The organism is Paucisalibacillus globulus (assembly GCF_900184735.1).
In the GTDB taxonomy this organism is placed as follows: Bacteria; Bacillota; Bacilli; order Bacillales; family Amphibacillaceae; genus Ornithinibacillus; species Ornithinibacillus globulus_B.
In genome coordinates, this window is record NZ_LT855390.1 from 113,407 (window position 1) to 228,749 (window position 115,343).

General features: G+C 36.2%; 119 protein-coding genes, 5 pseudogenes, 1 riboswitch and 1 other annotated feature (1 of these 126 running past the window's edge). Of the genes and pseudogenes, 82 read left to right on the forward strand and 42 right to left on the reverse strand.

The genetic code is table 11. The annotated features are described in order from the left end of the window. Positions 1–56: 56 nt before the first annotated feature. The 3 genes and pseudogenes from BN999_RS21005 to BN999_RS09865 all read left to right on the forward strand — a co-directional run. Positions 57–247: pseudogene (locus BN999_RS21005) on the forward strand (23S rRNA (pseudouridine(1915)-N(3))-methyltransferase RlmH); the annotation flags it as partial. A gap of 30 nt (positions 248–277) precedes the next feature. Beyond that, a pseudogene (locus tag BN999_RS09860) lies at positions 278–694 on the forward strand (LURP-one-related/scramblase family protein); the annotation flags it as partial. Positions 695–894: 200 nt separating this feature from the next. Beyond that, positions 895–1,653 carry a hypothetical protein gene (locus tag BN999_RS09865; RefSeq protein ID WP_096271208.1) on the forward strand — a complete coding sequence of 253 codons (759 nt, stop codon included), beginning with the start codon at positions 895–897 and terminating at the stop codon, positions 1,651–1,653. A 124-nt stretch (positions 1,654–1,777) separates the two neighbouring features. On the opposite strand, the gene BN999_RS09870 is transcribed toward BN999_RS09865, so the two are convergent. Further along, entirely contained in the window at positions 1,778–2,584 is an 807-nt protein-coding gene (locus BN999_RS09870) for an ABC transporter ATP-binding protein (protein WP_096271209.1), read from the reverse strand. A 150-nt stretch (positions 2,585–2,734) separates the two neighbouring features. Beyond that, positions 2,735–3,688, reverse strand: coding sequence for an iron-hydroxamate ABC transporter substrate-binding protein (locus tag BN999_RS09875; RefSeq protein ID WP_096271210.1), 954 nt, complete (start codon positions 3,686–3,688; stop codon positions 2,735–2,737). Between the two features lie 102 nt (positions 3,689–3,790). Between BN999_RS09875 and BN999_RS09880 the strand changes: the two genes are divergently transcribed. From BN999_RS09880 to ade, 5 genes are all read left to right on the forward strand, one after another. Then, positions 3,791–4,807, forward strand: a complete 1,017-nt coding sequence (locus tag BN999_RS09880; RefSeq protein ID WP_096271211.1) for a FecCD family ABC transporter permease — start codon at positions 3,791–3,793, stop codon at positions 4,805–4,807. Then, positions 4,804–5,817 carry a FecCD family ABC transporter permease gene (locus BN999_RS09885; RefSeq protein WP_096271212.1) on the forward strand — a complete coding sequence of 338 codons (1,014 nt, stop codon included), beginning with the start codon at positions 4,804–4,806 and terminating at the stop codon, positions 5,815–5,817. The genes BN999_RS09880 and BN999_RS09885 overlap by 4 nt, the downstream gene beginning before the upstream one ends. A gap of 19 nt (positions 5,818–5,836) precedes the next feature. Beyond that, positions 5,837–6,838 (forward strand): NAD(P)/FAD-dependent oxidoreductase, encoded by a 1,002-nt coding sequence (locus BN999_RS09890; RefSeq protein ID WP_096271213.1) that lies wholly within the window; start codon positions 5,837–5,839, stop codon positions 6,836–6,838. A 279-nt stretch (positions 6,839–7,117) separates the two neighbouring features. Next, the gene (locus BN999_RS09895; RefSeq protein ID WP_096271214.1) at positions 7,118–7,906 is read left to right on the forward strand and encodes an EcsC family protein; all 789 of its coding nucleotides are present in this window, start codon (positions 7,118–7,120) and stop codon (positions 7,904–7,906) included. 73 nt (positions 7,907–7,979) lie between these two features. Further along, positions 7,980–8,081: riboswitch (purine riboswitch) on the forward strand. 109 nt (positions 8,082–8,190) lie between these two features. Then, entirely contained in the window at positions 8,191–9,957 is a 1,767-nt protein-coding gene (gene ade, locus BN999_RS09900) for an adenine deaminase (RefSeq protein ID WP_255247437.1), read from the forward strand. A 296-nt stretch (positions 9,958–10,253) separates the two neighbouring features. Here the strand turns inward: ade and BN999_RS09905 are convergent, their stop codons facing one another. After that, positions 10,254–10,748: a DinB family protein gene (locus tag BN999_RS09905; RefSeq protein WP_096271216.1), complete on the reverse strand. Its 495-nt coding sequence runs from the start codon at positions 10,746–10,748 to the stop codon at positions 10,254–10,256. 178 nt (positions 10,749–10,926) lie between these two features. Next, entirely contained in the window at positions 10,927–11,427 is a 501-nt protein-coding gene (locus tag BN999_RS09910) for an SRPBCC family protein (RefSeq protein WP_096271217.1), read from the reverse strand. A gap of 466 nt (positions 11,428–11,893) precedes the next feature. Between BN999_RS09910 and BN999_RS09915 the strand changes: the two genes are divergently transcribed. Together BN999_RS09915 and BN999_RS09920 are read left to right on the forward strand one after the other, a co-directional pair. Beyond that, positions 11,894–12,160, forward strand: a complete 267-nt coding sequence (locus tag BN999_RS09915) for a CD3324 family protein (RefSeq protein ID WP_096271218.1) — start codon at positions 11,894–11,896, stop codon at positions 12,158–12,160. 89 nt (positions 12,161–12,249) lie between these two features. After that, positions 12,250–13,254 carry a phosphotransferase gene (locus BN999_RS09920; RefSeq protein ID WP_096271337.1) on the forward strand — a complete coding sequence of 335 codons (1,005 nt, stop codon included), beginning with the start codon at positions 12,250–12,252 and terminating at the stop codon, positions 13,252–13,254. Between the two features lie 105 nt (positions 13,255–13,359). Here BN999_RS09920 and BN999_RS09925 read toward each other — a convergent pair whose 3' ends face one another. Further along, positions 13,360–15,606 (reverse strand): ATP-binding cassette domain-containing protein, encoded by a 2,247-nt coding sequence (locus tag BN999_RS09925; protein WP_096271219.1) that lies wholly within the window; start codon positions 15,604–15,606, stop codon positions 13,360–13,362. A gap of 321 nt (positions 15,607–15,927) precedes the next feature. Between BN999_RS09925 and BN999_RS09930 the strand changes: the two genes are divergently transcribed. Next, complete coding sequence (locus tag BN999_RS09930) at positions 15,928–16,476, forward strand: NADPH-dependent FMN reductase (protein WP_096271220.1); 549 nt, start codon at positions 15,928–15,930, stop codon at positions 16,474–16,476. A 92-nt stretch (positions 16,477–16,568) separates the two neighbouring features. On the opposite strand, the gene BN999_RS09935 is transcribed toward BN999_RS09930, so the two are convergent. From BN999_RS09935 to BN999_RS09970, 8 genes are all read right to left on the reverse strand, one after another. Continuing rightward, positions 16,569–19,148: an ABC transporter permease gene (locus tag BN999_RS09935; RefSeq protein ID WP_096271221.1), complete on the reverse strand. Its 2,580-nt coding sequence runs from the start codon at positions 19,146–19,148 to the stop codon at positions 16,569–16,571. Beyond that, entirely contained in the window at positions 19,145–19,828 is a 684-nt protein-coding gene (locus tag BN999_RS09940; RefSeq protein WP_096271222.1) for an ABC transporter ATP-binding protein, read from the reverse strand. The genes BN999_RS09935 and BN999_RS09940 overlap by 4 nt, the downstream gene beginning before the upstream one ends. Positions 19,829–19,961: 133 nt before the next feature. Next, on the reverse strand, positions 19,962–20,966 hold the full coding sequence (locus BN999_RS09945) for a sensor histidine kinase (protein ID WP_096271223.1): 1,005 nt from the start codon (positions 20,964–20,966) through the stop codon (positions 19,962–19,964). 1 nt (position 20,967) lies between these two features. Then, positions 20,968–21,651, reverse strand: coding sequence for a response regulator transcription factor (locus tag BN999_RS09950; RefSeq protein ID WP_096271224.1), 684 nt, complete (start codon positions 21,649–21,651; stop codon positions 20,968–20,970). Positions 21,652–21,672: 21 nt separating this feature from the next. Beyond that, positions 21,673–22,803, reverse strand: a complete 1,131-nt coding sequence (locus tag BN999_RS09955; protein WP_096271225.1) for a plasmid pRiA4b ORF-3 family protein — start codon at positions 22,801–22,803, stop codon at positions 21,673–21,675. Between the two features lie 214 nt (positions 22,804–23,017). Next, the gene (locus BN999_RS09960; protein WP_096271226.1) at positions 23,018–23,722 is read right to left on the reverse strand and encodes a YfjL-like protein; all 705 of its coding nucleotides are present in this window, start codon (positions 23,720–23,722) and stop codon (positions 23,018–23,020) included. Further along, complete coding sequence (locus BN999_RS21150) at positions 23,722–24,291, reverse strand: zf-HC2 domain-containing protein (RefSeq protein WP_096271227.1); 570 nt, start codon at positions 24,289–24,291, stop codon at positions 23,722–23,724. The genes BN999_RS09960 and BN999_RS21150 overlap by 1 nt, the downstream gene beginning before the upstream one ends. Beyond that, positions 24,269–24,784, reverse strand: a complete 516-nt coding sequence (locus BN999_RS09970) for an RNA polymerase sigma factor (protein WP_096271228.1) — start codon at positions 24,782–24,784, stop codon at positions 24,269–24,271. Before BN999_RS09970 ends, BN999_RS21150 begins: the two co-directional genes overlap by 23 nt. Before the next feature lie 376 nt (positions 24,785–25,160). Between BN999_RS09970 and BN999_RS09975 the strand changes: the two genes are divergently transcribed. Next, a complete protein-coding gene (locus BN999_RS09975) occupies positions 25,161–26,204 on the forward strand; it encodes a multicopper oxidase domain-containing protein (RefSeq protein ID WP_096271229.1) in 1,044 nt (347 codons plus the stop codon). Positions 26,205–26,285: 81 nt separating this feature from the next. Here BN999_RS09975 and BN999_RS09980 read toward each other — a convergent pair whose 3' ends face one another. Further along, a complete protein-coding gene (locus BN999_RS09980) occupies positions 26,286–26,567 on the reverse strand; it encodes a hypothetical protein (protein WP_096271230.1) in 282 nt (93 codons plus the stop codon). A 108-nt stretch (positions 26,568–26,675) separates the two neighbouring features. Next, positions 26,676–27,041, reverse strand: coding sequence for a VOC family protein (locus BN999_RS09985; protein ID WP_096271231.1), 366 nt, complete (start codon positions 27,039–27,041; stop codon positions 26,676–26,678). Positions 27,042–27,182: 141 nt separating this feature from the next. Here BN999_RS09985 and BN999_RS09990 point away from each other — a divergent pair, with 141 nt between their 5' ends. The 14 genes from BN999_RS09990 (at position 27,183) to BN999_RS10055 (ending at position 34,374) form a co-directional block, all read left to right on the forward strand. Further along, the gene (locus BN999_RS09990; protein ID WP_096271232.1) at positions 27,183–27,635 is read left to right on the forward strand and encodes a hypothetical protein; all 453 of its coding nucleotides are present in this window, start codon (positions 27,183–27,185) and stop codon (positions 27,633–27,635) included. Positions 27,636–27,735: 100 nt separating this feature from the next. Continuing rightward, positions 27,736–28,161, forward strand: coding sequence for an NUDIX hydrolase (locus BN999_RS09995; protein WP_096271233.1), 426 nt, complete (start codon positions 27,736–27,738; stop codon positions 28,159–28,161). Between the two features lie 21 nt (positions 28,162–28,182). Beyond that, positions 28,183–28,650 (forward strand): hypothetical protein, encoded by a 468-nt coding sequence (locus tag BN999_RS10000; RefSeq protein ID WP_096271234.1) that lies wholly within the window; start codon positions 28,183–28,185, stop codon positions 28,648–28,650. Positions 28,651–28,691: 41 nt separating this feature from the next. Further along, positions 28,692–29,540, forward strand: a complete 849-nt coding sequence (locus BN999_RS10005; RefSeq protein ID WP_096271235.1) for a pentapeptide repeat-containing protein — start codon at positions 28,692–28,694, stop codon at positions 29,538–29,540. A gap of 26 nt (positions 29,541–29,566) precedes the next feature. Next, positions 29,567–29,839: a lipoprotein gene (locus BN999_RS10010; RefSeq protein WP_096271236.1), complete on the forward strand. Its 273-nt coding sequence runs from the start codon at positions 29,567–29,569 to the stop codon at positions 29,837–29,839. Between the two features lie 132 nt (positions 29,840–29,971). Beyond that, on the forward strand, positions 29,972–30,388 hold the full coding sequence (locus BN999_RS10015; RefSeq protein ID WP_096271237.1) for a hypothetical protein: 417 nt from the start codon (positions 29,972–29,974) through the stop codon (positions 30,386–30,388). 57 nt (positions 30,389–30,445) lie between these two features. Then, positions 30,446–30,682: a hypothetical protein gene (locus BN999_RS10020; protein ID WP_096271238.1), complete on the forward strand. Its 237-nt coding sequence runs from the start codon at positions 30,446–30,448 to the stop codon at positions 30,680–30,682. A gap of 19 nt (positions 30,683–30,701) precedes the next feature. Continuing rightward, on the forward strand, positions 30,702–31,100 hold the full coding sequence (locus tag BN999_RS10025; RefSeq protein WP_096271239.1) for a hypothetical protein: 399 nt from the start codon (positions 30,702–30,704) through the stop codon (positions 31,098–31,100). Between the two features lie 24 nt (positions 31,101–31,124). Continuing rightward, positions 31,125–31,403, forward strand: a complete 279-nt coding sequence (locus tag BN999_RS10030; RefSeq protein WP_096271240.1) for a hypothetical protein — start codon at positions 31,125–31,127, stop codon at positions 31,401–31,403. 91 nt (positions 31,404–31,494) lie between these two features. Continuing rightward, on the forward strand, positions 31,495–32,496 hold the full coding sequence (locus tag BN999_RS10035) for a phosphotransferase enzyme family protein (RefSeq protein WP_176481938.1): 1,002 nt from the start codon (positions 31,495–31,497) through the stop codon (positions 32,494–32,496). Positions 32,497–32,528: 32 nt separating this feature from the next. Further along, complete coding sequence (locus BN999_RS10040; RefSeq protein ID WP_096271242.1) at positions 32,529–33,056, forward strand: GNAT family N-acetyltransferase; 528 nt, start codon at positions 32,529–32,531, stop codon at positions 33,054–33,056. A gap of 2 nt (positions 33,057–33,058) precedes the next feature. Continuing rightward, positions 33,059–33,805, forward strand: coding sequence for a class I SAM-dependent methyltransferase (locus BN999_RS10045; protein WP_176481939.1), 747 nt, complete (start codon positions 33,059–33,061; stop codon positions 33,803–33,805). Positions 33,806–33,828: 23 nt separating this feature from the next. Then, a complete protein-coding gene (locus BN999_RS10050) occupies positions 33,829–34,104 on the forward strand; it encodes a DUF2277 domain-containing protein (protein ID WP_096271243.1) in 276 nt (91 codons plus the stop codon). Between the two features lie 60 nt (positions 34,105–34,164). After that, positions 34,165–34,374: a hypothetical protein gene (locus tag BN999_RS10055; RefSeq protein WP_096271244.1), complete on the forward strand. Its 210-nt coding sequence runs from the start codon at positions 34,165–34,167 to the stop codon at positions 34,372–34,374. 8 nt (positions 34,375–34,382) lie between these two features. Here the strand turns inward: BN999_RS10055 and BN999_RS10060 are convergent, their stop codons facing one another. Together BN999_RS10060 and BN999_RS10065 are read right to left on the reverse strand one after the other, a co-directional pair. Beyond that, on the reverse strand, positions 34,383–35,129 hold the full coding sequence (locus tag BN999_RS10060; protein WP_096271245.1) for a MerR family transcriptional regulator: 747 nt from the start codon (positions 35,127–35,129) through the stop codon (positions 34,383–34,385). Continuing rightward, a complete protein-coding gene (locus BN999_RS10065) occupies positions 35,129–36,001 on the reverse strand; it encodes an Hsp33 family molecular chaperone HslO (RefSeq protein WP_096271246.1) in 873 nt (290 codons plus the stop codon). Before BN999_RS10065 ends, BN999_RS10060 begins: the two co-directional genes overlap by 1 nt. Positions 36,002–36,203: 202 nt before the next feature. On the opposite strand from BN999_RS10065, the gene BN999_RS10070 reads away from it, so the two are divergent. Together BN999_RS10070 and thiD are read left to right on the forward strand one after the other, a co-directional pair. After that, entirely contained in the window at positions 36,204–36,713 is a 510-nt protein-coding gene (locus BN999_RS10070) for a YfiT family bacillithiol transferase (protein ID WP_096271247.1), read from the forward strand. 44 nt (positions 36,714–36,757) lie between these two features. Further along, positions 36,758–37,591 carry a bifunctional hydroxymethylpyrimidine kinase/phosphomethylpyrimidine kinase gene (thiD, locus tag BN999_RS10075; protein WP_096271248.1) on the forward strand — a complete coding sequence of 278 codons (834 nt, stop codon included), beginning with the start codon at positions 36,758–36,760 and terminating at the stop codon, positions 37,589–37,591. 169 nt (positions 37,592–37,760) lie between these two features. Here the strand turns inward: thiD and BN999_RS10080 are convergent, their stop codons facing one another. Continuing rightward, a complete protein-coding gene (locus BN999_RS10080; protein WP_096271249.1) occupies positions 37,761–38,969 on the reverse strand; it encodes a spr1629 family repressor/antitoxin in 1,209 nt (402 codons plus the stop codon). Between the two features lie 24 nt (positions 38,970–38,993). Next, a complete protein-coding gene (locus BN999_RS10085) occupies positions 38,994–39,740 on the reverse strand; it encodes a spr1630 family ClpXP-sensitive toxin (RefSeq protein ID WP_096271250.1) in 747 nt (248 codons plus the stop codon). Between the two features lie 270 nt (positions 39,741–40,010). Between BN999_RS10085 and BN999_RS20610 the strand changes: the two genes are divergently transcribed. Together BN999_RS20610 and BN999_RS10090 are read left to right on the forward strand one after the other, a co-directional pair. Next, on the forward strand, positions 40,011–40,187 hold the full coding sequence (locus tag BN999_RS20610) for a hypothetical protein (RefSeq protein ID WP_176481940.1): 177 nt from the start codon (positions 40,011–40,013) through the stop codon (positions 40,185–40,187). A 10-nt stretch (positions 40,188–40,197) separates the two neighbouring features. Beyond that, positions 40,198–40,932, forward strand: coding sequence for a pirin family protein (locus BN999_RS10090; protein ID WP_096271251.1), 735 nt, complete (start codon positions 40,198–40,200; stop codon positions 40,930–40,932). A 164-nt stretch (positions 40,933–41,096) separates the two neighbouring features. Here the strand turns inward: BN999_RS10090 and BN999_RS20615 are convergent, their stop codons facing one another. Then, positions 41,097–41,258: a hypothetical protein gene (locus tag BN999_RS20615; RefSeq protein WP_176481941.1), complete on the reverse strand. Its 162-nt coding sequence runs from the start codon at positions 41,256–41,258 to the stop codon at positions 41,097–41,099. A gap of 146 nt (positions 41,259–41,404) precedes the next feature. Here BN999_RS20615 and BN999_RS10095 point away from each other — a divergent pair, with 146 nt between their 5' ends. The 4 genes from BN999_RS10095 to BN999_RS10110 all read left to right on the forward strand — a co-directional run bounded on the left by BN999_RS10095 (position 41,405) and on the right by BN999_RS10110 (position 43,830). Further along, complete coding sequence (locus tag BN999_RS10095) at positions 41,405–41,893, forward strand: GNAT family N-acetyltransferase (RefSeq protein ID WP_096271252.1); 489 nt, start codon at positions 41,405–41,407, stop codon at positions 41,891–41,893. 375 nt (positions 41,894–42,268) lie between these two features. Next, a complete protein-coding gene (locus BN999_RS10100) occupies positions 42,269–42,733 on the forward strand; it encodes an AAA family ATPase (RefSeq protein ID WP_373453629.1) in 465 nt (154 codons plus the stop codon). Between the two features lie 63 nt (positions 42,734–42,796). Then, the gene (locus BN999_RS10105; RefSeq protein ID WP_255247439.1) at positions 42,797–43,450 is read left to right on the forward strand and encodes an HAD family hydrolase; all 654 of its coding nucleotides are present in this window, start codon (positions 42,797–42,799) and stop codon (positions 43,448–43,450) included. A 26-nt stretch (positions 43,451–43,476) separates the two neighbouring features. Beyond that, complete coding sequence (locus tag BN999_RS10110; RefSeq protein ID WP_096271340.1) at positions 43,477–43,830, forward strand: ASCH domain-containing protein; 354 nt, start codon at positions 43,477–43,479, stop codon at positions 43,828–43,830. A gap of 140 nt (positions 43,831–43,970) precedes the next feature. On the opposite strand, the gene BN999_RS10115 is transcribed toward BN999_RS10110, so the two are convergent. Beyond that, the gene (locus BN999_RS10115) at positions 43,971–45,425 is read right to left on the reverse strand and encodes an NADP-dependent glyceraldehyde-3-phosphate dehydrogenase (protein WP_096271254.1); all 1,455 of its coding nucleotides are present in this window, start codon (positions 45,423–45,425) and stop codon (positions 43,971–43,973) included. Positions 45,426–45,657: 232 nt separating this feature from the next. Beyond that, positions 45,658–45,920, forward strand: a binding site (T-box leader). An 83-nt stretch (positions 45,921–46,003) separates the two neighbouring features. Here BN999_RS10115 and lysS point away from each other — a divergent pair. Then, positions 46,004–47,464, forward strand: coding sequence for a lysine--tRNA ligase (gene lysS / locus BN999_RS10120; protein ID WP_096271255.1), 1,461 nt, complete (start codon positions 46,004–46,006; stop codon positions 47,462–47,464). Positions 47,465–47,518: 54 nt separating this feature from the next. Here lysS and BN999_RS10125 read toward each other — a convergent pair whose 3' ends face one another. The 3 genes from BN999_RS10125 to BN999_RS20620 form a co-directional block, all read right to left on the reverse strand. Continuing rightward, a complete protein-coding gene (locus BN999_RS10125) occupies positions 47,519–47,800 on the reverse strand; it encodes a hypothetical protein (protein WP_096271256.1) in 282 nt (93 codons plus the stop codon). A gap of 43 nt (positions 47,801–47,843) precedes the next feature. Beyond that, a complete protein-coding gene (locus BN999_RS10130) occupies positions 47,844–48,113 on the reverse strand; it encodes a hypothetical protein (protein ID WP_096271257.1) in 270 nt (89 codons plus the stop codon). Between the two features lie 217 nt (positions 48,114–48,330). Further along, positions 48,331–48,468 (reverse strand): hypothetical protein, encoded by a 138-nt coding sequence (locus BN999_RS20620; RefSeq protein WP_176481942.1) that lies wholly within the window; start codon positions 48,466–48,468, stop codon positions 48,331–48,333. Between the two features lie 190 nt (positions 48,469–48,658). On the opposite strand from BN999_RS20620, the gene BN999_RS10135 reads away from it, so the two are divergent. From BN999_RS10135 to BN999_RS10165, 7 genes are all read left to right on the forward strand, one after another. Further along, positions 48,659–49,507 carry a patatin-like phospholipase family protein gene (locus BN999_RS10135; RefSeq protein ID WP_096271258.1) on the forward strand — a complete coding sequence of 283 codons (849 nt, stop codon included), beginning with the start codon at positions 48,659–48,661 and terminating at the stop codon, positions 49,505–49,507. A 257-nt stretch (positions 49,508–49,764) separates the two neighbouring features. Next, positions 49,765–50,334, forward strand: a complete 570-nt coding sequence (locus tag BN999_RS10140) for a histidine phosphatase family protein (RefSeq protein ID WP_096271259.1) — start codon at positions 49,765–49,767, stop codon at positions 50,332–50,334. A gap of 31 nt (positions 50,335–50,365) precedes the next feature. Further along, positions 50,366–50,545, forward strand: a complete 180-nt coding sequence (locus BN999_RS10145) for a hypothetical protein (protein WP_096271260.1) — start codon at positions 50,366–50,368, stop codon at positions 50,543–50,545. 29 nt (positions 50,546–50,574) lie between these two features. After that, entirely contained in the window at positions 50,575–51,750 is a 1,176-nt protein-coding gene (locus tag BN999_RS10150) for a tetratricopeptide repeat protein (protein ID WP_096271261.1), read from the forward strand. Between the two features lie 189 nt (positions 51,751–51,939). Continuing rightward, positions 51,940–52,791: a DegV family protein gene (locus tag BN999_RS10155; protein ID WP_096271262.1), complete on the forward strand. Its 852-nt coding sequence runs from the start codon at positions 51,940–51,942 to the stop codon at positions 52,789–52,791. A gap of 43 nt (positions 52,792–52,834) precedes the next feature. Beyond that, the gene (locus BN999_RS10160; protein WP_255247441.1) at positions 52,835–53,749 is read left to right on the forward strand and encodes a GNAT family N-acetyltransferase; all 915 of its coding nucleotides are present in this window, start codon (positions 52,835–52,837) and stop codon (positions 53,747–53,749) included. 145 nt (positions 53,750–53,894) lie between these two features. Next, positions 53,895–55,106: a DUF418 domain-containing protein gene (locus BN999_RS10165; RefSeq protein WP_096271263.1), complete on the forward strand. Its 1,212-nt coding sequence runs from the start codon at positions 53,895–53,897 to the stop codon at positions 55,104–55,106. A gap of 137 nt (positions 55,107–55,243) precedes the next feature. Here BN999_RS10165 and cyoE read toward each other — a convergent pair whose 3' ends face one another. Continuing rightward, positions 55,244–56,149, reverse strand: coding sequence for a heme o synthase (cyoE, locus tag BN999_RS10170; protein ID WP_096271264.1), 906 nt, complete (start codon positions 56,147–56,149; stop codon positions 55,244–55,246). 718 nt (positions 56,150–56,867) lie between these two features. Between cyoE and BN999_RS10175 the strand changes: the two genes are divergently transcribed. Beyond that, on the forward strand, positions 56,868–61,118 hold the full coding sequence (locus BN999_RS10175; protein WP_096271342.1) for a S8 family peptidase: 4,251 nt from the start codon (positions 56,868–56,870) through the stop codon (positions 61,116–61,118). A 90-nt stretch (positions 61,119–61,208) separates the two neighbouring features. Here the strand turns inward: BN999_RS10175 and BN999_RS10180 are convergent, their stop codons facing one another. Next, positions 61,209–62,609, reverse strand: coding sequence for a purine-cytosine permease family protein (locus BN999_RS10180; protein WP_096271265.1), 1,401 nt, complete (start codon positions 62,607–62,609; stop codon positions 61,209–61,211). A gap of 387 nt (positions 62,610–62,996) precedes the next feature. Here BN999_RS10180 and BN999_RS10185 point away from each other — a divergent pair, with 387 nt between their 5' ends. Further along, positions 62,997–63,293 (forward strand): RNA polymerase alpha subunit C-terminal domain-containing protein, encoded by a 297-nt coding sequence (locus BN999_RS10185; protein WP_096271266.1) that lies wholly within the window; start codon positions 62,997–62,999, stop codon positions 63,291–63,293. Positions 63,294–63,384: 91 nt separating this feature from the next. Here BN999_RS10185 and BN999_RS10190 read toward each other — a convergent pair whose 3' ends face one another. Beyond that, positions 63,385–64,047, reverse strand: a complete 663-nt coding sequence (locus BN999_RS10190) for a VC0807 family protein (protein ID WP_096271267.1) — start codon at positions 64,045–64,047, stop codon at positions 63,385–63,387. 171 nt (positions 64,048–64,218) lie between these two features. On the opposite strand from BN999_RS10190, the gene BN999_RS10195 reads away from it, so the two are divergent. Genes BN999_RS10195 through BN999_RS10215 form a run of 5 tightly spaced genes read left to right on the forward strand, consistent with a single transcriptional unit; the run spans position 64,219 to position 65,993 of the window. Further along, positions 64,219–64,602 carry a hypothetical protein gene (locus BN999_RS10195; RefSeq protein ID WP_096271268.1) on the forward strand — a complete coding sequence of 128 codons (384 nt, stop codon included), beginning with the start codon at positions 64,219–64,221 and terminating at the stop codon, positions 64,600–64,602. Positions 64,603–64,629: 27 nt separating this feature from the next. After that, positions 64,630–64,923: a hypothetical protein gene (locus BN999_RS10200; RefSeq protein WP_096271269.1), complete on the forward strand. Its 294-nt coding sequence runs from the start codon at positions 64,630–64,632 to the stop codon at positions 64,921–64,923. A gap of 38 nt (positions 64,924–64,961) precedes the next feature. Continuing rightward, a complete protein-coding gene (locus BN999_RS10205) occupies positions 64,962–65,186 on the forward strand; it encodes a hypothetical protein (RefSeq protein ID WP_096271270.1) in 225 nt (74 codons plus the stop codon). Between the two features lie 12 nt (positions 65,187–65,198). Continuing rightward, the gene (locus BN999_RS10210; RefSeq protein ID WP_255247442.1) at positions 65,199–65,450 is read left to right on the forward strand and encodes a hypothetical protein; all 252 of its coding nucleotides are present in this window, start codon (positions 65,199–65,201) and stop codon (positions 65,448–65,450) included. A 24-nt stretch (positions 65,451–65,474) separates the two neighbouring features. Further along, positions 65,475–65,993 carry a GNAT family N-acetyltransferase gene (locus tag BN999_RS10215; RefSeq protein ID WP_096271271.1) on the forward strand — a complete coding sequence of 173 codons (519 nt, stop codon included), beginning with the start codon at positions 65,475–65,477 and terminating at the stop codon, positions 65,991–65,993. Between the two features lie 192 nt (positions 65,994–66,185). Here the strand turns inward: BN999_RS10215 and BN999_RS10220 are convergent, their stop codons facing one another. Continuing rightward, on the reverse strand, positions 66,186–67,118 hold the full coding sequence (locus BN999_RS10220; RefSeq protein ID WP_096271272.1) for a DUF4349 domain-containing protein: 933 nt from the start codon (positions 67,116–67,118) through the stop codon (positions 66,186–66,188). 285 nt (positions 67,119–67,403) lie between these two features. On the opposite strand from BN999_RS10220, the gene BN999_RS10225 reads away from it, so the two are divergent. From BN999_RS10225 to BN999_RS10245, 5 genes are all read left to right on the forward strand, one after another. Next, on the forward strand, positions 67,404–70,592 hold the full coding sequence (locus tag BN999_RS10225; protein ID WP_096271273.1) for a DEAD/DEAH box helicase: 3,189 nt from the start codon (positions 67,404–67,406) through the stop codon (positions 70,590–70,592). A 248-nt stretch (positions 70,593–70,840) separates the two neighbouring features. Continuing rightward, a complete protein-coding gene (locus tag BN999_RS10230) occupies positions 70,841–71,587 on the forward strand; it encodes a DeoR/GlpR family DNA-binding transcription regulator (protein WP_096271274.1) in 747 nt (248 codons plus the stop codon). Next, positions 71,587–72,504, forward strand: coding sequence for a 1-phosphofructokinase (gene pfkB / locus BN999_RS10235; RefSeq protein WP_096271275.1), 918 nt, complete (start codon positions 71,587–71,589; stop codon positions 72,502–72,504). Before BN999_RS10230 ends, pfkB begins: the two co-directional genes overlap by 1 nt. 26 nt (positions 72,505–72,530) lie before the next feature. Further along, entirely contained in the window at positions 72,531–74,396 is a 1,866-nt protein-coding gene (locus BN999_RS10240) for a PTS fructose transporter subunit IIABC (RefSeq protein WP_096271276.1), read from the forward strand. Positions 74,397–74,463: 67 nt separating this feature from the next. After that, complete coding sequence (locus BN999_RS10245) at positions 74,464–74,940, forward strand: GNAT family N-acetyltransferase (protein ID WP_096271277.1); 477 nt, start codon at positions 74,464–74,466, stop codon at positions 74,938–74,940. 76 nt (positions 74,941–75,016) lie between these two features. On the opposite strand, the gene BN999_RS10250 is transcribed toward BN999_RS10245, so the two are convergent. Continuing rightward, positions 75,017–75,319, reverse strand: coding sequence for an EthD family reductase (locus BN999_RS10250; protein ID WP_096271278.1), 303 nt, complete (start codon positions 75,317–75,319; stop codon positions 75,017–75,019). Positions 75,320–75,449: 130 nt separating this feature from the next. On the opposite strand from BN999_RS10250, the gene BN999_RS10255 reads away from it, so the two are divergent. The 8 genes from BN999_RS10255 (at position 75,450) to glnA (ending at position 82,126) form a co-directional block, all read left to right on the forward strand. After that, positions 75,450–75,581, forward strand: coding sequence for a YuzL family protein (locus BN999_RS10255; protein ID WP_084287909.1), 132 nt, complete (start codon positions 75,450–75,452; stop codon positions 75,579–75,581). Positions 75,582–75,793: 212 nt separating this feature from the next. Next, positions 75,794–76,123, forward strand: a complete 330-nt coding sequence (locus BN999_RS10260; RefSeq protein WP_096271279.1) for a PadR family transcriptional regulator — start codon at positions 75,794–75,796, stop codon at positions 76,121–76,123. Next, positions 76,120–76,545, forward strand: a complete 426-nt coding sequence (locus tag BN999_RS10265) for a permease prefix domain 1-containing protein (protein WP_096271280.1) — start codon at positions 76,120–76,122, stop codon at positions 76,543–76,545. The genes BN999_RS10260 and BN999_RS10265 overlap by 4 nt, the downstream gene beginning before the upstream one ends. 1 nt (position 76,546) lies before the next feature. Then, the gene (locus BN999_RS10270; protein ID WP_096271281.1) at positions 76,547–77,179 is read left to right on the forward strand and encodes a hypothetical protein; all 633 of its coding nucleotides are present in this window, start codon (positions 76,547–76,549) and stop codon (positions 77,177–77,179) included. 143 nt (positions 77,180–77,322) lie between these two features. Continuing rightward, positions 77,323–77,841 carry a DinB family protein gene (locus BN999_RS10275; RefSeq protein ID WP_096271282.1) on the forward strand — a complete coding sequence of 173 codons (519 nt, stop codon included), beginning with the start codon at positions 77,323–77,325 and terminating at the stop codon, positions 77,839–77,841. Positions 77,842–77,920: 79 nt separating this feature from the next. Continuing rightward, positions 77,921–78,706 (forward strand): helix-turn-helix domain-containing protein, encoded by a 786-nt coding sequence (locus BN999_RS10280; RefSeq protein WP_096271283.1) that lies wholly within the window; start codon positions 77,921–77,923, stop codon positions 78,704–78,706. Positions 78,707–78,895: 189 nt separating this feature from the next. Then, positions 78,896–80,746: an asparagine synthase (glutamine-hydrolyzing) gene (asnB, locus tag BN999_RS10285; RefSeq protein WP_096271284.1), complete on the forward strand. Its 1,851-nt coding sequence runs from the start codon at positions 78,896–78,898 to the stop codon at positions 80,744–80,746. A gap of 51 nt (positions 80,747–80,797) precedes the next feature. Then, the gene (glnA, locus tag BN999_RS10290) at positions 80,798–82,126 is read left to right on the forward strand and encodes a type I glutamate--ammonia ligase (RefSeq protein ID WP_096271285.1); all 1,329 of its coding nucleotides are present in this window, start codon (positions 80,798–80,800) and stop codon (positions 82,124–82,126) included. A gap of 112 nt (positions 82,127–82,238) precedes the next feature. Here the strand turns inward: glnA and BN999_RS10295 are convergent, their stop codons facing one another. Continuing rightward, the gene (locus BN999_RS10295; protein WP_096271286.1) at positions 82,239–82,475 is read right to left on the reverse strand and encodes a heavy-metal-associated domain-containing protein; all 237 of its coding nucleotides are present in this window, start codon (positions 82,473–82,475) and stop codon (positions 82,239–82,241) included. Between the two features lie 216 nt (positions 82,476–82,691). On the opposite strand from BN999_RS10295, the gene BN999_RS10300 reads away from it, so the two are divergent. Further along, entirely contained in the window at positions 82,692–83,450 is a 759-nt protein-coding gene (locus BN999_RS10300; RefSeq protein ID WP_096271287.1) for a FixH family protein, read from the forward strand. Between the two features lie 57 nt (positions 83,451–83,507). Here BN999_RS10300 and BN999_RS10305 read toward each other — a convergent pair whose 3' ends face one another. Together BN999_RS10305 and BN999_RS10310 are read right to left on the reverse strand one after the other, a co-directional pair. Beyond that, positions 83,508–84,101: a DUF3298 and DUF4163 domain-containing protein gene (locus BN999_RS10305; RefSeq protein WP_255247443.1), complete on the reverse strand. Its 594-nt coding sequence runs from the start codon at positions 84,099–84,101 to the stop codon at positions 83,508–83,510. A gap of 133 nt (positions 84,102–84,234) precedes the next feature. Beyond that, a complete protein-coding gene (locus tag BN999_RS10310) occupies positions 84,235–84,663 on the reverse strand; it encodes a DUF4181 domain-containing protein (protein ID WP_096271289.1) in 429 nt (142 codons plus the stop codon). Between the two features lie 127 nt (positions 84,664–84,790). Between BN999_RS10310 and BN999_RS10315 the strand changes: the two genes are divergently transcribed. Beyond that, complete coding sequence (locus BN999_RS10315; protein ID WP_096271290.1) at positions 84,791–85,279, forward strand: CBO0543 family protein; 489 nt, start codon at positions 84,791–84,793, stop codon at positions 85,277–85,279. A gap of 358 nt (positions 85,280–85,637) precedes the next feature. On the opposite strand, the gene BN999_RS10320 is transcribed toward BN999_RS10315, so the two are convergent. Continuing rightward, complete coding sequence (locus BN999_RS10320; RefSeq protein WP_096271291.1) at positions 85,638–86,192, reverse strand: NADPH-dependent FMN reductase; 555 nt, start codon at positions 86,190–86,192, stop codon at positions 85,638–85,640. 28 nt (positions 86,193–86,220) lie between these two features. Continuing rightward, entirely contained in the window at positions 86,221–86,352 is a 132-nt protein-coding gene (locus tag BN999_RS21015; protein WP_255247444.1) for a hypothetical protein, read from the reverse strand. Positions 86,353–86,477: 125 nt separating this feature from the next. On the opposite strand from BN999_RS21015, the gene BN999_RS10325 reads away from it, so the two are divergent. The 4 genes from BN999_RS10325 to BN999_RS10340 all read left to right on the forward strand — a co-directional run bounded on the left by BN999_RS10325 (position 86,478) and on the right by BN999_RS10340 (position 89,419). Then, positions 86,478–86,771, forward strand: coding sequence for a transposase (locus BN999_RS10325; protein ID WP_096271292.1), 294 nt, complete (start codon positions 86,478–86,480; stop codon positions 86,769–86,771). Positions 86,772–87,035: 264 nt separating this feature from the next. Next, positions 87,036–88,217, forward strand: a complete 1,182-nt coding sequence (locus tag BN999_RS10330) for a DUF4317 domain-containing protein (protein WP_096271293.1) — start codon at positions 87,036–87,038, stop codon at positions 88,215–88,217. Between the two features lie 153 nt (positions 88,218–88,370). Further along, complete coding sequence (locus BN999_RS10335) at positions 88,371–88,709, forward strand: zinc ribbon domain-containing protein YjdM (protein WP_096271294.1); 339 nt, start codon at positions 88,371–88,373, stop codon at positions 88,707–88,709. A gap of 167 nt (positions 88,710–88,876) precedes the next feature. Continuing rightward, positions 88,877–89,419 carry a hypothetical protein gene (locus BN999_RS10340; protein WP_306419002.1) on the forward strand — a complete coding sequence of 181 codons (543 nt, stop codon included), beginning with the start codon at positions 88,877–88,879 and terminating at the stop codon, positions 89,417–89,419. 278 nt (positions 89,420–89,697) lie between these two features. Here BN999_RS10340 and BN999_RS10345 read toward each other — a convergent pair. Then, a pseudogene (locus BN999_RS10345) lies at positions 89,698–90,213 on the reverse strand (IS110 family transposase); the annotation flags it as partial. A 1-nt stretch (position 90,214) separates the two neighbouring features. Here BN999_RS10345 and BN999_RS10350 point away from each other — a divergent pair. Next, positions 90,215–90,526: pseudogene (locus BN999_RS10350) on the forward strand (GNAT family N-acetyltransferase); the annotation flags it as partial. A gap of 172 nt (positions 90,527–90,698) precedes the next feature. Here the strand turns inward: BN999_RS10350 and BN999_RS10355 are convergent. The 5 genes from BN999_RS10355 to BN999_RS10375 form a co-directional block, all read right to left on the reverse strand. Continuing rightward, positions 90,699–91,514 carry an alpha/beta fold hydrolase gene (locus BN999_RS10355; RefSeq protein ID WP_096271344.1) on the reverse strand — a complete coding sequence of 272 codons (816 nt, stop codon included), beginning with the start codon at positions 91,512–91,514 and terminating at the stop codon, positions 90,699–90,701. A gap of 33 nt (positions 91,515–91,547) precedes the next feature. After that, positions 91,548–91,979 carry a hypothetical protein gene (locus BN999_RS10360; RefSeq protein ID WP_096271297.1) on the reverse strand — a complete coding sequence of 144 codons (432 nt, stop codon included), beginning with the start codon at positions 91,977–91,979 and terminating at the stop codon, positions 91,548–91,550. A 162-nt stretch (positions 91,980–92,141) separates the two neighbouring features. After that, positions 92,142–93,377, reverse strand: a complete 1,236-nt coding sequence (locus BN999_RS10365; RefSeq protein WP_176481943.1) for a polysaccharide deacetylase family protein — start codon at positions 93,375–93,377, stop codon at positions 92,142–92,144. Between the two features lie 40 nt (positions 93,378–93,417). After that, entirely contained in the window at positions 93,418–94,173 is a 756-nt protein-coding gene (locus tag BN999_RS10370; RefSeq protein WP_096271299.1) for a hypothetical protein, read from the reverse strand. A gap of 133 nt (positions 94,174–94,306) precedes the next feature. Beyond that, a complete protein-coding gene (locus BN999_RS10375; RefSeq protein ID WP_096271300.1) occupies positions 94,307–95,092 on the reverse strand; it encodes a DUF2935 domain-containing protein in 786 nt (261 codons plus the stop codon). 178 nt (positions 95,093–95,270) lie between these two features. On the opposite strand from BN999_RS10375, the gene rlmH reads away from it, so the two are divergent. Next, the gene (gene rlmH / locus BN999_RS10380; RefSeq protein ID WP_096271301.1) at positions 95,271–95,750 is read left to right on the forward strand and encodes a 23S rRNA (pseudouridine(1915)-N(3))-methyltransferase RlmH; all 480 of its coding nucleotides are present in this window, start codon (positions 95,271–95,273) and stop codon (positions 95,748–95,750) included. Positions 95,751–96,350: 600 nt separating this feature from the next. Here rlmH and BN999_RS21020 read toward each other — a convergent pair. Next, a pseudogene (locus BN999_RS21020) lies at positions 96,351–97,403 on the reverse strand (recombinase family protein); the annotation flags it as partial. Between the two features lie 182 nt (positions 97,404–97,585). Here BN999_RS21020 and BN999_RS10390 point away from each other — a divergent pair. From BN999_RS10390 to BN999_RS10400, 3 genes are all read left to right on the forward strand, one after another. After that, the gene (locus tag BN999_RS10390; protein ID WP_176481944.1) at positions 97,586–98,632 is read left to right on the forward strand and encodes an SIR2 family protein; all 1,047 of its coding nucleotides are present in this window, start codon (positions 97,586–97,588) and stop codon (positions 98,630–98,632) included. Continuing rightward, a complete protein-coding gene (locus tag BN999_RS10395; RefSeq protein WP_255247445.1) occupies positions 98,633–100,390 on the forward strand; it encodes an ATP-binding protein in 1,758 nt (585 codons plus the stop codon). Positions 100,391–100,529: 139 nt separating this feature from the next. Next, positions 100,530–100,760, forward strand: coding sequence for a hypothetical protein (locus tag BN999_RS10400; protein ID WP_096271303.1), 231 nt, complete (start codon positions 100,530–100,532; stop codon positions 100,758–100,760). A 268-nt stretch (positions 100,761–101,028) separates the two neighbouring features. Here BN999_RS10400 and BN999_RS10405 read toward each other — a convergent pair whose 3' ends face one another. Continuing rightward, positions 101,029–101,871, reverse strand: a complete 843-nt coding sequence (locus BN999_RS10405; protein ID WP_096271304.1) for a TIR domain-containing protein — start codon at positions 101,869–101,871, stop codon at positions 101,029–101,031. Positions 101,872–102,586: 715 nt separating this feature from the next. Here BN999_RS10405 and BN999_RS20625 point away from each other — a divergent pair. The 9 genes from BN999_RS20625 to BN999_RS10445 all read left to right on the forward strand — a co-directional run. Further along, positions 102,587–102,754, forward strand: coding sequence for a hypothetical protein (locus tag BN999_RS20625; protein WP_176481945.1), 168 nt, complete (start codon positions 102,587–102,589; stop codon positions 102,752–102,754). Between the two features lie 14 nt (positions 102,755–102,768). Further along, positions 102,769–104,148, forward strand: coding sequence for a recombinase family protein (locus tag BN999_RS10410; protein WP_096271305.1), 1,380 nt, complete (start codon positions 102,769–102,771; stop codon positions 104,146–104,148). Between the two features lies 1 nt (position 104,149). Further along, the gene (locus BN999_RS10415) at positions 104,150–105,691 is read left to right on the forward strand and encodes a recombinase family protein (RefSeq protein ID WP_141249054.1); all 1,542 of its coding nucleotides are present in this window, start codon (positions 104,150–104,152) and stop codon (positions 105,689–105,691) included. 372 nt (positions 105,692–106,063) lie between these two features. Continuing rightward, positions 106,064–106,249, forward strand: coding sequence for a hypothetical protein (locus BN999_RS10420; RefSeq protein WP_096271307.1), 186 nt, complete (start codon positions 106,064–106,066; stop codon positions 106,247–106,249). Continuing rightward, positions 106,239–107,726, forward strand: coding sequence for a recombinase family protein (locus BN999_RS10425; RefSeq protein WP_255247446.1), 1,488 nt, complete (start codon positions 106,239–106,241; stop codon positions 107,724–107,726). The genes BN999_RS10420 and BN999_RS10425 overlap by 11 nt, the downstream gene beginning before the upstream one ends. Positions 107,727–108,143: 417 nt before the next feature. Continuing rightward, positions 108,144–109,928, forward strand: coding sequence for a type I restriction-modification system subunit M (locus BN999_RS10430; protein WP_096271309.1), 1,785 nt, complete (start codon positions 108,144–108,146; stop codon positions 109,926–109,928). Then, entirely contained in the window at positions 109,918–111,195 is a 1,278-nt protein-coding gene (locus tag BN999_RS10435) for a restriction endonuclease subunit S (protein ID WP_217988474.1), read from the forward strand. Before BN999_RS10430 ends, BN999_RS10435 begins: the two co-directional genes overlap by 11 nt. Further along, the gene (locus BN999_RS10440; RefSeq protein WP_373453628.1) at positions 111,170–114,223 is read left to right on the forward strand and encodes a type I restriction endonuclease subunit R; all 3,054 of its coding nucleotides are present in this window, start codon (positions 111,170–111,172) and stop codon (positions 114,221–114,223) included. The genes BN999_RS10435 and BN999_RS10440 overlap by 26 nt, the downstream gene beginning before the upstream one ends. Before the next feature lie 454 nt (positions 114,224–114,677). Beyond that, positions 114,678–115,343 carry the 5' portion of a hypothetical protein gene (locus BN999_RS10445; RefSeq protein ID WP_096271311.1) on the forward strand. 258 nt of this gene lie beyond the right edge of the window, so the window shows 666 of its 924 coding nt (coding positions 1–666); the start codon lies at positions 114,678–114,680; the stop codon falls past the right edge of the window.

A 115,343-nucleotide genomic window follows, 5' to 3' on the forward strand; every position in this document is an offset into this window, starting at 1 on the left:
AAAACCCACTTAGTTTGATAAACTAATACCAGAAGATGAAAAAGGACGGTAAGCATATGATAATTACAATTATCAGTAAGAAAAACTGAAAGTTAAATTTTTAAAACAAGGGTTTGTGGAGTATTTAAGCGGCTGTCGGCTTTTGCAAAAGTAGATATTGTGGAAGTAGCCGATGAGAAGTTACTGGAAAATATGAGTGAAGCGGAAGGAAGGTGAACGGATTCTTTCGCATATTAGCCATGATACGTAAGTAATTACTATGTTTTTTTATGGGTCTTTAGAGGGGGGTTTTATGAAAATCCCTAAAACATTCTCCATCATGAATAACGGAAGCAATGAAGTAGCACGGATTACGAAAAAGATGCTAACTTTTTTACCGAAGTTTCATGTTGAGGTGAATGGTCAAGAAGTGTTAACCATTAAGAAAGAGTTTACTTTATTTAAAGCTCGCTATTCTATTGATGCAGTAGGGTTAGAAGTTAGAGGCAATTGGTGGGATATGGATTTTCAAGTGTTACAACATGGAGAAGTAATTGGTATGGTGAGCAAGAAGTGGTTCAGTTGGGGTGATAGCTATGAGGTTCAAATATGGAATGAAGAGATGGAAACGATTATAGTTGCGATAGTTGTCGCAATTGATTGTGTGAAGGATGATGAATCATCTTCTGCAGCCTCCTCAGGAGCAACATTTTAACGAAGGAAAATTTGCTAGATTTTACGAGATTTGAATAGTAATACCTTGGCGAAGGAATATGGAATTGTCAACGTAATGGTAGAAAGAACAGCTAAAGAGAAATATCCCCCATTAAACCTTAGCTTTAATAGCCATTATTTTAGAGCATTTCAAGAAGATAATGTGTCATTAAATAATAGATATATCAGGGGAGACAGTAAATGAATAAAAAATCGTTATTAGTTAGTGTATTGTTTGTATTTGGATTAATTTTAGTTGGTTGTGGGGATAAGAATGATGATATTAATTCATCTGAAAAGGAAGAATCAAATATAGGAGAAAAGGCCGAACAAGAAGTTGAAGAAGTTTTTGAAGAAAAAACTGTAGAGGAGACATTGGATTCTCCTGTAGTACATGATTATTTTACTTTTAGTGATGTAAAATTAGTAAGAGATATTAAAGAGTATGGGGATAATTTAACTATATCATTCAAATTAAAAAATAATCTTCCTAAAATTGATTTAGAATTTAGTTATGCATTATTATATGAGCTTTACAATGTAGATGGAGATAGATTCCCACATACTACTAATGAGGTTAAGGTTATTGAAAGTGGGGATGAAGAAGAGTTTACTGTAACTTTTGAATATGTTACTGGAGATATAGACAAATTTGTACTCATTGGAGGAAAGATGACAAATGAATATGGAGAAGAAATGAGTTTTGAAGATTTTATGGGTATAACGCTAGATTTAACGAATAAAGAAATTATTACTAGTTTAAATGAAGACATTACAGAAGAAAAAGCTTGGGAAATGGCAAAGAATATAGAAAACGAAAACGAACGGTATGAATTAGTTGAAGTAGTTGATGGTGAGAATGGGTATTGGATAGTAAGATATAATCATGCTGTAAATAGTGATTTAAACATTAAAATGTTTATAAATAAGTTTAATGGAAAAATTCATACTGAAGAATAATAAGTAATAAAAAGAAGAACATTTCTATAACAGAAAAGTGGCCACAAAACCTTATAGAAGGTCTGTGGCCATTTTTATTTTCAAGTTCCTTTTTTTAAAGGGAAGTATATTTGAAATTACCAAACTATTGCACAGAATTAAGCACACAACGTCCTTTTCCAAATGGAATGCACATTGGGGTACCAAATAATGGATCACAAGCTACACTACATCTCATTTGGAATACTTCATGAACTAGTTCACTGGTGATGATCTCCTCGGGCTTTCCTTGTGCAAAAATCTTTTTATCTTTGACTGCGATAATATGGTCTGCATAGCGACTTGCAAGGTTTAAATCATGTAACACCATTACAATTGTCCGACCATCTTTTTCGTTTAAGTCAAATAATAAATCAAGGACATCAATCTGGTGTGTCATATCTAAATACGTAGTTGGTTCATCTAGTAGAATTATTTCTGTTTCTTGAGCCAAAGTTAAGGCAATCCATGCTCGTTGCCTTTGTCCTCCGGATAATGAATCTACTAGTCTATCCTTTAGAGAGAGCATGTTCGTTACTTCAAGTGCTCGCTCAACTGCATCATCATCTTTTTTGGACCACTTTTTTGTAATACCTCTGTATGGGTGTCTTCCTAACTTTACAAGTTCTTGAACAGTCAATCCCTCTGGAGTGATTGGAGTTTGAGGGAGGATAGCCAGTTTTTTAGCGACTTCCTTTGTCTTCATTTTGGCAATATTATCTCCGTCTAGAACAACAGTGCCATCCATTGGTTTTAATAAACGGGCTAATGAACGTAATATGGTAGACTTCCCACAACCGTTTGCACCGATTAATACAGATACTTTCCCCTTTGGTATCTCGAGATTAATGTCATCGATAATAACATTTCCTCCGAATCCTAACGTCAAATCTTTAGCAGTTAAAGTCTCCATATGATTCACCTCCTAAACTCCTAATTAAGTCAAACCGATTCTAATTCATTACTTTTATTCTATTTGTTTTTTGCTTGTAAGTCAATGATAATCGTTTTCAATTAGGACAAGCTAAAAAGCCATCTCATTAATCTGAGACGGCTTTAGTCATTATTTAACCAGTGTGTCTAATAAGTCTTTAATTGTTTTCTCTGAAGAAATTAACCCTTTATTCGTCCAATTACTTGCATCATTCAGGATATATACATTCCCATTTTGTGCTGCGGGAGTACTATTCCATACGTCACTGTTCTCTAATGTTTGCAGTCCTTGTTCTCCTTCTTCAGCTAGTAAAATGACATGGTCTGCATCTAATTCCGAAAGTTTTTCGATTGAGATAGGGCTCCACTGTAACGCTGCTTCTCCCAATTCTTCTATAAGTGTTGGAATTTGTACCCCAAGTTCAGAATATAGAACCTCAGCACTGTGACGGTCTTTCTCAAATACGAAGAACTGATCCCCTGTGGTCCAAATAATGGCTACCGTTTCATCACCAATCGCTTCCTCTAATTGAGCTTTTGCATCGGCAACGGTATCATCATATTCTTTAATAGCCTGTGTAGCTTCATCTTCTTTACCTAGTATTTGGCCAAACACTTCAAGTTGTTTACGCCAATCGCTTGTTGTTTCTTCTGTCATCACATAAGTTGGTGCAATTTTGTTATAATCATCATAGCTACCTTCATAGCTGTCTAAATTGCTTTCCAGAATAATTAAATCTGGCTCATGACTTAGTACTTGTTCTAATGGTAAATTCCATTCAATAGTTGGAAGTTCTTTCATTTCTGGCTCTAAATAATCTTGGACGGACTGCCCAATTGCCCATTTTGCCACTGGCTTCACACCAAGTGCCAATAAGGTATCTTCATGGTAAGGAGCAAGAATCTGTTTAGTATCTTGAGGGATAGTAAACTCCCCCTTAGAAGAGTCTATAACAACATCTGATGATTTCGTATCATCTTGAGGAGCAGTGGAATCATCGTTATTTCCACACGCTGCTAGGAACGTAATCAAACCGATGGTAACGATTAATAAAAATAGGCGATTATGTAAAAATTTATTCATTTTAACACTCCTTTATGGTAAAATTCATGATAATGATAATCATTTTCAATTATTCTGTCAATACATATTTGTAAAAATCTTTAAATTAAAAGAGGAAAATTTATGCTTAACACGATTAAACATTCAAGCATGTTAAAAACAATCATTAATTGTATTGCGTTATTAATGCTGATTTTATCAGTTGTAATTTCTATTTCGTATGGTTCGACTTCGATACCATTCGAAACGGTATGGAGTGCCATTTTCTCCTTTGATACGGATGTCACTTCCCATCAAGTTATTCAAGAAATACGCATACCACGGGCAATATCTGCGGTATTAGTGGGGGCGTTTTTAGCGGTATCTGGTTCTATCATGCAAGGAATGACCCGAAATCCGCTTGCATCTCCTTCTATACTCGGAGTGACGGATGGGGCAGCTCTTTCGTTAGTTATTATGCTAGCAGCTTTTCCAATGATATCCAGCATGGGATTAACGGTTGCTTCCTTTGTAGGAGCTGGATTGGCAGTTGCGCTTATTCTTTTCATTGGCTCTTTTTCAAAAGGGGGAATAACCCCAGTTAAGTTGGCATTAGCAGGTGTCGCTATTGGTACAACGCTTAGGTCTATTTCTACCATTCTATCCTTGCATTTTAATCTGGAAAAGGAAGTTGGCTTTTGGCTTGCAGGTGAGTTGTCAGGTACCAGTTGGTCATCTGTAAACATACTATTCTTTTCAGGAATTATTGGATTGCCAATCGCATTCTTTCTTGCCAAATCTATCACCGTTCTTAGTTTAGGAGAGGATATGGCAACGAATTTAGGTCAAAATAGCTTGTTAATAAAAGCCCTTGGTATCATATCTATTCTTATTCTCACTGGAGCAGCAGTTTCTGTTGCTGGAGTAGTCGGTTTTGTTGGGCTTATTGTGCCACATATTACTCGATTTATCATGGGAACAGATTATAAGTGGATTATCCCTTCATCTGCTATATTTGGTGCTTTATTACTTGTGTTATCTGATTTGGTTTCTCGTTACATTAACGCACCATTTGAAACGCCTGTCGGTGCTATCACCTCGTTAATTGGTGTTCCATTCTTCTTATATTTAGCTCGTAAAAGTGGAGGTGGGGACAAATGAGTGGGAATAGCAATTCGAAAAAAAGAAAGTTCTTTGGGATTAGTTTCATTTTAATCGCACTTATTATCATTATGATTTTTATTAGCTTACGCACTGGTGTTATCTCTATTTCTTTCCAGGAAGTAATAGAGACGATTTTCCAACAAGGATCGGATCGAAATAAACTGGTGTTATTTGAGTTTCGTTTACCAGCCATAATTCTAGCTATACTAATCGGGATTGGATTAGCTGTTTCCGGTGCCATTTTACAAGGAATAACTCAAAATGAGCTCGCGGACCCTGGTATCATGGGAATTAATACTGGAGCAGGCCTTGCTGTGGTGCTATATCTTTTTCTATCGAGGGAAGGGTTTGTTGTAAGCTCGATATGGATGATGCCTGTTGCAGCTATGATTGGTGCCTTATTTGCCGCATTTTTGATTTATATATTGGCATGGAAAAAAGGGGTTAGCCCAATTCGTCTTATTCTCGTCGGAATTGGAATAAACGCAGGTTTCGCTGCATTCATTACTATTTTTCAATTAAAAATGGATCCTCAAGATTTTCGCCAAGTGGCTGTTTGGCTTTCTGGTGACATATGGAATGCCAACTGGAATACGGTCTTGGCATTTCTACCATGGATTGTGATTTTGATTCCACTTGTTTTACGAAAGGTAAATGCGTTAAACGTGTTAACCTTGGGGGATGATTTAGCTTCTGGATTAGGAGTAAATGTTGAGAGGGATAGACAGATATTACTCCTACTTGCTGTAGCATTAGCTGGAGCATCTGTATCAGCAGGCGGTGCAATTGCCTTTTTAGGGCTAATTGTGCCGCATATAGCTAGAAAGTTAATTGGCCCCTTGCATCAATATATTATTCCCTTATCCATGTTTATTGGTGCATTACTGATTATCACTGCCGATACAGTGGGGAAGGTTATTTTAGCACCGACAGAGATACCAGTTGGAATTGTGGTTTCTATCATTAGTGCACCGTATTTTATTTATTTATTATTAAAGGCTACGTAACTTCTAGGAGGACTGTCTCATGAAAAATGAACTATTTGATGTGACGATAATTGGTGGTGGGCCAGTTGGATTGTTTACCGCCTTTTATAGTGGAATGCGAGAAATGAAAACAAAAATCATTGAATATTTACCTTTCCTAGGCGGGAAAGTCTCTTATTTCTATCCTGAAAAGATTATCCGTGACATCGGTGGGATAGCCCAGCTTTCGGGTGAGAAAGTAACGGATAATCTGATTGAACAAGCGATGACATTCGATCCAACTATCGTGTTAAATGAACAAGTAATGGGCTTAAAGAGATTAAAAGACGGTACGTTTGAATTAACAAGTCATAACGGGGCGAAGCATTATACTAAAACCATTATACTTGCTACAGGATTCGGGACATTAAAATCGGTGAAATTGGATCTTCCGCTAGCGGATAAATATGAAGAAAAAAGTATTCATTATGCCATCAAAAGCCTCGCGAGTTATGAAGGGAAAAAAGTACTTATCTCAGGTGGTGGAAATAGTGCGATTGATTGGGCACATGAGTTAGAATCCATTGCCGAGGAGGTAACCTTAATATACCGAAAAGACGAATTTACTGGGATAGAAAGTAATATTACTCGGTTGATGAATTCATCGGTTGAGGTGCTTAATCCCTACAAAATCGTGGAACTTAAAGAGGAACAGGACAAACTCTCAACTGTGGTTATGGAACATGTTGGGACTAATGCTAGAAAAGAGATGGAAGTTGATTATCTAATTGTGACGCACGGCTTCCATATTAATCTAGGTCCGATTGCTGATTGGGGCATGACCATGGAAGAAGGTACTATTCAAGTCGATGCTACCATGTCCACATCCATACCTGGTATTTATGCGGTGGGGGATATTTCAAACTATCCTAATAAACTTGGTTTAATTGCTGGTGGATTTAATGAAGGACCGATTGCTGTTAATAGTGCAAAACAATATATTGCACCAAATGAGAAGTTGGGGCATTTGTTTTCTACTAATTATGAGTTGTTTAAGCGGTAAGTGTCATGGGGACAGAGACCATGGGGACAGGTACCTTGGCACTGGTGGAAGGATATATTTGGGAAGAGTAATGTAGAAATAAGAATTTACAATTAGAAGGAATCCATTTTGAATGTTTGGTTCAGAATGGATTCTTTTTGTTAACCTAATGGGAAATACTAGTAGAGATAATACTTAACACCAAGCACCAACTTCTAGTATCATAAATCTTTAACCGAAAGAAACAATGACTCCGTATTACTATCATCAATCTATATACATATCAAAGGAGCAATCTTCATGACAGAATCAAAAGAATGGCTCGAGCAAGAATTAGCTACCATCCAAAAATGGGAAAAAGACCAAAGTGATTTATGGTTTTGGGAAAGACTTGGTCGACTTCCTTTTAAATTACTTGATAAATTTACTCCAGCATTTATTCAAAATAAGATTGGTGAGATGCTGGATGAAACCGGAAACTACATCCAAACAGGGGGAAGGTATTTAAGCTCTGCCTCTAAAGTAACCGAATATTATCCGGATAAAAAGATTGAAACCTTAGAAGATGTGAATCAATTACCAATTGTAGACATGGATAAGACAGCGGAAAATCTCTCAAAAAACAGAAAGAACTTAGCTACGGCACAGGGAGCTAGTACTGGTGTTGGCGGAATTTTTACCCTGGCGATTGATATTCCTTTCCTTTTGGGATTACAACTGAAAACTTTACAGGACATTGCCATTTGCTATGGTTATGACCCATCAGATCAAAAAGAACGTTTATATATTGTTAAGGTATTGCAATTTGTCTCCTCGGATTATGTTGGCAAACAGGCTATCTTAACTACCCTAGACAAATTAGACAATCCAGAAGTGGACACGAAACGATTAGTCATGTCGGAGCTTCAAGGATGGAGGGAAGTTTTCTTTACCTTTCGCGATCAATTTGGCTGGAAGAAGTTATTTCAAATGATTCCGATTGCTGGACTGGTATTTGGTGCGATTATTAATCGTTCTGCTATTAAGGATATTGCAGAGGCAGGGAGAATGCTATATCGGAAGCGGAGGATTATGGAGCGGTTGAATTAAAGTCTTTCATTAGTAATCCGAAGTTACTAATTTATTTATATTGAATTCCAATTTTGAAGTGCTATAATAAACAAATAAATCAATAGCATTCACTCATATAATAGCAAGGATATGGCTTGCGAGTTTCTACCGGTTTACCGTAAATGAACCGACTATGAGTAGCAATACATAGTGATGGGATTCTATTATTCTATTACTATCTTTTTCGGCATTTAGCTCGAAGAATTTTGCTCACTCGTAGATTAGGAGTGTAGCAGTTCTTCGGGCTTTTTTGTTTTAAAGTGATGACATCAGAGATGGGGGATTTTGAAATGGAAAAACGTGCATTAACAAAACTAATCGATGTAGCTGCAGGTCGTAAAGAAGCAGATCTAGTTTTAAAAAATGGGAAGATCGTGGATGTCTACCAAGGGAATATCCTTCAAGGTGATGTTGCAATGGTCGATGGGAAAATTGCAGGTATCGGCGAATCGTATGAGGGAAAAGAAACGGTTGATTTAAACGGAAAGTATATCGCACCCGGGTTTATTGATCCACATATCCATGTGGAATCTTCTTATGTGACTCCCGAAGAGTTTGGTCGTTTACTCGTACCACACGGGACAACAACAGTTATGGCAGACCCTCATGAAATTGTTAATGTAGCAGGGATGAAAGGATTGGAATATATGATTGAAGCGGCTGAACATACCGCATTAGATATTCAATATATGATGCCTTCCTGTGTTCCAGCTACCAACATGGAAAATGCCGGAGCTGTAGTAACTGCAGCCGATATGATTGCCCCTTTTGAAGAGGGAAAAGTAGCGGGGCTAGCTGAATTTATGGATTTTCCCAGTGTGATACAAGCGAAAGATAGTGTACTAGATAAAATACTAGTTGCTAGAAAGTTAAATAAACGCATTGATGGACATAGCCCGATGGTGAGTGGTAAAGAGCTTAATGCTTATATCGCTGCGGGAATTGAGAATGACCATGAGTGTTCCACGGTGGAAGAATTGCAAGCGCGTATTTCACGTGGGATGTATGTGTTCTTACGGGAAGGATCTGTTACGCAAAACCTACGTACATTGCTAAAAGGTGTTACTCCTCAGAATGCCCGTCGTTGTGTATTATGTGGGGATGATGTACAGGCTAAAACGATTATAGAAAAAGGGCACTTAGATAATTCCATTCGTATTTGTGTAGAGGAAGACGTAGATCCAATTCTAGCAATTCAGATGGCGACTATTCATACGGCAGAGTGTTGTCAGTTAAAAGATCGTGGAGCAGTGGCACCAGGATTAAAAGCTGATTTGGTTATTTTTAGTGATTTGAATAACTTGGTTGTGGAGCAAACGTATATCGATGGAAAACTTGTGGCTAATCAAGGGAAATATGTTGCACCATTCACCAAGGCGGATATTTCTAAAGTGCAATCAAGTGTTCATATTGGTGATTTCTCCAAGGAAAAGCTTCGTTTGAAATTGAGTTCAAATAAAGCAAGAGCGATTGAGGTTATTCAAACGGAAGCATTAACGAATGAAGCGATTGTGAAAGTGGAACGGGATGAAGCAGGCGAGTTTGTGTATAGTCCTGAAAAACCGGTTGCGAAAATTGCTGTTGTGGAAAGACATAACAACACGGGTAATGTGTTCGTTGGATTATTGAAAGACTATGACATTCAGAAAGGTGCAATTGGTATATCTATTGCGCATGATTCGCATAACTTGATTGTGACTGGAACGAATGACGAGGATATGGCAGTGGCGATTGAATGTTTGAAAGAACAAGACGGTGGAGTGGTCTTGGTTGAAGGTGGTAAGGTCATCTGTAGTATGGCACTTCCTGTAGCAGGGCTGATGAGTAATCTTTCAGGGGAGGAAGTTGTTGTCGAGCAAAGCAATATAAATAAAGTAGCTAGAGAAGTACTTGGGGTAGCGGAAGATGTCGATCCGATTATGACATTAGGTTTTATGTCTCTGTCCGTGATTCCATCCTTAAAAATTACAGACTTAGGGCTGGTAGATGTGACGAAGTTTGCGTTTGTTCCGGTGTCGGTGGAAGAATAGACCCTATGAATTAGCCAAATAACTAATATAATATAATAGAATGCATTAGAAAAAAGCTTGAGCTAAACTCAAGCTTTTGGGCATTTTTGTAGCTTATTCAACGTATTGTGACAAGATATATAAACAAGGGTTGCAAAGTATGGCATCATGACGTTATCTCCATATTTCTCAAAAAGTATCCTTTCACTTATGTGGTCTCCGCCAACCCCAAGAAATGTAAGTATAGCTGGAATTACAAGCACCAGATCTTTTGATAAGAAAAGGCTCTATAAAGGATATAAGTGGTCAGGTACCAATCACCAATCAACGCCATTCCAAGAGGATTGTAACTTTCGCAACAAAACAATTTGGCCAATATGATATGCATCGTGCATCATGATATTGCTAAGTAATCGCTCAATAGAGTTACTGTTAGCTGCATACGTAGCTTTTAACTTTTCGTCGTCAAGGTCCTCAATCACCGTTTTAAAATTATTCATGACTTCATAAAAGCGCTGCACTGTCTGAGCCCATCCTTTTTTGTCCTCTGGATCTCCCGGAATTCCAAAGGTTTCATCGTTGTCATCTGCATTATGCGGATTCTCTGTGCCATTAATTCGATGGATTACGTCTTCATTCCAAAATATCATGTGATTGACAATTTGCCAAATCGAATTGCTGATTCCCGAACTTGTCCATGCTGCCTCAGCTGCAGTAACTCCATGAAGCGCCTGATCCATCGAAGCAAACCACTCATTCTTATAGCAATGCATGTCCAGTTGTTCTAAAAACATATTGGTTACCACTTGCATAAAACCACTCCTTTAACTGTTGAGTACCGAAACCAAGTTCACTATAAGTTATTCAACTCATTCAGGTTAAATTCCTTTTTCATGTAGCTGACTGCAAAGATTGAAACATTTTTTCAAGAAAAAAACACCGACCTATTGAAATTGCACAAATTGGTCCGTGTATTTTTCTCTATGTACCTTATCCTGTATAGCTAATTTTTCCTGTCTCCAATAATTCCTTAAGCCCCATAAACATATAGTACCAGCCTTGCTCTGTGCTATCATGCCATTCGACATGTGCCTTTTCAATATCAGCCTCGTCCCAATTCTCTTCATGAATCACGTGAATCAATTGTGTGAATGTCATCTCACAGCCTTGCTCCGTTTCCTTTAGCTCAACTGTAAGCTTGTCTGATAATCCGCTGTCGCTTAATTCTGGCATTCTAAACGTGAAAACAATCTTTTGAGCAGGTTCAATTTCAAGATACTCCCCGATGGCACGGTAATCTTTTCCTTGTCGATGGTCAACAATTTCCCATGTTCCACCTACTTTTGGGTCATTTTGTGCTACCTTATTCGTACCTTCCAATGTGAAAAACCATTTTTTCATCATTTCTGGGTTCAACCAGGCATCAAATACTTTTTCAGGTGCTACATTAAAATCTCTTACCATGGTTAATGTGGTTGTTGAATGGTTCATTTTTACACTCCTTATGTATAATGATTTTATATTTCTACTCCTTATATTGTACACTATGATTGCTTTTTACTTTAAATTAGTGAATATCCAGGTGGAATAGAACACAAAGTGATGGGCCCTTTCTTCAGGATAAAATAATTATAACCATTCTTTCCCTTGTGAGGAGAGGGTAGAATATGAGTTAATATAGTTGTCGGACCGATAGACTCTTGCGAAAGGAGCTGGTTAGGTTGAACACTATTATAGAGGTGATTTCCCTATAGATGGGAAATCCTAATTGGGACCGTTTCTAACGGTCCCAATTCATTTATTATGATGTGTCAGAAAATTTACATCTTTCAATAACTAGATGTATCGTATATAATTTTCCATAAGTTAATCAACGGAAAGGAGTTGGAAATAGTGGATTTAAATCAAGTTTCTGTAGAGAAAAATTTTCAAGTTTATAAGGAGGACGTAAATTATCGTGCAGTACAAAAATGCAAAAGAGGTTCTTCCCCCTAGTTTGCTAAAGGAAATGCAGCAATATATTCAAGGTGATTTGATTTACGTTCCAAAAGCAAATGAAAATCGGATAGCTTGGGGAGAAGTGAGTGGATCGAAAGCATTAATTACAAAGCGTAACCAAGAAATTTACCAATTATATTCGAATGGAAAGTCCTTCGAAGAATTAGGAAAGAAGTTTCATTTGTCGACTGACAGCATACGAAAGATAGTTTATAAGATGCGATGAATTTGTGGTGCCTGTCACTTCCCGAATATTGTCGAACGTCGACAATATTCGGGAAGTGACAGGCACCTAAAAAACGGGGGATGGAAGAGATAAATATTAGATTCGAAAAGCTGATTTATGTTTTAGGTAGACGGTTCAAGAAGGACATCATTTCGGCCGACTACCAAACCACGCCGTTACAGGGTGGAACTGTGGGGAATGTTTACCTGGTAACGGGAATCGCCGAAACTACAGATGGTGAAAAATTGCCGTACCGTATCGTGCTGAAAATACAGAAAAAATGGGAGCGTTACGGTGATCCGGGTTCATGGCGCCGGGAATATGATCTCTATTCGTCTGATTTGGGAGCGACGTTTTCGGATGCTTTTAGCTGGCCGACATGTTACTACTCTGAGATCAATGCCGAAGAAAATGAATTCGAGTTGTGGTTGGAGTATATCGACGGGGTTACAGGTTTAGACTTGACAGGTGACATGTATGAGCAGGCCGCACTGGAATTAGGACGCTATCAAGGTAAGTTATTTGCCGAGCGGCCCGCTGTGCTAGAGAGCCTGACGAACTTGAGCAATAAGGACTTGATGAAGAATACGTATTTGCATTACCGGTCTTGGCCAGTCGTCTACGATTATATACGCTCAGGAGATTGCGAATTCCCGCAACACGTCCGGCAAATGCTTATCGACATCGATGAGCACGCAGACGAGATACTAACCCATATCGAAAAATTGCCCGTGGTGTTATGTCACCGGGACTTTTGGATAACCAATCTGATTTATTCGGACGGGAAAATGGCGATAATCGACTGGGATACTTCTGGGTGGGGCTACCTGGGTGAGGATCTCGCAAGCCTTATTGCAGATGAAGCAGATATCAATCATATGGTTGAATACTACCAGAAATGTGTTCCTGCATATTATAAAGGCTTTTCAGAGTACGTGGATGTATCTCACATTACCGATGATTACATCTATGAGATGATCCTTTTAGTATTCGGATACAGGCTTGTGGAGTGGTATCTCTACACAGAGGATGATGACGAGAAGATGAAGCATATTCATACGCTCCAAAAAATCTATGAAATGAAAAACAGCTAAGGTGCCTGTCACTTCCCGAATTTTGTCGACGTTCGACAAATATCGAGGAGTGACAGGCACCTACTTTTACTTGAACAGGCACCTATTTGAGTTTCTTGCTTCTATTTATATCAAATACTTGCCTGTAAGTGAGTGTTTGGCAGTTGATAGTTCCTTTGGAGTGCCTTGGAAAATAACTTTACCTCCATTTGTGCCGCCCTCAGGTCCCATGTCTATTATCCAATCAGCGTTTCGGATGATATCAAGGTTATGCTCGATAACGATGACAGTATTCCCAGTATCTACAAGGCGATTGATGATGTCTAATAGATGGGTGATATCTGACATATGAAGTCCAGTTGTTGGCTCATCCATGACATAGATACTTCCCTTTTTATGCAATTCCGTAGCTAATTTAATGCGTTGACATTCTCCACCAGACAATGTACTTAGAGGTTGGCCAAGTGTTAGGTAATTTACTCCTACATCGCTCATAGCTTGTAGCGTATTGACCACTTTTTTAATCTCAAAGAAAGCTAGTGCTTGTTCAACGGTCATTTCCAATACTTCTGCAATTGATTTACCGTTTAGTTTGTAAGCTAATACCTCTTCTTTAAACCGTTTCCCACCACATACTTCACAAGGAGTTTTAACACTTTCTAAAAATGACAAATCGGTATAAACAACCCCTAAACCATGGCAGTTCTCACAGGCACCACTTGAGTTAAAGCTAAACAGACCAGGCTTTACATTGTTTGCTTTGGCAAAAGCTTTCCGAATATCGTCCATAATCCCTGTGTAAGTAGCTGGATTAGAACGGGTAGAAGTACCGACAGATTTTTGGTCGATCACTATTGCCTCGGGGTGTTGCTTTAAGAAAGCATTATTGATTAATGTACTTTTTCCAGAACCTGCAACACCTGTAACTACAGTTAAGATTCCTGTTGGAATATCAACACTGACATTTTTCAGATTATGTAATGTCACATTTTCAACGGATAGCTTACCGGTTGCCTGACGAAAATCATTCTTAAGAGGCATCTTGTTTTTCATATGGTTGCCAGTTAATGTATCAGATTCAAGTAGACCGGCAAAACTTCCTTCATACAAAATTGTCCCGCCTTTATCACCCGCATATGGACCTACATCAATAATATGATCGGCTACTTGTATGACATCAGGATCATGTTCAACCACAATAACGGTATTCCCTTTGTCCCGTAGTTTCTTCAGCAATTCATTGAGGCGGTATACATCCCTCGGGTGTAATCCTACACTTGGCTCGTCAAATATATAAACGACATCCACAAGACTTCCACTTAAGTGTTTAACCATTTTGACACGCTGGGATTCCCCACCAGATAATGTGTCCGTTTCTCGATCGAGACTTAGATACTCCAGACCAATATCTACTAGGAGTTGTAATCTTTCCGATATGGCTTTGACCATTGGAGCAGCTTCTGGTTGTTTTATTTCCTCAATCACTTGGATTAGCTGATCCACTTCCATCGAAGCTAGATCTGCTATGTTATAGTTGTTAATTTTACAGTTAAGAGCGGGTTGACTTAGCCTAGCTCCATGACAACTTGGGCAAGGACCTTCTGTAATGAATGGGGCAACTGCTTTTTGTGTGCGCTCCGATTTCGTTTTCAAATCCTGTTTTATGTATTTATTCGTAAACTTCTCGAGGATGCCTTCAACCGTCATATTCATTGAGTTTCCAGAGATCTGTACCTTTACTTTTCTTGCTTTGCTATAAAGGAGTTCATCCAGTTCCTCTTTGGAATAATCACTTAGCTTCTTGTCAAAGTCGAAGTCACCGGTTTCTGCTATCATATTCATTTCCCAGTTGCCAACTTTATACTCTGGTAGCAAGATTGCTCCTTCATTTAATGATTTAGACATGTCTATTGCTTTGTCCATATCAATCTGCAATTTACGACCGATTCCATTACACTCAGAACACATGCCTTGTGGATCATTAAATGAGAACATATAGGACTCACCAATATAGGGCTCGCCTATACGAGAAAAAAGTAAACGAAGTAAAGGAGAGATGTCTGTAATCGTTCCTAAGGTAGAGTGAGACCCACCCCCTAGGCGCTTTTGGTCAACAATAACAGCCATGCTAAGGTTTTCAATTAAATCTGCATCGGGTTGTGGAATGCGTGGGAGAAAGTTCCGAACGAACATACTAAAGTTTTCATTCAATAGTCGCTGGGATTCAGCGGCGATAGTATCAAAAACTATGGACGATTTACCAGAACCTGATACACCAGTAAAAATGGTGATTTTTCGTTTCGGTATTCGTAATGATACATTTTTTAAGTTGTTTTCCCGAGCACCACGAATTTCTATAAATTCTTGAGTCATCATACACCTTCCTTTGTTCTTAATTTTCCAATGCCTACATTGGAGTCAAATTCCATTTTTAAGTATAGCTGATTCTATTCATGCTTTCCATTTCTTCGCTGTAGAATACAACACCACGATTTGGTGACCAAATTATACTTAAGATTCAGGGGATAGAACTTGATATGTTAATTATAAAACAGTTTCTGTTCTGGATTAAGCACACATTGCAAAAATGCAATTAATAAATAATAGTATATATAATCTAAAAAGTTGAATTATTACTAAAAGTAATCTACTATGGTTATGTAAGTAAAATCTACTAGAAAAGGATGATTACATATGGCAAAAGTTGGTATCGTTGTAGGAAGTATTAGAAACAATTCATTTTCAGAGCAGCTTGGAAAGAATATCGTAGAATTATTACCAGAAGGCTACGAAGCGGAATTTATCGAAATTGGAAACCTACCTTTATATAATCAGGATTCTGATCAAGATATTCCGGAAGTATACACGTCATTCCGTGAAACAGTGAAGGCATTAGATGCTGTTGTATTCGTCACTCCAGAACACAATCGTTCTGTACCTGCAGCACTTAAGAACGCACTTGATGTTGGATCACGTCCATACGGTTCTAACGTTTGGGATGGTAAACCTGCACTTATTGTAAGTCAATCTCCAAGTAACTTAAGTGGATTTGGTGCGAACCATCATTTACGTCAAGTGTTAGCATTCTTAAACATGCCAGTTGTACAACAACCAGAGGTATACATTGCAAATGTTCATGAATTACTTGGTGAAGATGGTAAAATTACAAATGAAGATACAGTTGGTTTCTTACAATCTGCTGTAGATGCATTTGTCGCATTAGTTAAAAGATACGAAGCATAAGATTATATAATAGGGATGGACCTTTTCAATTAAGGGTCTGTCCTTAAATTTGTAAAAACGCGATTAGCATAGTGCTAACCGCGTTTTCTTTATTAGATATTCTCTTGTTTTAAACTCTCGATAATGTTTTCTTTTTTTATTTTCGAAATCGAATATAGCATTGCTGACCCTACAATAATGAATATCATGACAACCACGAATAGAATCGACATCCACGGTAGACTAAATCCATATTCAAAGGTGTAGCCAACGGAGCGATGAATAGCGTACATGATGAGTACACTAATTGGTAGTCCGTAAGCTAATGCCTTCACCCCGTAAAAGATACTTTCGTAATTAATCATTTTATTAAATCCTTTTGGTGTCATGCCAACCGAACGTAACATGGCAAATTCACGTTTCCGCAAACTGATGCTGGTCGAGATTGTATTGAAAATGTTAGCAACCGAGATTAAGGAAATAAGCGTAATAAATCCATAAATGAAAATGGACATTAGTAAAACCATCTGTTCCTCTTGTTGTCTTTGTTGGTAAACATTAAACACATGGACATTTGTATCTGTTAGTTCTTCGATTGCTTCTTGTGTTGCCAGAGGATCGGAACTGTTTAAATACACATAAGGTGAAACTTCCATTCCTAATTCATCCATTGTGGATTGGGGAATGATGATGTTAATACCTCCTAAACTAGCCGTTTGAACGCCCATTGGTACAATATCTGTAAGGGCTCCTATTTCAATAGATTGGACCAACTCAGGTTCTGTAGGTTCACCTTCCATATCCTCATATGTTGCTGAATAGATGTCTAACGTTTTTCCTACTTCTGCCTCAATCGCCTTCGTTTCGATTATCTTTCCAGAGGCACCATCCTCATAGGAAATTTGATCAATAATAATGGCAAGCGGTGTATCTTGATTGATGAAATCTCTAGGATCTACCCCGATTTGTTCTGCATAAGCATGAAAACTATCATCATCTAAACTTTGAAGTGAAACATAATAATTGTACTTTCCATCCTCAATATATAGCTCATCTTCTATTTTTTTCATTTCAGGGGATATGTCATCCACACTAACTGGTGTTTGTAAGTGTTCGAACACTTCCTCGGAAATTGTAAAGTTCGTTACGTGATCTAATTTCGTATAGCTCACAAGCTCATCTTTCTCTAATTGACTACTGTAAATTAGTATGTCGTATTGATAATCATTCTGCGACATTTCTAGTGACTTTTTGATATTGTCAGTAAAGAATGTGACAGCTAGGAACAATACGATACTAATGACTAATGAGAACAAGGTTGCCAAGTATCTTTTTTTATTTCTTTTGGTATTCTTCAGTCCAATTTCTGCTTCGATTCCAAAGACTTTTCGTACGAGCTTGGACGTTTTTACCGTTTTCCCAGATAATTTTATATCGTGTGTTTGGCGTATTGCATCAATTGCTGAGATTTTAGATGCTTTTTTTGCTGGTAAATAGGTTGAAATAAAAATCGTGATGATTGAAATGACACTAGCAGCTATTATAGTAGATGGTGTAACAACTAATTCAAGCTTTTCGGAAACATTGAGTGCATCCTCAATAAAAGTATTAATGAATAGGAAGGTAATCCCAATACCAGTTAGACCTGCAACAATCCCAAGTGGAATACTAATTGCCCCAATGACCGCTCCTTCAAAGAAGACAGTGTTTCGTTTTTGCTTTTTCGTTGCCCCAACACTGGATAGCATTCCTAAATGTCTAGCACGTTCCGATACACTAATAGCAAATGCATTGTAAATCAATGCAACTGATCCAATAATAATAACGGCCATAATAATACCAACTAAGGAAAACAATGTCATGCGCAATGAATCATTAGCTGTGACTCCATAATACCTCAGTAATTCACTATTAAAATTAACTTCCTCAATTCCTTGTCCTTGTGCTAGGGTCTTTGCATGGTCAAATAGTGAACCGTTTACCTTATCTAATACGACAAAAGCATCGACCGTATCTGTTTCGGTTAAGGAACTTTCATCCACATAGCCAATGACCGTATAACCAGGGGCCCAGGTTGGTTCCCAGGTAGGACGTTCAATCGTCCCAACGATGGTTACGGTTTTTGTTTCCTTGATTTGCAGTTCTTCAACGTTGGTCTCCATTCCCTGATTGAGAGGGTAGTTTTGTGTGAGTGTTACTCCTTCTGTTGTGTCCACTCGCTCACCAATGTCAACGGTTAGTTGATCCCCAATTTTGTAATCTACCTCTGCATTGGATTGAATTGCTTCTGAAATAGCTACTTCATTCTCATTATTAGGAAGTCTTCCTTCTAGAATTTCTATCGGGAATTGCTCCATGCCCTGCTGGTTATAGTTTTGAAAGAATAGATATGGTTTACTTTCATTGGTTGATTCCTCTAAGGCAGCATAGCCATCACTTGAGAGAACAAGGGTTTTCGTATCGGTGTCCTGTTGAATGGCTTCTATTTGGTCTGAATTAACGTCTCCATATTGAACATGCCATTCTCCGTTCTTAGCAATATCCTGACGAATTAATAAATCTAAAAAGGAAACACCAAGTGTCGCAACGGCCGTAATCATCGCCACTGAAATGATGACACCAATAATGGTCACGAGGGAGCGTCGTTTATTCTTTTTTAAATGCCTTACCGTGACTTTATTGACAATGTTCATGGGCGAATCACCTCATCTTTGGCAAGCTTCCCATCTTCAATCGAAATAATACGGTCTGCTTGAAGGGCAATGCGCTCATCATGGGTAATAACAATCAAGGTTTGATTGTATGTCTTATTAAACATCTTGAGTAGTTCCATAATTTCTTCACTATTTTTGCTATCTAGGTTACCAGTAGGCTCATCAGCAAGCATAATAGCCGGATTACTGATAAGTGCTCTGCCGATGGATACACGCTGTTGCTGACCGCCTGAAAGTTGGTTTGGTAAGTGGGTAAGTCGTTGGTTTAACCCTAAGATTTCTGTAATCTTGTTAAATTGCTTGGAATCTACTTTTTGTTCATCTAAAAGCATCGGTAACTTAATGTTTTCCTCTACAGATAGGATAGGAATAAGATTATAAAATTGATAGATTAAACCGATTTGTCTTCTTCTGAAAATGGCCAGTTGTGTTTCATTCAAGTCATAAATATCAGTTTGATCGATGAGAACCTTTCCGCTTGATGGACGGTCTACTCCGCCAAGTAAATGAAGTAGTGTTGACTTTCCTGAACCAGACGGACCAATAATACAAACGAATTCACCTTTATTTACGGAGAATGATACATTATCCAAAGCTTTTACTGCGGTTTCACCTTTGCCGTACACCTTGGATAGATTTTTAACTTCTAATATAGTCATAAGAAAACCTCCATTATTTCTTGTCTGTGTTCAGTATAACCAGCTAGTATGACTCTAAGGTGACTCTTAAGTGACAATTTATTCACTTAGTGAGAGGGGGGCAGGGGCATAAAATAAGCAGGGGAATGATCACTCATATCACCTGCTTGTAAAATTTAATATGGAAGGTTGTCCCGACACCGACTGCACTGGTCACTTCAATATCGCCTTGTTGACTCGTGATGAAACTATACGCCATTGCTAGACCAATTCCAACACTTTCATCACTTGCATTTTTCCCTTTGTAAAATCGCTTGAATATGTAGGGTAGTTCTTCCTTAGAAATGCCTTTCCCATTATCGGAAATGATGATCTCGGTAAATAGCGCATTCTCTGAAAAGTGAATGGTAATGGTGCCTTTTTCAGGAGTGTGTTCAACACAATTTTTAATAATGTTAATGAGTGCTTCTGTGATCCAGTTAAAGTCACCAACGAGTGTTACCTGGTCTTCACCTGTAATCGAATAGGTTTGCATCTTGATATCCATTGGTATTAATAAAGGTTCAATAGCTGTTTGAATCAGGGAAGAGACCTGGATTTCTTCTTTTTTAAATGTAATCGTTCTTGCATCAATTTTCGAAAGCTTTAATAAGGAAGAAACAAGCCACTCCATGCGTTCCAGTTGTACCTGAAGATTCCTGGTAAATTCAGATCGCTTTTCATCATCCAATTGTTTATCTCGTAATAAATCCGCCATGACCATCATCGAGGTGAGTGGGGTCTTTAATTGATGAGAGATATCGGAAATGGCATTGGTTAACTTTGTTTTATCCTCGTGTAAGACGGTTCCCTGTTCAGAAAGCATTTTGGTTACTTTGTATATATTGCTTTTCAAAAGACTCAATTCACCTTCATGGTTATCCCGAACATCTAGCCGGAAATCGCCATTGGCAATTTGTTGGAGGTAGCCAGAAAGTTTTCCAATTTCACGGTAGCGCCATGATGTGAATAGAAGGGTACAGGTGATCAGTAAAATGGATACGCCTAAAACTATTAGTGCTGTAACCATGGAAGTTAGTAGTGCTGCCACAGTAAATCCTACTAAACTTATGAAGATTAGAATCGTTAGCAGGATCTGAATTTCTCGATTTCGAAGCAATTTACTCACCTACCTTATAGCCCATGCCTCGAACTGTTTTGATGATTGTTGGATTTTGTGGGTCATCTTCTAATTTTTCACGTAATCTTTTTATATAGACGGTCAAGGTATTATCATTCACAAAATCACCAGCAACATCCCAAATTCGATCAAGCAACTGTGCTCTTGTGAGAAGTTGTCCGATATGATTGGCGAAGATTAGGAAGAGACGATATTCTAAAGCGGTTAACGAAATTTCCTCTTCATTTTTATATACTTTTCCTTCTGACGTGTTGATCTGAATATCTTGTATGGTGATGATATTCTTCGTTTGGGAATGTCGATTATATCGACGCAGTACCGATTTAATTCTAGAAATAAGTTCTCGGATTCGGAATGGCTTGGTAATATAGTCATCTGCCCCCATATCTAGTCCCATGACTACATTCACTTCATCATCAAAGGCGGTTAAGAATATCACCGGGATATCGAGTTGTTTTTTCACTAATCTACATAAGTCATACCCACTACCATCAGGTAAGTTTAAATCAAATAAGCATAAATCGATTTCATTTATCTGTTGTTGGATGACTTCGGTTGCCGAAGTTGCGTTATGACAAAGGATGATATCAAAGTCTTCTTGTTTCAAGGAATACTCTAAACCGGAAGCAATGGTGCGGTCATCTTCTACTAGTAAGATTTTCATTCGTTTCACCCTAACATATGGTTATTCAAAATCCTTCAACCTTCTATTAACCATTTTTATATCAAAGTCTTCAAAGCCTTGCTCTCTACTCCAAGCATACATTTGCTTATAATCTGGATGATTTACATCTTCCATAATTTCAAGGAAAACCTCATATCCACCTTCTCCACCTACATCCTCTGGTGGTGTGTTTCCTTCTCCCTCTATACAGGTAGGATAATTCTTATCATAATCTTCCATCACGCGCTGGACCTTAATATCGTGTATCCAGTTATCCCCAAAATCATAAACATAGGTTACGTTAGCTGGCATATATTCAGAAAGCAGAACGGTATGATCCAATTTCTTGGGAAGACTATTATCCCCGTGATTAAATGCCTCTGGATGACAAACAAGATTAGCAATCGGTTTGTATCCTTCTTCGTTATATGCAAAGTGGTGAGGGTTCAGTGCTCGGTTCGATTTTTGGTTACTAAAATCATAAAACTCATGAAGATGAGAATCTTGCCAACCAAAAGCAGTCTGGATAACATGATGGAATTCGCTGAAGGTGATGTACATCGGAACGATTAATTTCCGGAACACGTTCCTACTTTGAAGGCGCAATGTTATCTTCATCTCTAGAGCTTTTGTTTGGAATGTCGGCTTACCTGTAAATTCCTCCAAGTCCTTATACATGGCCTCATTTGCATAGAAATAGTCCTTTTTTCCATCCCCAACTAAATCACGACTCAATTTTAAACTCAGAGTAGGTTGGAAAATCGTATCCGAATCAAGTAGAGTTTCAAAGTAATATAAGGTTTCACAGGCCCTGTTCATCCTTGCAATTAATTTTCTATCTTTTGTTTTCGAAAAGGTTATCTCTCTAGCAGAATCAATATATTGTTCGATAACATCCTTTTGAATACCCTCTTGTTCAAACATGTACTGAATAGAGTGCAAGATGACATCATCGATTTTATTAAAATCCTTAGCTTTAAGCCCATGTAGAACGATCGTATATCGATTTTTATCATTCACCAGTACCAGTGTCTTTCTTCGGTTCACAATTAACAGATTTCCATGCCATGATAGAAGAGGATTATCCCCCTCAACAACGTCAGGCTTTATTTTTAATTGTTCTTGTAACTTTTTTGTGCAGTTTATAATCATATCTAATGCCTCATTTCATTTATAACTATTATTATAACAATTTATCGAGTTAGACACATAATTTGGTCCATGGGGACAGGTACCTCGTTTCCTTTGGAGAGTAGTTGTTTGGGGGGAAGCTTTATAATCAATCTCTATATTTTCATTTGGATGTAATCGGACGATAATATTCTATTAGAGAAGAGAAAAGAGCCAGGGAACCTGACCCCGTGGCTCACTCAAACTCCTCTACATCTCTTTCTCTAATCTTGGAATCTCTCTCAAACCCGAGTCCATATTTCACATAAGAACCATATTGGGTATCATTTAAGTTCGCATTAATGCTTACCCGGTCATACTCGTAGCCATTTTCATTTAGTAGCTGCTGAATGGATTTCGCTTTTTCTACTACAGATTCCTTCGTTAAATCTTCGGCATTTAAGATAATATGGATATACATTGGTTTTTCTAGCTTTAAATCCTTATCCCAGGTGGTGTCGGAAGGATAGGTCCCTTTCAAGACCTCTATCATAACCTCCACTTCCTTCATCTCTGGTATTTCTTTTTTTATCAGTTGTTGGAGTTCCATGTTTGCTTCACTTTCTAGATTCCTTATTAAGATTTGATCTAAGTTAGCGTAATAAATAGAATCATAGGTAACCTCTGTACCTAAGATGCCTGTTACAGTAAAGTCGTGCACCTTTTGTGTTGCATCACCAATTTGCTTCACTTCAAAGTTATATCCACTATCCTTAAAGTTGTAAAAAGGCTTCCCCACATGGAACTCGTCTTCTGGATATTCTTCTTCCAAATAATTGTTTAACGTTATTTTCGCAATTTGTTTGGATACTGGATTTCCGTTAAAAGCATTAGCTATAAATAGTACAGGGAGTGTAATTATGATAATTAACAGAATGTACCACCATTTTCTCTTACGCATTATACATCACCACTTTCTTTTAGCTTGATGAAGAGTAAACCAACAGTTGCTCCTAAGATTGCAAATAGTAAATGGATGCCTGCCATTAGGAATGAACCATATAACGAGTCAAAAATCATCATGGAAACACTATTATTCGGATCTGTTTGCTGGAAGATGCTATAGAGCATAGTTCCTAAAAACCATAAAAAGACAGGAAGAAAAGCAATCAACATCACCAATCGATAGGTTCGATAAAATAAGTAAATCACGAGTCCTAAAATAAAATAGGGTAAAATAAAACCAAAGTTTTCATTTGCAATTACAGTTCGTATAGCTAGAAAAAAGGAGATTCCAACAAAGATTAATTGATATAAGGTCAATTTTGATGTTACCTTAGCCATCATTTTTTCATGATCTACTACGGGTTCAATCTTATCCTCCAGTATGGGTTCACTAGAGATACTTGCTAAAGCGCTACAGGAAGGGCAACTCTTAAGATGTTCTTCTACCCATTCCGTAGTCTCAGGCTTCAATAATCCTTCATGATATAGTGGTAGTAAATCCTCAACGATCGGGCATTCTTTCATATTTTTTCGCCCCCATTTCTGTTTTGATTTTTACCTTTGCACGGTGAAAGGTAACACGGACATAGTTTTCAGTTCTTCCAACAAGTTGAGCAATTTCCTTAAAGGAAAGTTCCCCGTAGATTCGTAGAATGATAATATCTTTGGAAAGGTCATCCAATACTTGTATAAGCGTCATGATTTCTCTGGCTTCTTCATTTAAAACATATAAATCTTCTGGAGTCTTTGGTACGTCTTTTACTTCATTCGTTAATTTCATTTCCAAACCTTTTTTATACCGTTTGGAACGATAGTGCTTGGTTAATATATTTTTTGCGATGGCAAATACCCAAGTTTGAATGGTGGCAAAGCCTTGAAAAGAATGAATACCTTTCAACGCTTGATAGAAAACTTCCTGTGTTAAGTCTTCTGCAACCATCTGGTCCGATGTTTTTATATAAAAATACGTGAGAATCTTTGGATGGAGCTCCTTATAGATGTCTTCTATCTCCTGCATGAATGACCTTCCCCCCTTCCGTCATGTACTTAGTACCATGATAGAGCTTTTTGTTACAAAAGAAAATTAAGAAAATAAAAAAGACTATGGGATAGCTTCCTTGGAATGAGGTCCAAGGAACTTGTCCCCATGGTCCATTCACAAATATGTAATAATCACTAATCTAAAGATAATTTCTGCCCAAAGTCAGTTAACCCCTGTCACATCAACACTTTAGACTCCATTAAAAACAAAATGTTACCCTCTCATCTTGTGACGTTACCTTGTTAACCCAATCACATACTTTTCTAGTCTTATTTTATATAATGAAGATGTAGATAAAAGAAGAGCGCTCTTTCATCCACAAAAAACCGAATAATAAACGGGAGTGAATGAAATGAAGAATATGAAGAAGAGCATCGTTATTGGTGCTTTAGGTTTAGCATTGTTTTTAACAGGTTGTGGTGACGAAAAAGATACGGCTACATCAGATTCAAAAGATAAATCAAATGACGAGGTAAGTGCAGCGGTAAACGATGAAAAAGAAACTACTATTATCCCAGCACATCAAGACTTAAATCAGGAACCAATCCCTATAAAATTTGAACGAGTTGGAGAACATAAAGTAAATATTGAAATGACAGCACAAATTACCGATATTGAAATCGCACCAAATGAAATATATAAAGCTTGGACATTTAATGGGGAAGCACCCGGACCATTAATTGTGGTGAATGAAGGCGATACAATGAATTTCACATTAAAGAATATGGATCCTGCGATTCCACACAGTATGGATTTCCACGCGGTTGAAACATCACCTACCAAGAACTTTATTGATATAATGCCGGATGAAAGTGGAACATTTACCTTTACAGCGAACAGACCTGGGGTGTTTATGTACCATTGTGCAACAGGTCCAGCTCTTTCACATATTGCCAATGGCATGCATGGTGTCGTTATTGTGAAACCAAAAGATGGCTATCCTACAGATGACATCGTTGATAAGGAGTTCGCTCTAATTCAAAACGAATGGTATAACTATAATGATTTAGATGACTTTACAGATGGAACACCAAACCAAGTTGTATTCTCTACCAAGGCTCTAAAAGAAGGTGATCGTAATACAAACGGTGACACCTTTACATTGAAAGACGAACCATTACAAGCTAAAGTTGGCGATCGTATTCGTCTATATATCAATAATGTAGGACCAAACCAAGTAAGTTCCTTCCATGTGGTAGGTGCACAGTTTGATGTTACGTATTTAGATGGGAATCCAGAGAATGTCCTGAAAGGAATGCAAACGGTACAATTACCAGCTAGTGGTGGTGCAGTTGTTGAATTTGAGGTATTTGAGGAAGGGGATTACACGATTGTAACCCACCAATTCAATCATGTTCAGAAGGGTGCTGCGGCTATTATCCGTGTGACTGAGTAAGAAAATATGTAGAAAGAAAAAGGAAGAAGGGTTAAGTACCTTTCTTCCTTTCATAATTTAAATTATGAAGCTATGCCTATACTATCTTAACTTTAATCTACCAGTCTCTGTAATTTCAATTAATTGGTATGTATCCCTGTATACTGAATCTTCCACAGGCTCTAATCTCATCTTCGAGTCTTTCCACTCTAAGTATCTAGTTTTATCCTGAACTAAATGATAAAAATAGATTTTGGTTTCCATTCTATAATCCACATGACTTAATGCGATATACTCTCCATAAACACTCTTTAACCACATTCTCGCTGATTGGTGATTGAAAAAACAGGGGAACTGTGTCACATCATCTTTTGTTATTTGCAAATCTTTTCACCCCTATGTACATATAAAGTGAGAAACTATTCTCTCTCATATTTTATCACTAAATATTCATTATGGCGGTGTTATAATTTGGTAACAGCTAAAGCTTACCTAGATACCTTTAATCAAAAACTTATTTCCATCCTCATCACAGAAGATAGCACTAGTTCCCCATGGCGCTTTATTTAGTTCTCGTTCAAACTCCACTCCATTTGTTTTCATATTTTCATAGGTATCCTCTATATCCTCACATTCAAATACAATCGAAACTTGAGGCATGTCATAACCGCCCCTCATCGATTTCGGGTAGATGACTAGGCGACTCTCGGCGTTTGGTGGAGCAACCTCTAACCAAGTAGCATTCGGTCCCATTGGATGTTCAGCAACAACCTCAAATCCGATTTTTTCTGTCCAGAACTGTTTCGCTTTTTGTTGATCCTCTACATAGACACCGACTGTAGCAATATTTTTAATCAACTATAACGCCTCCTAAATATTATTGTTCTAATATAGTTCTCTATGAAGTTATTATTATCCTTTATATTCCGTGAAGTTACGCAGTGGTGAAACAAAGCGAAGAATGATAACGTCCTACTCATAAAAGGGGAGTTTATGATAATGAAAAAGTTATGGTTTCTAACTATACTATTGGTAATTCTAGCAGGCTGTAATCCTTTTGGCTCAGACAGTAGTGAACTTAAAGGGGATAAACCTCCAAATGCTTTCATAGAAATTGATGGGAAAAGATATGACACCGTACTTGGCACCTACTGTTGGAAGAATGGATGTGTGGATACGGCGAGCGCGAAGGACATGTTAAAGAATGAAAGTCCGATTCCGGTTGAGCCAGGTACGAAGGTGACATTCGGGATGGATTATGAACCAATGCCGAATGAAGTTCACCTTAACCAAACAAGTGAAGATGGTGAAATAGAAGTAGCTGTAACGGATTATACCTTCACTGCACCGAACGAAAAAGGGCTCTACTTTTACGATTATGGTGTATGGTGGAGCGAAGGTGATGTGTCTGACGGAGATGCCTTTTATGCGTTTGCTTTGTTAGTTAAATAATTAACTATTTTTCATATAATTTAATTTAGGAAAATTATGTTAATATTAATATAGTAATATGAGATTTTGAAATTAAAAGATAATTTTAGGGGGAAACTAGATGTCTGTACCCAAACATATTATTTCAGCAGCTGCAATCGTATTGAATGATCAGAATGAACTATTACTTATTAAAGGGCCACGTAGAGGATGGGAGATGCCTGGTGGACAGGTGGAAGAAGGCGAGTCATTGAAAGATGCAGCCATTAGGGAAACCAAAGAGGAATCTGGAATTGACATCGAAATTACTAAGTTTTGTGGCGTGTTTCAGAATGTAGAGCGGTCTATCTGTAATACATTATTTCTAGGAAAGGCAATCGGTGGCGTTCCAACGACTAGTTCGGAAAGTTTAGAAGTGGGATTTTTCCCTATTGAAGAAGCATTGGAAATGGTTACGATTAAGAATTTCAGAGAAAGAATAGAACGTTGTTTGGATGAAGAGTCTCAGCCGTTTCTTGTTGAATTTTATACATCTAAAATGTCGTAGTGATAAGGATGGAGTCTAAACTTGAAAAAGAGAAAACTAAGGAAATTTGCACTTCTAACTAGGGTCTTACTTTCGATTGTTATTATTGTGCTAGTGTTTGATATATCATTCTCTTTACCTACTACTTTTAGAGAGATGATTGTAGAACAAATTATAGATGACGAACAGCTTGTTATTACGGAGTTAGATACAGAACGAATTAATTACATAACTATTCAAGCTCCCGACTCCGAATCCTCTGGTGAAAGAGAAGAGATAAAAATTGAGGATAAAGATATAATTTCAACTTTACTTAGCAATCAACAACGGATCAGGAAAAATGGTAGATTTCAGTATAGTAATGACACATATGAACTAACTGTTCACTTTTACGGTACTTTTCATAGGTATACGATTGGCAAGGATCATATAGGAACGTTTGAGGATCACTACAATGTGTTAGATGAAGAGAATGCTGTATATGATTATATTAGTTCTTTATTTGAGTAAAGTACCATTTTTATAAAGCTATCAATAGGGAGAGTATCAAAATGCATCTAGAAAAAGCGAAAACTATTAGAGAAAGTTTAACAGCTGATTGTTCGAATTGTTTTGGACTTTGCTGCACAGCTCTAAATATAGTAGCTTCAAGTGACTTTCCCATAAACAAGCCGGCAGGTGAAGCCTGTGTTCATTTACAATCTGATTTTCGTTGTCAAATTCATCGTAATCTACGAGAGGAAGGATTCAAAGGGTGTACGGTGTTTGACTGTTTAGGTGCTGGACAAATTGTTTCTCAAGTTACTTTTAACGGTAAGAGTTGGCGGGATAATCCTGAAATTGGCGATAAGATGTTCCGAGTATTTCCTGTTATGGAACAAATTCACGAAATGATTGCATACACGGCTGAGGCATTAGGGTATGACATCCCGGATAAATTGTCTGATAGATTAAATGAACAATTAATAGACTTACAGAATCTAACCAAACTTGATGCGGATAATTTATTGGCTCTTGATCTAGTGATGATCAGATACCCTCTCAATAATTTACTAGCTGAAACAAGTGATTATATTCGAGGTAACTTAATTACAAAGTTACCCGATAAGAAATCCAAAAATTATAATCACGAAAGAGCAGACTGGATTGGCAAAAAATTAAAAGGTAAAGACTTAAGAGGGGTAACCTTAAGAGGAGCTTATTTAATTGCTGCAGATTTGAGAAATTCGGATTTAAGAGGTGTGGATTTCATTGGTGCAGATTTACGTGATGCCGATCTAAGAGGAGCTAATTTATCAACGGGTATGTTTCTAACTCAGATGCAAATTAATGCGGCTAAAGGTGATGGAATGACAAGACTTCCTTCACATATTAAACGTCCAACTCATTGGAGTAACTGAGTTTTGCTTAAATAGGAGGTAAAGGAATGAAAAAAATCAGTTATAGTTTTTTACTTTTCTTTATACTTTTTCTCCTTACTGGCTGTAATAGCAGTCCAAAGATAACAGAAGAAGAAGCAATGGCAGTTGTGATGGAACGCCATTCTAAGAATGCAGGAGAAGTTGAAATAGTATCGGTAAGTCATCAAAATGGAGAATATTTAGTGAAGTGGGAGATTGATGCTGATTGCCAATTCGGTACTGATTATGTTGATGATCAAAGCGGCAAGATTATGGGAGGCAATGAAACAAATTGTTAGTAGAAGGAAGTGTGTTAAGGCAAGACGATCTTAAACTGGTCGTCCTTTTTTATTGGACTGAAATTCATATTTTGTTATCAGAATATTATGTTAGAATTGTAGTAAGAGATGGTATGAGGAGGAAAGAAAACGATGAAACGATTTCTCATGTACTTTACATGTACAATCGGCATCCTTACTCTAATTTTCTTAGGATATAAAGTACCTATTGAAATGAAAGAAAATCTATTGTTCGAAGCACCCGTAATGCTACTTACGATATACTCCACCATATTTCCTATTTTAATCGGGATGATCCTAAGGTTGCCGGCATTTATTAAAGAAATTAAGGAAAAGAGAAAATGGTCTGTTGATTGGGTGAAATTAGGTGCAATAGGTATTCCAACTCTGTATATTTCTCAGATTTTTATTTTATATTTTTCCTTGCCAGGTGTTTCACTACCATTCGGTGGGGTACTCATTAGAAGTTATGATATGCCATTTTCAACGATTGCAGGTTTGATTTTTGGATATATTCTGCTAGACAGTTTAAAAGAAAAGCCTAACTAAGCAAGATTTAATAGAGTAACAGAGGGGATACTTCCACCAATAACAAGGAGTTCCATAATGAATCTAAAAGCATTTCTGATTAGTTTTATTTTAGTTTATATCGTGCTAAGTGCTCCTGCGATAGTAGGAATTGGCTTAGAAATTGAATGGGTTTCAGAAGCAACATGGATTCAAAAGTTTAAAGGAACGGTAATAGACGGGCTTTTGGAATACTTTCTGTTAAAGGCCGTTATAGCGTCCATTGTAGGGTTTGTTGTGAGTATTGTTAAAGCTAGAGGGAGGTCGTCTCACTAATATAACTTGGGGGTGTAGGATGAAAAATAAAAAGAAGATTGTATTCCTTAGCGTTGTTATCATTTCCATCTTTTTAATGGTTTTGACATACTCTTCTATAACTAAGCAAGGATATCCCGATATTACGTTTGGTGGAATGTATATAGAAGAAAAAGGACACCTAGTTGTACCAGGGGAATACCAGAAAATGTGGATTATTGGCTATAATGCTTATGAAAAAAGTGAAAACAGGGATACCTATAAAGTTTTTATCAAGGATGCCAATGTATATAATATTATCGAAGAAAACCAAGAGTATATCGTTACTTTTTCAGCAAAGAGTAAGGATGATGCAGGCGATTACATATATAGTTTAGATTGGATTTCATTACCAGACGGTGGACAGATTAGTGGAGATGGATTAATTGATAGAAAATAAGATTCTTCAAGACGGAAAGTAGAGGTGGCCAATCTGAAGACGATATTACAAGCTTTTATTGCTTCTTTAATCGTTCATATCATATATATATCCGGAATGATGTTGGTCGGTTTTATTAAAACGAAAAATTATCAACCAGATATAGCGGGTGCATGGGGAAATGTAGCGATGCTTCAAAATGAAGTAGCAATTGGATATACATATTCACCTATATTTTACTTGTTCTCTATTATAGGACTGACGGTAGTTTGTGGAATTGTTCTATTGTTATATAAACAATTTATTAGATTAAAAGGAAATTGAATAGAATGAGTTGAAGTCGATTAAGTGAAGTATGCGAATATGAAGGTGATCATTCTTGGTCACTTTTTTATTGTGGGAAAGGAGGAGACAATTGGATAAGGGTACTTTATCTGAAGGTGCACAAAGATTCGATGCGGATGGTCCAGAATTACGATTGCTTGGTGGATTTTCAAGCAATGTATTTGAGGGTAAAAGGAATGGTGAGAATTTTGTGCTGAAATTTTATCCTAGTACGGTGTATAAGAAAGAAGCTATTATCGCCGAATTGGATTGGGTAAGGTTTCTACATTCATCAGGTGTTAAACTAACCCCACCTTTACGCTCAACTAATGGAAAATATCTAGAGACCATTACAGTAGATGGCGAAAAGGAATGCTATGTTTTAGCTTTTGAAAAAGCAAAAGGCTCTTTTATCGACCTTAAGGACACAGAAACCTGGAATAGGGATTTTTATCATTCTTGGGGAAAAACACTGGGGAAAATACATAGATTATCGAAACATTACATCCCATCAGATGAAGTGATACAAAGACAAGATTGGAATATGGGATTGTTATTTAGCGAGGACCTATGTGGAGTGAACAAAGCAGTTGTACAAAAATGGGAAGAATATGTTGCGGAACTTAGTAAACTACCAAAAGATAAAAATGGATATGGAATGATACATCATGATCTTCATCAAAGAAATTTCTATGTGCATCATAATGAAATAATCCTATTTGATTTTGGAGATTGTGAGTACAACTGGTTTATATATGATATTGCAATTGTATTATATCATGCTGTCCAATCTATTGATGAATATGATAGTAAAGAAAGAGAAAAGTTCGCTTATCTGTTTATGAAGGCTTTCTTAGAAGGCTATCTAACTGAAAATAATCTCGAATCTTATTGGTATACTAAATTGCAGTTTTTCCTAAATTATAGAAGGATTTTCTCGTATCTCTTTTTTTCAAAATACCTAACTAAAGAGCAAAAAGACAATAAAAGAGTGGTAGAGAAGTTAAATGTGATGAAGAGCGATATAGTGCGTGATATACCCTTCTTAGATATGAATTATAATGATTTATTACGAGACAGAGAACAAATTTAGTTCAAGTATGGTTGTGAGGGAGTTGAAGTTAAATGTTACGTTCAAAAAGGCTTCGGTTTCGAAAAATGGAAGATAGTGATATTGATAAGTATCATGCTTGGAGAAATGATTTGGATGTTATGAAAACAACAAATCCATCATTAGATTTATATACCTTTACTGAAACTAAAAGTTTTGTTGAAACTGTTATCCTTAATTCCGCATCTTCTAAGAGCTATATTATTGAGGAACAGGATGGGAAAATGGCAATTGGTATAACGTCACTTATAAATATCGACACAAAAAATAGAAGCGCTGAATGTATTATCGATATTGGTGAAAAGGAATATTGGGGGAAGGGATACGGGACAGAGGCTTTAAAATTGTTACTTGAATATGCTTTTTTAGAACTAAATTTACACCGTGTTTCACTAAGGGTTTTCTCTCTCAATGAAAAAGCGATACATCTATATAATAAAATGGGATTTGTGAAAGAGGGAGTAGTACGCGAAGGATTATATAGAAATGGAAAATGGCATGACATCATTATCATGGGAATTTTAAAAAGAGAGTATGCCTGAGAATGAATGAACAAAGTAACCAAAATAAAAAGGCTTGGGAATATCGGGCATATGAGTTTTGGTATAAAAAAGATGGCTCTCCGATCGATAAGGCTAAAAAAATATTAAAAAATCCCAAAGCTAGTTTAAAAAAACACCAACATCATTTTGATGATATTGAAGGGATGAAAGTTGCAAATTTATGTGGTTCAAATGGAAGAAGAGCTGTTCCTCTATCTTTATTAGGTGCGGAGGTAACCGTTTTTGATATATCAGAGGAAAATAAGAGATATGCATTAGAATTAGCAGAATGTGCAGATACCTCGATTGATTATGTAGTAGGAGATATTTACGATATTGATCTGGAAAAGTATAAAGAGACCTTTGATATTCTTTATTTAGAAGGAGGAATATTACACTATTTTAATGATATTGATAGATTGATGGCTATTCAATATTCTATCCTTAAGAGTGGTGGAAAATTGATTTTAAGTGATTATCACCCCATAAAACGATGTATTGGGCCTGACTTCGAATATATCCCTAATTATTTTGAACAGGAACTACAAAGAGGAGATTTGGCTTATAAAGAGTTTTTTGCAGAATCAGAACAACAAGAATTCCCTGATGTACTTATTAGCTCCTATACATTAAGTGAAATAATCAATTCTGTGATTAGTACTGGATTTACATTAAATAGTTTTGATGAACACCGTGGATGGAACAATGAAAATATACCTTGGGAATTTACAATTTCAGCTAAAAAATAAACTAATATTAAAAGGAGTATCCTATGTGCAGAAACATTAGAACACTATATAATTTTAATCCACCAGCAACCGATGAAGAGATTTATGCAGCATCGCTACAGTATGTCCGAAAGATAACTGGTTTTAATAAGCCTTCTAAAATGAACGAAGAGGCTTTTAATCAAGCAATCCAAGAAATAGCAGCAGTCACTAGTAAGTTATTAAATTCGTTGGAGACTAGTGCAGAGCCTCGTAATCGAGAAGTAGAAGCTGAGAAAGCGCGTATTCGATCTGCTAAAAGATTTGGGACAAATAATTAGCGCAATTTTTATAATTGGCTTTTATTTAATAAAAGTATAGCTGCTATTAAGGGGGAAGGTATGGACGTCCAATTAGTGTTACCCATATTAATAGTGTCCATAATAGTCATAATTATTATATTTTTGGTAGTAGTAGGTATAGTATTAATCATTATGAGAAACTCGAATAGTAAGGGAATAAAGAGTGAAGTGAATGTGGATTTAATTAAAAGGATTGAAATCTTAGAAGAAGAAATAAAGGATATAAATAGCCAAATAAAAGACAACTAACGATATCGTTAGTTGTCTTTTGGTATATTTGATAATGCTTCATATAAATATTGATATAAGGAAGATTCTAAACCTACTTTAGTTGCCAAGTCTGGATTATCAGCATAAAACAATTCTGCATTTTTTCGAAGTTCATTGTCTTTAGGTGATATGCTTTGAATCATGTTATTCCATCTTGCTGCGATGTTAATAACCGACTCGTCATGAGGAGATATGCCTTTTTCCTTTTTATCTTTTAGTTCTTCTAATATCGAGTTAAATTCTATTTCACTCAAATGAAGCGTCGTTTCATCAATGGAATAATAATGTTCTCGCATCCTATTTATTTGATTTTTACTAAAGTGATTAGTTTGATTTGCATTCATGAGTTCGAAAAGTGTTGTAATACTTTTTAATGAGATAAATTTTCTTTTGGAATTAGAAAACTCATCATGAACATGCTCTAATTGTATTAGTAGCTTTTGCTGTACATCAATATAGGATTTTACTCTTTGAATTTGATTGTTAAGAATCTCTGAGATGGTTGAATGATTACCTTGTTCTTTTAAATCCCTAATTTCTTCTAACGAAAAACCCATTTGTTTTAAAGTAATTATCTCAAGCAAGCTTTGTAAATCTTTGTGCGTATATCTTCGGTGTCCTGAGTTAGTGTGTTCGGTAGGACTCAACAGTTTAATTTGATCGTAATATCTTAAAGTCCTTACAGATAACCCTGATATTTCTGCAATTTCCCCAGTTCTCCAAAGCTTAGTCATTAGTTTGTAGATCCCTCCCGTAGATACGTCTTCATTTCATCCGTATTAAAATGATAGTTTCTCCCGCAAATATTACATGTTGATGTAATTGATTTCCCTGTTTGAACATACTCTTTCAACTCCGACTTATCTATTGAATGTAACAACCCATAAAACATTGCTTTCGAACAACCACAGAAGAATTGAGCACTACTGTAACCGATAAATTCCACTCCTGAAAAGTATCGATTTAATAAATTAATAACTTCCACTTCTGTGCTATGAGGTAGGCCTTTTAAAATTGAAATTAACATTTCGGATTTCTCTTCCACTATCTTCAGTAGCCCTTCGGAGGAATTGGGTAGTAGTTGTGCATAAAAACCATAACTGTTTTTGATTGTACCATTTCCTTCCCAATCAACATGAGTCTTGAATAAAGTATCCGTTTGTTCGCTCTGTTTAAAGTAGTGAGCAAAGTCTTTGTCTATATTTTGATAAGGCATATCAGTTATGCCCGTGAATTGGTTCATATCCACACCTTTTATCATTCTTATTGCGCCTTTTAATCCAATGAGCTGTTTTATTGTTTTATATTGGCCTTGTGAGAGTAAATAATTATTTGCATATCCACGTATGTTGCCATGAGCATCTGCATCCGTATGAATTTTATATTTTGGTTTACTCATGGTTAGAGTGGTACTCAACCTTTGATTTCCCTTAAGTGTCGCGGATAGTAAGGTAGCAATGGTGACTGAATTGGCAAGTGCAGTATTAATAATTATATTAGATTGCTCCTTAATTTGCAGGATTTCCTCTATTAATTCTGTATTATTAATAAGGTAAAGACGTAACTGCTTATTAAAGATAAGTGTTTTTATAATTCTATTTTTCATACTAAATCAATCCTTACGTAAGTTAATGTTTTTTTTAAGTGTAAATCATTACGTTACGTAAGTTTCAAGTGTTTATAAGAAATTATAACATTTTTTCAAACCACATTCTGAATAGGTCCTGTATTATGTCAAAAAGTATGCAAAGGTTAGATAGATTAGGTATATTATAGGTTAGTATGAATATAGGAAAAGGGGTTTGAACATGGATAGTATATTCCCAATTGGCAAACTACAAGTACCCGAAAAAGTAACCCATGAGGATATTAAAGGATGGCTAAAGCAAATCGAAACATACACGATTCGATTAAGAGAAACTGTCGATTCATTGAGCGGTGAGGAACTAAGTAAAACCTATCGTGATGGTAGTTGGACAGTTCGTGAGCTTGTTCATCATATTGCAGATTCCCAGTTAAACATGTATCAACGTTTAAAACTAGCTTTAACTGATGAAAATCCATTAGTTCCAAATTTTGATCAAGACAAGTGGGCGGTCCAACCTGATACCAAACTTCCGGTAGAAAGTTCTATTAAAATGTTGGAAGGCATTAATAATCGGATTGTGGCTTTAGGAAAAATATTGACCAAAGAGGATTTAAGTCGAGTCTTCACCCACGAGAATAATGGTAAAATAACTGTAGCAACCAAAATCGCAAAATTAGCTTGGCATGAGGAACATCATCTTGCTCATATCAAGATAGCATTAACAAAATAGCACACGATAAACTAACGACATAAATAGGGAAGGAAAATCCGATTATGAACTATCCATCACGAGTAATGACAATCGCAGGCTCTGCTTCTGGAGGAAGTGCAGGGATTCAAGCAGATTTGAAGACATTTCAAGAACTAGATGTGTATGGAATGAGTGTTATCACAGCCATCGTTGGTAGACATCCAAAAACAGATAAAAATGTGCATCCTATGACACTAGAAGCAATTGAAGCCCAGTTTGACACTGCAATGAAGCAAGTCGGGGCAGATGCGATGAAAACAGGTATGTTATTTTCGACTGAAGTAATTGAAACGGTTGCGGAGCTTATTGCTAATTCTTCCATTAAGCAAATAGTTGTTGATCCGGTTATGGTTGGAAAACTTGATTCTAAGCTACTTGCTGACGATGCTATTGTAGCGTTAAAGGAGAAGCTCATTCCGCTAGCTACCATTATTACACCTAATATTCCAGAGGCGTCCTTTTTATTAGATGATCGAACAATTTCAAACGTAGAGGAATTAAAGCAAGCAGCGATTGATTTGTATGAATTAGGGGCAAAGTATGTTCTTGTTAAAGGTGGCCGTCTTACTGGACCCGCAGTGGACGTGCTATATGATGGGGAAACAATAACGACATTTGAAGCACCAAGAATTGACACAGTAAATACCAGTGGAGCAGGATGTACCTATTCGGCCGCTATTTGTGCCTATTTAGCAAAAGGAAAAGCAGTAGAAGAAGCTGTACATCTGGCAAAAAGTTTTGTAACAACTGCGATTGAACATGGTTTTTCCTATAATGATATGGTTGGACCAACTTATCATGCAGCTGAACGGAAATTTGGAGAGGCTCATGTGATTAAGGTTGGGCATGGGGAATAGGGCTAAGACTCCTGAATAAATAAAGAGGCGTTGGTAGATGAAGATTAGTCTGCCAACACCTTTCTCATGTTTGCTCTACAATATTTTCTATAATCTAGGGAGTGTCTTGTTAGATTAGTAATTCTCTAGTTTGGATTGGAGTATGTTTTATTTCCAAAACTCACAAACATTATAAGCTCTTTTCACGTATAGCGGATGATAATTCATTTACATCAACAAGCTCAAAGTCTTGTTCCATAACCAAGTATTTGTTAAAAAAACTATTACTAATCCCAGTGATTTTATGGAAGAATTCAATTTCTACCATCCAATCGGATTCAATCATTTGGCGTACATCTATTAGCTTTTTTTTAACTAGTAAATCAATTATTGATTTGACTTTTTGAGGTTTTTGAATTGGTATGGTTTCATCAAGTGGTTCTAATTTTAAATAATCTTTTCTATGAAGCGCAGCATAAAAATTGCGATGTTTTTTTGCGTCAAATATACCTAATTTAGCTGCTCGATATCCTAAAACTTGTATGGATGTTTTCCATTTCTTTTTTAGATCTATATATGCATCCGGATTAGTTACATGAATGATGGATTCCATATCGGCAATAAATGGTTCCTCAGGTAGAAGAAATGCACCTGCAAACTGATTTGCTTCATCTTCGAGTTCTTTATGCTCTTTTCGTTCTAAGCTAGTGAATTCAACTTTATAGTGAAGTAATAAGTGACCGAGTTCATGAGCTATATCAAAGTTCCTTCGTACTGCGGAACGTTTCAAATTTCCTAAGATGATAAAAGGTCTGTCTTGTTTAGTCCATAAACTATAGGCATCTATCTCATCACCTATTGCTTTTTCAAAGATAAAAATACCGCTCTTTTCAACTAAGAACATGAGATCGTCGTTTGAATCATCTTGAAGTCCTAATTCAAACCTTGCCAACTTGGCTACGTTTGCTATCTGTGTTACTCTATCATCATTTGTAGAGTTTAAGTATTCAATGATAGTATTTCTTAATTGTATAATCTTTAGAGATGGATAAACTACATTGGCTGTTATATAGTTAACAAAGCTATCTAAAAACTCTAAGTGCTTTGCTTCAGATTGGGTTTTTGATATTACATTCATTATCTTAGAGCGGTATGCAATATTCGTAATTGGAATATTCTGTGGCTCTAGATATTGCCTAAGCATATCCTTATTATAAAAATATTTACTTTTCACATGAAATATAGATTTTAAATCATTTATTGTCATCAATTTCGGTGAAGTGTAATTATTTTCATATTGCCAAACTGCTTGTTCTGTTACCCCTAATGTCTCAGAGAGCTGTTTTCGTGAATAGCCGTGCATGATGCGAAGATTAGTTAAATTTTCACCAATAAACATAACTCTCCTCCTTGTCTAGTTAATCTAATTACTTTGTTCTTCTTTGAAGATTCCTATATCAAATGCTGCAGGGTCAATTATATCATTTTCCTGTTCCGGAGCAATAACTTCACGTTCCTCATCCGATAATTCCGCTCCAGTTATATATTCAGAAAGGTCTTCAATTTTATAAGCTATATTATTTTCCGGATTAGGTAAATAATGCATAATCTCTGAAATCTGATAGGCTTCATCAATTTTGTAGGTAAGTATACGAAATTCATGATATGTAGATTGAAAGTGATTTAATTCATCTTTCACTTGGTCCTCTGATATAAACAGTGTTAGTTGCTCGCTGTGATTTTTAGTATTTATAGGGCTAGTGGTAGTAGTTGTAAAGTCAAGGTCCTTATTAATTTTTGAAAGCTCATGAAGATAAGTTCTTCGACTACCCTTGATGTTACTATTATTGGGTAATACAGCTTGAGAGAAACTATTCTCATTGAAATATGCTGCATTCTTAATAAGAAAGAGTTTCTTAGATTCACCGTGTATAAATTGTAAATAATCCCATGTTAAACCTGCCTTTGCTTTCTTATAAGATAAATTAAGATTTTCACTAATTTCGGCTATTTTACTCTCAATAAAATTCCCTTTAGTCCATGCGAAGGCGGAACTTATCTTCATTTTACAATGTCGTTCTTTTCGATGTTCAATATAATCTCTGTAGCCTTCAACTATAGCATTAACAATTGTGCTGCTATCATATGAATGAAATTTATATTGATCCAAACCTATCCCTCCATTAATACTACTATTTTAACTCTATTTTAATTCAGAATTATAGAAAAAGATATGATTTTATTTAAAATTTTTAAAGTTGTCTGTAAGATATGATGAAAAGATTATAGTAACCTGTATTTATTTTGCATTTGTGGAGAAATGGTGCATAGAAGGGATTGATTGAATAAGCTAAGGATGCTATTAAATTGAAATTTGGAATCCAAACCTTTGACCACACCACGGACCCGCGAGATAATAGATTATAACGAGGTGAGATTCATGAAATGTGGAGCAAAACGATACTTTGTTGAAACAGAAGATAACGGAGAGAAACAATTAAAGACCATTATCGCCCGGACACCAGCAGAAGCTCGGAAAAAGTTCCGTTCAGCACATGGAATCGAAGCCCAAATTGTATCGGTAAAAGAAGCAAGAGGATACTCGCTTAAAAGTTAGGGGGGATTTCATGTTACAGAAACTTTCCGCAGACAAACACAAACAACCATTCAAAGGACCTTTCACGATAACTCGAGTTCGGGCTGGCGATATCCTAGGAGATAACCGGGAGGATACGGCCTTTGGACCACTTAGCACAATTGACCATGCAGTGATGAAAAAGGGATTAACTATTAAAATGCATGAGCATGTCAATGATGAGATATTAAGCTATGTACGACACGGGAAAATGTTTCATCGTGACTCAACGGGATTAGAAATACCGATTACCCCTGGGAATCTGATGATGATGAACGCTGGATCTAGCTTCTGGCACGAGGAAATAGTCAAAGAGGAACACGTGGAAATGCTCCAAATCTTTGTCCGACCAAGGGAAACAGATTTGGAACCTACTATTCAGTTTCATGAGAAACCTGTCCATAACCCAGACTGGTATTTGATGGTTGGGCCAGAGGATAGTGAGGCACCACTTCATGTTAGGCAAAATGTGTATATTTTAGATGCCCACCCTATTCAAGGGGACGAGATAGAAATACCTTTTTATAAAGGGTTTCAGCCTTTTCTTTATGAAATGGATGGGGAGATTGAGATTGAGGAAGTCCGTGTTAGCAAATACGAAGCGGTAACCGATTTAGACAATTCTTTACCACCTATTTACACAACGGAGAATGCAACCTTAGTTCTGTTCCTTGTTGATCGAAATGCACCCATGTCCTTGAAAGGGACAATTAGTGGAAAACGTTAATTCTGAAATAAGCTACACTTCTAATGGTAATCGTACATTGGAAGTGTAGCTTTTTTATCCATATCAGAATGCCAGTAAGGGACAAACAATCTATTGTAACCTTTAATTGAGAAGCCAACTAAATCCACTATTAGTTTTCTTCTCATAATCAAAAGTGATTAGATCTATAAATTCTCCGTGTCAATCCTAGGGTAGTTCTGTTCCATAGCTGATTCTCTTGCATTCTTGCTATGCCTTTCTTCATTGGAAGTTTCATCAGTTTTTCTTGTGTTAGTGATCCTCTTAGATGCTTGTGAACGATTCAACTCTTCATTATACGTACTCATTATGTAACACCTCCTATTCATATGATGCCCAACATAAAGATTGTTAAATGGTAGGGGGACAGTCCCCCTGAAAATTAGTGTTGTAGAGAATGGTTATTTGTGTCAGAATTTTAAGTGTATATATATGATAATAGGGTGTGTGTAACATGTATGATTTAACTTTTCAAAAATTTGAAGAAGCAGATTTTGAACAATACTTCCTCCTTGTCTCAAATGAAGATGTAATGCGTATGATAACGGAACGCCCGATTACACTGGAAGAAGCTCAAGAAAACTTTAGAAAAATAATAGAAAGAAATTCCCGGTATGAATTATTTGGAACGTACAAAATTTATCATGGAACAAAAGGATTCATCGGTCTTGGTAGCTTAATTTTGAATAAAGAGAAAAAGGAAGAAGCGGAATTAGGATATATGTTACTCCCTCCATTCTGGGGTAAAGGATATGGGAGTGAGATTGCTAAAGCATTAATACAAAAAGCAACGAGTACAAACATAAAACGATTGACTGCAGTAATTGACCCGAATAATATTGCCTCGAAAAAGATATTGTTAAAGAATGGCTTTCACTCAGAACAGGTATGTGAGATTGACGGGTTACCTGGAGAAATCTTGAGTAGGATGATGGACAGTTGAGAGTTAGGCGAATATGGTAAAAGGTACAAAATATCTTGGAGGTTATATGTGAAATTACATAATTAGTGAAATAAAAAATTTGTCCAAAGTCGAAATGATGAAGTTAGTCACTGAAAGTCTTAGACACTGCAATCATTAATTTTCAAACGATTGTCTTACATACAGATTCTGAACAAGCGGATAAATTTTATCAATCGCTGGGTTATAAAAAAACAGATCGTTATCCAAAGTCTACCCATTATTTGAATTTACCTGTTCATCCTTTGTAATAACAATAGAGGCTAGACCATGCTGATAAAGAGAGGGGGAGTTAAGTTGGGAAACTGGATTTTAAATTGCTTAAAGTCTGAAAATAATTCTTCTTTAGTGGTGTTAATGTGTGGGGTAGCAGGTTCCGGTAAAACCACCTTTTCAAAAAAGCTAGAAGCAGAAGGATTTGTACGTCTATCGATTGATGAGGAAGTGTGGTCAACTTACGGTCGATATGGTGTAGATTACCCTCCTGAGAAATATGGGGAGTATCTAGAAGAGTCGCACAAAAGAATACGTAACAAGCTAATTAAACTCACTCAAGAAAACAGAAAAATAGTCTTAGATTCTAGCTTTTGGAGTCGTGCTGAAAGAGATGAATACAAACAGCTAACAGAAGAAAATGGTTGTAAGTGGAAACTTATTTACTTGAAAGTAGATGCTAATGAATTACGCAGAAGACTGAAAATCAGAAGTGAACGATTTGATGCCAATGCTGCTTTTCCAATTACAGAGGAGATTTTATCATCTTTTCTGGAAGGGTTTGAGGAGCCTGAAGGAGAGGGGGAGATTGTAATTGAAAACTACTAGAAATGGTACAGAGGTAAGAAGTAATGAAGAGACGTTGTGTTGACTAATCAGAAGTAATGGAGGTTGATTATAATCCAAGTCCGAGAACAAGTGAAGGTAATCTTTCTGGATGCGGGCGGTGTCCTGTTTGATACCCCAATTAAAGGAGAAGACAGAATTAGAAATCTATTAACGGGAAGAGGTTACCAACTAGAAGTAATTAATGAGGCTATTAAGCTGGCAAAACATGGAACTAAAGCATCTTTTATTACAACCTGGTGTGAGGAAGAAAACTATTATAAAAGTTTCTACGGAACAATTGCTAGAGAAATAGGGGAAGAAAGTTTAACTCAGGAATTACTGTACTTAACACACTATGCAGTCCATTGTGAGCTTTTTCAAGAGGTAATAGATGTTCTGGAGGAACTTAGTAAGAAATATAGGTTAGCAGTTATATCAAATGCAATGCCAAGCATGGATTGGGTATTTGATAAATTAGGGATTCGGAAATACTTTTATACTATGATTCTTTCAGCCTTTGTAAAAGAATCGAAGCCTGATGAAGCCATATATGAGATAGCCCTTGATCAAGCGCAAGCTCTTAGGCAAGAGAGTATTTTCATTGATGACAAAATGGAAAACATTGAAGGGTCTGAAAGAGTAGGGATAAAGGGACTACATTTAGAAAGGGATAAGAAGAACTTATTTGAGCTGTTACGAGATGAACAGTTGCTGTAATAGTTTTGAGGGGAAGAGTGGAACAAATGAAAGGACTAATCATCAAGTCACCATGGATTGAATTAATATTAGATGGAAAAAAGACCTGGGAAATCCGAGGTTCAAACACGAACATAAGAGGAACCATTGCACTTATAAAAAGCGGTTCAGGCAAAGTATTTGGGGAAGTGGACCTTATAGATAGTGTAGAGTTAACATTGGAAGATTACCGAAAAAGTAGGAAGCTTCATGGGGTTCAGAGTGAAAATGTATTGGAATTACCATATAGGAGGACATATGCTTGGGTGCTTACGAATCCTAAAATCTATAGGGACCCAATTCCTTATAAACATCCAATGGGGGCCGTAATTTGGGTGAATCTTCCAGATTCTATTAATTAGAGAAATAGAATCTCAAGTTTAATAAGTAGGTGCAAATTTGAAGTGCATATATCTAGTAACTTTATTTGACCCTAAACTCTCTAAAGAAAATCCCATATCACCATCATTGTGATACGGGATTATTTCAAACTTTAAGAAGGTTACTCTGATAAATTAAGAATCGTAACTTTCTCACGAGTCATGGATTCAATGCTTTTACGGATTCCTTGAACTCCCATACCTGATCCTTTTACTCCAATAAATGGGAAGTGGTCAGGTCCTCGCTCAGTACGTCCATTAATTTGGACTGAACCTACTTCAATTTTACTAGCTATCGAAAATGCTTTGTTGATATCTTTTGTAAAGATACTTGCTTGTAGACCATATTCTGATTCATTCGTTAAGTTAATTGCTTCTTCATCAGATGACACTCGAATGATTGGAAGTACAGGACCAAATGGTTCCTCCCAAGCAACTTTCATATCTCCAGTTACGTGGTCAAGTAGGGTAGGGTAGATTAGATTTTGTTCGCGAATATTACCTGTTACTAATTTAGCACCTTTATCTATTGCATCTGTAATCAACTCTTCAACGAAGTCAGCCGATTTATTGCTAATTAAAGGAACTACTGTACTGCCGTTCTCAGGAGAACCAACCGGCAATCTTTCTATTTCTTCTTTTAATAATCCTATAAGCTTGTCTGCCACATTATCATGTACCAACACACGTTTAATTGCAGTACAGCGCTGACCAGAATAAGAGAAAGCACCGCTAATAATTTGTTTGGCTGCAAGATTTAAATCAGCATCTTCCCGAACGATACCAGGGTCTTTGCCACCTAGCTCAAGGACAAGCGGAATCATTGCTGCTTTTTTCGCTAAATGACTTCCGGTATTTGTACCACCGGTAAAGGAGATCATATTAATCCCTTTATGCTCGACTATATAATCACCGATTACTGATCCTTTACCAGTTACTAAGTTAACAAGTCCTTTTGGCAAGCCAGCCTTATCCAGTGCTTCTATCATTTTCGTTCCACTAAGTGCACCTTGTGTAGCAGGTTTAAAGATGACAGCATTTCCAGCCATTAATGCAGGAGCTATTTTGGCCGCAGATAAATTTACAGGGTAGTTAAATGGAGAAATAGCTAGCACTACTCCTAATGGGACACGGTCAACAATAGCGATTTTTGATTTAGAACCACCTGGAAAACTATCACCTCTCATGCTTTCCCCTTGCATATGTTGCGCTTCTTCAATGGTATAACGGATGAAATCCGCTGTACGCAAGACTTCATTAGTAGCATCTTTTTTGCTTTTGCCAACTTCTTTCATAATGATGTCAGCTATTTCATCTTGCATACGGACTAATTCCTCAGCCCATTTATATAAATATGTGGCACGTTCTTGAATGGATGCTTTTGCCCAGTCTTTTTGTGCCTCATGTGCAAATGTGATGGCCTTATCTACTTCTTCTCTAGTAATGGCTTGTACTTCTCCAATTACCTCGTGAAGATAAGGTGAAGTTATTTTAATGGTTTCTCCTGATTGGCTTTCTTGCCATTCACCATTAATGTACAATTTATTTGTTCTAGTTGCTATATCAAAAGTTGTCATTTTTACTCTCCTTTGGATAGAATGTGTTAATTTCCATCTTAACGAATCGTTACTAGATTGATTAAGAAGTGAAAATTATATAACGTATATTACTTTACTATCTATCATATATTATGGTCAACTACTATGCTTAAGTTTTATGACTAGGTAATAAATAGATTGTTATTACCTGAAAAATACAATTTGACTAAATAATCGATATGTTTTAGAATAGATGAAACTTTAATTCGAATAAAAGGCTAGGAAGAGAAGAGTAGTTGTGAATTATTATTTTCAGAGAGCTCCTGTTGGTGGGAAGGAGTAATAATAGTCACTTGCGAAAAAAGACTCGGAGCTTCGCACGGATCTAAGTATACTTAGTGATACTGCGACGGGATCTCCCGTTATTGAGATAGGGTATAATCAATTATTTAATTGACGTACCCGAAGAGGTTGATATGGTGACGTATCAATAAACTGAGGTGGTACCACGGAGATATAACTCTCGTCCTCAAGATGCATAATCTTGGGGGTGAGAGTTTTTTGTTGTTTTTTAAATGAGAGAGATTCAATACACAAAATAACAGGAGGTAATGAAAGTGAGTAATGACCAAAGAGAGCTTAGAATAGAGAAGTTAGAAGCCTTAAGAGCACAAGGAATTTCAGGAAACCCTGATAGGTTTTCAACTAATTATGAGTTATATGAAGCAGCCCAGTTAGCAGACGGAATAACTGGTGTACGGGTTTCTGGAAGAATCATGAGTGTGCGGAGTTTTAAAAAGTTAATGTTTATAAATATATCGAATGTACAAGGAAGTCTACAACTGCTTTTAAAGTTAGATGAAATTGGTGAAGAACAATATAGCCTTTTCCAAAACTACTTTGATATAGGGGATTTTATTGGTGTAGAAGGGCGCATATACAGTACTAACACGAATGAAAAAACTCTACGAATTGAAAGCTATGTTTTCTTAGGAAAAGCATTACGGACTCTTCCGGAAAAATGGCATGGGTTAAGTAATGTTGAGCTTAGGTATCGGCAACGTTACCTAGATCTCATGATGACGCAAGAAACGCAGAAGCGGATGTTAACTAGGATCAACATGGTACGTGCTATTCGTAGATTCCTGGAGGACAAAGGGTTCTTGGAAGTAGAAACACCAGTTTTACAGCATACTTCTTCAGGGGCAATTGCGAAACCATTTCGGACCTATCATAACTCATTAGACACGGAAATGAACTTGCGAATTGCCCCTGAAACGTATTTAAAGCGATTGATTGTAGGGGGCTTTACGAATGTATTTGAATTTGCAAAGTGTTTTCGAAATGAAGGAGTAAGTCCACAGCATCTTCAGGAATTTACGATGGTGGAAGGATATGCTGCTTACTGGAATTACGAAGATACCATGAGGTTAATGCAGGAGATGGTGTTAACTATTTTAGAACAAGTCTTCCAAACGACTAGCATTACGATACAGGGTCATACCATCGATTTTTCACAAGAATGGGAGATTATCTCGTTTAGGGATTTAATTTTAAAAGACACAGGTATTGATATCGACCAATATCCGAGTGTGTTGGACTTATACCGTGAAACAATGAATAGGAATATTGAGTTAGAGCATCCCGAGATTGAAACATTAGGGAGAGGGAATTTCATTGACCTTCTATACAAAAAAGTGAGTCGACCAAAATTAATAAGACCGACCTTTTTGATACAACACCCAATTGATTTATCTCCACTAGCTAGAGCAAATGATGATGATCCTGAATTGACAGATCGTTTCCAGTTAGTCATTAATGGAGCAGAAGTAATAAATGCCTATTCTGAATTAGTTGATCCAATTGAACAGAGGAAAAGGCTAGAAGCTCAGGCAGTCTTAAAGAGTAATGGCGATTTAGAAGCGATGGAAATGGATGAAGATTATCTCACAGCAATGGAATACGGTATGCCCCCTATTTCTGGTTGGGGATTCGGGATTGAGCGGCTACTTATGGTGCTGACGGATAGTGAATCTATTAAGGATTGTGTTCTATTTCCAATCACCAAAAAGCTTTAGAAATGGAGAAGGGGACACGGGAAAGATTATACAAACCTTTCTCGATGTCCCCCATTAAATACGGGATAAGACAACATATAACAAGAATACAAAGCACCCAGCAATCGTGATAATTTGGAATAACCTTTTATCCTTTTTGTTATCCTTTATAAAGACTTTGCTAACAAAGAAACTGTAAATAGCTGCATAGACAAATCCTATAAATAAAGGTAGTATTGCTACTAGATTAAATGAATCTAAATTTCCCAAAAGATGAAAGTACAATAACATACCTAAGTATATTCCAGTATAAAAGAATGCGGTAATTATTGAATAGATAGATAGTTTTAATGGCATTTACTGTACTCCTCGTTAATTCAGTATTTTTTCTATCCCTGTTTTATGTTTGATGCAAAGCTCTGTGAACAAGATACATGGCGTGTTCAACATCTTTCTTCTTTACAGAAACAACATATTGCTTTTCATAGTTCTGATTCATTCCCGAACTGCCAAAGTTTCCACGCGATGTTCCAGCTCCCAGCCAACTTCCTGAAGTGTCATTTACTTTGGTAGTATATTTTATACCTTCTTTATTTAAAGCGGATCTAACCTTTGAAAATTCTTCTATGGAGTACCCTAAGTAAACATCTTCTTTATTAAAGAAAAACATATTCGATTCCTCCTCAAAGGTAGTAGGGCATAATATAATCATTCCATATCCCTGTTGGTTTACATACGAATCTACAGCGATAAACGTTTCATTTCATTCCCTTATATACTTATGTGAAAAAGTGTAAAACAATAAGTAAACTAATTGTTCATGTATATGGAAATCCCTCATGAAAATACATCTCATGAGGGATTTTTTAGATTTAAAAAGATTATACTTATTTATTATTTCGGTCTGTCCAAGTATATAACTCGGGAGTATAGAGAAGAGCTGAATTAATTCTTTCTTCTCTAGTTAACCCTGGGTTGCGCTTGCGTTTTTGAACACCATTTCTTGCTTCTATTCGCTTTTTCACTAAGTTCCACCTTCTCTTCGTAAGATCATGATTATGCCATGCTACTGTTATCTTGCCAAATTTATAGAGAAATAATCGGCTATGCATGGCTGAAAAACAAATTATCGTTAGAAAGTTAGGCTCCGTACATTTATAATTAAGATATAGATTAAATTAAAAGCTAGAATTTATTCGGACAAGAGGAGATTTTATGGAAAATATCGGATTAGTACTGGAAGGTGGAGGAAGTAGAGGAGTTTATACGGCGGGTGTTCTCCGTTATTTAATGGAGCAGGATATTTATTTGCCATATATCATTGGAGTCTCTGCGGGGGCTTGTAATGGTTCCTCCTATGTATCAAGGCAAATGGATCGCAATCGGGCAGTGAACATTGATTATATCGATCATCCGGATTATTTATCATTTCGAAATTTTATAAAGAAAAGGCAGTTATTTGGGATGGACTTTTTATTCGATAGCTTGCCAAATGAATTAGAACCATTTGATTTTGAAGGTTTTTATGATGCTAAGGAAGAATTCGTTGTCGGGGTTACAGACTGTATATCTGGGGAAGCTATTTTTTATAAAAGAGAAGATTATAAAAAAGATATACTTACAGTTATACGTGCATCTAGTTCCTTGCCATTAGTAGCCCCTATAGTTCCATTTAATGAACGTATGCTAATGGATGGTGGGATATCTGACCCAATTCCCATTAGGCAATCTGAGAAAGATGGTAATCGAAAAAATGTTGTTATCTTAACTAGAAACAGAGGGTATTCTAAAAATCCACAATCATTCGGATGGTATTTCCAAAGAAAATATCGAGAATATCCCGGTTTATTAAAAGCATTGGAAAATCGTCATCGTGTTTATAATGAAACACTTGATTATATCTTTGAAGAAGAAAGAAAGGGAAATGTATTTGTAATCAGTCCACTCGAAAAGCTAGAGGTTGGACGTATTGAGAGAAATAAGGACAAGTTAACAGCATTGTACAATCAAGGAATTGAAGATGTTAGAAAACTATCTGAACCGTTAAAGGAATTTTTATCCTAAATAAACTTTTTGGAAATACACCCGAAAATCACAAGCATGACAATAGATTGTCTTCGTGTGATTAGGGTGTTTTTTTTTGTTGGAGTTTTGCCGTATTAATATAATTCTGCAAGTTAGATTGAACTTCATCATACATTATTGTAGTATTATTATATACAAAGAATATCTATATACATAGAATACATAAGTATTGTATTGATATCGGGTAATATTATGGAATAGCTTTTAATGTAATTGAACTAATCTGGGGGACTAGTATGAGAACTTTTATATATATGGTAAGACATGGTGATTCACCAAAAATTGGAAACGAGAGAACAAGAGGATTAACTGAAAAAGGCAATAAAGATGCCCATAAAATCACGATTATCCTAAAAGACGAAGGCATTAACGCAATTGTCTCCAGTCCATACAAGCGTTCAATTCTTACCGTTCAAGAACTAGCAAATCAATTAGGACAAAAAGTTTCGGTATTCGAGGACCTTAAAGAGAGAATATTTACAGTGGATAATAAGCGACTGCCTGATGAAGAGTTATTACCTTTATTAAACAAATCATTCTCTGATCCACACTTCGCTTTGCCTGGGGGAGAGTCTAATAATGATTGCCAGAAAAGAGCTATAAATACCTTAAGTGAAATATTAAATACTTATCAAGGGCAAAAGGTAGTTGTGGGCACTCATGGTGCTGTTATGACCTTAATAATGGGTTATTTTGATAGTAAATATGAGTTGGAGTTTTTGCTACAAACATCCAAACCAGATATATACAGTATGGAATTTAAGGAAAGGGAATTAGTAGATGTAAATAGAATATGGAAAAATTAGGTGATTTAAACAGTATAAGGGGGGTGAACTTATGGGTTTTTGGTATTTCTTAATATTATTTTTGGGAATCGTATTGGTTGTAAAAGGGCTAAGTGGAAATAAAAAATTTAGCTTGGTTTTGGTTGGGGTATTGTGTATTGCCTTGTCGATATTTATGTTTTCTCCAGGAAGTGCAGAATTCATTTCTCGATTATTCAATCTAGATAAATAGAAATCCAGTTATTTTATATTTACCTTTACATGGATACACTGTGGGTAAAGAAGAAAATGATTGGAGTTATGTCTACAATGGATATCTTAAATTTAGCGGAACATATAAAAGAACATGCCGAGGAGCATAACCAAGAAGATTTATCAGTAATTGCAGATGAATTTAGCCTTGGTCACTTTCTGAATGTCCTATCGAAAACAAAGATGTTTCGGGGAAAATATGTAGTGAGTAAACGGTTAGCGTGGACGTTATCTATCCTGGAGGCTACTTGTTATTCACAAGTAGGGGAGGGGAAGAAGGCTGCGGATATCATTAAAGATTTGTATGAGGGTGACTATAAGAAAGAAGTAGATGACATCATTTTATATGGTAATTTAGCATTCATGTGTGATTATAAGCTTGCACGAAAAATCATGTCGGATGCGGTAAAACAGATAGAAAATGAAGAATCGTTTGAACCGTTGAAGGCAGCAAGTGCCTATCTCGTATTAGGAGAAGCGGAAGAAAATTTACAGAAGTTTGTTCGGGCAATTAAGTATTATAAGCGAGCCTTAACTTTTATTCAAAATAAAGAACAAGAAAGCCAGATGATACTCTTTTTGCATTTCAAACTAGGCGCTCTTCATGCAAGGAATCAGGAAAATGATGAGGCAATTACATACTTACAAAGGACTCTAGAACTTTCAACTGAAACAGATGTAGAAATTAGAATTAATAGCCTGGTAAGTCTCGGGAAGATGTATGGAAGTAAAAAGGATTATAAAAAATCAACCATGTACTTGAAAAAGTCAATTCCAATGCTAGAGGATTCTGCACTGGTGAATAAACTTGTACATGCAGAGGCATACACAGAAATGGCGTATAATTATTTTGACCAATCCAAATTTGATGATGCTATACCATATTATGAGAAGGCAATTAGTATACATCTTAAGAATCCTAACTATTCCGCTAGAGAGCTTGGGATGATTTATATGCAATATGCGTATTGTCTGGATCACAAAGAGAAATCAGATAAACAACAAGCTGGAAGAAATTATGAAAAAGCAATTGAACAATTGGAAAAGACAAGTGAACGGGATCTTCTGGAGAGCGCTATTGGAGATGTTATTGCGTTCTTCGAGAGCACTGGCAACTATAAGAAGAAACGATTATATGAACATAAATTTGTAAAGATGACGAATGATAGGGCAACTATCTCCTAATCCTGGACTAGGTGGTAAGAAGTTGCCAAACTAAAGGACTTGAAAGCTCAATACGAGTTTCAGGTCCTTTTTATATAGAAAGTGAACTTCTGGAAAAATTCTGAAATAATTTACAATTTATTGTATAGTTAGTATAGATATAATAGTTTGTTGCTAGAAAGATTAAGGAAGATGAGAGGGGATTTTTAATTGAGTAACATTATATTGACCACAGAAAGTGGAGCGGATTTACCGAATGAGTGGACTAAGAAGCATCAAGTACATGTGGTTCCAATGCATGTGATCATGGATAATCAGGATTATCTTGACGGCTCATTACCAGTAGAAGAAATATATGACTATTATGAGAAAACGAAAAAAATCCCTTCCACTACTGCTACGAATATTCATGAATATACAGAGTTCTTTAAAGATATAAAGTCAAACAATCCAGGTTGTGCTGTGATTCATATTGGATATACGTCTAAGGCATCTTCTTCTTTTCAAAACGCTATCCTAGCAACAGAAGACTTGGAAGATATTTATCTTATTGATGCACTTAATGTTACTGGTGGATTAGCAGCCATTGTCATGTATGTAGTGGATCTATTAGCAAATGATTCTTCCATAGAACCTGAAAATCTAATAGAAGAAATTAATGCGATTGTACCGAAATCTAGACTAGCGTTTGTGCCAGGAAGTCTTGAATTTTTAAAAGCTGGCGGAAGAGTTAGTAATTTAGCTTACCTTGGAGGAGCCTTGTTAAAAATCAAACCTCGTATTGAATTGGTAGAGGGAAAACTGGTGTCTACTAAAAAATATAGAGGGCCAATGAGTTCAGTTACGGAGAGACTTTTCCGGGATTATTTAAATCAATATGACTTGGACAAAAGACAAATCTACTTATTGTATTCTGTTGGTCTGGCAGAGGATATAAAGAAGAGAATGACGACTATAGCAAATGAGCATGGATTTGAAAGGATAGATTGGATACAAGCAGGTGCCATGATCTCCACACATGCAGGACCAGGTGGGTTTGGAATAGCTGGATTGGAAAAATGAATAATATTAATCATATTTATAGAAAGAGGAGAAACCATACAATATGAATTTAGAGATTAGAAACTTCCAAGAAAAGGATATGCCATTATTAGGTGATTTCTACCAAAAGGTAACAAGGGATAGAAAGGTCGTGTTTTGGTGGGTTGGTCCAAAAGAGAATTGGGAGAATGTATTTTGTGCTTTTGAGAATGGAGAAATAGTCGCAAAAGGTCAGGTTGAGATAATTAACAGCATTCCAGATGGACACCCAAAGGAAAGTAAACATAGTATCTATCTGAATTTGAAGACACTACCAGACTTAGAATTGGATTTTATGTTGCAGGATCAGTTATATCAGGCATTATATGATCGTGCATTAGAGCTTAAACAGTATCTTTCTGCTAATTACCAGACCAATTTTTGCGTTGGGAATTTTGGAACGGAAGTAAATAACAATCGTTATTTTATAGAAGAGAAAGGCTTTAAGCCCTTGAACACGTTATACACGATGGAAAGAGATCTACGACAACCGATTGAACCAGTTGATTTAATTCATCCAGAATTACAATCGGAATTTTGGAAGATGGATAGTTTAGAAGAGGAAAAGCAATATTTAGAGGCAGAATTTGAAATTTGGCCAGATGATGCATTAGGGTTTAACAGATTACGAGATTATAAGAGTTATCCTTCCTGGACTGCCATTCCGGTATGGGAGAATGGAAGTATCATTGCTAGTGCTATGGCCTGGCAAGAAGAGGATATGGGTGTAATCGAGGATGTGTTTGTGAAGGAATCATGGAGGAAAAAGGGAATTGCTAAATTTCTTTTAACTACCGCGTTGACTTATCTAAAAGATGTTGGTTTTGGTAAGGCGAGGTTAATGGTAGATACAGAGAATGAAAAAGCATTAAACTTATATCGTTCTGTTGGATTTAATGTTGTAGAGGAAGAAAGAAGATTTTACACGGAGCTTGTTTAACCAGTAACCTGAATAAGCTAAATGATTATATTGCTAGAATGATGGTGTAATCTCTAAAGGGACAAAATTATTGGTTGAAACCTTTATATCTGCCCAAACGTATTTCTGGATAACAAAGAAAAAGACACAATAAGGGGAAGATAATATGGGGAATACACCAATTGGGATTAAGGAACGCATCCTTACCATAGACATCATTAGGGGATTTGCATTGTTTGGGATATTTTTAGTAAATATGCCATCGTTTCACAGAGCTATTTTTATGAAACAAATGCAGGGGTATGAACCGGTTTATACCGGTTTGGATTATTGGTTAGATGCATTTTTTACCTTGTTTATTGATATGAAATTTTTTACCATTTTTTCGTTTCTATTTGGACTGGGCTTTTATATTTTTATTAGCCGAGCTGAAATGAAGGGATTGGGAGCAACGAGTCTTTTTGTAAGAAGAATGCTAGCATTATTACTGTTTGGACTGATTCACCTTATTGGACTATGGTTCGGGGATATTTTACATACGTATGCACTTGCTGGATTGTTTTTACTACTATTTTATAAGAGAAAGATTATTACCATGTTAATCTGGGCAGGTAGTTTACTGTTGGTGTATAATGCGTTCAATTTGCTTACACTTTTAATACCAAATTCATTTTTGGAGCAAATAGAAGTGCCTAGAACTGTGATGGAAAGTGCTGTTTCCGAGTATGCTTCGGTCTATCAAAATGCTGGATATCTGGAGTGGCTAAGCTATCGCCTCGGAGCAGAGTTACCAATGATCTTTTTGAATATTATCCCTGCCATGCTTCCGGTGTTAGCAATGTTTCTAATTGGGTTAGCAGCAGGAAAGGCTGGAATTTTCCAGAATATATCTAAGTACCTACCATTTATTAAAAAGGTATGTTTCATTACCCTGCTAATTAGCATACCATTGTTGATTTTATTAGGATTATTTACATTTGGGGTTTTGGACTGGGGAGTAAAACAAACCTACGTGATTCTTGCATTAACCAGCATTAGTAGTTATCCGTTATGCTTATTTTATATTTCCGCTTTAACGTTACTACTTAGAAGAGATGTTTGGCAGCAGAGATTAAGGATGTTAGGATTTGCTGGACAAATGGCATTAACAAATTACTTGTTTCAAACTATCTTATCGCTTGGGATTTTCGTAGGTCTTGGTTGGTATGGAGATATCAGTCTAGTGATGGGGACTCTCATCTGTCTTGTGATTTTTGCAGGCCAAATCGTAATCAGTACACTTTGGTTGAAAAAGTTCCGATTTGGACCGTTTGAATGGATCTGGCGGACAATTACTTATATGAAGCTCCAACCAATGAAGCAGAGAAGAGTTGAATAACGAGCTAAGAGCCAGGAGATGTTCCTCGGCTCTTTTTTGTTGAAAAGGATTTCGAGAATATTTAAGTTTCCTACTCGACTGCATTTGGAGATAATGAGTTACAAATAAAGCTGAGGAACCTGTCCCCATGGCAATGGCTACCACCATCCAAAGTAATCCGGAACCGTAACAACAATTACCAACAGAAAAACAATAAAGATGTAGTTTACCGAATAGAGGAAGTTCAGGCGTGCCCAATTTAAATCGTCTTTGGCTTTGAAACCACTGATGCTTAAGAATAACCATCCAAGATGAAGTAGAGTTGTGATGGTAACAAAGATAGCACCGAGTTCGTGTATAAAGAATGGTAATGGAATGAGACAAGCGATGTAAACTAAAAAGTGTATCTTAGTAACCTTTATTCCGCGAACTACTGGTAACATCGCCACACCTGCTGCTTTATATTCATCATGTTTGCGAATGGCAATTGCATACGTATGGGGCATCTGAAAAATAAATAGGATTAGAAATAACACAATAGGTACTTCATGATTGGCCGGAGTAATTGCAGCCCAACCAATTAAAGGTGAAACTGCCCCAGAAATACTTCCAATAACGGTATTAATCGTGTACCTGCGCTTCGACCAAATGGTATAGAGAATGACATAGGTAAACCAACCGACAAAGGCATAGATGGAGGCTTCCCATGTTGTAAAAGCAAGAAGTGAAAATCCTAAAAATGTACATACAATTCCTATGGTTAATACAGCTCTCAAGGAAAAATGCCCTGTCACAGTAGGGCGTTTTTTGGTTCTATCCATTACGGTGTCAATATCAACATCATACCAATTATTGATGACTAGAGCACCAGCCATAACCAATGTACTTCCAATCATAGTCAGTAAAAAAAGTCCAATATGGTCCGTGAAAGTAGCGTTTGTAAAATAAATAGCTAACCAAAAACCAGAAAATACTGGTAGTACATTTGCAAGGAGAACTCCAGATTTGATTAACGATTTAAGATCCGTGATAAACGAATGATTGTCATGTGCTTCTAGATTCATATATATCCCTCTTCTAACATCTATTACATACTAAACATCTTCCCATACTATATCATTAAACTCATTCACTTTTTTAATTTAAACTTTGAATTTAACGTTAATCCAAGGAACCTTTCCCCATGGCGTTTGTCGAGATTTGTAGAATAATGCCAAAAAACAAGTCTTCAATCGCTATGATTTAATTTGTGAGTCTTGCCGTAATCTTTTTCTCTATTGCATACAAAGGTAAATAACCCACTCCCGTTACAAAACCATCTCAATCATGTTACAACCTATCTAGAAAATGTCATGTAATCCGGTAGAAAAGTCCCGTGTTTCCTATTATATGGAAAGTGTAAATTTACAATTTGTACTAAACTAGGACATTTTATTCGTTTTTAAGAATTATAATGCTTTCTAGTAAAAAGTATTCACGCTCAAACCCTATTCTGTCAGTTCTACCCAATAATAGGATTTAAGTTTAGGACTATCCATACATGAACTAAAACATGAAAGATACTACTAACCTATCAATTTGGAAAATTCTGAATAAATGTGATTAAATTCGACAATATCTCGGATAGCAATCTTTTAGACTAAAGTTAGCAGTAAAAATTCAGTATACTGCAGATTTATTTCCATATAGAAGGGAGGGTAGTGGTGTATTACCAGGTATTAGCTTTACCATTTGAGGGGAGGAACTGATTTGAGATTAAAGAAGATACGGCAAGTGAAGGCAATGAGTATTGCTGCTTCCATTTTGATGACATTCTCTTTACTTGCACCAGGAGTTGCGTCTGCTGAATCAAGTAATACACAAGCGAGCAATAAAATACACACAGCAGTAAATGACTCTAATAAAATAGCTAAAGAAAAAGTTAGTGATCGTTTACTAGATAAGTTTAAAGATGATGAAAAAGTGACGTTTCTAGTGAAATTTAACGAAAAAGCAGATGTTGAAAAAATAGCTGCTGAAACGAAGAAAAATACCACTCAAGCAAATATTTCAAAACAAAAACAAGAACATATCCAACGTTCAGCAGTAATTGCAGAGTTAAAAGCAACCGCTTTATCTTCTCAACAAAACGTAAAAAGTTTTTTAGAAAAAGAAGTTAAAAGTGGAAATGTAGAAAGTTTCGAAACCTATCACATTGTCAATGGGATGGCAGTTACCGCAACAAAGGACGTAGCTGAAAAGATTGCTTCTTTTGCAGAGGTTGAAAAAATTCTACCAAATGAAACTCGTGAATTGTTTACAACAGTTTCTAAGGATGCGGAAGCTCCTCAATCTGAAATTACAAATGTGGAGTGGAATGTGGAACGTGTTGGTGCTCCTGCCGTTTGGAATATGGGGATTGATGGAACTGGTACTGTAGTAGCAAGTATCGATACAGGGGTTGATTGGGATCACCCTGGGCTAAAGGAAAAATACCGTGGATATGATTCTGCTACTGATGAAGTGGATCACACGTATAGCTGGTTTGATGCTACAGCTGGTCAAACGGAACCATATGATGATCAGGGTCATGGTACACACGTAACGGGAACAATGGTCGGTAGTGAACCAGATGGTTCAAACCAAGTAGGTGTTGCTCCGGGAGCGAAATATATTGCAGTTAAGGCATTTACTGCAGCTGGTGGTACAGATGCTGACCTTTTAGCTGCTGCACAATGGATTTTAGCACCAGGTGGAGATGCTACAAAAGCTCCTGATGTTGTGAACAACTCTTGGGGTGGTGGACCAGGTCTTGATGAATGGTACCGTGATGTAGTTATTGCTTGGCGAGCAGCGGAAATCTTCCCAGAGTTCTCAGCGGGGAATACTACACTCTTCAACCCAGGTGGACCTGGATCAATTGCTACACCAGCAAATTATCCGGAATCATTTGCAACGGGTGCAACAGATATAAATGATGGTTTAGCTAGTTTTTCATTAGAAGGACCATCTCCATATGATGAAATAAAGCCAGATATATCTGCACCAGGTGTAAATATTCGTTCTACTGTACCAGGTGGAGGATATGAAGGTGGTTGGAATGGTACCTCAATGGCAGGTCCAGCAGTGTCTGGAGTTGTGGCGTTGATGATTCAAGCCAATTCGAGTCTAAGTGTGGACGAATTGGAACAAATGCTACTTGATACGGCAATACCACTAACAAATGGTGAATATCCGGAGTCTCCTAATAATGGATTCGGATATGGTTTAGTGGATGCATATAGTGCCGTTTCAGCATTAGTAACAGGATTAGGCAGGGTTGATGGACAGGTTGGAAAAGAGGGGGAAGATACTGAAGCGCCTACATATGAGCATGTAGCACCAACTGAGACGTATGCTGGAATGGATCTTCCACTTGAAATTAGCGTTCAAGATAATGTCAGCATCTCTAGTGTAGAATTACAATACCGTCAATCAGATGCAGATGAATGGCAATCACTTGAAGCAGAAAGAGTAGATGGTAACTTCCGTGATGGTGAATACCTAGTAACTATTCCAGGTGATGTGGTTGCAGAACCATCCGTATCCTATCGTTGGGTAATTCAGGACTACGGGAACAATGATATTACAACCGATAGTTATGAAATAGCGGTAAACTCTGGAATCACAGTTGGTTATAGTACTGACTTTGAAACCGCACCAATTGGCTGGACTTCCTATGGAACAAACAATACATGGGAGTGGGGAGTTCCTACGTATGGTCCGGATGGAGCTTTCTCAGGTGAAAAGGTTTATGCTACGAATCTTTCTGGAGACTATAGTAGCAGTAGCGATATGATGCTAGTAATGCCTCCAATTGATTTACCAGATGGAGATTCTTATCTTCAGTTTAAACACTGGCATGAAATTAATGCTGGATATGACTTTGGTTACGTAGTTATCTCTACAGACCAAGAGAATTGGGAACAACTTGCAGTAGTTGATGGCGATACTGCAGATTGGGAAGACAGTGAATTCCAATTATCTCAATATGCAGGCGAGCGTGTTTACATCGGTTTCCATTTTACAAGTTCAGCGGTTGTAAATGAGGCAGGTTGGTATCTAGATGATGTTAAGTTATCGGATACATCTCTACTTAATGATTCAGCAGATAGTAACAAGAATCAAATTGGAAAAAAACAATCGAGTGAAAAATTAGAGACAAAGCATTCTGTACCAAGGAAAATGGAGTCTCAAAAAGAGAACAAGAAAACGGAAGCTAATGTTTCAACACTACCTTTAGAAGCAACAGTTAGTGTGATAGAATCTGGTCAATCCGTTAAAACCAACCCTGCAGATGGAACCTATTCATTACTTCATGCAGCTGGCGACTTTACGTTAGTGGCAGAAGCATATGGATTCCATCCATTAGAACAAACAGTAACGATTGAAGCAGATGGTGAGACTGAAGCTAATTTCACATTAGAAGAAATGAATCAATACACAGTAAATGGTTCAATTGTCGATGAGGCAACAGGGGAGCCTGTTGAAGGGGCAACTGTAATACTTGTGGAAGATGCTAATGTGGAACCAACAACAACGGATGCTGAAGGAGACTTTTCACTAACAGCTTATGAAGGAAGCTACACATTAAAAGTTATTGCCACTGGTTACCATGGTACAGAGGTAGAAGTTGATCTTGGTGACGGAGATAGAACTGTAGATATTACATTGGAACCATTCTATACGGTACCAGGTGGAGAAATTGGATATGATGACGGAACGGCAGAGAATGCTCGTGCATTTTATGATGCAGGTAATGGTTGGGCTGTAAAGATGTCCTTACCAGAGGGTGAAGAGCAAGCTATCGTAACCGACGGTGTCTTCCAATTTCATGGCACCGACTGGCCTATCCCAGGTGGAACAGAGTTTGCGGTTGAAGTTTGGGATGCATCTGGTCCAGATGGAATGCCTGGTAAAAAGTTAGCAGGTCCAATCGATGCAGAAGCAACAAGAAGCTTGGATGAGTGGACAGTTGTTGACTTATCAGAGCATGCAATTCAAGTCGATGGTGACTTCTATATGGTTTACATTCAGACAGGGGCAAATCCAAATGTACCTGGATTAGCTACAGATGAGAGTGGTCCGAATGCAGAACGCAGTTATCAATATGTTGGAGGTGCATGGTCAGCATCACCTGCTGCAGAAGGTAACTATATGATTCGCGCCCGTGTTAGCTATGAGGTGGAAGTGCCTGTGATTACTTCACCTACCGATGGCTTCATCACGAATGAGTCTGAAGTTACAGTTGAAGGAACTGCTTCACCAACAACAACGGTTCAATTGCTTAATAATGGTGAAGAAGTTGGGTCTTTAGAAGTTGGAGATAATGGTGAATTTGCAATTCCAACAGAATTAGTGGAAGGTGAAAATGAATTTACTGTTGTTTCTTTACTTGATGGTACACCAACAGGGGAATCCGAATCAGTAACCGTAACCCTTGATACTGAAGCACCAGACTTAACGATCACTAATCCAGTTGATGGGGATAAATTAGTCAGAGAAACAGTAACCGTTGAAGGAACGGTAGCGGATACTAATCTCGACTTTGTCGAAGTTAACGGTCAAAAAGCAGCTGTTACGGATGGAAATTACTCTAAACGTATCCTGCTTGATGAGGGTGAAAATACAATTGAAGTGGTTGCAGCTGATTTAGCAGGAAACACAACAACGGAATCTTTAACTATCGATGTGGACTTCACTGCACCAGAAATTGAGAATTTAACTCCTACAGAGGATAAATATATTAATACTGGCCAAACAGTGAAGATAGAATTTGATAGTGAGCCTGGATTAAAAGCAACCTACGTCATCCACATGCCACTAACAAATATAACAGCCAATGCGACAGAAATGCCGATCATGGAAGTGTCTGATGGACATTATGTGGGGTATTGGACAGCAACGAGTAAATCTCACGCTGAAGGTGCCGTTATTGAAGTAAAAGTGGTAGATGACTTCGGAAATGAAGCAAGGAAAAAGGCAGAAGGTAAGTTGTTTATTAATGTGGAGTAATTAGGAACGAAAGATGATTTCTATTTCATCCTTCATTATCTCCTAAAGTAGAAAAAGCTCTCTACTAAAAAATAGTAGAGAGCTTTTCTATTATGCGATGTAATCATCCTTATCAACATCACTTGCTAAATTACGAACATAATATTTCCCTTTAGTTTTAATTGCAAGAATAACTGTTAGTAGAGCAGCTAATAGAGAAGAAAAGAATGCAGCCGTACTTTGTAAAAATTCTCCCATAAATCCTAATGCAGCAATTGTACCTATTGTACAGGCAATAAGAAGAGATACTACTCCAACAGGATTCCATCTAAAGAGATTTTTTTGTCTGGATTCGTAATATCCAGGCCCGATTTTCAAGACTTTCTTCACAATAGTAGCATCTACTACTAAGATAGTAGCCCATGTCATTAAGAATACACCCTGAAATGTCATGGCCAGTTCTAGGTGATCGACAATACCACCAAGCATTAAAATAATGGCAGAAATTCCGGTTACTACTACCCAAAAACGTCTTCCTGGTTTAAATTTAACGACATTTTCAAAGAAATTAGCTAGTGATAGTGAACCACTATAAATATTGGTAATATTGATTCTTACCTGAGTTAGCATCGTAAATAATACTCCCCAAATTCCAAGAAGTAATACAATGTAAACTCCAGGATTTGGTTCGCCTAAACGAACACAAAACCAAATTCCAAGTCCACCCATTACCCCAAAACAGAAGATTTGTGGAATAAACCCTATAGCAAAAATACCAATTTTCCTATCTTTTGGTTTTAGGTAGCGAGCATAATCAGATGCAAGTAGTGGGGTTAACCCCATAATTCCGTGTTGCATACCGATACAGAATAATAATGCGGTACCACCAACTTGAACTCCTTCTGGCATATAAGACCAAAATACTCCGTCATATTCAGATGGTGTCAGTACTGCCATCGTAATGGCTGCGATTAGGAACACGAAAAATAGTGGAAGAGACCATTTTTGTAGTTTGTCTAACTGTTTAATTCCAAACCAATTAAGAGGAATTACAATTGTTCCGAAGAAGAGAATTAAAGCCCATTCAGGAATGACGGGGAAAAATTCATGAACTGCTGCAACTAAAATCATACCTTCCAGTGCACAATACATGATAAAGTTTGTTGCGTAAATAAACGAAGTAAGTGAAGCCCCGATGTAACCAAATCCACCACCTCTAGACATAAGATTTACATTCATCCCAGACTTCGCAGATAGATAGGCAATGAACGTACCTAATATTCCAGCGACGATAATGGCATAGACGGCAGATATAATGGCGTTTATCGCACCAAATTGAAGTGCCATGACACTTCCCATTTGGAAGTAAAAAATAGCCGTTGCAATTCCAAAGGTAATGTTTGTTATACTAAGCCATCCCATATTTCTTCTGTCTCTTGGTACTCTGCCTAATGAATAATCATCACCTTTACGTTCGGTAGTGTGATCACTCGTTATATTAGTAGAATCCAAAATAAACCAACTCCTTTTGTGTAATGATTCACATGATGAACCTATAAAAATATAACGAAAACTTACTGACTATTTTCTTTAAACAGACAGTGACTAATTAACTTTATCAATACTTTTTGCTTAATGCAAACATGCTATACACTGATAAATGATTATAAAGACCTATTATGTATAATTAATACCAAATAGCTTGGTTTATCGCAGTAAATGTCACTTAATAGGAATATTGCTCAGTTTTAATCCATTTCGGATGAAGAAAAGGAACGAGCAGTTTCCCCAACCAATAGATTTTTCGTAATTTAGTAGGACGTAAAGGTGATACGGAAGCGATAATTAATTAAAAAAGCCGCAAAATACATGTATAATGAACGAGTAGGAGGGATTATTTTGGCTGCAGAAAAGAGTTTAAGAGTCTGTGAAAAGGGACATCAGTATTACAAAAGTAGTGATTGTAAGAGTTGTCCTACGTGTGACAAAGAGAATAAACCTAAAAATGGATTTCTTTCAAAACTTAGTTCACCTGCTAGAAATGCTTTACTCCATGAAGGAATCGATACCGTACAAAAGCTTGCAATGTATTCGGAAAAAGAAATCCTACAGATTCATGGCATTGGTCCAGCCTCTCTACCTGTTATGAGAGCTTCATTAGAAGAAGAAGGGTTATTGTTTAAGAATAATAACTGATTGTCCTGTTTTTTACCAGAATAAACCCCATGAAGTTAGAAATCTGCTTAAACTTCTGGGGCTACGGTATATTCTATTGGTATAGTGGTAGTTAAATGGATGACTGATTAAGGTCTGATTCTATCTCATCATCCTTCTGCTTTTGTTCAAAGTATTTGTTTATTGGGACATTCGTGTAGATGAACAAACCTGTGATGGCAAGCCCAAAAACCCATTCGCATATTTGCCTGTATATAAGCATTTGATTATAACCGTCCACACCATATTTTTGCAGCAACCACATCTTCAAGCCAGCTACAAACAGGCCGCGTACAATAAACAGTATTTGGATAATTTGAAACCACATAAAAATTCCTTTCGTATAAAAAACAGGAGTGCTTTGGTTTCTTGGCCACCCTTGTAAATACACAAAATCAACCGCAAAGTATAGTGCTAATGGACGTCTGAATATCAATGCTATCAGATGTATGAAGACATAGAACAACCCTAGATAAATACCATTCCATAGCATTTGTTCGGCCGATCCCGATAGTATTTTAACCGTTGTACTTATAAATAATGACCCAATAATAAATAACCCAGCAATATTAAATTGCCTCTCCATTACGAAGCGGTAAACGGTATATATAAAGCCAGGGATAGTAGATATAAGCATTGCTGGATAATCACCTAATAGTTCCCTTCCATAATTCCAAATTAACAATGGAAGTGCGATATAACATATCATATCAAGTAGAATAAGCTTCTTCTTCATTCAAATCACCTTTTTTTAGAGAGAATAAAACTGAATACTTAAAATTTATTATACAATAGAAATATACGATATCAAGGAAGAAGACAATACGATGAGGGAAATTTAGAGTTGCTATATAGAAGTATAAAAGGGACTTTTTGATGAAAGGAGAGATTTGTTATCAAGAAAGTAATGGGTGTATTTATCATTTTATTACTTGTAATAGCAGGATGTAGTAATGCGAATCACAATGTAGACTTAGGAAAATCGTTGCAATCAATTGTAGAAGATAAAAGCAATAGTGAAATTAATCTTTCATCATGGACGTCTTTCGATTGGGAAAAGGCATTTCTATTTAGTCCTTATACGTCACAAGAAGAAATGGAAAAACAATTAGGTGCAAATTTCAATGATCAAAGTAATCTCGCCTGGAGAGACGATATTTATTTATTGGTTTTCAAGGACAAGGAAAAGGTTATTCAATATGTTGAAGTAGAACATCAGGGAGTAAATCTAACAATCGGGGAGAATAAGTACTTAACCCCTTCTGACGATCTAATAATTATGGATAAATAATAGGAAGTTAAGATGGGAGTGTAGTATATGAACGGAACACTTAGTAAGTGGTCTGCAATATTAAGTTTATATTGTGGAATAGCTTTGGCTGCTAGTTATATCGTTGCACCAGACACACCAGAAGGAATCATAGTTCCTTTACTAATGTTTTTATTTTACTCTGCAATCATTGCCGGAATATTAGCTTTGATATTTACCATGTTGGCTTTTTATAAAAAGGAAGAAGGATATATGAAGATGATAGGGCCAATTGTGCTGTCTTTAATTGTGTTGGCATTCGTCATATCCTTTGTTGGTATTATGTTTATTGGTGAAGACTAGTAAGTATATTTCTAATAAAGCTTAGGGAGCGGGATAATGTGGATATGTTATTATGGATAACACTTGGGTTTATCGTGATTGGATTTGGTGTTCTTGCTTCGATGAAAAAAAGTATGGAACGAAAGGTTGCCTACATAAAAAGTAATAAGGAAGTTACGAAAGACGCCGCTAAACCGGTAATTTGGTGGATTATGGGGACCACGGTATGGGGCATCATAAGTATTTTTCTTGTAGTGTGGTGTTTCACTGTTAATATGGGCTAAACTTAATGTTGGTTGGAGAGGAGAGATATTATCTATTTATTAATATCTATCATTTTAAGTATATTGTTAGGTTTCATCCTATTGATGATTGGCGGACCCGTTATAGGTGGTATCATTGCTTTTGGGATTGTAGCGGGTTGTATTTTCAGAGGATTGTACTTACTTCATGATATTCAAAGTAGACTTTCAACTCTATCTCCAAAAGAAGATAGAGTTGAAGCAGCATATAAGGAATACATAGAAAAGAAGAAGGCTATTGACTAAGGGGAGAGGAGTCGGAGATTTATTATGACACATATACTTAGAAGGTGTGACGTTGAAGATTTACGAACCTTGAAGGAAATAAGTTATGAAACATTTCATGATACTTTCAAAGAACAGAATACTCCCGAAAATATGCAGGCATATTTGGAAAGAGCATTTAGTGAGGAACAATTGGAACGGGAATTAACCAATCCTTCTTCAAGATTCTTTTTTGTTTGTGTAAATGATGAAGTGGCTGGATACTTAAAGATAAATGTCAATGATGCCCAATCTGAAGAAATGGACAATGACTCACTTGAAATTGAACGAATTTATGTAAGGAGAAAATTCCAGAATCAAGGACTTGGGAAACTATTGCTAAACAAAGCGAATAACATTGCGATGGAAGAACATAAAAAGAAAATATGGCTAGGTGTATGGGAAAAGAATGAAAGAGCCATTGCATTTTACAAAAATACTGGATTTGTACAAACAGGGGCCCATGCTTTCTATATGGGTGATGAAGAACAAACGGATCTAATAATGACTAAAGTATTATCTTGAGATAGAAGATTAGTTCCGGAATTAACATGTTGATAGAAGTATGTTTCATATGCAGCAAAAGAAATGGTTTCCTTTATTTGTTCTTCTACAAATGAGAAATAGCTCTCTGTTTTTAGTAGAAATAATAAAGAGACAGAATTACTACCCCGAGATTTGGGTGGTAATTCTGTCTCTTTAACTGTAAAACTAAATTTAGTCTTTCGAACTAGTTACCCTTTTTTTCCTTATATATAAATAGGTCACGGCCCCCACAATCCCCAATAATAAAAGAACTGGTAAGTTTCCAACTAGGAAAATAAAAAGGCTAGATAAAAAGGATAGAAGCATATTAATACTCTTCACGAATTGTTGCTTTGTTTGCTCCCATGTATTTAAATCCTCATTATTAATAGTTGAGAGAGTCACATTGTTTTCCTGAATGTGAATTGTAACCGTTGCAAGATCCGTCCTATTTTCTAAGTACTTCATTCGCCCTAGTACTTCTTCAATATCTTGTTGTACAGTAGCCAAATCATTGGAAATAGTTAATAGATCTTCCGTCTTTTCTGCTTTTTCCATGAAGGCGAGCAGTCGTTCTTCGACGACACGTTTTGATTTCAGACGAGATTCTAAGTCAACATATTCTTCCGTTACGTCCTGACCTGAGATGGAACTTTCTAATACTTTACTACTACCATCTTCTACTAGCTGAATAAATTCCCGGAATTGATCTTGGGGAATCCGTACAGTGATATACCCACTTGCCATGGAATCTCCTTCACTTCTATTCATATTCGATTCCACAATATAACCACCGTAGTCTGTCACTTTCGATTGTATATGATTAAACGAAGGTTGAAATTCTTTAACCTCAATAGAAAGATTAGCAGTATAGATTATTTTTCGGTCTACTGCACGATCTGAGTTGTTTTTTGAAGTGTCTTCTTGTGGTGCATCTGATTCTTCATCAGCACTTTCACCTACATCTGAATTTGACAGACTGTAATCAACAGACTTTTCATCACTTCTATCATAATCCGCAGCTTGTTCAGTTGCTGCATCACCACTTTCTGAGCTGCTACTACATGCAGCTAATAGAATGGAAATAGAAAGCCCAACTAAAATCAATAATATGGATTTTTTCATCTTGGCACCCCTTTATATATAGATTATTTTTCTCTCTTTCTAATAGGACGCAATGAAACGAATTAATGTTGCAAAACTCTTTTAAATAGTATGAAAGGAACAGTTTCTAATCTGTTAGAAAGTAATCTAAAACGGTAGTAATATCTGATACCTGTTCTAAATAATATGCATGAAGTACTTTTAAAATTATGGAAGATGTCTAAAACAACTTATGTACTGGCGTGATTTTAGTCTTCATGATAAATTGAGTAAGTAGAGAAAAGTTCGGTAAAAGGAGGAGATCTCATGCAAATCAAACTAAATCAAAAAAACATCAAAGAACGCTGTGGGGCTGTCTCCTTTAAAAGAGGGGACGCCTTTTATCATAGTGGGAAGGTTATGATTGATGAGGTTACTCCAGATACTTTACATGCCACAGTTCAGGGGATAGAGGATTTTCAAGTTGAAATCAAGAAAAGCACAAATGGCTTCATAGCGTCTTGTAGTTGCCCATCCCTTTCTTCCATACAGAAGGATTGCCAACATATTGCTGCCGTATTAATTGCATGGCAACATCATCAGCAAGATCAGATAGATGATACTTTTGTTCCTCAACATGGGGAAGGACTTTCGGAAGGGTTATTAGAATTATTCAATTCTACCCCAATTCCCACTAGTGGATATAGGCGCCATTTTGAAGATAGAACGGTCTTAAAAACGACTATAGTCAGTAAAGTAATCCCTGATGATGATGATAATAATCGGTTTGGTATTGGAATGCTCATCGCCTCGAAGCAATTGACAAATATTCGTGAATTCCTTGAACAGATAAGAGAAGGTCAAAAGTATGTCCTCTCTGATAACTTAACCTATGACCCAACCAAGCATTGTTTTGATGAAGAGATAGATGCGGTTATACAGCAATTAATTCATATCATGGATGATGAAAAATTATATCAACGAGCAAAGATGAACTACCAACGAGAAAATGAGACCTTACCAGTTCCAGCATCCTCGTGGAAGAGACTGGAGCCTTTGTTGGCACTTGCACCACAAGTGGCCTTACAATATGCAGGAAAACATTTTCATGGGTTTACATTATCAGATGAACCCCTACCACTAACATTCCAATTTTCTGGTAATGAGGAACATGGATATCGGTTAATTATTGGAGGGTTATCTAGCATGGTCATTCTAAAAGACTATGACACAGTACTTGCTGGTGGGAAGGTTGTCCCTGTCAAAAGGGGAGAAGCAGAACGTCTTTATGAACTGAAACGAATGCTAGATCATTCTAAAACAAATGAAATCCCAATACCAAAACATGGTTTGAAATACTACATGGAGAAGCTCATGCCGCAGTTAAGAAAAATGGGAGAGGTCCATCTATCAGGAGAGATTACGGCTGAATTACAAAAAACCCCATTGAAGGCAAAGCTATATCTAGATCGATTGAAAAATCGACTACTGGCAGGTTTAGAATTTCATTATGAAAATGTAGTGATTAATCCACTAGATCATAGACAACCAAAGGTAGGCTCCATGATTATCCGTGATATGGAGAAGGAAGAAGAAATACTTCAGCTGATGGTGGATAGCCAGTTTAACCAAACAGAGAGTGGCTATTATATTCAAAATGAAGAAATCGAATATAATTTCTTACACCATGAATTACCCAAGTTACAAAAGTTGGTTCAAGTTTATGCAACAACTGCAGTAAGGATGCGCATTTTACCCAAGACAACCATACCTAAGATAAAGGTGAGGCATTACCGGGAGAAGAATCACTTTCTAGAATTCACCTTTACCATTGATGGAATTCCAGAAGCGGAGATTAAAGAAGTGTTAGCAGCACTAGAAGAAAAGCGAAAATACTACCGATTACGTGATGGAACATTATTCTCATTAGAAACCAGAGAGATGGATGAAATAAAGCGATTCTTACAGACTGTTCCAGGCCTTGAGGATGAATGGGAAAAGACATTTTCAGTTCCCATTGTAGATGGGCTTCGTCTCCTGAATTACTTTGAGGATAGTGATGCTGTTTCCATGGAAGCTTCTTTTCGAGAATTCCTAGGAAAACTACAACACCCGGAACAATTACAATTTGAAGTGCCATCCCAGTTAGCGGAAGTGTTGCGTAATTATCAAAAAGACGGCTTTACATGGATGAAGACACTCGCAAGTTATGGATTCGGAGGAATTCTAGCAGATGATATGGGGCTTGGAAAAACAGTTCAAAGTATTGCATTTATATTATCTGAGCTTCCTGTCATTCGGGAATCGGGAAAAAAGGCATTGATCGTATGCCCGTCATCTGTGACATACAATTGGCAAAGTGAACTCCTGAAGTTTGCACCAGAAATTCAGACCGTCATTATGGATGGGAATAAAGCGGAACGAGTATCACTACAATCGGAACTTAACGAGCTAGATGTGTTAATTACAAGTTATCCATTACTTCGAAGTGATATCAAGTGGTATATGGAACAAGAATTTCACGTCGTTTTCTTTGATGAAGCACAAGTATTTAAAAATGCACTTACCCAGACGGCTCGTGTTGTGAAAAAATTAAAGGCAACACATCGTTTTGCCTTAACCGGAACACCAATGGAAAACAATCTAGAAGAACTCTGGTCGATTTTCCATGTTGTTTTTCCAGAGCTTTTCTTAGGGTTAAGAGAGTACAGTGAATTAACAAATAAACAGATATCCCGTAGAATACGTCCATTTATGCTACGCAGAGTAAAGGAAGATGTACTGGGTGAATTACCAGAGAAAAAGGAAGTAATCGATGCTATCGACATGTTACCAGAACAGAAAAAACTCTATGCTAGTTACTTGGCTAAACTACGACATAAAACACTAAGGCATTTAGATAAGGAAACCTTTAGGAAGAATAAAATTAAAATACTAGCAGGATTAACTCGACTACGCCAAATCTGTTGTCATCCAGCCTTATTTGTTGACGGCTATGAAGGTTCCTCAGCAAAGTTTGAACAATTGCTTCGGATTGTCGACGAAGGAAGAAACGCCGGACGTAGGGTGTTGATTTTTTCCCAATTCACCAAGATGCTTCATATGATTGGCCATGAACTAACTGGTAGTGGGATATCTCATTTTTATTTAGATGGACAAACCCCATCTGAGGAAAGAGTGCAAATGTGCAATCGGTTCAATGCAGGAGAACGAGATATCTTTCTCATTTCGTTAAAAGCTGGTGGGACAGGGCTAAATCTAACAGGTGCAGATACCGTTATTTTCTATGATAGTTGGTGGAATCCGGCAGTCGAAGAACAAGCGGCTGACCGTGCCCACCGAATGGGACAAAAACAGACTGTTCAAGTGATCAAACTTGTCGCTAAAGGGACCATCGAAGAGAAGATGAATCTATTACAGAATAAGAAGAGGCATTTAATAGAAGAAGTAATCGACCCAAAGGATGTACAAATGGGTACCCTAACAGAGGAAGATATTCAGGATCTGTTGAGTTAAACGGTAGGATCAATTTATTTAGAAACCTATGATGAAGATAATTAAATATAAGTTTATTCGAATGCATTGGCTTATAGGGGAGTTATGACCTCTATAGGCTTTTTATTTTGTGGTAATAATAAGTGGGAATCTAACAAATATGTGAATTTTGGAGGAGTTTCTAAGTAATATCCTTTAATAAACTGATTAGATTTGATTGTTTTTGAATGAATTTGGTGGTAAAATACCGTCTTGGGAGGTGTTTGGAAATGTTAACTGATGAAAGGCACGCCGTTATTCAAAACCTACTTCATAAGTCTGGGATTGTCAAAACACAAGACTTAATGAACATATTAAATTGCTCTGAGTCTACGATTAGGAGAGATTTAGACCAACTTGAGAAAGAAGGTTATCTAAAGCGAATCCATGGTGGTGCAAAGAGGATTTACCAGTTAGATGAAGAATTAACTACGCAAGAAAAATCATCCAAAAACATTCAAGAGAAACAAATTATTGGAAAGTTTGCTGCATCTCTAATAGAGGAAAATGAAGTGATTTATTTAGATGCAGGTACAACTACTCTTGCAATGATAGATTTTATACAGGTTGGGAACATTACAGTAGTAACAAATGGTATACAGCATGCCTCTTTACTTTCGGATTATCATATCAACACAATCCTTTTAGGCGGTAACATAAAAGCATCAACGAAAGCAATGATTGGTTCGACTAGTCTTCGTAATTTAGAATCGTATCGATTTGATAAAGCTTTTATTGGAATAAATGGGATTGACCAGGAATTTGGTTGTACAACTCCAGATCCTGAGGAAGCAGCGATCAAAAAATTAGCTATAGAGCAGTCTGCTAATAGTTATATTGTTGCTGATCAATCGAAATGGAATAAGGTTAATTTTGTAAGAGTATGTGACATAGACGATGTATCCATAATCACAAATCTTGGTGATTTAGATTTAACATCATATAGAGAAAATACAACAATTTTGGAGGCTAAGTAATGATTTATACGGTAACACTTAATCCCTCTATTGATTATGTGGTGAGCGTTTCTCAGGTTAATCTTGGGAAGTTAAATAAAATGGATAGAGACCTCAAATTACCAGGTGGTAAAGGCATAAATGTTTCTAGAATATTAACGGAACTTGGTATGGAGACATGTGCATTAGGCTTTCTGGGTGGATTTACTGGTGATTTTATATCTGACTGGTTAAGAAAAGATGGAGTGCCTACGGATTTCATCTCCATCGAACAAGATACGAGAATCAATATTAAACTAAAATCTGATGAAGAGACGGAAATAAATGGCCAAGGTCCTACAATTACTCAGGAAGAAGCCAATCAACTCATACAGAAGTTTAAGAATTTAACTCCAGAAGACACGGTGATATTATCTGGAAGCAAGCCACCAAGCCTTCCTGAAGATTACTACGAAAAACTTATCCAAATAATTACTAATCAGCAAGCTTCTTTCATTATAGATACAACGGGTAAGGATTTAATGGCAGCACTTCCTTATAATCCTTTACTTGTTAAACCAAATAAAGAAGAATTGGCAGAATTATTTCAGGTTCCTATAAATGATAAAGATGATGTTCTTACTTACGGCAATGAGTTATTAGAACTGGGTGCGGAGCATGTTATTGTCTCTATGGCCGGTGAAGGTGCTTTATTATTGACGAAGAATGGAACCTATCAAGGCTATAACCCTAAAGGTACAGTTAAGAATTCAGTTGGTGCAGGAGATTCGATGATTGCAGGTTTTACAGGGGAAATTATTCAATCAAAAGATCCTGTAAAAGCTTTTAAAATGGGAATTGCTTCAGGAAGTGCAACCGCATTCTCAGATGACTTAGCGAAGAAAGAGGATATTCTTTCTCTACTTAATCAAGTTGAAGTTAAAGAAATAAGGTCATAATGCCTTAAATATAAAGGATGGTACGGATGAAAATTACAGATTTACTAAGAAAGGACATCATGATACTTGATTTGCAGGCAACTGAAAAAGAAGCTGCAATCGATGAGATGATTGAAAGCTTAAATAGAAGTGGCATACTTACGGATGTTGCTGAATTTAAGGATGCTATTTTAAAACGTGAGGCACAAACTTCTACTGGTCTTGGTGATGGAATTGCAATGCCACATGCAAAAAATAAGGCAGTGAAAGAACCAACTGTTCTTTTTGCAAAAAGTAAAAAAGGGGTAGAATACGAATCCCTTGATGGACAACCAGCATATCTATTTTTCATGATTGCTGTACCTGAGGGAGGGAATAACACCCATTTAGAAACGTTAGCAGCACTTTCTAGACAGCTAATCGAAAAAGAATTCGTAGATCAATTAAAAGATGCAACAACTCCAGAGGAAGTCCAAGCTTTATTTGCTGAGGAACAAGAGCAAGTAGAAAAAGAAGATTCCAAAGATGAACAACAAGTGGGAGGTAAACCATTTGTTGTTGCTATTACTGCTTGTCCAACTGGTATTGCCCATACGTACATGGCAGAAGATGCATTAAAGAAAAAAGCCAAGGAAATGAATGTCGATATCCGTGTAGAAACACAAGGGTCAGAAGGAGCGAAAAACACGTTAACCGAAGAGGAGATTAATCGTGCTAATGCTGTAATCATCGCAGCAAGTAAAAAAGTGGATTTGGCTCGTTTTAACGGAAAACATGTGATTCAACGGCCTGTTGCAGACGGCATTAAAAAGTCGGAAGAATTGATTACCAAAGCGGTAAAGCAAGATGCTCCTATTTTACACAGTGATGGTAATGAACAAAAGGCAGATGATATGGAAGATAAAGCTAACTCTATTTGGGGTAGAATCTATAAAGATTTGATGAACGGTATATCCCATATGCTTCCTTTTGTTGTTGGTGGTGGAATACTACTTGCACTTTCTTTCTTATTTGAAAGCGTATTAGGTAGTGATAGTGAAACATTTATTTTCCTAAATGAGATTGGTGGAAATGCTTTTAATTTCTTAATCCCAATATTTGCTGGATTTATTGCATTAAGTATTGCAGATCGTCCAGGATTGATGCCAGGTATGGTCGGTGGATTAATTGCTGTTAATAGTAATGCAGGATTCTTAGGCGGACTAGTTGCCGGGTTCTTAGCTGGTTATGTTGTGCTTCTATTAAGAAAGGTTCTACGTGGTTTACCTAAGTCTCTTGAGGGGTTAAAACCAATATTACTATACCCGGTACTTGGTTTATTCTTTACTGGAATATTAATGTACTTTGTATTTGGTCCTATCTTTGCAACGATTAATACAGCAATGGTTGATTTCCTTCAAAACCTTGGAACAGGTAATGCGGTAATCTTAGGTGTCATTCTTGGAGGAATGATGGCAATTGATATGGGTGGACCATTTAATAAAGCCGCCTATGCGTTTTCTATCGGAATTTTCACGGATACTGGCGATGGAAGCTTAATGGCTGCGGTGATGGCTGGCGGTATGGTGCCACCACTGGCGATTGCATTAGCAAGCACGTTCTTTAAACGTAAATTCTCTGAGGAAGAACGTAAATCAGGCGTGACTAACTATGTAATGGGACTTTCTTTTATTACAGAAGGAGCCATTCCTTTCGCTGCTGCTGATCCGTTACGCGTAATTGGATCTTCAGTAATTGGTGCTGCAATAGCCGGTGGCTTAACACAATTCTTTAACACAGCCATCCCAGCACCACACGGCGGTATATTTGTTATCCCACTAGCAGAAAACGCCATATACTTCCTCCTATCCCTAGCAATCGGAGCTGTTATATCAGCACTATTACTAGGAGTATGGAGGAAACCAGTCCAGTAGGGAGTGCCTGGCACTCCCCGAATTTTGTCGAATGGGTTGTTAAATGTATAAAAAGTGAAGTGATGTAATGTTTGAAACAAAACGATGTAGGATTAGAAGCTTTGAAGAGAAGGATTTAGACTCTTTCATGACCTATCGAAACAATGACGAGTGGATGAAGTTTCAGAGCTTTAAAAATAAGACCAAAGAAGAATATAGAAATGCTTTATTAGTTCCCCTAAACTTGGAAAATGGGACTCAACTAGCTTTTGCAGATAAAACTTCCGATACACTATTAGGAGATCTATTTATAAGAATTCAAGATAAGAGCATTTCCATGGGTTATAGTATTGATCCTAAACATGCTAGGAAAGGTTATGTGACAGAGGTATTAGAGGAATTATTGCTGAGGCTAAGGACTCAGTATCCTAATTATCGGATTGTCGCGATGACTGAATCTGAAAATATTCCTTCAAAAAACTTATTAGTAAAATTAGGCTTTGTCTATGTACAGTGGATAGAAGAATGGCAAACAGAAATGTATGTGTATCGTTCTAGCCGCTAATAAGCTTGTCTTAGCAGAATACATTATTCGGATCTTTTGCTGTGATTTGAAGGCAAAAAATCCGAATATGTAAGTGCTAATCAATAATCGTTATGATCGGTGGCTTATTCAAGAACTGAGAAAAATTAGAGAAATCTTCTTCAGACGCTTTTGCTTCTGGACTTGCAAATGCTTCTTGTAGCTTTTCAATATTTTCAAATTCTAATATTGTGATGAGATACAAGTTTAAGTCCGTATTCTGTGAATCAACAACACGATGTACCGAGTCATTTATTAAATTTGGTATCTTCCTTCCTAGTGGTACATGAACATTAAAATAATGCTCATCAAATCCTTCCTTATCCTTTGGTTCCTCATACATAATAACCATTTTTGCCATAATCTTATCTCCTCTCAAGTAACCAGTAGTAGAATATATTACGTTTCAGTAAATTTATTCCAATTAATAAACGTTCAATTCAAACATAACAATATTATTTTCTGAAATACTATTACTGGAGGTGAGTAGCATGTCAAAACGAAAAGCAAATCCGTTAACTAATGGATTAAGTTCACCAGAAATTGAAGGTCAAGGTACTACAAATAGAGAAACGGGAAGAAAAATGGTTGATTCTTCAAGGAAGAAGAAAAAGCGTACTTAAGACTATAGTCAATATGAAAAACAGGTGCACTGGAGGATTTATTGCACCTGTTTTTTTCTTTTCAATATTAATTCCTAGATGAGTTATATGGTTTTTGTAAATTTTTTGCAAATACATAAAAATTACTTTGACAGGTAGAGTACATTATCATATAATTACTCTATCAGATAGAACTCTATGTGACAAAGTACTTTGTGGAAAGGAGCAGTAATTTGATAAGAAGTGATATTATTCGTGGACATTTAGATTCCATTATTTTGCGGTTAATCTTAGAAAAGGATCGTTACGGCTATGATATTTCAAAGGAGATTGCCCATCGTACTAATCAGCGATTTGAGATAAAAGAAGCCACGCTGTATGCCGTTTTTCAACGATTGGAGAAAAAGGAATTAATTGAATCCTATTTTGGAAGTGAATCTAAGGGTGGTAAAAGGAAGTATTACCGTATTACAACACTAGGTAAAGCTTACTTTAAAGAGACGATTGAAGAATGGAAAGAGCTGAAGGATGTAATCGATATATTTATGGAGGGATTGGATTGAAAAAGTTAACTCAGCATGTACATCATTTATTTAAGGACATTCCAGATAGTGACCGGAAAGAGGTAGTTATGCAAGAAGTGCTACAGAACTTGGAAGAGAAGGTCTGGGATTTAATAGAGCAGGGAAAAGAAGAAGAAGATGCGATTAATAAAGCTATCGTTGAATTTGGGGATATTGATGAATTAAAAAGTGAACTTGGAGTAGTTACAGAAGTATCTAATAATGACCCAACCATCTTGAAAAATAGAAAATTAAGTTTAGAGTATTCGATCTGGGGTAGCTTGTTGATTATTGGCTTGTTTACCTTTATTAACTTTTACTATTCTCCTCAGGTAATCTGGTTTGTATATCCAACATTTGCTGTGCTCTGGTGGCCCCTATCGATGTATTATCGTTGGTTAAAAGTAAAAAGGGGGGAGTAACATGAAAAAGTATCAATGGGGTTTTGTTGCAACTGGATCTATCATGACCATCCTATTTTTAATGGTGGTTAACTTTATTACAAGCGAGGAGTATCCTTGGTTTATTTATCCTAGTGTTTTATTGTTATTACTTCCGCTTGGTCTTTACTGCATCTTTGAAAAGAAGCATGTCCTCTTTTCGATGGTCAGTTGTTTCATTGTAACCGTCCTATTAATTACGGAGAATTATATAAAAACACCAGAATATCCATGGGTGTTATATGTTGTTGCACCTATTATTCTTTGGCCAATTATAGCCATTCTAGGTAAACGGAATGCTAATATGTTTGTAGCCAGTTTCATTAGTACTATATTTATTCTGTATTATGTTCTCTTAAATATTTATTTAGCTCCATCAAATCCGTGGGCTATTTTCCCGGCATTTGTTATTCTATGGTGGCCACTGACCTTTTATCACATCAAGAGACAATCCTTCTTTGCCTTTTCTGTTACCGCCTCACTATTCATTAGTTTGTTTTTTATTAGTATTAATGTTTTCTATTCACCGAATACTATCTGGGCTATTTATCCAATCTTTGCTGTATTATGGTGGCCTTTGAGTATGTATTATTTTCATTATCGGAAAGTCATCTGAATGGATTGTTCTATACTGAGGTACTCTTATGTTTATATTCATGATCACTAAGAAAAGTATACGTTGTTCAGAAAATAATTCTAAAACCTTATTAATGTTTAATATTATTTAGTAATAACTTTTTTACAAAGGTGGATACAAGAATGAACTTTGAACTTAATGAAGCTATTGAGATTTTGGAAAGAACACCAAAAACATTGGAATATTTTCTTTCTGGTTTATCTATTAATTGGCTTCAGTGTAATGAGGGGGAGGATACTTGGAATCCTTCCCAGGTAATGGATCATTTAATTGAAGGAGATAAAACAGATTGGATACCTAGAGTGGAAGCTATTTTGCTTGCTGAAAGAGATATCCGATTTCCACCATATGATCGATTTTCCCATCTTAATAAACTAGAGAGGACAATAGAAGAGAAACTAGCGGAATTCCAAACAGTAAGGGTGGAAAGTTTAGAAAAAATAAGAAATCTTATTAATTCTAATTCCGATCTTGAATTAACAGGTATCCATCCCGAATTTGGCGAAGTGAAGCTTAAGCAATTACTCTCGACTTGGACAGTTCATGACTTAACCCATATCGCTCAAATTGTTCGCGTTATGGCAAAACGATATAAACGTGATGTTGGACCTTGGATGTCCTATTTAGGAATCTTACAATAGGTGCAAGCTACTACTTGTGTTTGGAAGCATTCGACAAAAATCGGGTAGTGACAGGCACCTTATAGGGGGGGGAGTGGTGATGCTAGAGCTAAATCCGGAGTGTTTTATTTTGGAGCCTGTTTTTGCTACGATTACTTGTGAGCCTAGTTGGCAATGGAAACGGAAGGTCCCTCTTCCTAATTATGATTTGGTGTATGTTTGGAAAGGGGAGGGGATGTTAGTTGTAAATGGGGAGGAATACATCATATCGCGGGGGAGTTGTTTTTTCTTCCATCCTGGTGACTGGGTAACGGCAACACATAATCCACATAATCCTCTCCAAATGACCTACATTCACTTTAATTTTAGGAACGAACCAGCTATTAAACCAATAGAGTACCGTGTTATCCAAGACACCATTATGTTTGAATCTCTCCTTACTAGATATGTTCGGCTGTTCTTAATAGAAACTTTCGGAGCAGAAATAGAAGCAAAACTAATCCTTAAGCAATTAATGATTCAGTTGTTGCGTGAAGATCAGCAGGGTGAAAGAAATCTTCCGAACATGCAGCAGTCCCTCCTATCCGCAATTAAAGAAGTTGCAAACCACATACAACAACATCCTGGTTATCATCATACAGTAGAGAGTCTTGCTACACGTGCTAACTTCTCCCCTCGTTATTTCTCCCGTAAATTCAAGGAAATCATTGGTGAATCTGTCCGGTCTTATATTATTCAGGTACGGATAAAAAGAGCGGAGCATTTACTACGTTACACCGGAATGACCGTAACCGAGGTAGCAGAGGCATTAGGCTATAGCGACCTTCATTTTTTTAGCCGTCAATTTAAACAATATACTGGTAAAAGTCCATCTGAAATACGCTAATTTCATATCGATATATTTATGAGCACCTTACCAAGATTGGTTAAAGGTGTTTTTTAATTTGTAAAAAAAGAGATGCAAAATAATGCAAATTTTATATCAAACAGTCTAAATATTTTTACCGACTACGATGCTACTATTTAACTACATCCACAAAGAAGTAACAAATATCAAGGAAAAGAGTGATGATACATGTGTGGAATTACAGGATGGATAGATTGGAAACAAGATTTAAAGAAGCAGGAATCAATCATCAAATCAATGGCAGAAACACTAGAGAATCGTGGTCCGGATGCTACTAATGTTTTCACTGAAGGTCACGCGGCATTAGGGCATACTAGGCTAATTGTGGTTGACCCTAGCGGTGGTGCACAACCAATGACAAGACAATCCAAACAAGGGCATTCGTTCACTATCGTCTATAATGGTGAACTTTATAATACCGAGGAACTTCGTAAAGAATTAGCAAATCGGGGATATTCATTTAGGTCCCATTCTGATACAGAAGTACTCCTCAACGCTTATATCGAATGGCAGGAAGATTGTGTGGAGAGGTTAAACGGCATATATGCTTTTGCCATTTGGGACCATCACCAAGAAAGACTTTTTATGGCAAGAGACCGTCTAGGAGTTAAGCCATTATTTTATAAACATATTAATAGTACGCTCTTATTTGGATCAGAACTTAAGGCAATCTTAGCCCATCCAGATGTTAAAGCAGAAATAGACCGGGAAGGCCTACAAGAAGTATTTGGTTTAGGGCCGTCTCGAACACCAGGACATGGCGTTTATAAAGGAATAAACGAACTAAGGCCAGCACACCTTCTTCTCTATAATCGTAATGGTATCCGAATCAACCGATATTGGAATGTAGAAAGCCGCGAACACACCCAATCATTGGAAGATACGGTAGAGCAAGTAAGATTTCTAGTTGAGGATGCTATTGTTAGGCAGCTAGTAGCAGATGTTCCAGTTAGTACATTCTTATCTGGTGGGCTAGACTCAAGTGCTATCAGTGCGATTGCTGCAAATCATTTTAAGCAGCAAGGGAAGGGCGCACTTCACACGTATTCGATTGATTATGAACAAAATAGTGAATTCTTTCAATCTAGTTTATTTCAGAAAGATGAAGACCGACCATGGATTGAAAAGATGACCCAACATATTGGTTCTGTTCACCATTCAAAAATTATGTCACAAGAAATGTTAGCAAGCAGGTTAGAAGATGCAGTAAAAGCAAGAGACCTACCTGGAATGGCTGACATTGATTCTTCTCTTCTTTGGTTCTCGGAGGAAATAAAGCAAGACTTCACGGTTGCATTGTCAGGAGAATGTGCGGATGAAATTTTTGGTGGTTATCCATGGTTTTATCGTAAGGAATTATTACAAGACGACCATTTTCCATGGATGAAATCAGAAGGCGAACGACACGGGCTACTTTTACCCCATTTGCAGAAGAAACTAACTCTAGAAGAATACGTTCAAAATCGATATAAGGAAACATTACTAGAAGTACCGAAGTTAGAAGGAGAAAACCCTATAGAAGCAAGACGCAGAGAGTTGTTCTATTTAAATATGAATTGGTTTATGGCCACCCTACTCGAACGTAAGGACCGAATGAGTATGCGTGCTAGTTTAGAAGTCCGAGTTCCATTTGCTGATCACCGATTGGTGGAGTATATGTGGAATATTCCATGGGAGATGAAATACTTCGGAGGAATGGAAAAAGGAATCTTAAGGAAGGCACTGGAAGGAATATTACCTCATTCAATTTTGTATCGAAAGAAAAACCCATACCCAAAAACCCACAATCCAGCGTATATGAAGCTAGTAAAACAAATGCTTACTAGTATTATCGAAAATAAAAGCTCTCCAATTCTAGAATTGGTCTCCAAACAACAAATAAGAGAAATTATTGACTCGAATGGTTCTTCTTTTAAAGTTCCTTGGTTTGGGCAACTCATGACAGGGCCACAGTTAATTGCCCATCTATCACAAATAAATATGTGGCTAGATTTATACAATGTCGACATCGTGGACTAAGAACGGTGACTCGAACAATACAAAAATAATAAAAATACAGGAGGAAGAAATATGGGGAAATTATTCACGAAGGAAGAAATATTAAAAATCGCAAAGGAGGAAAATGTCCGTTATATTCGACTTCAATTCACTGATTTATTTGGCATGATAAAAAATGTAGAAATACCAGTACGTCAGCTAGAAAAAGCGCTGGATAATCAAATCATGTTTGATGGGTCATCAATAGAAGGATTTGTCCGTATTGAAGAATCTGACATGTATTTATACCCAGATTTAACTACATGGCTCATCTTTCCATGGGAAGTAAATCAAAGCAAGATTGCGAGATTAATCTGTGATGTGCATTTACCAGATGGAACTGCATTTCCTGGTGACCCTCGGGGAATATTAAAGAAGATATTAGGAGAAGCAAAGAAATTAGGATTTACAGCGATGAATGTTGGACCTGAGCCGGAGTTCTTCTTGTTTAAAACAGACCCTAGTGGAAATCCAACGATGGAACTGAACGACAATGGAGGTTATTTTGACTTATCACCGGTAGATCTTGGTGAAAACTGTAGAAGAGAAATCGTTCTAACTTTAGAAGAAATGGGATTTGAAATTGAGGCCTCCCACCATGAAGTGGCTCCGGGACAGCATGAAATTGACTTTAAGTATGCAGATGCAGTGGAAGCGGCGGACCAAATTCAGACTTTTAAGCTTGTGGTGAAAAATATAGCAAAAAAACATGGGCTATATGCAACATTTATGCCAAAGCCACTGTTTGGTGTAAATGGTTCTGGAATGCACTGCCACCAGTCACTCTTCCGTGGAAAGGACAATGCTTTTTATGACGAAAAGGATGAACGTGGGCTAAGTGAGACAGCGAAACAATATCTGGCAGGTATTCTAAAGCATGCTTACAGTTTTGCGGCAATCACTAACCCGATAATTAACTCATATAAGCGCTTAGTACCCGGTTATGAGGCACCTAGCTATATTGCATGGTCAGAGAAAAATCGAAGTCCGCTAGTCCGTGTTCCAGCAAGCAGAGGAATGAGCACCCGAATTGAGTTAAGAAATCCTGATCCATCTGCAAATCCTTATCTTGCCCTAGGAGTCATGCTTGCCGCAGGATTGGATGGTATTAAAAATCGACTTGAATTATGTGACCCTGTTAATCAAAATATCTATCAAATGACTGAGGCGGAAAAGGAACGTATCGGAATTACAAGTCTCCCAAAGGATCTCGAGGAAGCCATTAGTGCTCTTGAAGGAAATGAAGTTATCACTAGTGTACTGGGCGAACACATCAGTAACCATTTTATAATTGCTAAACGAATGGAATGGGAAGAGTATCGTACTCAAGTGCATCCTTGGGAAAGGGAGAAGTATAAGTGAGGGTTACGATACTAAATAGGATTTTTGCTAGACAGTTTAAGTGATATTTGTAAAGTACTAGAAGCACCTGCAAACTTTGATTTGTAGGTGCCTCTTATGTAGTAGAAAAGATTTAATTCTCTATTGTTTCTTCTTTAATAACATTTGCTTCAAATCCCATCTTTTTAATCCTCGAGATGATTTGGTTCATACTTAATAAGTCACTATTAAATGTTACATACCCATTCTCATCCTCATAAGATACAGTTACTTTACTAACCCCTTCTAATTTCGAAATGGATCGTTCCACTTTTTTAGGGCAGTCTTTACAATGCATCCCTTTGATTTCTAAAAAAACAATCTCAGACATCAATTAACACCACCTTGTAATAATTTATTTGTCTGTACATTATATGATTAGATTCATCATTAAATTTTAGAAAAAATGTATTGGAGTCATTTAGAACAATTTTGTGAATTTTATTCTTTAAAGCGTAATGTTTCACAAGGTATTCATTGATTAGTTTTCCTAATACTGGTAGTTTAGAAAGAGCAAACTGAGTATTAGTGTAGGAGGTTAACAATTATGAAAAGATGGACTTGGATGTTCGTGTTAGTAATCTTAATAATGATGTTATCTGCATGTAATGACGATTCAGAGAAAGATACCTCACAGGATACAGAGGAACTAAAGACATTGGCAGTTGAATTTGAAGTTCCAGAGAAAGCAAGTGTCGGTGAAACAGTTGAATTGAAGGCTACGGTTACATATGGTGATGAAATTGTAAACGATGCCGATGAAGTTTCTTTTGAATATTGGTTACAAGAAAATGAAGACGATAGTACGACAATAGAAGCTATTAATAATGAGGATGGTACCTATACTGCGGAAGTTTCCTTTGCTACGGATGGTGTATATGAAATATATGCTCATACAACGGCTAGAGATTTACACACCATGCCAAAAGAATCTATTACGGTTGGAGAGGGTATAGCTGCTGGGGAGGAACATCAGCATGAGGAAGGCCATGAACACTCTAGCCATACAGAAGGATTTGGTATGCACTTTGTTCAACCAGAAGATGTACAAGTGAATGAAGAAATAAACCTGACTGTGCACTTAGAGATGGACAATGAACCGCTTGAGGAAGCTAGAGTTCGTTATGAAATTTATCAAGAGGATTCCGAAACGCCTGACTGGGTGGATACAAAAGAATCCGTATCCGGTGAATATTCTAGTTCATATTCCTTTGAACAAGAGGGTGTGTACACTGTTGTGATTCATGTGCAAAATAATGAAGGTCTCCATGAACACACTGAAAAACAGATAGAAGTCAATAAATAAGTGAAATAAGGGGAGAATCTTTTACCAGTAGATTCTTCCCCTTTTTGTATTATTAAATTAATTATTCTCTGCCATCCTACCCAATGGGCCTTCTTCATTAATAATATCTTGTATATCATAAACAGAAATCGGAAACATAGGAAAACCATACACATATGGTGTGATTTCATATAATTGGAAATAGAGTACGATGGTTTTATCCGCGATATAGAAGTCCTGATTAGGGCTAATTTCGGTAAAATCTTCAATAAGTTGAATATCTCGCTGGGCGATTTGTTCCTTTACGATGGCGGATAACCTTTCCACGTAGTTGCTGTTTGGTTTAAATAAATCTTTAAGTTCACATTTCTTCTGAGTTTGTAGATCAAACGTTAACGATTTGATATAGGTCATACCATGGGCTGCTTTATCATGATAGGTGTAATTAGTGAGGGAGATACTTAGGACATCTCGTTGGTTATTTTTAAGCTCATACGTACCAAGCATTTCTACGACGGTTGATGGCATGTTTTCAATCTGCATATTAATTAGTGCTTGTGCCTCTTGAATGATGGATTGATTAATAAATCGTTCCATTGATTGATCTCGCATCTGTACTGCTTGAGGGTAATATATATTTTTCTTAGAACCACCACTAACTCTAAACGTCATAATCTGGACTGGAAAAGTGGGCAATATACTCATTCCTTTTTTAATGTATCTTATTCTTTAGGAATGGGTATGTGACTAGTTTGATTCAACCTAGATGGTGTGTTGTTGTAAAAGTTATATTAGTTTCATGAAGTCATCCAAAACCAAAAAAATCAGTGGTAAGTAGTAAAAGCAATAGGAAAATGATAAATGCTAATTGGCTAAGGGTGAATAGATAAGCATTCCTATTTTCAACATATCTCCATTCCATATAAGCCCGAGCAATTTCGGAAACGATAAGGAATAAAAAGATCAATGAGTGTACTTCCAAAAACCATAATCTCTCTGATAAATCTCTGGTGATATTAAAGGAAAAACCGATAAATAAGAGGAAAATAAATGTAATTCTAATGGTCCAATCGATTATTTTATGTTGGTGATTGATATGATGATATGAAAAGAATTTCTTTCTCTTTACCCTTAGCAATTTTCTCATAATAGTATTAAACAAAAATAATAGTAGTCCGAATATGGCCAGAATTAGAAAGAGTTCCAGCCAAAAGTTTGGTCCAAAACCATACATATATGCTCATCCCCTTGTAATTAAATCCAAAACTTTACCTCTTACCTAATGTTCAACTTTTCTTGAGATAACAAAACACATAAAAATCAAGTCCACTAGCCAACCTATAGCTATAGAGGTGAATGAAATGCGCAATAGGTTAGAAAAAACGATTGAACTTTCAGCATGGGTCATAATGATATTGTTACTGTTCAAGTTCGTCCCAAAAAATAGAATTCGAGAAGCTCAAGTATCTTTTTTGTTTAAACAAGCCGTTACATGGCTTTTTGGATTACTTGTAGTCGAAAAGAAATTAATTTCCTATCCTTATCGGCTTTTTTTCAAGAAAACAATAAAATCAAGTTTTACGTTTGAATACTTTGTTTATCCATCGTTATGTGTGTTATTTAACTTGTATTACCCAGATAAGCGGAACTATCCGATTAAGCTGCTCTATTATTTATTTCATTCAGCAATTATTACCGGATTGGAAGTAGTTCTACTTAAGTATACGAAACTAATTAAATATAAAAAGTGGACATGGTACTGGAGTCTCCTATCGATGACGTTTACGAATTACTTATCCCATGTATACTTTAAATGGTTCTTTAAAGAGCAAGTAAGCCGACAAAAATAAATCAAGGAGTCTTTAAGTGAGGAAACAGACTTTTCTGAAATGTTTATGTATAGTCTAACAAAAAATATTTATTACATAATAATATTGTTTCTAAGAATTTTTAAAAATAAGGAAGAGGCTGGGACATAACTAAAAGTATAAGTTGAGAACCTGAACGTAACGCCACATCAGCTCCGGAAATATACGGAGACTCCTGCGGGAGGATAGGCATCGGTGAGACCCCGGAAGAGCTTTAGCTCTGAGGAGGCTCACCAGCCGCCCGCGGAAAGCGTAGTATATTTCCGGAGCGGGTCTATGCGCTTTTCATGTTCGTTCGGATTTTAATCAACTAAATATCTTTTGTCCCAGCCTCTTTATTTTAACTATCTTTTACCCGCTCATTAATGCTGCGCTGTAAGAAGATCATTTCTTCTGCAAGATGATGGATACGCTTGGAAACTCCGTTATTCATGATCTCATCACTTTCCTCGTCAAAATCATCATTATGTACGAATACATTTGTTGATGGGACCAAACCTCGTAAATAGGAGAGGATTGGTTTTAAGTGATTTTCGGGTACGAGAAAATGCTTTTCTGATGCACCAGTTGCTATGATTCCGGTTACCTTATTTTTGAGCGCGTATTCTGGGAAGAAGTCTAGTAGGTTTTTTAATACGCCTGAGATAGATGCTTGATAAATGGGGGTACCGAATACAACAAAGTCGGCGTCCAGTATTTTTTTTACAACATTCCATGTGTCATCGTTATAATAGGTTAATGGTTCTCCACGACAAAATTCAACTTCATATTCTCTTAAATCAATTAACTCAGTACGAATACTTGAATCGATTCGATTAGCAGCTGCCAAGACATCATGAATCGCTTGCGATGTCTTATTTCCAGCTAGTGTTCCAGATACTCCAACCAGTTTCAATATTCATATTCCCCCTATTACAATTTATTTATTTCTCCTCTTCAAAATCGGAAGAATCATTATAATCATATCGGAATCCATCTTTTTTAGCTAATTGTTTTCCTTTTTGGTTTTGTTGGTTCTGTCTTTGTTTTGGAATAGCTTTCTTATTGTTAGTCATATATTTTTTTCCTCCTATAACTTTTTTACTATTGTTTCAAAATAAAAGAGTACTATTCATTTAATGAGTAAGTGTTGTATGGAGATGCGCATACTAATCCTATGACAGACAGGGGAGGTGATTAGATGAAAGTTTTATTAGTGTTAGGGAGTATTATTTTTCCTTTGCTTATGTATGTTGTACAAAAGAAATGGGACGGTATTCACGCTGTGTTTAATCTAATTGCAATAATTTCAGCTTTAGTGTTTGGAAATATAGCTACCTTGTCCATATATCAGATTATTAAAGACAACACCGTATTAATGACGAATATCCATGCGATTTTTCTAAATCCATTTTTCTTAATTACGGGTTCTTATTTAGGAGTCTATATCCTCTACTTATTGCTTGTTTCATTAGTGGGAAATCTAAAGAGCTGATAATTTAGACCATGTGTAATTATATTCTTTAGTCAATCCAACCTCGCATTAATCTGCTTCTAATACTTCTTACTTTTCTGAGCCTAGATTATCCTCTCTTTAGGTTGCCCTTCTATAGCAGTTATTTGTCTCGTGTGGAAATTTTTATTATTACATCTTATTTTCAGACATAGTCATATTGATTATGTAAGAAATCAATTCATGTTAAAATGATAGAATGTGTGTGGATATTATGACGATAATCTGCTTAGGAGTGTAATAACATTGAATAAAAAAGATATAGCTAATTTTAAACGACAGTTCAAAGTAAGCAATGATTTATTGAAAATACATGAAATTTTCTACGTATACATCATGAAGGAATCAAGTGATATCTATCATCATCAAAGTTTTCCCTTTGAGATGCTTGAGGAAGAACAGAAAGAGCTATTTATGGATAACTTTAAAAAAGTTCTATCCGGTCAGTTGGATGAGAAGTTATTTGAGTTAAAGTTCCAACGGGATGTGGAGGATAGTAGCCAGTTGATTCTTCATCAAGGGTTATTGAGTAGAGATACAGATGAATGGAAGAGCCATATGCTACGTTTGGTAGAGAAAATGTTGAATGATAAGCAATATGAGATGGATATTGTGGTTACCTTTATTCGTGGTGAATATATGAAGCCTGCTAAGCGCCGTAATGAGGAATCAGAAACAAGTGAGAGAGATACAGTATTCTCGAATCCATTTATATTGTGTAGCATGAATAGCACCCAAGATCCAAAAAAAGAGTTGCTTTTTGACTATGTAGAGAAGCAGTTTAAATACAATATTGTGGTTGACCCAATTATAAATTTAAAAGCCCCATTATCAGGATTTCTGTTCCCATGCTTTTCGGATAATGCGGCAGATGTCAATCACGTATTATATTCCGCTGGAAAGAAGTATGAGTTGAGCTATCATTTCATCGAAGAAGTTTTGAATGCGGAAGAAACGATGACAGCTGAAGATGACAAGATTGTCTTTGAAGAAATAGTGAAAAAAGTGGCTGGAGATAAAATTAATACATCGACCCTATCCAATGTGTACGATGAGATTCATCGCGTCATTGAAGAAAATGAAGAGGAAGAAGTTCCGAAATTAGATTATAAAGATGTAGAAAAAGTGTTACGAACTAGTGGGGTAAAAGATGTGGATACAGAAAAAGTAGAAGAGGCGTTTAAGACGGTAATTGACGATGGGAATTATGAGTTAAAGGCTAGCAATATCCTGCCGAAATACTCGTCTAAATCGATAAAAGTAAAAACAAAAGTAGCAGACCTATCCATCAGCCCACCAGAATTACGCCATGTACGCCAAGTACACCTAAACGGAAAAATCTACCTCATGATCGAACTGGAAGAAAACACCATGATCGAAGGCTTCGAAATGGTACCAGAAGCACTCTTCCAAAAAGCAGAAGAATAAATTTAGGTGTAGGTGCCTGTCACTCCCCGAATTTTGTCGAATAACCTCGGGGGGTTACTGGATCCTAATTGTAATAATTTCACTTTCTTAAAAAAATGGGTAGTATATAGAGAGATACTATATAGTTCTAATATACATAGAGGAGAGAGTGCAATGAATCTACCTAATTGCCCAAAATGTAATTCGGAATATACTTATGAAGATGGGACCATGTTAGTTTGCCCTGAATGTGGCCATGAGTGGTTGGCCAATCAGGAAACAGAAACTGACGAGGACAGTAACGTAATTAAAGATGCAAACGGAAATGTCTTAAGCGACGGGGACACGATTACTGTAATAAAGGACCTGAAAGTTAAAGGAAGTTCATCTGTCTTAAAACAGGGAACAAAGGTGAAAAATATTCGCTTAGTTGATGGAGACCATGATATTGATTGTAAGATTGATGGTTTTGGTCCGATGAAACTTAAATCAGAATTTGTAAAGAAAATATAAGCCTTTAACAAATGAATATAGCACTCCTAAATGGCAGCATTTAGGAGTGCTTTTTTAGTAGATTTTAGTAACAAAAAAACCTGACACATTGGTGTAAGAATGTGATATAATGCAAAAATCAGTGTGTAGAGATATTGGTCATTAAGGTGATCAAAAATATATGTCGCATGATACGTCTGCCATCTGAAATATTAGATATGGAGATGACAGCTATGCATGGGGAAACTAGAGTACCTCATAATGGAAAGGAATTTGTATTGTTTTTGGCGATTATTTCAATTATTTCGGTGAATACAATCGCGCCTCTTATCATGGGTTTTGAGTTCGGATTTAGGAAAGAGATCTATCTTCAAACCTTGCAAATTCTCCCGTTTGTTTGGATTTGTGTCGTACTACTTGTAACACTTGTAGCAAATCCTATTGTAAGTAAATTAGTTCCGAAGTTTGTGCAACCAACCGATGGATTTAACGCTAGAGTTTTATTTACAATATTGTTCAGTGTAACCATTTTATCGATTTTACTTACGATTATCGGTCCATGGATTGGTATGAGAGAAATCAGTATGGAGCCAATTCGTACGTTCTTTCATCATTGGCCACGAAACTTTTTTATCGCCTTCTGGGTGGAATTATTGCTTGCACAACCAATTGCTAGATTTGCAATGAAGAAGTTGCATGCGTATCAAGCGAGTAAATCTGTTCAAGCATAATCTTCTAACTGAATCTAATATTACTTATAAAAGTCGTTTAGTTATGAGCTCCAAACTAAACGGCTTTTTATATTGGGTAACCATTAATAAATGACAAATTTAGACAAATATCGGGGAGTGACAGGCACCAAAAAGGGGCATAATATTGGGGTAGTGTAAAAAGTTCTATGAAAAGCCCATAAAAATAAAATACCCACACTTTTGATGGTGGAAATCTTACCGCCATCGCTCTTGACAAACACGACAATGGTTTACGGGTGTGGTGTCAAGGGCGAAATTTAAGCAATATCTTGGAAGGTAGTATTACTTTTCAATAATGCGTAAATCCAATGTAATAACTTGTTTGCACATGCAATTATGGCTACTTTATAAGGTTTTCCTTCATCTCGCTTTTTATCATAATAGGCTCGTAACTTCCTGTTACGGGGAATGATTTCATCCGTAGTTTTTTGTTTCCGAGAATCACGGATGGCGGAGCGAACTGCCATAAATAACGCGTGTCTTAATCGGCTAGATCCTCTTTTAGTGATTCGATTCACGGTTCCTTTGAATCGACCAGATTCATAGACTCTTGGATCCATGCCCGCAAATGCAACTAGTTTTTTAGGGTTATCAAATAAATCTATCTCCCCAATTTCTGAAATAATCGTTGCCGCGATCTTTTCACCGATACCAGGGATGGATTGGATAATCTGACATTCCTCAATTTCTTGTGCCAAAGCATCTATTTGATCCTCAAGTTTAGATAGGTGCTTTTGGTACTCAAGCAACATCTTGATATACATTTCGATGGAATTGATTGGTCATATGGTATTCCATAAGTATTTTGGTGAACACACCTATGAGATAGGCTGGGTATTCAATCCAAATTATCACAATAATGGCTATGCTTCCGAGGCGGCACATTCCGTATTAAAGTATGGTTTTGAGACATTGAACCTCCACAGGGTAATAGCAACTTGTCAACCTGAGAATATTCCATCATGGAGAGTTATGGAGAAACTTGGTATGAGAAGAGAAGGTTATTTTAAAAAGTGTATACCACAAGGAAATGAATGGTGGGATGAGTATTATTATGCACTTTTACAAGAGGAATGGAAATCATAAATTACTCTATTAACGGTTGCGTTAGTTGCATAAGAAATATTTAATACTTAAATTATTGCTCTGTAAGCTAAGTATAGGTCACCTTCATATTAACATTCCATTCTAAGGCTGATAGTAGCACCTAAAAAAAAGACGATCCATCGATCGCCGGGTATACTCATATATCATCGTTCTACATAACAAATTGCGCCAATAACTGATTAAACTTATCCCGTTCTTCCCAAAAACCTCCATGCCCACTATAGTAAAACGGGATAAGCTGTGAATTGCTTATCTTTTGATTCATTTCTTGGGCTTGGGAGAAAGGTATTACTTGATCATGCGTACCATGAATGATTAACGTAGGCACATTTATTTTCGGAAGGCCCTCATGCAACGTCTCATCTCGTAATGTTTTAATAATAGCAGCTGTTGACCAACTTGCTGCTTCTAATCCCATTTGCATAAACCAGTCTGAGAATGGCTTGGTTATATACTGAAAGAAAAAGCCATCTGTTACGTCCTGCATCATGTTAGGGCGGTCATTTAATGTACCATTGAGAAACTTACTAGCCGTTTCGGTAGTAAATCCAGTTGGAGCAGCGGCATCCACAAGTACAAGTTTAGAAACCCCAATCCCGTTATGACGAGACATGTATCGAATAGCAATAGCTCCACCGGTAGAGTGGCCCACAAGTGTCACATTATTTAATTGCAGAGAACCGATTAATACCCGGATATCATCTGCTAGTCTGTCAAATGTATAGCCACTAAAGGGTTTATCAGACTTACCGAATCCTCTCCAGTCCACTCCGATACAGCGATATCCCATCGCTGGAAGCACATTATACTGATACTCGAACTGATTATGATTTAACGGCCATCCATGTAAAAACAGAATGGTCTTTTTTCCACCAGGGTTAATGTCTTCTACGTATAATTTCACACCTGTATCGACTGTAACAAAATATCCCATGAACATTTCTCCTTTTATAAGAGTTTTATCCATAGGATATTCATTACTGCAAAATTGGGTGAGCACCTATTTCAATGGTTCCCCTGTTAATATTTCAAATACTAGTTCAGATGGAGTTTTTGACAATGTTCCATAATTCGATTGCCCTTCAATCATAAGTTCCAATCTTTCAGATCCTTCATTGACCCAAACACTATGATTATAGTTATTCCAGGTAAAACTGTAATCTGGTGGAGCGATATCCACTTTAACATTCTCTTCCCAGTCTGCGTTTCCTAGAGCCTCTATCAGTTTTTCTACTTCATCCGCATCCGTAATCTCATGAATGATCTCGTAGTTGCCTTCTGTATTCCTCTTTTCAACGGTTACAGGATTACCATCCCAAGAATGACTATAAACTCTTGCCTTGGTTGAATTGGGATTCTCTTCCGCGGTATCTTGACCACATGCAACTAGGACAAGCCCCATTGCGATGATGAAAACAATGAATCGTTTCATACACTTCTCCCCTTTGTTTATAAGTTATTCATGAAAAAAATGATAATTCCTTCTACAAACTTAAGAAGAAAAATAAAAAGATGACTATAAATTCATAGTAAATTTATAGTCATCTCTTGATGATAGGAAGGCCAAGGAACCTGTCCCCATAGCCTCGTCACCTTAACGTAATGTAACAATCTCCAAATCCTGCTCTTGTAAATAAGCAATAATCTCCGGCAAAGCATCCAGGGTTGCTTCCGTCTCATGCAGAAGAATAATTGACCCTGACACTTCCGTTGATTTAATATGCTGAATAATCTTCTTAGAATCACGTGACTGCCAATCTCTAGGGTCGTTATTCCATAGAACAATTCGCTGTCCTAAGTCATTGGTGACCTGTTCAGTTGTACCATTCATTTTTCCAAATGGTGGGCGGAAGAGTTTGATTTCTTCTCCAATGATAGATTCAATTAAGTTGATAGACTGAACTAGTTCCTCTTGCTGTGCGGCCACTCCACTACTCGCAAAGTTAATATGATTCATAGAGTGAGTTCCAATGGAATAACCATTTTGATGGATGTATGCAGCGTTCTCTGGGAACTTGTTTACATTAGAACCGATTAAAAAGAAGGTCCCACCAGCATTGCTTTCTTTTAAAATATCAATAATCTCATCCGTGAACTGGGATGGACCATCATCAAACGTCAGGGCTACCTTTCCCTCTTCAATGCCATGGGACGTCCCGTCTGCAAGCTTGAAGAAAGGAATTGCGGGTTCTTCCTCGATGGTGATATTTTCTTCTAAAATAATCGTCTCCGGTTTTGGCTCTACTTTCTCTTTAACTGGAGCCGTCTCTTTTTCTACTAGTTCATGTTCAGAGGCCACTTTTTCTGGTTGGGCTAAAGCCTTGGTCAATATAGAGTGACCGGTGTAGGTGAAAATAATAGCAAAGATAATAGTTAAAGCCGTTGCCAATACCCAAGAAGGTTTGCGTTTTCTTCGTGCAGGTGCTGGATTTTCGCTTTTCGGCAATTCTACTTTTTGTTTCTTCTCTCGTTCTGGCTCCGACTCTAGTTCACTAGAAATAAAGTCTAATTGCTTCATGTCTACTAATGATTCTACTTGTTTCAATACCGCTAATTGCTCACGGTATTCCCTAGAACAAGTGAATTCTAGATTTAAACTCTCTTCTAACTGTGTTCGCGTGACGATGCTTTTCTCCATGTATGTTTGAAAGGTAAGTCGATAATAGTAACCCTTCGTAAAATCGGTTACCGCTTGTAAAATATCAGCAGTCTCTTGATCGACTTTCCAGTAGAGTGTTTCTACCTGGTCAAGCAGTACATGGATTTGTAGGTAATGGTTCTCTTTATATTCCTTAATTCCTACAAGTTGCAGTATCTTTAAGTGATACATACGACAAATCTCCTTCCCCCAAAGGATGTCTATGAATCTATTATTCTTGTTCTGATGAAGTAGTAGAATTCGATTTCGGTGTGAAAGAGAAGGACATGCGCTCGGTAAACTCATTAATGGTTTTCATGAGCTGATTCTTCTCCTCCAAGATTTGTTGATAGTTGGTCGCGTATTTTTTATTTTCTGCTTCCATGCTTCGAATTTTCTCTTCTAATTCATTCACCTTTTGCATGTGGTCGAATTTACTAGCCGTAAATTCTTCGTTTAATTGGTTGTATTTGTTTTGTTCTGTTTCTAGCTGACCCGTTACCTTTTCATATTCCGTGTTGGAATTATGTTGGTACTCCTTATAGTCCTCTAGCAATTGGTCATAGCTCATTTGTTTATTGGTTAAGCTATTCTCTAATGTTTGGATTTCTTTATTCTTTTCATTTAGAAGCTGATCGCGATTTTCGATATCTTGCTTGTATCGACTTACCGTATCATTAGCCTCAATAAGACGTTTCGCAAGGTCACTAAGCTTAACCTGTAACAATTGACGGTCCTTTAATAAGTTTTCTACGGACACAATCACATCCAAGGATATTTTGTCTTGGTTCTCCTTGGAAAGGATGTTTTTATTGGCAGATTCTGCAACTTCTGTAGGGCTTTCTTCTTGAACGATTTCTTCTTCTATAACTTGTGCTGCTGCTGTTTCTTTCTCTGTGATAATATTTTCCCAGACTTCCGTTGTATCGTTGTTTGCTCGATTTCCTTTAAACCAACCCAGACCCTTTTTCTCTACTTCCTTAGACATGAAATACTCCCTCTCTAAAGCTGTTATGTATAGGTATTAAAATTTATAGAATTCTCTTATTTTATTGTAAATCTATGTCGAGGAATGTCAATTAAATAGTAGTTTAGAAGGAGGAATTTTGTCCCTCCTTCTATTAGATGGGGTCACAGTTTGGAGGGGGTGAGTTAGTAGATTCTGCGAGTTTCATTAAGTAATAACACTCTTCCCGGTACATATGGTCAGCCATTAAGGCGGAAAAGGTGCTCAGTACGGTATCCGATAATTCCATTTCTTCAATCTCATGCAGGAAGGTCCGGAATAACTGCATCTCCACTTCTACATCATTATTAAATCGCTTAAGGGCAGGAAAACTCGTCACGTTTGCTCGTAAATACCCGGTTAATTCAATTGCTTTTAGATAAAACTGATCAAAGTGCTTCACAAATATCTGGCTTTTTTCCTTTAATCGTTTCTCCACCCCGTCCAATTCATCATGAATCGCACCAGCATGGCCAGAAGCATCCGCGAGCCAGATTAAATGATGATGTAACTCATGGAAAGTCGGTGCTGCTTTTCCTTCTTTTAAATATCCCATGATGAGAACATATTCCTCTAACTCATTGACCATATGGTTCAGGAATGTTGGCGGGAGATGAATACCGATATCTCCAGTAAGTTGTCTCTTTATAATCGAAAGCTTAAATTCTTTTAGGTGCTCTGTTGCGGTTTCTGCCTTTTTAGTAAAGGCGATGACATTATTATTGGACAGCCGATCCGTTTCCTTCAAAAGCTTCTCGTAGGTGTTCATAAACTCTTTTGCGGTAGCAATGTCCTTCTCTTCCGTTGGATATAATGAATCATGAATGAACTGCGCATGTTCATGCAAGACCCGCAGCCAAAATTTGTGCTCAAATGAAGCACTGCTTAAATAATCTTTCAAATTGACCTCAACCCCTTTTCTCTTATCAATTTAATGTATTCTGGTTGGAGACTTAATATTAGTTGAAAATGTAGTGTATATGCTTATTCGCTCTTGTTTCGAGGCGGATGGGACAAGGTGTTATTTTTCTTTTGATTTGATACACTAATACCAGACGATGGAAAAGGACGGTAAGTATATGAAAATTACAATTGTATCAGTAGGAAAACTGAAGGAGAAATATTTAAAGCAAGGGATTGCGGAGTATTTGAAGCGGCTGTCAGCTTATGCAAAAGTGGATATTGTGGAAGTAGCGGATGAGAAGGCACCGGAGAATATGAGTGAAGCAGAAATGGTAGAGGTGAAAAGGAAGGAAGGCGAACGAATTCTTTCGCATATTAGCCAGGATACGTATGTGATTACACTAGAAATCGGTGGGAAAATGCTTAGTTCGGAGCAGCTAGCGGATAAGATGGACCAGCTTGCGACATATGGGAAGAGTAAGCTTGCGTTTGTGATTGGGGGATCGCTTGGGATTAGTGAAGCGGTGCAGAAGCGGAGTGATTTTGCGCTTTCTTTCTCGAAGATGACGTTTCCTCATCAGTTGATGCGGTTGGTTTTGGTGGAGCAGGTTTATCGGGGGTTTCGGATTAATAGGGGGGAACCGTACCATAAATAGAGGCAAAAAAAGTTGAAGATATGGTGGTGTTTTATCATTCGATACGTTATTTTGAATGATATTTCCTTCAAGCCCATTTGATTCATGGTAAAGCGTGTGGATTAGCGTAAAAGTCTTGGATACATTTACCTCAGATAAATCAAAATCCAGTTCAACTTTATCAACAATTCGAGTGCCAGAATCAGTTTTTACGGTTATATTATTTAGTAAAAGCTGAAATAGTTGCTTTTTCTTATCTCTCGATGATTGTTGATAAATTTGTACAAACTTCTCTAATAAGTGCCTTATAATTCTTGGAGGAATGACTCTCAAGTCTGATGAACTTAGTTGTATGCTAAGTTCATTTTTCAATTGTTCTAAGTCGTTTTTCTTTTTAGATATTTTTAGTAAACGTTCCTGCAATATGGAAATGGGAAAGAGATTTTGTTCAAATGCTTTCAAATATTTTTCATTCATTGAATTGGCTTCTTGTAGCTCTGTTTCAACACTCTCTAACTGCTCTTTTAATTGCATATTTAATTCAACCGTGTTTTTATTAATATTTTCTATAGTTTGAGTAAAACAGACAGTATCGTTTAAGAACTCTGTTAAACGACTGATGACAGCATCCTCTGCATCGTAAGCTTTAACTGAATTAGGTTTGCAGGCAGTTGCCCCTTTATTGTGGTATACACCACATACGTAATAGCGATGCTTCCGTTTACTACCATCCTTTCGAGTATAGGTAGTGATAGAAGGAACCATACCTTGATCACAATCAGGACATCTAAGGATACCGCTTAATAGGAAAGGCTCGTTGGACTGGCGCTGCTTAAAAGACTTACTTTGTCTTCGAGTTTGGATAATACTCCAAAGTTCGTCAGTGATAATAGCTACGTGTTTCCCATCAACTACTATGGGGTTTGCATTTTTTCCACGTCTTCTCTTTTTATCCCAGTTTTCAACTTGTAGCCACCGGACTTTACCGATATAAATAGGATTATCTAATATTGTAGCAATACTATTTATAGAGAAGTGTTTCTCACGTTTTGTCCTATATCCGGCTTTGTTTAGGTGATTAGCTATGGCCTTAAGCCCCTTACCTTCTGCGTATAACGTAAATATAAGTTTAACAATCTCTGCTTCTTTGGGATTAACAATAAGCTCTTTTTCAATAGAATCATAACCAAAAACTACTCCACCATTCCAGTTACCTTCTTTGGCCCTCTGAGTCATTCCCAACTTCACATTTTCTGCTAGAGTATTTCTCTCCATTTCTGCAATGGAAGCCATCAGTTGAACGACAAGTTTCCCAATCGGGCTTGATGTATCAAAGTTCTCCGAGTAGGAGATAAACTTTACATCATACTCTTCGAACTTATCTAGTAATACAAGAGTGTCCAACATGTTACGTGAAAGACGTGATATTTTCCAAACAAGAACAGCTTGAAATTTATCTTTATCAACGTCTGCTATCAATCTTTGCATTGCTGGTCGGCCTTTTATATCTTTACCACTAATGCCTTCGTCTACATATTCCTCAGCAATATTCCATCCATATAGGGATGTATATTGGCGCAAGGTATTTAATTGTGCTGATATACTATACCCTTCACTTGCTTGCTCTTCTGTGCTGACACGACAGTAGATGGCAACACTTTTTATTTTATTCATTTTGATACCTCTTTTAACTTTTTGTAACAGTATTGGTATTAAAGGATGTAGAAAATACCTTGCTATGTTTAAGAATTTAGTTAATAAATGTTTTTATTTGCAAAAGTTGCAACAAATAAAGGGTTTTTGAAAGATTATATCGAATATTAGGAATATAGTATTCTCAAAGAGGGATGTACATTATGGGTATAGATTATGATGAAATAAAAAGAAGTTTACAAAGTTTTTTTAATAAAGGTACATTAACAATAGTGGGTTCAGGACTATCATGTGCTGAGGGTATTCCGGGCATGGGGGACCTTGCAAAAAAATTATTACAAGAAGTACCAAATATGATAAATGTAGAGAGAAATACTACTTGGAGCAATATAGTAAAATCCTTAGAAAACAATAAGGGTTTAGAAGAGGCTTTACATGAAAATAAACCAGATGAAGACCTGGAAGATGTAATACTTTATATAACATCAAGATACATAAGAGAGGCTGAAAAAGAAGTTATTGATAATGTAATTGCTGGGAATAAGGAGTTTAGGTTTTCAAAGTACATAAGAAAAATGCATATTCCAAACTCAGGATTACCAATAATAACTACAAATTATGATAGATTAATAGAATTCTCTTGTGAATTAGCGGGAGTACCTGTTGATAATATGTTCTTTGGTCGTAGTATTGCTATGCTAGATGAGAACAAAAGTAGCTTAAGTTTTTGTAAAGGGATTAAATCTAAGACCAGGGATAGAGTTCAACTAAGCTATCATAAAAGGATAAAGATTTTTAAACCACACGGTTGTTTAGGGTGGTTTGATTATAACGGAACACCAGTAAGTACTTCTCTGAATTTGAAAGCAAAAAATTTAATTATTACACCTGGGCTTAATAAGTTTAGAGCAGGTTATGAACAGCCTTTTGATATACATAGAGAAAAGGCAAATAAAGCCATAGATGAAGCCTCAAAATACATTATTATAGGTTATGGATTTAATGATGATCACCTAGAAACTCACTTAATTGATCGGATAAAAAGAGGAGTACCTACATTGATTATTACTAGGACTTTATCAGAAAACACAATTAGAATAATATCAGAAAACACAAACGTTCTTGCAATTTCCCATTCTATTAAGAATAAGTTTGATGAGGGAACTCTTTTTCAGGGCAATGGTAAAAGCGTTTTTTTGAAAAATATTGACTTATGGGATTTAGGGGAGTTTATAGAGGAGGTATTTTAATTGAGTGATTTATTTAGCTTTGATAATCAAAATGAACTAGGAATGGTAATGAGTGTTGACACATCACAGGTATTTATAGATGTACATAATAGTGAGATAATGACAAAACTTGGTGTTGGACATTTGGTAGCAATTAAAAGCTATTCCGAATACCAGTTATTAATTGGGACTATTGAAAAGATTTCTCGAACTGTAACTGAAAAGCTTGAATTTGAATTTGAATCTGATGACGAGTTAGTCTACCAAGACCATCCAAACGATATAGTTAAAGTAGTGCTAATTGGGACTTTTAAAAGTGTTGATGGAGAAAAAAGAAATGTTTTTAAAAGGGGTGCTGATACGTTTCCTCAAATTGATAGTGAATCTTACTTAATTGAAGGTGACAATTTACAAAACTTTATGAACCTAATAAGTGAAGGAATCAGAGACAGCGAAAGATTAAAAATTGGGCATTTTATTAACGATAGCACTGCTAAAGCAATATTAAATGGCGACAAGTTTTTCCAAAGACATGCATCTATCTTAGGTAGTACAGGTTCAGGAAAAAGTTGGTGTGTAGCAACTATTTTGGAAAAGGCGAGCCAATTAGACTTTCCTAATTTGATTGTATTTGACATGCATGGAGAATATTCTCCGTTAACAAAAGGAAATGATAAAATCGCTGAAGGATTTAGAATTGCTGGCCCAGGAGATTTAGAATCCACTGATAAAAACGTAATTTTTTTACCCTACTGGCTTTTAAATAGAGAAGAAGTATTATCGATGATTCTAGATAGAAATGATAATAACGCACCAAACCAAGCGTCAAGATTTACTTTACATATAAAAAATCTAAAGGAAAATACTTTGGTAAGAAATAATAAAGAACAGATTCTTAAGACTTTTACTGTGGATTCACCTATTCCTTATCAAATTCAAGACTTGTTAATGAAATTACAAGATGACGATACTCGTAAGGGAGTAGGGGCAAGTAACAAACCTGTCAAAGGTGAATGGGAAGGTAAATTAACTCGTTTTATAAGTAGATTGGAAGCGAAAGTATCTGATAGAAGGTATGGTTTTTTGTTTCAGCCTCCTGAACAAGCCTTAAAGTATGATTGGCTTGAGCAATTGTTGTATATGTTACTTGGTTATAGCAGTGAACGCAAGGGAATAAAAATTATCGATTTTTCAGAAGTGCCATCTGATGTACTACCTGTAGTAACCGGTACTCTAGCTAGAATTCTTTATGAAATACAATTTTGGATGGATTCTAACCATAGAACACCATTTACGATTTTATGTGATGAGGCCCATCTGTACTTACCTATAAAGGAGGATGCAAATTCTACAGAAAGACAGGCACTTGAAAATTTTGAGAGGATTTCAAAAGAAGGGCGTAAATATGGTGTATCATTGTTAGTAGTAAGCCAGCGGCCATCGGATGTGAGCAAAACAATTCTTAGTCAGTGTAATAATTTTATTGTACTACGATTAACTAACGATAGGGATCAAAGTGTAGTTAAAAAGTTAATGCCTGATTCAATGAAGGGTATAACAGACTGTTTGCCACTACTAGATACAGGGGAAGCGTTAGTATTAGGTGATTCTATCCTACTACCAAACAGAATAAAGTTAGATGTTCCTAAAATCAAACCGGATAGTATGACTAAAGATTTTTGGAAAGAATGGTCGAAAAATAAGCCTAAAAACGAATCTATTAGTCAAGCAGTGGAGAACTTAAGAGCCCAATCAAGAAAAGAAGAATCAGAAGTATAATCATTTTTTATATACTAGTAGTCTTTCTATTTTAGGTGAAATTTTTTATACTTTCATCCAAAATGAGATACTATACTTTGGAAAAAATGGATACTATGCTTAATGTCGAAATATAGTCTATGTGAAAGGAGGTTATCTTGTGACTATAGAAGCTAAGAGAAAGGTTAACCAACCTTGTATGGTGTGTGGAATTCCTTTTACTTTTGAAGTACCATTAATACCTGAGTACAATGTCAATCCTGATGCTGTTCGCGGTAAGGCAATTGCAATTAATACTTTTTTGAGTGGAAATGGAAGAGGGGTTGAGCTTTTACTTCAAGTTGAATGTCCAAATTGTAATGTTATTAATCAATTTAACGATACTCTATAAGATTAAGTCACTATTAATTTAGTGGCTTTTTAATTTTATTTTTTCTTTAATATAATGGTTTCTGGTGGAGTTGGGTTAAATGGAATTAGTTGGAATTTGAAAGTATAAAAGTATGGGAGTGAATTATAACGTATTATAAAAGATCTATTAGTTTAGTTAAGGTAAATTCGATATTCGAGGCAGTTGAGTCCTACAAAAATAAGTCATAAATTACAGGAGTGCCCTCTATTTACTAGCCACTAGTGTGTGTTAGTGGCTAGTAAATAATTTATAATACTAAATTCATGTCAACGTCGTAGCCAGAGTTTCGGAGCTCTTTTGCAACAGCAATATGCCAAGCTTTGTGAGTGTCCAGGGGAATATAAACAACACCAGAGATATCATTAGGAGTTTCCACATTATCTTTGACAAGGGCACAAACATTATCTCGACCTATTTTCCCCATGAGAAATCCATGTTCGAATACAACATTCTGCCTAGCTCTTGGCAATAGTTCCTGCTCATCTTTCTTTGAACCTACATCGCATGGTGTATATAATACGATACCGAAACCAACATTAGAATAAGCTTCGATTTTTTCAATAATAGTCATTCCAGAACTAGCCTGTTCATGAAGAATGATTGGTTCAAATCCTAACCTATTAATAAAAAGAGCGACTTCGGTTTTTGCTAAATCGTCGTGACCATGAACTATGAAAACTTTGGTTTTATCTACTTTTATCTGCTCCTTCGGAATGAATTTATCTTCTACCCCTATTTTTATCAACTCCTTACCTTCTAAAAATATTTCCTTTGTAACATCTGTAGTATGTTCATCATAACTTACAATGTCTTCAGGAGAAACATACATAATAAGTCCTGAAGGCATATTATCATTTTCGTATTTTGAAAGTTCCCTAGTAGTTTTTTTAGTAATTTTTATAACTATTCTTTCAATAGATTGAGGTCTTAAAAAATAGCCATTAAATTGAAATTCTTTATCAGATAAATACGGAATAACAATTTCATTCAATACACTTTCCTTACTTGTTTTATCAAGTTCATAAATAACTTTTGTATCCGGCTTATTATCGATATTATTTATTGTTTCTATTAACACTTGATAGTACATTTTCTCTCCTCCCATAAATTATCAAACTACTAGGTATATTATAACAAATTAGATGTAAGTCATCTTGCCTTAAATAAACAGTTAGAATTTTAAAAGTAATTATTAACTATTACTATCAGTCTGGGATTAATGACTCACTATTGACAAAATATTCTTCTTGTATTTTAATAGAACCAAAGAGAAGATGAATGATACAATCAAAACTATAATTATAAAATTTAATAACACTAGAAGATAAATCACGGAAGGACCGGATTATCTTATGCATTTCAATTTTTCTATGGAATTGAAATATATAAGGTATCCGGTCTTTTTTTTGTTCCAGCAATACATCTTTCTTTATATTCCATAAGGAGGGTCAAAAAATGAAACTTGAAAAAAATGAAATTACTAGGTTAGAAGTAATTAAGTCTCTATTTCGATGTGCTAAGTACAGTAAGGATCATTATATATCAAGGCATGTTGTATCTCGTAGCTTAGAAGAAATAAGAAGGAGGGATAAGGTTGAATAAGGCTTTCCAGAAATACAATTTCCCGAATTCAACACCAAAGAAAATACTAATTCCCCGGGTATCTGACAAAGAACCAGAGGTACAGAGGGCTTTCCAATTAAAACTAGATTTAGAGGAAACTATAAGTTGCAAAAAGTAGTGTGAAGTATAATCTTTTCTCCTCCTGTCAAATATGTATATATCAACTTGGAGGAGACGGTTATATGTCAACATCTAGAATTTCTAAAATCACATATTCACAAGACCTTTCTGCAGAATCAATTATTTGGGTACAAAAGCTTGTTACAAAATTACTAATAAATGAGTTAGACATTGATTACAGTGTTAAAGCGAAACTTCTTCACTCTGCAGATAAAAGGTTTAGATACTAAGGAGGTAATTATTATTGAGGAAAAAGCTAGTTGTCGTTTATTCACGGGTTAGCTCTAGTTCGCAAAATCTTCGCGAACAACTTGATGCTGCCAACAACTTCTTAAAGCTGAGAAATATTAATAAAGATGAGGTACTGTACCTGAAAGATTTTAACGTATCTGCAACAAAGAATGATGCAAGTAATCGTCCGGCTTATAAGAGGTTATTAGGGTTAGTAAGTGAAGATAAAGTAGATACAATTATTATTTATTCTCGTGATAGAGGAACTCGGGATTTTTTTGAAGCCTCTGAGTTTATTGAACTTGTAAACCAGCATGGGGTTGAGGTAGTTTATACTGCTACAGATGAGATTCCTTACAATAAAAACTCATCAATTGAAAGCTTTTACGGGATATTCAGTCAACAGGAAGGTAAAAACATCAAAAGGCGAACGACTGATGCCACAAAAAGGTATCCGGGGCAAGTGATTGGTTACGAACGTATTAAAAGAGAGATGGAAGATGGCAGTAAGAAAGTATTCTTTTTAATGGATAATGATCGCAGTAAAACAATAAAATCACTATTTAAAGAATTTAGCCAGGTTAGTACTAAGGAAGATTTTGTGAATGTGCTAATTAAGTATGGAAAAAGGCTCAATAGTCATTCAACTGTAATTAAAATATTACAACGGCCATTTTATACTGCTCACTGCATAACCGATTTTGGTTACGATGAATTAACTCATGTAGAGGCTATTATTCCACTGGAATTATTTGAAGATGTTCAAGATACCCTAAACAAATTCATAGAAGAATATGAAGAAAAGGTATCTCGAGCAAAAGAAAATATACTACTTAATCCAATATGCGGGCAATGCAATAAAGAAATGAAATTTAAAAAGGCACTTGATAAACCATCTTACTTTGTTTGCAGTTCCAAACATAAAAAAGTAGTAATCGAACTGGATGAAGTTAATAAAGTCATTGAAGAAACAGTTATTAAGGAAACGCAGCAATATACTCTGACCGTTTATAAGCCTATATTTCAATCACATCTAAAAGGTGTATTAGATAATCTGGTTCATAGTAAGCAACATAAGGAACACTTACTTAAAAAATCAATGTTAACGTTAGCTAGTGGTAATATAGTCAGCAATGATCAACTAAAGAAATCACAAATGAAAATCCAAGAAATACAGGATCAAATTGATGTAATTGATAGAGAGATTATTCATGTAAACTCACTGAAGAATGAAGTGAAGACTATTTCTAATATTGTTGAGCCAGCTATAGAGAGACTTACAGAATCTGACTTAGAAACATTGATTGAACTGTTGGTTAAAGATATTAAAATTTTTCAAGATTACTTAGAAATCAATATGTATTCTCTTGTGTTTGAGAAAGGAGTTAGTTAATTTGAAAAACAATTTAAGAGGGGTGGGTTACCTCCGCATCTCAGATAACAAACAAATAGGTAACCATTCAGAAGAGATTCAAAAGAAAATGATTAGTGAGAGAGCTAAGCAAGAAGGATATACAATCGAAAAGTGGAGGTTTGATAAGGGGGAAAGTGCTTTTCGGAAAAATGCATCGAAACGGGAAAATATGAGATTATTACTTAGCGATGCCAAAGAATTTGATGGTATTTTCTTCTACGATGAGTCTCGGCTAACTCGTAAAATCTATGACTTTTATCGAGAAATTTATTGCCCTATTAAGGAACAGTATCCCAATGTTAAATTTTACAGCACTGAGTCTGCAGGTGAATGGAATCCAAATGATCCTTTAGTTCAGGCTAAATTTGTCTTTGCTGCTGAAGAATCAAATATTAAATCAAAGCGAGCAAAAGATGCACAACTAAGTCTTCTAACAAATGAAGGTGGTAAACCCTTGCGCCCAGGAGCGCGTACCCCTGTTGGGTATGAATTAATAGAAGGGGTATTAAAACCTAGTATTGAAGCGCCTATTGTTACAATGATCTTTGACAGTGCTTCATGGGGACACTCGAATGAAACAATTGCTGATTTTCTAAATGCAAATCAAGTAAAGACAAAGTATATTAGCAAGTGGCACAGCAGTACGATTGATTATATTCTGAAAAACCACACATATGCAGGTCACCTTAGTTGGGACGTTAAGCAAGCACAGTCCACTCAAACTAAAAATGACAGTGTAGAACTAGAACTTTTTAAAAATGTGCATGAAGCTATTATTTCTCCTGTGATGTTTTCAATTGTTACACAAGTAAAAAGTTATAAGAAGAAATATGGCAAGCTAAATACTCCTTTTTTTATTCGAAATCTTTTGTATTGCAGCAATTGTAACTTACCGTTCGAGACAAAAGACAATTCACCTAAGGGAAAAAGCGGGAAATATTTAGTTTATAGGTGCAAAAATTGCAAGGTAATAATCCACATAGATAACATTCATAAAGAAGTATTGGCAGACTTATCTAAAAAGTGGACATCGAATATGCATCAATTAATTGAAGAAAGTAAATCTGCATTATCAGGTTGGCTTCAAACGTTAAAAGAGTGCAAGAAATTAATCGAACAAACTGAAGAGAAAATTCTTTTTAATGAGCGTATGCTGACCCAACAAGAAGCAAAGGAAGATATTCTTTTAATTATAAATAATTCTAAAAAAATTATAAGTGATGAAAAGAATAAGCTGAATCATGCTATTGATAAAATCAACTTACTTAACAATGATATTGCATTGTATGAGGTGTATTCACATTTTAAAAATGCTGATATTAACTCATTGTTCAATAGCGAAAAGCGAACTTTGTGTCTTACATTCATCGAGCAGGTCAAGTTAAGAATTAATAGCGATAATGATTTTACACTTTCAATAAAGTATAGGCTTAATCCATTTGTTGAAATTGAAAATGATACTGTACAGATAACCGAAGAACTGTTGAAGCAACTGCCTGTTAAACCGAAAGGCACAAAATAGAAGCCTTAAATAAAAATGTACTGTCTCAAAAATCCCTTGATATCAATAGTCTTTTGGGATGGTACTTCGGTTTCATACACACAAAAGGATACTTTTGTGGTTAAAAAATCGAATCTCTTATTTATGTTATGGTCAAAAAACCGAAAGTTTAAACCATAAATTTAAATTAATTTTGCCCCAATTTAAAGGATGGCATAATTAACTTTAGGGGCATTTAGATAAGCTAAGTTAGTCGGACTTTCTTTAGCAATTAATTTATAATGAAGCGGAAGCACCGCTAACAATAATTTGAAGAACTATTTCTTCAGATATTGTTAGTGGTGTTTTTTTATCTGAATAAAAAATAATGAATTATTAGATAGAGGTGTAGCAATGAAAAATAACAATCAACTTGATTACACTAAACATTATGAATCAGTCTTGGCTACAAAAGACGATATGGAGAAGATCAAAGCCTCCGATTTCTTACATTACTTTTCGGAATTAATAATTAAGTATTCGAATCAGATTGAAAATAAAATGAAAAACAGAAATGAGGGGACATATAATGGGGTCTAAAAGGGCTTTAGGTTATAGGCGAAGAAGTCCAAGACCTGATCGAGATTTAGAGAACACGTCCTTAGAGAAGCAAGAAGAAGAAATTATTAAGTACTGCAAATCGAATAATATTGAACTTGTAGATATTTACACTGATGATCTTAAGTCAGGTGCATCGTTTCATGGTAGGGACGGATTTAAGAAAATGTATCACCGAGCTTTAAAAAAAGAAGAGGAAATAGACTATATTATAGTTTTCAAGCAAGACCGTTTATCTCGAAATACTTTAGATACATTGTATGTGATGGAGCGTTTGAACTCACTGGATAAACACCTTATATCTATAGCTGACAGCATCAACACTGAAGATCCTAAAGCTAAAATCTTTGTTCACATTATGTCATTATTTGCTGAGTTGGAAAGGGAATTCATTTCATTCAGGACAACCTCAGGTATGGAGAAAAGAGCAAAGGATGGAGATTTTTTAGGTGGAAAGGTAACTGGGTATGAAAGTAAAAATAAAGAATTGGTAATAAACCCATATGAAGCTAAAGTCGTGAAATATATTTATGAAAAATATGCATTGGAAAGGTGGGGCTATAGGAAGATTGCGTCTAGCCTAAATACGCAAGGAATTAAGACTAAAAAAGGAAATGAGTGGACAATTAATGCTGTTAAAACCATTTTAGAAAATGAAATTTATATTGGGAATAGTAAATGGAAAGGGAAGGTTAGTAAAGGAAAGCATACACCAATCATTGAAAAGTCATTGTGGGATGAAAAGGAAAAGGTTATGAAAGTAAGAAGTTATATTCCAGAAAAAGTATATCCGGGATCTTACCCGCTTTCTGGTTTACTCAAATGCCCACAATGTGGAACTTCTATGGTGCAAGGGAACAGTAGTAAAAAATATAGATACTACCAATGCAATAAAAATAAAAGCAGTGGTAGTAGTGCATGCTCTTCCAATCTTATTAAAAAGGAGTATGCTGAAGAATATGTACTACAGGATTTCTTACACCGTCTTAAGGGTAAAGTTTCTCCAATAGCAATTTATTCTACTACACAGTCCATATTAGGGTATGAGTTAAATCCTTTAGAGAAAGAAGCTAGCAATCTCAAAAAACAGATAGAGAGGCTAGAAAAAGAGATGCTAAACGTAATAGATTTATCTAGTGATTTGACTCTTAATTTAGATCCTGAAATGCTAAAGGCTCATTTAACTTCAAAGCAAGAAGCTATTAATAAGAAGAAGTCTATTCTTGCTGAGATTATAAAGCAAATAGAGTTGAAACATAATGAATCAATTATGGATATTATCGATTTTTCTATTAAACATTTTGAAGAGTTTTATCATACGCTATCTGACGATGAAAAGAAGACTTTTTTTCACTCTGTGATTAGAGAAATTCATGTAACTAAAGGTAGTAGTACAAGAAATCGTCGCATAAAAGATGTTATTTATTATTTTGACTTTGAAGACTTAAACAAATTGTAAAGGGCAGTAATTATTGAGTCCTCTTCCACTATAAGATTATGATAAAGCTAATACACGTTATCATGTAAGAATGTTGGTATACTGTCTATTGTAAATAATGATATCTTCAGTGACTTCAGAAACGTAAAAAATTCAGGAAGCTTATCGTGATGTTTAACTTTTCATAATCTGAGACAAGAGGCTACTCCCACATACGGGAATAGCCTCTTGCTTTTTGGGTTTTATGAAAGTTTTAATTGTTTAGTTTATTAGTCATATGAGATGAATTTGATATAAACAACTTCTGTAAATATAGCAATGAATATTCTTGAGAAGTTACTAGTTATTACTAATAAACTATTCCCCGAATTGTGTATCTAATATGATAAAATTAATATAGGTAAATAGTTTCAGTAGTTAAGAAAGGGAAGGATTATAATGACAGAAAATCAACGTAATGCACAAACAACGATTAATGTACAAAAACAAGCTAATTTAATTTGGAACGTAGCTGATATATTAAGAGGGTTATACAAACCACATGAATATGGAAAAGTTATTTTACCTATGACAGTAATTAAGCGTCTACACGACACATTATTACCAACACGAGAAAAGGTTTTAAAAGCGTCAGAACAACATAAAGACATGAATGAGGCTTTTAGACATCGATTTTTAACGCAGGCTTCGGGTTATTCATTTTACAATACGAGTGTATATACATTCGATACATTATTAGCAGATCCAGCAAATATTGAGACAAATTTCCGAGCTTATTTAAATAGCTTCTCAGATAATATGCTAGACATTTTAGAGAGCTTTAAATTTGATGTTGAAATATCAACATTGGCTAATAATGATGCACTATTTCATGTTATTCAAGAATTTAATAAAAAAGAATCTTATCTAGGTCCAGATAAAGTAACGAGTACAGATATGGGATATATTTTTGAGGAATTGGTTCGTAAGTTTTCAGAGAGTTATAACGAAGAAGCCGGAGAACATTTCACAAGTCGAGATATTATTTATTTAATGACAGATTTACTATTAATTGAAGATAGAGACACGTTAACAGGAGAAGATGTAGTAAAAACGGTGTACGACCAAACAATGGGTACTTCGCAAATGTTATCAGCAATGCAAGAACGTATTCAGGATTTTAACGAAAATGCAGAAGTAAGAACATATGGACAAGAATTAAATCCTGAAACATATGCAATTGCAAAAGCAGATACCATGATTCGGGGTGGAAACCCAGATAATATGGCATTGGGAAGTACACTATCAAATGATCAATTTGAAGGATATGAATTTGATTATTGTATTTCCAATCCCCCGTTTGGAAGTGACTGGAAAAGGGATCAAAAGGCTGTAAAAGATGAACATGCATTAGGAGAAAACGGACGTTTCGGTGTTGGACTTCCGAAAATAAGTGATGGCCAATTACTCTTTCAATTAAATGGCATTTCAAAATTGAAAGAGACAGGGAGAATGGCAATTATCCATAATGGTTCTGCACTATTTTCAGGTAATGCTGGTGGTGGAGAGAGCAGTATTCGGCAATACGTCATTGAAAACGATTGGTTGGAAGCAATTGTACAATTACCGAATGACTTATTTTATAACACAGGAATTTCGACATATATTTGGGTCATTACAAAAGACAAGTCACCTGAACGGGAAGGAAAAGTACAACTGATTGACGCTTCAAAAATGTTTGAAAAACGAAGGAAAAACATTGGTGAAAAGCGGGTTGACATTTCAGAGGAATGTAGAAATATGATTGTACAAGCATATGGTGAATTTGAAAATAAAGAATATAGATTAGGTGAAAAAATAGTAGAATCTAAGATCTTTGATAATGAAGATTTCGGCTATACACGTGTTACTGTTGAAAGCCCACAACGTGATGAAGATGGAAATATCATCTTGAAGAAAAATAAACCGGTAGCAGATACTAAATTACGTGATACAGAAGACATTCCATTAAAAGAGGATATAGATGCTTACTTTGAACGTGAAGTACTACCGTTTAATACAGATGCATGGATGGATCGAAAGAAGGATAAAGTTGGTTATGAAATACCGTTTACACGTTTGTTCTATAAATATACTCCACCAGAACCTTCAGAAGTAATTGCAGAACGAATAAGAAAGCTAGAGGAATCTATTGTTGCAAACTTCCAAGCGTTATCAGGTAAGGATGTGAGTAATGTTGAGTAAGGAAATGAAAGATTCAGGTGTTGAGTGGATTGGGAAGATACCAATGGATTGGGATACAAGAAGGTTAAAGGTAGCATTATATAGGGTTAAAGAGATTGTTGATAGATATAATGGAGAGAACATTCTTTCTTTAACTATGAATGGTGTAGTTGTAAGAGATTTAGTCAATCCAAAAGGAAAAATGCCTACAACTTTTGATGGGTATCAGAAAATTAGTAAAGGAAACATTATCACATGCCTATTTGATATAGATGTAACACCTCGATGTGTTGGAATAGCATATGATGATGGACTTACCAGCCCAGCATATACACAATACCAGATTTATAAAAAATTCGATGTCAACTTTATATATTATTACTTATTAATGTTAGATAACGATAAAATAATTGTTCCAATTACAAAAAGCTTGAGAAACACTATAAAAAGCGAAGATTTTCTTGATTTGAAATTCAGCTTCCCGACTAAAGAAAGACAAATCAGGATATCGAAATTCTTAGCTGATAGTATAAAAAAAATTAATACTATTCTTTCTGAAAGTCAACAGTCGATTGATGAACTAAAAAAATATAAGCAATCTATTATTACAAAAGCTGTAACAAAAGGGTTAGACGAAAATGTTGAAATGAAAGATAGTGGGATTGAATTTATAGGTTATATTCCTCATAATTGGACTCTTAATAGATTGAAACAAATTCTAAAAACGCAATTATTATATGGAGCTAACGAGTCTGGTATTTATTATAATGATGATTTACCAAGGTATATAAGAATTACTGATATTTTAGATAATAATATTCTATCATCAGAAAACAAGTTATCCTTAACTAGAGAAAAAGCAGAACCATATCTATTAGCTGAAGGAGATATACTTTTTGCTAGGAGCGGAGCGAGTGTAGGAAAAACCTTTTTGGTAGGAAAAGATAATGTAGGAGATACATTTGCAGGATATTTAATTAAAGCCCAGCTTAAAAGCAGTATAATTCCAAAGTTTATTTACTACTATACTCTATCTGGTTCATTTGAGAATTGGAAAAATTCAATAACAATTCAGGCAACTATACAAAATATTGGTGCAGAGAAATATAGAAACCTTCCTATACCAATACCTACAAAAAAGATTCAACAAGAAATAGTCTCATATTTAGACATCCAAACCAAGAAAGTAGATAATTTGATTCAAAATAAGAAAACAATCATTAATGAACTTGAAAAATATAAAAAATCTCTCATCTACGAATATGTTACCGGAAAAAAAGAAGTTTGAGGGGGCTTGGAATGTGCTTGAAAATAAAGAAGAGCGTTTTGAAAGAGATATTGAAACGAGCTTAACAAATGAAGGCGGCTGGGAGTCAGTCGCCTTCAAGGATACAAGCTATGATCCACAACTAGGGTTAGATGTCTCAGTTCTACTATCATTTATTCGAGAAACACAACCAAAAGCTTGGAAGCGATACGAAAAGGTTTACCGTAACGATGCGGATACGAAATTTATAAAACGATTTAATGAAGAAGTAAATGCACATGGTCTATTGCATGTACTTAGAAAAGGAATTAAAGATCGTGGTGTTTCTTTTAAAGTGGTTTATTTTCGACCTGTTTCTTCTTTAAGCTATGAAAATATTAAACAGTTTGAAGCAAACCGCTTTCAATGTATCCGTCAGTTTGCATACAGTAATAAAAATCGTAATACGATTGATATGGTACTAGCTGTAAATGGTATTCCTCTTGTCGCTTTAGAATTAAAAAACCAATATACCGGACAAAATGTTGAACATGCAAAAGTACAATTTGAAAATGGTCGTGATCCAAGTGAGATTGTATTTCAATTTAATAAACGTTTTTTAGTGTACTTTGCTGTTGATCACTTTGAAGTATATATGACCACCAAATTAGAAAAAAACAAAACTTACTTCTTACCATTTAACCAAGGGTCAAATGGTGCTGGGGAAGTTGGCGGAAAAGGTAACCCTCATAATACAGACGGATACCCGACAGCATATCTATGGGAACAAGTTCTGCATCGTAATCAATTGATGGATATTATTGAACGGTTCATGAATTTTGAAGTGAAAAAGAATATATTAATATTCCCTCGCTACCATCAATTGGACGTTGTAAATAAGCTTGTACAAGATGTTGCAGAACATGGTTCAGGGAAAAATTATCTTATTCAACATTCTGCAGGTTCGGGAAAATCGAATAGCATTGCATGGCTCGCTTATCATTTAGCATCCTTACATGATAGAGAAAACACACCAATATATTCTTCTATTATAATCGTTACGGATCGTACAGTTCTAGATCGACAACTACAAGATACGATTACAAGTTTTGAACATACAACAGGACAAGTAGAAACAATTGGTGACAATAAATCGTCTCAAGACTTGAAAAATGCTATTAATGATAAAAAGAAAATCATTATTACAACATTACAAAAGTTCCCGGTCATTTATCAAGAAGTTGATGCAGTTGAAGGAAGAAGGTTTGCGATCATAGTTGACGAAGCACATTCATCGCAAACTGGGAGAAGTGCACAGAAACTAAAGCAAGCACTTGCTGATAAAGAAGCATCTCTTAAAGAATATCAAGAGATTGAAGAAGATATTGAAAACCAAACATTAGATGACCAAGACCAGCTCGTTCAAACTTTATTATCACAAGGACAACATCATAATTTAAGTTTCTTTGCTTTTACGGCTACCCCAAAGGAAAAAACGATTGAAATGTTTGGTACAAAGCAAGCTGATGGTAGCTTTAGACCATTCCATATCTATAGCATGAGACAAGCGATTGAGGAAGAATTTATTTTAGACGTATTAAAAAATTATATGACATATAAAACCTCTTACCGTATTGCAAAAGAAATAGAAGAAAATCCTGAATTACCGAAAACAGAAGCTGTTCGAGCGATTGCACGCTATCAATCTTTCCACCCTTGGGTGTTACGACAAAAAACAGAAGTGATGGTTGAGCAGTTTAGAGAAGTAACAAAAAAGGCAATTGGTGGTAGGGCTAAAGCAATGATTGTTACTCCTTCGCGTTTACATGCAGTTCGTTATATGAAAGAATTTAAAGCTTACATTAAAGAAAAAGGCTATTCAGACCTCGATGTCCTTGTTGCTTTTTCAGGTACTGTTACAGACGATGACAAAGAATATACGGAGTCGAATATGAACATAACGAAAGATGGCGAACGGGTTAAAGAAAATCAGTTAAAAGAAACGTTTCATAGCGATGACTTCAATTTATTAATCGTTGCAGAGAAATATCAAACAGGCTTTGACGAGCCGTTACTTCATACGATGTTTGTCGATAAAAAATTACGCGGCGTTAAAGCAGTACAGACACTATCCCGTTTAAATCGAACGATGCAAGGAAAGAAAGATACGTTTATATTGGATTTTGTGAACACAGAAGAAGAGATATTAGAAGCATTCCAACCTTTCTATGAAGTAACGACATTAAAAGAAGAAGTGAACTTAAATTTAATTTATGACACGCAAAGTAAGTTACGTAAATTTGCGTTGTACAATGATGATGATATTGCACAAGTGATGAAATTAGTGAAACAAGCACAAAAGAAGCAAGATGAGCGTTTATTAGGTCGTATGTCTAGCTTATTCAAACCAGTCATTCAGCGTTATGAAGACTTACCAGAAGATACACAATATGAATTTAGAGTAACACTACGCAATTTCGGTAAATGGTATAACTATGTCGCCCAGTTAGATCGTACATTTGATATGGAATTATTAGAAGAAAATATTTATACAAGTTATTTATTGAAATTTATCCCAAAAGAAAAACGTGAAAAAGTGGATATTGCGGATAAAGTCAAGCTTGAGTATTATAAGCTACAAAAAGATTTTGAAGGCGAAATCATGCTTGTTGCTGAAAGTGAAGAGGGTGGCGAATTAAAGCACCCTGAAGAATTTAATGCAAACGTAAAACCAGTTGAAGAGCGTGATTCGCTAGAAGAGATTATTTATCGAATTAACGAGCGTTTCCCAGATGATTTCTCTCCACAAGATCGAGTAATTGTAGAAACATTGCACAAGGCATTTACTCAAGAAGTGGATGCAAAAATAGTAAACATGGCTAAAAATAATAGTCAAGAAATGTTTGAAAATAGCTTGTTTAAGGATGTATTTCTTGATCGAGTAATGGATGAGTACACGAAGAATTCAGAAGCCTATCAAAGATTGATTGGATCTGACGATTCGTACTTTAAAACTGTCTATGCATTTATTGCAGCGGATGTTTATAAGACATTGCGGTCCGAAGTATAAGGTAGAATTTTGTAGAGTTAATGATAGAATATACTAAAGTAAGGGATTATTTAGTACAGCAAGCATTAGAATCAAAGATCAATATAGATCATAACAGCGAATGTCAGTCATTTATAGTAAAGGTTGCGTGAAGAAACCTTTATGCGATGACTGACATTTTTGTTTTGTGAAAGATTTATAGTAAAGAGGAGCGTAAAGGTGAGGTAAGTAGAAATAATATCTTACAGTAACAAGGACAAGAAGTGAATTGGTATACAGATATTCTTATGTGTATTCTAGCGATAAATATTTATCAGTCTAGTACTATAAAAATAATTGGGGTGGTTAAGCATTAAAAAATATAGATTGGGTTACGAATTATTTGGATTTATGAAAAAACCAAACCGGTTTCAGGATATCTCACGTAAGTTGCCCTGAATTAATCCTGACTATCCAGAATGTTGGAGGGTGTTAAATGGCGAAGAAGTTATCGGCTGTTGCGATTGAATTATTAAAAGAAGCATTGTGCAGTATATACTGGTACAAAAGTAATTTGAGGAGCTTTTTGAGCAATTGTATAAATGATACTACCATTATTAATCGTCCAGATTGGAATGGTTATAAAAGACAAATTGTCTCGGATATCATTGATGAACTTTGTAGTAATCAGGAAAGGTACTTAGGTGATATCAGGAGACTCGCGCATGAGGTGATCAAGATGGAGAGCTTTCGTCATCTTGAACAACTTGAAGATGGAAAAAGGAAGGCAGAGAGAGCAAAGAAAACTGTTGCTGATCTTAAAAGGGTAATAGAGGATCAGACACAAAGAATTAAAGAAGAGGAAGAAATTAAAAGGAAAAGGCTGGAGAACTTAAAGAAAATCAGATCAAGTCAAGCTGTATTGAGTAAACTAGATGAAATTAAGACAAATTATTTTAGACTAGTTACTTCTCAAGAATATCAAAAAAGGGGATTTGAACTTGAAAAGGTTCTTTACGATCTATTTGAACTATTTGATTTAGATCCTAAAGCTTCATTTAGAAACACGGGTGAACAAATTGATGGAGCCTTTTCCCTAGAAGGTACTGATTATTTGTTTGAAGCGAAATGGACGAGTCATTTATCAGGTACTTCAGATTTA

Excerpts from the sequence above, each read along its gene's own strand:
- BN999_RS09865 (WP_096271208.1), top strand. The coding sequence starts at position 895 with ATGAATAAAAAATCGTTATTAGTTAGTGTATTGTTTGTATTTGGATTA.
- BN999_RS09870 (WP_096271209.1), bottom strand. The coding sequence starts at position 2,584 with ATGGAGACTTTAACTGCTAAAGATTTGACGTTAGGATTCGGAGGAAAT.
- BN999_RS09875 (WP_096271210.1), bottom strand. The coding sequence starts at position 3,688 with ATGAATAAATTTTTACATAATCGCCTATTTTTATTAATCGTTACCATC.
- BN999_RS09880 (WP_096271211.1), top strand. The coding sequence starts at position 3,791 with ATGCTTAACACGATTAAACATTCAAGCATGTTAAAAACAATCATTAAT.
- BN999_RS09885 (WP_096271212.1), top strand. The coding sequence starts at position 4,804 with ATGAGTGGGAATAGCAATTCGAAAAAAAGAAAGTTCTTTGGGATTAGT.
- BN999_RS09890 (WP_096271213.1), top strand. The coding sequence starts at position 5,837 with ATGAAAAATGAACTATTTGATGTGACGATAATTGGTGGTGGGCCAGTT.
- BN999_RS09895 (WP_096271214.1), top strand. The coding sequence starts at position 7,118 with ATGACAGAATCAAAAGAATGGCTCGAGCAAGAATTAGCTACCATCCAA.
- ade (WP_255247437.1), top strand. The coding sequence starts at position 8,191 with ATGACATCAGAGATGGGGGATTTTGAAATGGAAAAACGTGCATTAACA.
- BN999_RS09905 (WP_096271216.1), bottom strand. The coding sequence starts at position 10,748 with ATGCAAGTGGTAACCAATATGTTTTTAGAACAACTGGACATGCATTGC.
- BN999_RS09910 (WP_096271217.1), bottom strand. The coding sequence starts at position 11,427 with ATGAACCATTCAACAACCACATTAACCATGGTAAGAGATTTTAATGTA.
- BN999_RS09925 (WP_096271219.1), bottom strand. The coding sequence starts at position 15,606 with ATGACTCAAGAATTTATAGAAATTCGTGGTGCTCGGGAAAACAACTTA.
- BN999_RS09930 (WP_096271220.1), top strand. The coding sequence starts at position 15,928 with ATGGCAAAAGTTGGTATCGTTGTAGGAAGTATTAGAAACAATTCATTT.
- BN999_RS09935 (WP_096271221.1), bottom strand. The coding sequence starts at position 19,148 with ATGAACATTGTCAATAAAGTCACGGTAAGGCATTTAAAAAAGAATAAA.
- BN999_RS09940 (WP_096271222.1), bottom strand. The coding sequence starts at position 19,828 with ATGACTATATTAGAAGTTAAAAATCTATCCAAGGTGTACGGCAAAGGT.
- BN999_RS09950 (WP_096271224.1), bottom strand. The coding sequence starts at position 21,651 with ATGAAAATCTTACTAGTAGAAGATGACCGCACCATTGCTTCCGGTTTA.
- BN999_RS09955 (WP_096271225.1), bottom strand. The coding sequence starts at position 22,803 with ATGATTATAAACTGCACAAAAAAGTTACAAGAACAATTAAAAATAAAG.
- BN999_RS09960 (WP_096271226.1), bottom strand. The coding sequence starts at position 23,722 with ATGCGTAAGAGAAAATGGTGGTACATTCTGTTAATTATCATAATTACA.
- BN999_RS21150 (WP_096271227.1), bottom strand. The coding sequence starts at position 24,291 with ATGAAAGAATGCCCGATCGTTGAGGATTTACTACCACTATATCATGAA.
- BN999_RS09970 (WP_096271228.1), bottom strand. The coding sequence starts at position 24,784 with ATGCAGGAGATAGAAGACATCTATAAGGAGCTCCATCCAAAGATTCTC.
- BN999_RS09975 (WP_096271229.1), top strand. The coding sequence starts at position 25,161 with ATGAAGAATATGAAGAAGAGCATCGTTATTGGTGCTTTAGGTTTAGCA.
- BN999_RS09990 (WP_096271232.1), top strand. The coding sequence starts at position 27,183 with ATGAAAAAGTTATGGTTTCTAACTATACTATTGGTAATTCTAGCAGGC.
- BN999_RS09995 (WP_096271233.1), top strand. The coding sequence starts at position 27,736 with ATGTCTGTACCCAAACATATTATTTCAGCAGCTGCAATCGTATTGAAT.
- BN999_RS10005 (WP_096271235.1), top strand. The coding sequence starts at position 28,692 with ATGCATCTAGAAAAAGCGAAAACTATTAGAGAAAGTTTAACAGCTGAT.
- BN999_RS10010 (WP_096271236.1), top strand. The coding sequence starts at position 29,567 with ATGAAAAAAATCAGTTATAGTTTTTTACTTTTCTTTATACTTTTTCTC.
- BN999_RS10015 (WP_096271237.1), top strand. The coding sequence starts at position 29,972 with ATGAAACGATTTCTCATGTACTTTACATGTACAATCGGCATCCTTACT.
- BN999_RS10020 (WP_096271238.1), top strand. The coding sequence starts at position 30,446 with ATGAATCTAAAAGCATTTCTGATTAGTTTTATTTTAGTTTATATCGTG.
- BN999_RS10025 (WP_096271239.1), top strand. The coding sequence starts at position 30,702 with ATGAAAAATAAAAAGAAGATTGTATTCCTTAGCGTTGTTATCATTTCC.
- BN999_RS10040 (WP_096271242.1), top strand. The coding sequence starts at position 32,529 with ATGTTACGTTCAAAAAGGCTTCGGTTTCGAAAAATGGAAGATAGTGAT.
- BN999_RS10045 (WP_176481939.1), top strand. The coding sequence starts at position 33,059 with ATGAATGAACAAAGTAACCAAAATAAAAAGGCTTGGGAATATCGGGCA.
- BN999_RS10050 (WP_096271243.1), top strand. The coding sequence starts at position 33,829 with ATGTGCAGAAACATTAGAACACTATATAATTTTAATCCACCAGCAACC.
- BN999_RS10055 (WP_096271244.1), top strand. The coding sequence starts at position 34,165 with ATGGACGTCCAATTAGTGTTACCCATATTAATAGTGTCCATAATAGTC.
- BN999_RS10060 (WP_096271245.1), bottom strand. The coding sequence starts at position 35,129 with ATGACTAAGCTTTGGAGAACTGGGGAAATTGCAGAAATATCAGGGTTA.
- BN999_RS10065 (WP_096271246.1), bottom strand. The coding sequence starts at position 36,001 with ATGAAAAATAGAATTATAAAAACACTTATCTTTAATAAGCAGTTACGT.
- BN999_RS10070 (WP_096271247.1), top strand. The coding sequence starts at position 36,204 with ATGGATAGTATATTCCCAATTGGCAAACTACAAGTACCCGAAAAAGTA.
- thiD (WP_096271248.1), top strand. The coding sequence starts at position 36,758 with ATGAACTATCCATCACGAGTAATGACAATCGCAGGCTCTGCTTCTGGA.
- BN999_RS10080 (WP_096271249.1), bottom strand. The coding sequence starts at position 38,969 with ATGTTTATTGGTGAAAATTTAACTAATCTTCGCATCATGCACGGCTAT.
- BN999_RS20610 (WP_176481940.1), top strand. The coding sequence starts at position 40,011 with ATGAAATGTGGAGCAAAACGATACTTTGTTGAAACAGAAGATAACGGA.
- BN999_RS10090 (WP_096271251.1), top strand. The coding sequence starts at position 40,198 with ATGTTACAGAAACTTTCCGCAGACAAACACAAACAACCATTCAAAGGA.
- BN999_RS20615 (WP_176481941.1), bottom strand. The coding sequence starts at position 41,258 with ATGAGTACGTATAATGAAGAGTTGAATCGTTCACAAGCATCTAAGAGG.
- BN999_RS10095 (WP_096271252.1), top strand. The coding sequence starts at position 41,405 with ATGTATGATTTAACTTTTCAAAAATTTGAAGAAGCAGATTTTGAACAA.
- BN999_RS10100 (WP_373453629.1), top strand. The coding sequence starts at position 42,269 with ATGTGTGGGGTAGCAGGTTCCGGTAAAACCACCTTTTCAAAAAAGCTA.
- BN999_RS10110 (WP_096271340.1), top strand. The coding sequence starts at position 43,477 with ATGAAAGGACTAATCATCAAGTCACCATGGATTGAATTAATATTAGAT.
- BN999_RS10115 (WP_096271254.1), bottom strand. The coding sequence starts at position 45,425 with ATGACAACTTTTGATATAGCAACTAGAACAAATAAATTGTACATTAAT.
- BN999_RS10125 (WP_096271256.1), bottom strand. The coding sequence starts at position 47,800 with ATGCCATTAAAACTATCTATCTATTCAATAATTACCGCATTCTTTTAT.
- BN999_RS10130 (WP_096271257.1), bottom strand. The coding sequence starts at position 48,113 with ATGTTTTTCTTTAATAAAGAAGATGTTTACTTAGGGTACTCCATAGAA.
- BN999_RS10135 (WP_096271258.1), top strand. The coding sequence starts at position 48,659 with ATGGAAAATATCGGATTAGTACTGGAAGGTGGAGGAAGTAGAGGAGTT.
- BN999_RS10140 (WP_096271259.1), top strand. The coding sequence starts at position 49,765 with ATGAGAACTTTTATATATATGGTAAGACATGGTGATTCACCAAAAATT.
- BN999_RS10145 (WP_096271260.1), top strand. The coding sequence starts at position 50,366 with ATGGGTTTTTGGTATTTCTTAATATTATTTTTGGGAATCGTATTGGTT.
- BN999_RS10150 (WP_096271261.1), top strand. The coding sequence starts at position 50,575 with ATGGATACACTGTGGGTAAAGAAGAAAATGATTGGAGTTATGTCTACA.
- BN999_RS10160 (WP_255247441.1), top strand. The coding sequence starts at position 52,835 with ATGAATTTAGAGATTAGAAACTTCCAAGAAAAGGATATGCCATTATTA.
- BN999_RS10165 (WP_096271263.1), top strand. The coding sequence starts at position 53,895 with ATGGGGAATACACCAATTGGGATTAAGGAACGCATCCTTACCATAGAC.
- cyoE (WP_096271264.1), bottom strand. The coding sequence starts at position 56,149 with ATGAATCTAGAAGCACATGACAATCATTCGTTTATCACGGATCTTAAA.
- BN999_RS10175 (WP_096271342.1), top strand. The coding sequence starts at position 56,868 with ATGAGTATTGCTGCTTCCATTTTGATGACATTCTCTTTACTTGCACCA.
- BN999_RS10190 (WP_096271267.1), bottom strand. The coding sequence starts at position 64,047 with ATGAAGAAGAAGCTTATTCTACTTGATATGATATGTTATATCGCACTT.
- BN999_RS10195 (WP_096271268.1), top strand. The coding sequence starts at position 64,219 with ATGGGTGTATTTATCATTTTATTACTTGTAATAGCAGGATGTAGTAAT.
- BN999_RS10200 (WP_096271269.1), top strand. The coding sequence starts at position 64,630 with ATGAACGGAACACTTAGTAAGTGGTCTGCAATATTAAGTTTATATTGT.
- BN999_RS10215 (WP_096271271.1), top strand. The coding sequence starts at position 65,475 with ATGACACATATACTTAGAAGGTGTGACGTTGAAGATTTACGAACCTTG.
- BN999_RS10220 (WP_096271272.1), bottom strand. The coding sequence starts at position 67,118 with ATGAAAAAATCCATATTATTGATTTTAGTTGGGCTTTCTATTTCCATT.
- BN999_RS10225 (WP_096271273.1), top strand. The coding sequence starts at position 67,404 with ATGCAAATCAAACTAAATCAAAAAAACATCAAAGAACGCTGTGGGGCT.
- BN999_RS10230 (WP_096271274.1), top strand. The coding sequence starts at position 70,841 with ATGTTAACTGATGAAAGGCACGCCGTTATTCAAAACCTACTTCATAAG.
- pfkB (WP_096271275.1), top strand. The coding sequence starts at position 71,587 with ATGATTTATACGGTAACACTTAATCCCTCTATTGATTATGTGGTGAGC.
- BN999_RS10240 (WP_096271276.1), top strand. The coding sequence starts at position 72,531 with ATGAAAATTACAGATTTACTAAGAAAGGACATCATGATACTTGATTTG.
- BN999_RS10245 (WP_096271277.1), top strand. The coding sequence starts at position 74,464 with ATGTTTGAAACAAAACGATGTAGGATTAGAAGCTTTGAAGAGAAGGAT.
- BN999_RS10250 (WP_096271278.1), bottom strand. The coding sequence starts at position 75,319 with ATGGCAAAAATGGTTATTATGTATGAGGAACCAAAGGATAAGGAAGGA.
- BN999_RS10255 (WP_084287909.1), top strand. The coding sequence starts at position 75,450 with ATGTCAAAACGAAAAGCAAATCCGTTAACTAATGGATTAAGTTCACCA.
- BN999_RS10270 (WP_096271281.1), top strand. The coding sequence starts at position 76,547 with ATGAAAAAGTATCAATGGGGTTTTGTTGCAACTGGATCTATCATGACC.
- BN999_RS10275 (WP_096271282.1), top strand. The coding sequence starts at position 77,323 with ATGAACTTTGAACTTAATGAAGCTATTGAGATTTTGGAAAGAACACCA.
- BN999_RS10280 (WP_096271283.1), top strand. The coding sequence starts at position 77,921 with ATGCTAGAGCTAAATCCGGAGTGTTTTATTTTGGAGCCTGTTTTTGCT.
- asnB (WP_096271284.1), top strand. The coding sequence starts at position 78,896 with ATGTGTGGAATTACAGGATGGATAGATTGGAAACAAGATTTAAAGAAG.
- glnA (WP_096271285.1), top strand. The coding sequence starts at position 80,798 with ATGGGGAAATTATTCACGAAGGAAGAAATATTAAAAATCGCAAAGGAG.
- BN999_RS10295 (WP_096271286.1), bottom strand. The coding sequence starts at position 82,475 with ATGTCTGAGATTGTTTTTTTAGAAATCAAAGGGATGCATTGTAAAGAC.
- BN999_RS10300 (WP_096271287.1), top strand. The coding sequence starts at position 82,692 with ATGAAAAGATGGACTTGGATGTTCGTGTTAGTAATCTTAATAATGATG.
- BN999_RS10305 (WP_255247443.1), bottom strand. The coding sequence starts at position 84,101 with ATGACGTTTAGAGTTAGTGGTGGTTCTAAGAAAAATATATATTACCCT.
- BN999_RS10310 (WP_096271289.1), bottom strand. The coding sequence starts at position 84,663 with ATGTATGGTTTTGGACCAAACTTTTGGCTGGAACTCTTTCTAATTCTG.
- BN999_RS10315 (WP_096271290.1), top strand. The coding sequence starts at position 84,791 with ATGCGCAATAGGTTAGAAAAAACGATTGAACTTTCAGCATGGGTCATA.
- BN999_RS21015 (WP_255247444.1), bottom strand. The coding sequence starts at position 86,352 with ATGACTAACAATAAGAAAGCTATTCCAAAACAAAGACAGAACCAACAA.
- BN999_RS10325 (WP_096271292.1), top strand. The coding sequence starts at position 86,478 with ATGAAAGTTTTATTAGTGTTAGGGAGTATTATTTTTCCTTTGCTTATG.
- BN999_RS10335 (WP_096271294.1), top strand. The coding sequence starts at position 88,371 with ATGAATCTACCTAATTGCCCAAAATGTAATTCGGAATATACTTATGAA.
- BN999_RS10340 (WP_306419002.1), top strand. The coding sequence starts at position 88,877 with ATGATACGTCTGCCATCTGAAATATTAGATATGGAGATGACAGCTATG.
- BN999_RS10355 (WP_096271344.1), bottom strand. The coding sequence starts at position 91,514 with ATGGATAAAACTCTTATAAAAGGAGAAATGTTCATGGGATATTTTGTT.
- BN999_RS10360 (WP_096271297.1), bottom strand. The coding sequence starts at position 91,979 with ATGAAACGATTCATTGTTTTCATCATCGCAATGGGGCTTGTCCTAGTT.
- BN999_RS10365 (WP_176481943.1), bottom strand. The coding sequence starts at position 93,377 with ATGTATCACTTAAAGATACTGCAACTTGTAGGAATTAAGGAATATAAA.
- BN999_RS10370 (WP_096271299.1), bottom strand. The coding sequence starts at position 94,173 with ATGTCTAAGGAAGTAGAGAAAAAGGGTCTGGGTTGGTTTAAAGGAAAT.
- rlmH (WP_096271301.1), top strand. The coding sequence starts at position 95,271 with ATGAAAATTACAATTGTATCAGTAGGAAAACTGAAGGAGAAATATTTA.
- BN999_RS10390 (WP_176481944.1), top strand. The coding sequence starts at position 97,586 with ATGGGTATAGATTATGATGAAATAAAAAGAAGTTTACAAAGTTTTTTT.
- BN999_RS10405 (WP_096271304.1), bottom strand. The coding sequence starts at position 101,871 with ATGTACTATCAAGTGTTAATAGAAACAATAAATAATATCGATAATAAG.
- BN999_RS20625 (WP_176481945.1), top strand. The coding sequence starts at position 102,587 with ATGTCAACATCTAGAATTTCTAAAATCACATATTCACAAGACCTTTCT.
- BN999_RS10420 (WP_096271307.1), top strand. The coding sequence starts at position 106,064 with ATGAAAAATAACAATCAACTTGATTACACTAAACATTATGAATCAGTC.
- BN999_RS10425 (WP_255247446.1), top strand. The coding sequence starts at position 106,239 with ATGGGGTCTAAAAGGGCTTTAGGTTATAGGCGAAGAAGTCCAAGACCT.
- BN999_RS10430 (WP_096271309.1), top strand. The coding sequence starts at position 108,144 with ATGACAGAAAATCAACGTAATGCACAAACAACGATTAATGTACAAAAA.
- BN999_RS10435 (WP_217988474.1), top strand. The coding sequence starts at position 109,918 with ATGTTGAGTAAGGAAATGAAAGATTCAGGTGTTGAGTGGATTGGGAAG.
- BN999_RS10440 (WP_373453628.1), top strand. The coding sequence starts at position 111,170 with ATGTTACCGGAAAAAAAGAAGTTTGAGGGGGCTTGGAATGTGCTTGAA.